The organism is Mucilaginibacter sp. 320_HR, from assembly GCF_059691875.1.
Genome location: NZ_JCAWAI010000004.1, coordinates 171238 through 285382, shown reverse-complemented (window position 1 = coordinate 285382; position 114145 = coordinate 171238). Strand labels below are relative to the sequence as shown.

General features: G+C 45.3%; 119 protein-coding genes, 1 tRNA gene and 1 pseudogene (2 of these 121 running past the window's edge). 45 read left to right on the top strand and 76 right to left on the bottom strand.

Translation table 11 applies throughout. From position 1 onward, the window contains the following. The 3 genes from AC59GT_RS15910 to fbaA all read right to left on the bottom strand — a co-directional run. Positions 1-289, bottom strand: the 5' portion of a protein-coding gene (locus AC59GT_RS15910; protein WP_497238546.1) for a GNAT family N-acetyltransferase. 173 nt of this gene lie to the left of the window's left edge; the window shows 289 of its 462 coding nt (coding positions 1-289); it begins with the start codon at positions 287-289; the stop codon falls past the left edge of the window. Next, positions 255-755 (bottom strand): low affinity iron permease family protein, encoded by a 501-nt coding sequence (locus AC59GT_RS15905; protein WP_497238545.1) that lies wholly within the window; start codon positions 753-755, stop codon positions 255-257. Before AC59GT_RS15905 ends, AC59GT_RS15910 begins: the two co-directional genes overlap by 35 nt. A gap of 90 nt (positions 756-845) precedes the next feature. Next, positions 846-1925: a class II fructose-bisphosphate aldolase gene (fbaA, locus tag AC59GT_RS15900; RefSeq protein WP_497238544.1), complete on the bottom strand. Its 1080-nt coding sequence runs from the start codon at positions 1923-1925 to the stop codon at positions 846-848. Positions 1926-2152: 227 nt separating this feature from the next. Between fbaA and accD the strand changes: the two genes are divergently transcribed. After that, entirely contained in the window at positions 2153-3028 is an 876-nt protein-coding gene (gene accD / locus AC59GT_RS15895) for an acetyl-CoA carboxylase, carboxyltransferase subunit beta (protein ID WP_497238543.1), read from the top strand. A 144-nt stretch (positions 3029-3172) separates the two neighbouring features. Here accD and AC59GT_RS15890 read toward each other — a convergent pair whose 3' ends face one another. The 3 genes from AC59GT_RS15890 to glmM form a co-directional block, all read right to left on the bottom strand. After that, positions 3173-3463, bottom strand: coding sequence for a hypothetical protein (locus AC59GT_RS15890; protein ID WP_497238542.1), 291 nt, complete (start codon positions 3461-3463; stop codon positions 3173-3175). A 56-nt stretch (positions 3464-3519) separates the two neighbouring features. After that, positions 3520-4656 (bottom strand): cysteine desulfurase family protein, encoded by a 1137-nt coding sequence (locus AC59GT_RS15885; RefSeq protein WP_497238541.1) that lies wholly within the window; start codon positions 4654-4656, stop codon positions 3520-3522. 61 nt (positions 4657-4717) lie between these two features. Next, positions 4718-6103 (bottom strand): phosphoglucosamine mutase, encoded by a 1386-nt coding sequence (gene glmM / locus AC59GT_RS15880; protein ID WP_497238540.1) that lies wholly within the window; start codon positions 6101-6103, stop codon positions 4718-4720. A gap of 124 nt (positions 6104-6227) precedes the next feature. On the opposite strand from glmM, the gene AC59GT_RS15875 reads away from it, so the two are divergent. Next, positions 6228-6797, top strand: coding sequence for a phosphatase PAP2 family protein (locus AC59GT_RS15875; RefSeq protein WP_497238539.1), 570 nt, complete (start codon positions 6228-6230; stop codon positions 6795-6797). 77 nt (positions 6798-6874) lie between these two features. Further along, positions 6875-7015: a hypothetical protein gene (locus tag AC59GT_RS15870; RefSeq protein WP_497238538.1), complete on the top strand. Its 141-nt coding sequence runs from the start codon at positions 6875-6877 to the stop codon at positions 7013-7015. A gap of 244 nt (positions 7016-7259) precedes the next feature. Here AC59GT_RS15870 and AC59GT_RS15865 read toward each other — a convergent pair whose 3' ends face one another. From AC59GT_RS15865 to AC59GT_RS15825, 9 genes are all read right to left on the bottom strand, one after another. Then, positions 7260-7709 carry a MarR family winged helix-turn-helix transcriptional regulator gene (locus AC59GT_RS15865; RefSeq protein ID WP_497238537.1) on the bottom strand — a complete coding sequence of 150 codons (450 nt, stop codon included), beginning with the start codon at positions 7707-7709 and terminating at the stop codon, positions 7260-7262. Positions 7710-7745: 36 nt separating this feature from the next. Further along, the gene (locus tag AC59GT_RS15860; RefSeq protein WP_497238536.1) at positions 7746-7907 is read right to left on the bottom strand and encodes a DUF5522 domain-containing protein; all 162 of its coding nucleotides are present in this window, start codon (positions 7905-7907) and stop codon (positions 7746-7748) included. Further along, positions 7907-8845, bottom strand: a complete 939-nt coding sequence (locus AC59GT_RS15855; protein WP_497238535.1) for an exonuclease — start codon at positions 8843-8845, stop codon at positions 7907-7909. Before AC59GT_RS15855 ends, AC59GT_RS15860 begins: the two co-directional genes overlap by 1 nt. Further along, on the bottom strand, positions 8845-9450 hold the full coding sequence (coaE, locus tag AC59GT_RS15850; protein WP_497238534.1) for a dephospho-CoA kinase: 606 nt from the start codon (positions 9448-9450) through the stop codon (positions 8845-8847). The genes AC59GT_RS15855 and coaE overlap by 1 nt, the downstream gene beginning before the upstream one ends. After that, on the bottom strand, positions 9450-10397 hold the full coding sequence (locus tag AC59GT_RS15845) for a CdaR family protein (RefSeq protein WP_497238533.1): 948 nt from the start codon (positions 10395-10397) through the stop codon (positions 9450-9452). The genes coaE and AC59GT_RS15845 overlap by 1 nt, the downstream gene beginning before the upstream one ends. Positions 10398-10488: 91 nt before the next feature. After that, entirely contained in the window at positions 10489-10812 is a 324-nt protein-coding gene (yajC, locus tag AC59GT_RS15840) for a preprotein translocase subunit YajC (protein WP_497238532.1), read from the bottom strand. A gap of 14 nt (positions 10813-10826) precedes the next feature. Beyond that, complete coding sequence (locus AC59GT_RS15835) at positions 10827-11276, bottom strand: DUF1573 domain-containing protein (protein ID WP_117382468.1); 450 nt, start codon at positions 11274-11276, stop codon at positions 10827-10829. 18 nt (positions 11277-11294) lie between these two features. Continuing rightward, positions 11295-12245, bottom strand: coding sequence for a transcription antitermination factor NusB (nusB, locus tag AC59GT_RS15830; protein WP_117382469.1), 951 nt, complete (start codon positions 12243-12245; stop codon positions 11295-11297). Between the two features lie 39 nt (positions 12246-12284). Continuing rightward, entirely contained in the window at positions 12285-13370 is a 1086-nt protein-coding gene (locus tag AC59GT_RS15825; RefSeq protein WP_497238531.1) for a Glu/Leu/Phe/Val family dehydrogenase, read from the bottom strand. A gap of 264 nt (positions 13371-13634) precedes the next feature. Here AC59GT_RS15825 and AC59GT_RS15820 point away from each other — a divergent pair, with 264 nt between their 5' ends. The 3 genes from AC59GT_RS15820 to AC59GT_RS15810 all read left to right on the top strand — a co-directional run bounded on the left by AC59GT_RS15820 (position 13635) and on the right by AC59GT_RS15810 (position 16455). Further along, positions 13635-15422, top strand: a complete 1788-nt coding sequence (locus AC59GT_RS15820) for an ABC transporter ATP-binding protein (RefSeq protein WP_497238530.1) — start codon at positions 13635-13637, stop codon at positions 15420-15422. Continuing rightward, on the top strand, positions 15385-15990 hold the full coding sequence (locus AC59GT_RS15815; RefSeq protein ID WP_497238529.1) for a cold-shock protein: 606 nt from the start codon (positions 15385-15387) through the stop codon (positions 15988-15990). The genes AC59GT_RS15820 and AC59GT_RS15815 overlap by 38 nt, the downstream gene beginning before the upstream one ends. Before the next feature lie 138 nt (positions 15991-16128). Further along, positions 16129-16455: a DUF3276 family protein gene (locus AC59GT_RS15810; protein WP_117382473.1), complete on the top strand. Its 327-nt coding sequence runs from the start codon at positions 16129-16131 to the stop codon at positions 16453-16455. 128 nt (positions 16456-16583) lie between these two features. On the opposite strand, the gene mgtE is transcribed toward AC59GT_RS15810, so the two are convergent. After that, entirely contained in the window at positions 16584-17954 is a 1371-nt protein-coding gene (mgtE, locus tag AC59GT_RS15805; protein WP_497238797.1) for a magnesium transporter, read from the bottom strand. A 184-nt stretch (positions 17955-18138) separates the two neighbouring features. Here mgtE and ychF point away from each other — a divergent pair, with 184 nt between their 5' ends. Continuing rightward, positions 18139-19242, top strand: coding sequence for a redox-regulated ATPase YchF (gene ychF, locus AC59GT_RS15800; protein WP_497238528.1), 1104 nt, complete (start codon positions 18139-18141; stop codon positions 19240-19242). A gap of 86 nt (positions 19243-19328) precedes the next feature. Here the strand turns inward: ychF and AC59GT_RS15795 are convergent, their stop codons facing one another. Next, on the bottom strand, positions 19329-20183 hold the full coding sequence (locus tag AC59GT_RS15795) for an oxidoreductase (protein WP_497238527.1): 855 nt from the start codon (positions 20181-20183) through the stop codon (positions 19329-19331). Between the two features lie 101 nt (positions 20184-20284). On the opposite strand from AC59GT_RS15795, the gene AC59GT_RS15790 reads away from it, so the two are divergent. From AC59GT_RS15790 to AC59GT_RS15760, 7 genes are all read left to right on the top strand, one after another. Continuing rightward, positions 20285-20356 (top strand) — tRNA-Arg (locus AC59GT_RS15790). 188 nt (positions 20357-20544) lie between these two features. Next, entirely contained in the window at positions 20545-21630 is a 1086-nt protein-coding gene (locus tag AC59GT_RS15785; protein WP_497238526.1) for an NAD(P)-dependent alcohol dehydrogenase, read from the top strand. 168 nt (positions 21631-21798) lie between these two features. Then, positions 21799-22170, top strand: coding sequence for a response regulator transcription factor (locus AC59GT_RS15780; RefSeq protein ID WP_497238525.1), 372 nt, complete (start codon positions 21799-21801; stop codon positions 22168-22170). Positions 22171-22273: 103 nt separating this feature from the next. Then, on the top strand, positions 22274-22801 hold the full coding sequence (locus tag AC59GT_RS15775) for an OmpA family protein (protein ID WP_497238524.1): 528 nt from the start codon (positions 22274-22276) through the stop codon (positions 22799-22801). Between the two features lie 167 nt (positions 22802-22968). Beyond that, a complete protein-coding gene (locus AC59GT_RS15770) occupies positions 22969-23304 on the top strand; it encodes a cupin domain-containing protein (RefSeq protein ID WP_497238523.1) in 336 nt (111 codons plus the stop codon). 30 nt (positions 23305-23334) lie between these two features. Beyond that, positions 23335-23850 carry a GNAT family N-acetyltransferase gene (locus tag AC59GT_RS15765; protein WP_497238522.1) on the top strand — a complete coding sequence of 172 codons (516 nt, stop codon included), beginning with the start codon at positions 23335-23337 and terminating at the stop codon, positions 23848-23850. 72 nt (positions 23851-23922) lie between these two features. Beyond that, complete coding sequence (locus tag AC59GT_RS15760) at positions 23923-24282, top strand: DUF1493 family protein (protein WP_497238521.1); 360 nt, start codon at positions 23923-23925, stop codon at positions 24280-24282. A gap of 59 nt (positions 24283-24341) precedes the next feature. Here the strand turns inward: AC59GT_RS15760 and AC59GT_RS15755 are convergent, their stop codons facing one another. The 4 genes and pseudogenes from AC59GT_RS15755 to AC59GT_RS15740 form a co-directional block, all read right to left on the bottom strand. Beyond that, complete coding sequence (locus tag AC59GT_RS15755; RefSeq protein WP_497238796.1) at positions 24342-24563, bottom strand: YdeI/OmpD-associated family protein; 222 nt, start codon at positions 24561-24563, stop codon at positions 24342-24344. 42 nt (positions 24564-24605) lie between these two features. Beyond that, positions 24606-24860, bottom strand: a pseudogene (locus AC59GT_RS15750) (YdeI/OmpD-associated family protein); the annotation flags it as partial. 168 nt (positions 24861-25028) lie between these two features. Then, positions 25029-25304 carry a hypothetical protein gene (locus tag AC59GT_RS15745; RefSeq protein WP_497238520.1) on the bottom strand — a complete coding sequence of 92 codons (276 nt, stop codon included), beginning with the start codon at positions 25302-25304 and terminating at the stop codon, positions 25029-25031. 94 nt (positions 25305-25398) lie between these two features. Continuing rightward, the gene (locus AC59GT_RS15740; protein ID WP_497238519.1) at positions 25399-26442 is read right to left on the bottom strand and encodes an NAD(P)-dependent alcohol dehydrogenase; all 1044 of its coding nucleotides are present in this window, start codon (positions 26440-26442) and stop codon (positions 25399-25401) included. A 265-nt stretch (positions 26443-26707) separates the two neighbouring features. Between AC59GT_RS15740 and AC59GT_RS15735 the strand changes: the two genes are divergently transcribed. After that, complete coding sequence (locus AC59GT_RS15735) at positions 26708-27235, top strand: DUF892 family protein (RefSeq protein ID WP_497238518.1); 528 nt, start codon at positions 26708-26710, stop codon at positions 27233-27235. Between the two features lie 3 nt (positions 27236-27238). Here the strand turns inward: AC59GT_RS15735 and AC59GT_RS15730 are convergent, their stop codons facing one another. After that, positions 27239-28408, bottom strand: coding sequence for a DUF3095 domain-containing protein (locus AC59GT_RS15730; protein ID WP_497238517.1), 1170 nt, complete (start codon positions 28406-28408; stop codon positions 27239-27241). Positions 28409-28444: 36 nt separating this feature from the next. After that, positions 28445-29419, bottom strand: a complete 975-nt coding sequence (locus AC59GT_RS15725) for a ligand-gated ion channel (RefSeq protein WP_497238516.1) — start codon at positions 29417-29419, stop codon at positions 28445-28447. Positions 29420-29549: 130 nt separating this feature from the next. On the opposite strand from AC59GT_RS15725, the gene AC59GT_RS15720 reads away from it, so the two are divergent. The 4 genes from AC59GT_RS15720 (at position 29550) to AC59GT_RS15705 (ending at position 31979) form a co-directional block, all read left to right on the top strand. Continuing rightward, on the top strand, positions 29550-29699 hold the full coding sequence (locus tag AC59GT_RS15720; RefSeq protein ID WP_165852024.1) for a hypothetical protein: 150 nt from the start codon (positions 29550-29552) through the stop codon (positions 29697-29699). A gap of 57 nt (positions 29700-29756) precedes the next feature. Further along, complete coding sequence (locus tag AC59GT_RS15715) at positions 29757-30401, top strand: HAD family hydrolase (protein ID WP_497238515.1); 645 nt, start codon at positions 29757-29759, stop codon at positions 30399-30401. Positions 30402-30444: 43 nt separating this feature from the next. Then, entirely contained in the window at positions 30445-31104 is a 660-nt protein-coding gene (locus tag AC59GT_RS15710) for an MBL fold metallo-hydrolase (protein WP_497238514.1), read from the top strand. Between the two features lie 74 nt (positions 31105-31178). After that, positions 31179-31979 carry an alpha/beta hydrolase gene (locus AC59GT_RS15705; protein ID WP_497238513.1) on the top strand — a complete coding sequence of 267 codons (801 nt, stop codon included), beginning with the start codon at positions 31179-31181 and terminating at the stop codon, positions 31977-31979. Between the two features lie 77 nt (positions 31980-32056). On the opposite strand, the gene AC59GT_RS15700 is transcribed toward AC59GT_RS15705, so the two are convergent. The 9 genes from AC59GT_RS15700 to AC59GT_RS15660 form a co-directional block, all read right to left on the bottom strand. Beyond that, complete coding sequence (locus AC59GT_RS15700) at positions 32057-33451, bottom strand: hypothetical protein (RefSeq protein WP_497238512.1); 1395 nt, start codon at positions 33449-33451, stop codon at positions 32057-32059. Beyond that, positions 33444-33998, bottom strand: coding sequence for an RNA polymerase sigma factor (locus AC59GT_RS15695; protein ID WP_117382492.1), 555 nt, complete (start codon positions 33996-33998; stop codon positions 33444-33446). The genes AC59GT_RS15700 and AC59GT_RS15695 overlap by 8 nt, the downstream gene beginning before the upstream one ends. Positions 33999-34107: 109 nt before the next feature. Continuing rightward, the gene (locus AC59GT_RS15690; protein ID WP_497238511.1) at positions 34108-34551 is read right to left on the bottom strand and encodes a hypothetical protein; all 444 of its coding nucleotides are present in this window, start codon (positions 34549-34551) and stop codon (positions 34108-34110) included. 61 nt (positions 34552-34612) lie between these two features. Next, positions 34613-35416, bottom strand: a complete 804-nt coding sequence (mazG, locus tag AC59GT_RS15685; RefSeq protein WP_497238510.1) for a nucleoside triphosphate pyrophosphohydrolase — start codon at positions 35414-35416, stop codon at positions 34613-34615. A gap of 51 nt (positions 35417-35467) precedes the next feature. Continuing rightward, positions 35468-36166 (bottom strand): tRNA (5-methylaminomethyl-2-thiouridine)(34)-methyltransferase MnmC2, encoded by a 699-nt coding sequence (mnmC2, locus tag AC59GT_RS15680; RefSeq protein WP_497238509.1) that lies wholly within the window; start codon positions 36164-36166, stop codon positions 35468-35470. Positions 36167-36236: 70 nt separating this feature from the next. Further along, positions 36237-36563, bottom strand: coding sequence for a hypothetical protein (locus AC59GT_RS15675; RefSeq protein ID WP_497238508.1), 327 nt, complete (start codon positions 36561-36563; stop codon positions 36237-36239). Positions 36564-36714: 151 nt separating this feature from the next. Then, positions 36715-37815, bottom strand: a complete 1101-nt coding sequence (locus AC59GT_RS15670) for a PAS domain-containing sensor histidine kinase (RefSeq protein WP_497238507.1) — start codon at positions 37813-37815, stop codon at positions 36715-36717. Between the two features lie 127 nt (positions 37816-37942). After that, a complete protein-coding gene (locus AC59GT_RS15665; RefSeq protein ID WP_497238506.1) occupies positions 37943-38395 on the bottom strand; it encodes a DUF695 domain-containing protein in 453 nt (150 codons plus the stop codon). An 84-nt stretch (positions 38396-38479) separates the two neighbouring features. Then, a complete protein-coding gene (locus AC59GT_RS15660; RefSeq protein WP_497238505.1) occupies positions 38480-40882 on the bottom strand; it encodes a glycoside hydrolase family 3 N-terminal domain-containing protein in 2403 nt (800 codons plus the stop codon). Between the two features lie 179 nt (positions 40883-41061). On the opposite strand from AC59GT_RS15660, the gene AC59GT_RS15655 reads away from it, so the two are divergent. Continuing rightward, on the top strand, positions 41062-41508 hold the full coding sequence (locus AC59GT_RS15655) for a DUF2147 domain-containing protein (RefSeq protein ID WP_497238504.1): 447 nt from the start codon (positions 41062-41064) through the stop codon (positions 41506-41508). 64 nt (positions 41509-41572) lie between these two features. Next, complete coding sequence (locus AC59GT_RS15650) at positions 41573-42031, top strand: DUF2147 domain-containing protein (protein WP_497238503.1); 459 nt, start codon at positions 41573-41575, stop codon at positions 42029-42031. A gap of 292 nt (positions 42032-42323) precedes the next feature. Here the strand turns inward: AC59GT_RS15650 and AC59GT_RS15645 are convergent, their stop codons facing one another. Next, entirely contained in the window at positions 42324-42899 is a 576-nt protein-coding gene (locus AC59GT_RS15645) for a YceI family protein (RefSeq protein ID WP_497238502.1), read from the bottom strand. A 120-nt stretch (positions 42900-43019) separates the two neighbouring features. Continuing rightward, the gene (locus AC59GT_RS15640) at positions 43020-43826 is read right to left on the bottom strand and encodes an alpha/beta fold hydrolase (RefSeq protein ID WP_497238501.1); all 807 of its coding nucleotides are present in this window, start codon (positions 43824-43826) and stop codon (positions 43020-43022) included. Between the two features lie 251 nt (positions 43827-44077). Here AC59GT_RS15640 and AC59GT_RS15635 point away from each other — a divergent pair, with 251 nt between their 5' ends. Continuing rightward, positions 44078-44647: a Crp/Fnr family transcriptional regulator gene (locus AC59GT_RS15635; protein WP_497238500.1), complete on the top strand. Its 570-nt coding sequence runs from the start codon at positions 44078-44080 to the stop codon at positions 44645-44647. Positions 44648-44726: 79 nt separating this feature from the next. After that, positions 44727-45119: a DUF4260 domain-containing protein gene (locus AC59GT_RS15630; RefSeq protein WP_497238499.1), complete on the top strand. Its 393-nt coding sequence runs from the start codon at positions 44727-44729 to the stop codon at positions 45117-45119. Between the two features lie 2 nt (positions 45120-45121). On the opposite strand, the gene AC59GT_RS15625 is transcribed toward AC59GT_RS15630, so the two are convergent. Continuing rightward, positions 45122-46315, bottom strand: a complete 1194-nt coding sequence (locus tag AC59GT_RS15625; RefSeq protein WP_117382504.1) for an ROK family protein — start codon at positions 46313-46315, stop codon at positions 45122-45124. Between the two features lie 259 nt (positions 46316-46574). On the opposite strand from AC59GT_RS15625, the gene AC59GT_RS15620 reads away from it, so the two are divergent. Further along, positions 46575-47471, top strand: coding sequence for an N-acetylmuramoyl-L-alanine amidase family protein (locus tag AC59GT_RS15620; RefSeq protein WP_497238498.1), 897 nt, complete (start codon positions 46575-46577; stop codon positions 47469-47471). Positions 47472-47576: 105 nt separating this feature from the next. Beyond that, positions 47577-48668, top strand: a complete 1092-nt coding sequence (locus AC59GT_RS15615) for a Gfo/Idh/MocA family protein (protein WP_497238497.1) — start codon at positions 47577-47579, stop codon at positions 48666-48668. Positions 48669-48675: 7 nt separating this feature from the next. Here AC59GT_RS15615 and AC59GT_RS15610 read toward each other — a convergent pair whose 3' ends face one another. Continuing rightward, complete coding sequence (locus AC59GT_RS15610) at positions 48676-49914, bottom strand: ABC transporter permease (RefSeq protein ID WP_497238496.1); 1239 nt, start codon at positions 49912-49914, stop codon at positions 48676-48678. Between the two features lie 59 nt (positions 49915-49973). Here AC59GT_RS15610 and AC59GT_RS15605 point away from each other — a divergent pair, with 59 nt between their 5' ends. The 5 genes from AC59GT_RS15605 to AC59GT_RS15585 all read left to right on the top strand — a co-directional run bounded on the left by AC59GT_RS15605 (position 49974) and on the right by AC59GT_RS15585 (position 53667). Continuing rightward, the gene (locus AC59GT_RS15605) at positions 49974-51221 is read left to right on the top strand and encodes an exo-beta-N-acetylmuramidase NamZ family protein (RefSeq protein WP_497238495.1); all 1248 of its coding nucleotides are present in this window, start codon (positions 49974-49976) and stop codon (positions 51219-51221) included. Positions 51222-51263: 42 nt separating this feature from the next. Then, positions 51264-52184: a methionyl-tRNA formyltransferase gene (fmt, locus tag AC59GT_RS15600; protein ID WP_497238494.1), complete on the top strand. Its 921-nt coding sequence runs from the start codon at positions 51264-51266 to the stop codon at positions 52182-52184. Positions 52185-52274: 90 nt separating this feature from the next. Next, the gene (locus AC59GT_RS15595; protein ID WP_497238493.1) at positions 52275-53066 is read left to right on the top strand and encodes a DUF3050 domain-containing protein; all 792 of its coding nucleotides are present in this window, start codon (positions 52275-52277) and stop codon (positions 53064-53066) included. Between the two features lie 78 nt (positions 53067-53144). Further along, the gene (locus AC59GT_RS15590; protein ID WP_497238492.1) at positions 53145-53384 is read left to right on the top strand and encodes a hypothetical protein; all 240 of its coding nucleotides are present in this window, start codon (positions 53145-53147) and stop codon (positions 53382-53384) included. Continuing rightward, complete coding sequence (locus AC59GT_RS15585; RefSeq protein WP_497238491.1) at positions 53368-53667, top strand: type II toxin-antitoxin system RelE/ParE family toxin; 300 nt, start codon at positions 53368-53370, stop codon at positions 53665-53667. The genes AC59GT_RS15590 and AC59GT_RS15585 overlap by 17 nt, the downstream gene beginning before the upstream one ends. A 3-nt stretch (positions 53668-53670) precedes the next feature. Here the strand turns inward: AC59GT_RS15585 and AC59GT_RS15580 are convergent, their stop codons facing one another. Together AC59GT_RS15580 and AC59GT_RS15575 are read right to left on the bottom strand one after the other, a co-directional pair. Next, positions 53671-54507 (bottom strand): aminotransferase class IV, encoded by an 837-nt coding sequence (locus tag AC59GT_RS15580; RefSeq protein WP_497238490.1) that lies wholly within the window; start codon positions 54505-54507, stop codon positions 53671-53673. A 99-nt stretch (positions 54508-54606) separates the two neighbouring features. After that, a complete protein-coding gene (locus AC59GT_RS15575) occupies positions 54607-55644 on the bottom strand; it encodes an RluA family pseudouridine synthase (protein WP_117382513.1) in 1038 nt (345 codons plus the stop codon). A 147-nt stretch (positions 55645-55791) separates the two neighbouring features. Between AC59GT_RS15575 and AC59GT_RS15570 the strand changes: the two genes are divergently transcribed. The 3 genes from AC59GT_RS15570 (at position 55792) to AC59GT_RS15560 (ending at position 58929) form a co-directional block, all read left to right on the top strand. Then, complete coding sequence (locus AC59GT_RS15570; RefSeq protein WP_497238489.1) at positions 55792-56682, top strand: 1-aminocyclopropane-1-carboxylate deaminase/D-cysteine desulfhydrase; 891 nt, start codon at positions 55792-55794, stop codon at positions 56680-56682. A gap of 274 nt (positions 56683-56956) precedes the next feature. After that, positions 56957-58288 carry an L-lysine 6-transaminase gene (gene lat, locus AC59GT_RS15565; protein WP_497238488.1) on the top strand — a complete coding sequence of 444 codons (1332 nt, stop codon included), beginning with the start codon at positions 56957-56959 and terminating at the stop codon, positions 58286-58288. Between the two features lie 197 nt (positions 58289-58485). Then, on the top strand, positions 58486-58929 hold the full coding sequence (locus tag AC59GT_RS15560) for a hypothetical protein (RefSeq protein ID WP_497238487.1): 444 nt from the start codon (positions 58486-58488) through the stop codon (positions 58927-58929). Between the two features lie 54 nt (positions 58930-58983). Here the strand turns inward: AC59GT_RS15560 and bshB1 are convergent, their stop codons facing one another. The 3 genes from bshB1 to AC59GT_RS15545 are packed head-to-tail and all read right to left on the bottom strand — an operon-like array spanning position 58984 to position 60836. Further along, positions 58984-59709, bottom strand: coding sequence for a bacillithiol biosynthesis deacetylase BshB1 (gene bshB1 / locus AC59GT_RS15555; RefSeq protein ID WP_497238486.1), 726 nt, complete (start codon positions 59707-59709; stop codon positions 58984-58986). Between the two features lie 12 nt (positions 59710-59721). After that, complete coding sequence (locus AC59GT_RS15550; protein ID WP_497238485.1) at positions 59722-60219, bottom strand: glutathione peroxidase; 498 nt, start codon at positions 60217-60219, stop codon at positions 59722-59724. Continuing rightward, positions 60219-60836 carry a DUF4294 domain-containing protein gene (locus AC59GT_RS15545; RefSeq protein WP_497238484.1) on the bottom strand — a complete coding sequence of 206 codons (618 nt, stop codon included), beginning with the start codon at positions 60834-60836 and terminating at the stop codon, positions 60219-60221. Before AC59GT_RS15545 ends, AC59GT_RS15550 begins: the two co-directional genes overlap by 1 nt. 109 nt (positions 60837-60945) lie before the next feature. Between AC59GT_RS15545 and AC59GT_RS15540 the strand changes: the two genes are divergently transcribed. From AC59GT_RS15540 to AC59GT_RS15530, 3 genes are all read left to right on the top strand, one after another. Then, positions 60946-63168 carry a RelA/SpoT family protein gene (locus AC59GT_RS15540; RefSeq protein WP_497238483.1) on the top strand — a complete coding sequence of 741 codons (2223 nt, stop codon included), beginning with the start codon at positions 60946-60948 and terminating at the stop codon, positions 63166-63168. Between the two features lie 169 nt (positions 63169-63337). Next, complete coding sequence (locus AC59GT_RS15535; RefSeq protein WP_497238482.1) at positions 63338-63808, top strand: Fur family transcriptional regulator; 471 nt, start codon at positions 63338-63340, stop codon at positions 63806-63808. 39 nt (positions 63809-63847) lie between these two features. Next, complete coding sequence (locus AC59GT_RS15530; protein WP_497238481.1) at positions 63848-65125, top strand: adenylosuccinate synthase; 1278 nt, start codon at positions 63848-63850, stop codon at positions 65123-65125. 58 nt (positions 65126-65183) lie between these two features. Here the strand turns inward: AC59GT_RS15530 and AC59GT_RS15525 are convergent, their stop codons facing one another. Next, positions 65184-65570 carry a CPBP family intramembrane glutamic endopeptidase gene (locus AC59GT_RS15525; RefSeq protein WP_497238480.1) on the bottom strand — a complete coding sequence of 129 codons (387 nt, stop codon included), beginning with the start codon at positions 65568-65570 and terminating at the stop codon, positions 65184-65186. Positions 65571-65763: 193 nt separating this feature from the next. Between AC59GT_RS15525 and AC59GT_RS15520 the strand changes: the two genes are divergently transcribed. Next, complete coding sequence (locus AC59GT_RS15520) at positions 65764-67029, top strand: anthranilate synthase component I family protein (protein ID WP_497238479.1); 1266 nt, start codon at positions 65764-65766, stop codon at positions 67027-67029. Between the two features lie 290 nt (positions 67030-67319). On the opposite strand, the gene AC59GT_RS15515 is transcribed toward AC59GT_RS15520, so the two are convergent. The 5 genes from AC59GT_RS15515 to AC59GT_RS15495 all read right to left on the bottom strand — a co-directional run bounded on the left by AC59GT_RS15515 (position 67320) and on the right by AC59GT_RS15495 (position 71338). Then, complete coding sequence (locus AC59GT_RS15515) at positions 67320-68048, bottom strand: YqjF family protein (RefSeq protein WP_497238478.1); 729 nt, start codon at positions 68046-68048, stop codon at positions 67320-67322. Between the two features lie 486 nt (positions 68049-68534). Then, the gene (locus tag AC59GT_RS15510) at positions 68535-69341 is read right to left on the bottom strand and encodes a M48 family metallopeptidase (RefSeq protein ID WP_497238477.1); all 807 of its coding nucleotides are present in this window, start codon (positions 69339-69341) and stop codon (positions 68535-68537) included. Positions 69342-69351: 10 nt separating this feature from the next. Further along, on the bottom strand, positions 69352-69999 hold the full coding sequence (plsY, locus tag AC59GT_RS15505) for a glycerol-3-phosphate 1-O-acyltransferase PlsY (protein ID WP_117382529.1): 648 nt from the start codon (positions 69997-69999) through the stop codon (positions 69352-69354). Between the two features lie 48 nt (positions 70000-70047). After that, complete coding sequence (gene nadC, locus AC59GT_RS15500) at positions 70048-70896, bottom strand: carboxylating nicotinate-nucleotide diphosphorylase (protein WP_497238476.1); 849 nt, start codon at positions 70894-70896, stop codon at positions 70048-70050. A 46-nt stretch (positions 70897-70942) separates the two neighbouring features. After that, positions 70943-71338: a DUF4783 domain-containing protein gene (locus AC59GT_RS15495; protein ID WP_497238475.1), complete on the bottom strand. Its 396-nt coding sequence runs from the start codon at positions 71336-71338 to the stop codon at positions 70943-70945. 59 nt (positions 71339-71397) lie between these two features. Here AC59GT_RS15495 and gpmI point away from each other — a divergent pair, with 59 nt between their 5' ends. Together gpmI and AC59GT_RS15485 are read left to right on the top strand one after the other, a co-directional pair. Further along, complete coding sequence (gene gpmI / locus AC59GT_RS15490) at positions 71398-72951, top strand: 2,3-bisphosphoglycerate-independent phosphoglycerate mutase (RefSeq protein WP_497238474.1); 1554 nt, start codon at positions 71398-71400, stop codon at positions 72949-72951. Further along, the gene (locus AC59GT_RS15485) at positions 72938-73489 is read left to right on the top strand and encodes a hypothetical protein (RefSeq protein WP_497238473.1); all 552 of its coding nucleotides are present in this window, start codon (positions 72938-72940) and stop codon (positions 73487-73489) included. The genes gpmI and AC59GT_RS15485 overlap by 14 nt, the downstream gene beginning before the upstream one ends. On the opposite strand, the gene AC59GT_RS15480 is transcribed toward AC59GT_RS15485, so the two are convergent. Beyond that, complete coding sequence (locus AC59GT_RS15480) at positions 73486-74112, bottom strand: tetratricopeptide repeat protein (protein WP_497238472.1); 627 nt, start codon at positions 74110-74112, stop codon at positions 73486-73488. The two genes, AC59GT_RS15485 and AC59GT_RS15480, sit on opposite strands and share 4 nt — an antisense overlap. 356 nt (positions 74113-74468) lie before the next feature. On the opposite strand from AC59GT_RS15480, the gene lon reads away from it, so the two are divergent. Beyond that, complete coding sequence (gene lon / locus AC59GT_RS15475; RefSeq protein ID WP_497238471.1) at positions 74469-76943, top strand: endopeptidase La; 2475 nt, start codon at positions 74469-74471, stop codon at positions 76941-76943. 86 nt (positions 76944-77029) lie between these two features. Then, complete coding sequence (locus tag AC59GT_RS15470) at positions 77030-77983, top strand: lipid A deacylase LpxR family protein (protein WP_497238470.1); 954 nt, start codon at positions 77030-77032, stop codon at positions 77981-77983. Here the strand turns inward: AC59GT_RS15470 and arfB are convergent. Together arfB and AC59GT_RS15460 are read right to left on the bottom strand one after the other, a co-directional pair. Beyond that, positions 77980-78390, bottom strand: coding sequence for an alternative ribosome rescue aminoacyl-tRNA hydrolase ArfB (gene arfB / locus AC59GT_RS15465; RefSeq protein WP_497238469.1), 411 nt, complete (start codon positions 78388-78390; stop codon positions 77980-77982). The two genes, AC59GT_RS15470 and arfB, sit on opposite strands and share 4 nt — an antisense overlap. 20 nt (positions 78391-78410) lie before the next feature. Beyond that, a complete protein-coding gene (locus AC59GT_RS15460; protein ID WP_497238468.1) occupies positions 78411-79895 on the bottom strand; it encodes an ATP-binding protein in 1485 nt (494 codons plus the stop codon). A gap of 159 nt (positions 79896-80054) precedes the next feature. Here AC59GT_RS15460 and cmk point away from each other — a divergent pair, with 159 nt between their 5' ends. After that, complete coding sequence (cmk, locus tag AC59GT_RS15455; protein WP_497238467.1) at positions 80055-80732, top strand: (d)CMP kinase; 678 nt, start codon at positions 80055-80057, stop codon at positions 80730-80732. Positions 80733-80927: 195 nt separating this feature from the next. Here the strand turns inward: cmk and AC59GT_RS15450 are convergent, their stop codons facing one another. Next, positions 80928-81380, bottom strand: a complete 453-nt coding sequence (locus AC59GT_RS15450) for a deoxycytidylate deaminase (protein ID WP_497238466.1) — start codon at positions 81378-81380, stop codon at positions 80928-80930. Between the two features lie 196 nt (positions 81381-81576). Then, complete coding sequence (locus AC59GT_RS15445; protein ID WP_117382541.1) at positions 81577-83187, bottom strand: MFS transporter; 1611 nt, start codon at positions 83185-83187, stop codon at positions 81577-81579. A 187-nt stretch (positions 83188-83374) separates the two neighbouring features. On the opposite strand from AC59GT_RS15445, the gene AC59GT_RS15440 reads away from it, so the two are divergent. Then, the gene (locus AC59GT_RS15440; RefSeq protein ID WP_497238465.1) at positions 83375-84031 is read left to right on the top strand and encodes a LysE family translocator; all 657 of its coding nucleotides are present in this window, start codon (positions 83375-83377) and stop codon (positions 84029-84031) included. 316 nt (positions 84032-84347) lie between these two features. Here the strand turns inward: AC59GT_RS15440 and AC59GT_RS15435 are convergent, their stop codons facing one another. Continuing rightward, positions 84348-86255, bottom strand: coding sequence for an amidophosphoribosyltransferase (locus tag AC59GT_RS15435; RefSeq protein WP_497238464.1), 1908 nt, complete (start codon positions 86253-86255; stop codon positions 84348-84350). A gap of 212 nt (positions 86256-86467) precedes the next feature. Between AC59GT_RS15435 and AC59GT_RS15430 the strand changes: the two genes are divergently transcribed. Continuing rightward, a complete protein-coding gene (locus AC59GT_RS15430; protein ID WP_497238463.1) occupies positions 86468-87319 on the top strand; it encodes a sugar phosphate isomerase/epimerase family protein in 852 nt (283 codons plus the stop codon). Positions 87320-87411: 92 nt separating this feature from the next. Here AC59GT_RS15430 and AC59GT_RS15425 read toward each other — a convergent pair whose 3' ends face one another. The 15 genes from AC59GT_RS15425 to uppS form a co-directional block, all read right to left on the bottom strand. After that, complete coding sequence (locus AC59GT_RS15425) at positions 87412-89376, bottom strand: amidohydrolase family protein (RefSeq protein ID WP_497238462.1); 1965 nt, start codon at positions 89374-89376, stop codon at positions 87412-87414. A 298-nt stretch (positions 89377-89674) separates the two neighbouring features. Beyond that, positions 89675-90982 (bottom strand): ammonium transporter, encoded by a 1308-nt coding sequence (locus AC59GT_RS15420; RefSeq protein WP_497238461.1) that lies wholly within the window; start codon positions 90980-90982, stop codon positions 89675-89677. 83 nt (positions 90983-91065) lie between these two features. After that, positions 91066-92565 carry an NADH-quinone oxidoreductase subunit N gene (locus AC59GT_RS15415; RefSeq protein WP_497238460.1) on the bottom strand — a complete coding sequence of 500 codons (1500 nt, stop codon included), beginning with the start codon at positions 92563-92565 and terminating at the stop codon, positions 91066-91068. Between the two features lie 3 nt (positions 92566-92568). Beyond that, positions 92569-94149 carry a DUF4139 domain-containing protein gene (locus tag AC59GT_RS15410; RefSeq protein ID WP_497238459.1) on the bottom strand — a complete coding sequence of 527 codons (1581 nt, stop codon included), beginning with the start codon at positions 94147-94149 and terminating at the stop codon, positions 92569-92571. A gap of 63 nt (positions 94150-94212) precedes the next feature. Next, the gene (locus AC59GT_RS15405; protein ID WP_497238458.1) at positions 94213-95814 is read right to left on the bottom strand and encodes a complex I subunit 4 family protein; all 1602 of its coding nucleotides are present in this window, start codon (positions 95812-95814) and stop codon (positions 94213-94215) included. Then, positions 95814-97877 (bottom strand): NADH-quinone oxidoreductase subunit 5 family protein, encoded by a 2064-nt coding sequence (locus AC59GT_RS15400; RefSeq protein ID WP_497238457.1) that lies wholly within the window; start codon positions 97875-97877, stop codon positions 95814-95816. Before AC59GT_RS15400 ends, AC59GT_RS15405 begins: the two co-directional genes overlap by 1 nt. Further along, positions 97874-98179, bottom strand: coding sequence for an NADH-quinone oxidoreductase subunit NuoK (gene nuoK / locus AC59GT_RS15395; protein WP_497238456.1), 306 nt, complete (start codon positions 98177-98179; stop codon positions 97874-97876). Before nuoK ends, AC59GT_RS15400 begins: the two co-directional genes overlap by 4 nt. Further along, complete coding sequence (locus AC59GT_RS15390; protein WP_497238455.1) at positions 98176-98715, bottom strand: NADH-quinone oxidoreductase subunit J family protein; 540 nt, start codon at positions 98713-98715, stop codon at positions 98176-98178. Before AC59GT_RS15390 ends, nuoK begins: the two co-directional genes overlap by 4 nt. Next, on the bottom strand, positions 98712-99302 hold the full coding sequence (locus AC59GT_RS15385; RefSeq protein WP_497238454.1) for a NuoI/complex I 23 kDa subunit family protein: 591 nt from the start codon (positions 99300-99302) through the stop codon (positions 98712-98714). Before AC59GT_RS15385 ends, AC59GT_RS15390 begins: the two co-directional genes overlap by 4 nt. 40 nt (positions 99303-99342) lie before the next feature. Continuing rightward, a complete protein-coding gene (locus AC59GT_RS15380; RefSeq protein ID WP_497238453.1) occupies positions 99343-100416 on the bottom strand; it encodes a complex I subunit 1/NuoH family protein in 1074 nt (357 codons plus the stop codon). A 140-nt stretch (positions 100417-100556) separates the two neighbouring features. Further along, positions 100557-101399: a glutamate racemase gene (gene murI, locus AC59GT_RS15375; protein ID WP_497238452.1), complete on the bottom strand. Its 843-nt coding sequence runs from the start codon at positions 101397-101399 to the stop codon at positions 100557-100559. 61 nt (positions 101400-101460) lie between these two features. Continuing rightward, positions 101461-101973, bottom strand: a complete 513-nt coding sequence (locus AC59GT_RS15370; RefSeq protein WP_117382556.1) for an OmpH/Skp family outer membrane protein — start codon at positions 101971-101973, stop codon at positions 101461-101463. 51 nt (positions 101974-102024) lie between these two features. Beyond that, positions 102025-102555, bottom strand: a complete 531-nt coding sequence (locus AC59GT_RS15365) for an OmpH/Skp family outer membrane protein (RefSeq protein ID WP_497238451.1) — start codon at positions 102553-102555, stop codon at positions 102025-102027. A 19-nt stretch (positions 102556-102574) separates the two neighbouring features. Further along, on the bottom strand, positions 102575-105127 hold the full coding sequence (gene bamA, locus AC59GT_RS15360; protein ID WP_497238450.1) for an outer membrane protein assembly factor BamA: 2553 nt from the start codon (positions 105125-105127) through the stop codon (positions 102575-102577). Positions 105128-105190: 63 nt separating this feature from the next. After that, positions 105191-105931, bottom strand: a complete 741-nt coding sequence (gene uppS / locus AC59GT_RS15355; RefSeq protein ID WP_497238449.1) for an undecaprenyl pyrophosphate synthase — start codon at positions 105929-105931, stop codon at positions 105191-105193. 328 nt (positions 105932-106259) lie between these two features. Here uppS and AC59GT_RS15350 point away from each other — a divergent pair, with 328 nt between their 5' ends. Then, positions 106260-107528: a S41 family peptidase gene (locus AC59GT_RS15350; protein ID WP_497238448.1), complete on the top strand. Its 1269-nt coding sequence runs from the start codon at positions 106260-106262 to the stop codon at positions 107526-107528. A gap of 64 nt (positions 107529-107592) precedes the next feature. Here the strand turns inward: AC59GT_RS15350 and AC59GT_RS15345 are convergent, their stop codons facing one another. From AC59GT_RS15345 to AC59GT_RS15310, 8 genes are all read right to left on the bottom strand, one after another. Then, on the bottom strand, positions 107593-108117 hold the full coding sequence (locus AC59GT_RS15345) for an ExbD/TolR family protein (RefSeq protein ID WP_497238447.1): 525 nt from the start codon (positions 108115-108117) through the stop codon (positions 107593-107595). Positions 108118-108706: 589 nt separating this feature from the next. Continuing rightward, complete coding sequence (porG, locus tag AC59GT_RS15340; protein WP_497238446.1) at positions 108707-109495, bottom strand: type IX secretion system protein PorG; 789 nt, start codon at positions 109493-109495, stop codon at positions 108707-108709. A gap of 9 nt (positions 109496-109504) precedes the next feature. After that, positions 109505-110386 carry an NAD kinase gene (locus tag AC59GT_RS15335; RefSeq protein WP_497238445.1) on the bottom strand — a complete coding sequence of 294 codons (882 nt, stop codon included), beginning with the start codon at positions 110384-110386 and terminating at the stop codon, positions 109505-109507. A 60-nt stretch (positions 110387-110446) separates the two neighbouring features. Next, positions 110447-111076, bottom strand: a complete 630-nt coding sequence (locus AC59GT_RS15330; RefSeq protein ID WP_497238444.1) for a hypothetical protein — start codon at positions 111074-111076, stop codon at positions 110447-110449. A 17-nt stretch (positions 111077-111093) separates the two neighbouring features. After that, positions 111094-112404, bottom strand: coding sequence for a hypothetical protein (locus AC59GT_RS15325; RefSeq protein ID WP_497238443.1), 1311 nt, complete (start codon positions 112402-112404; stop codon positions 111094-111096). Between the two features lie 88 nt (positions 112405-112492). Next, a complete protein-coding gene (locus AC59GT_RS15320; RefSeq protein WP_497238442.1) occupies positions 112493-113155 on the bottom strand; it encodes a CBS domain-containing protein in 663 nt (220 codons plus the stop codon). A gap of 3 nt (positions 113156-113158) precedes the next feature. Next, positions 113159-113920: an alpha/beta fold hydrolase gene (locus AC59GT_RS15315; RefSeq protein WP_117382565.1), complete on the bottom strand. Its 762-nt coding sequence runs from the start codon at positions 113918-113920 to the stop codon at positions 113159-113161. Between the two features lie 120 nt (positions 113921-114040). Continuing rightward, a protein-coding gene (locus tag AC59GT_RS15310) for a GatB/YqeY domain-containing protein (RefSeq protein ID WP_497238441.1) crosses the window boundary here: on the bottom strand, positions 114041-114145 show its end. Its footprint extends 345 nt past the window's final position; the window shows 105 of its 450 coding nt (coding positions 346-450); its start codon lies beyond the right edge, outside the window; its stop codon occupies positions 114041-114043.

Sequence of the window (114145 nt, the reverse complement as noted above, 5' to 3'; positions counted from 1 at the left end):
GGTCGTCCAATACCGTCCGTACAAGCGCCTGCCCCACTCCTGCTCCCCTAAACTTTTTCAGGACAGCAAAGCGTTCCAATTTATACCCTTTATCTGTCTTTCTCCAGCGGGATGCGCCTGCAGGCTCATCATCAACTGTAGCTAAAAAGTGGGTGGATTCATCTTCGAACTCCCATTCTAATTCGGGCGGGCAATTTTGCTCCCCTACAAACACTTCCCGCCTAATGGCAAATACTTTCTCCAGCTCAGCCGGATCATTTATTTTTCTTACTTCTACTTTTGAGGGCATTCTGATAATGAGGTTTTGATTGGTAACCGGTTTGTTTAATGTTATGATTTTCCTCTGCAGCATCTATAGAATGCGTACAGGTGATATCATCTTCCTGCTCGGCTAATTTAGATAATTTGATATAGAATTTATTCAACTGATCCAGTTCTTGCTCAGTAAGGTCTTCTATATTCACCATACGATTACTAGCCCCCTGGTGAGATGCCAATATTTCGTTAAGTTTGAGGTGCACTGCCTTCGAGTCCTTATTTTGCGACTTTTGGATCAGAAACACCATCAGGAAGGTAACAATTGTTGTACCTGTGTTAATTACCAGCTGCCAGGTGTCAGAATACTTAAACAACGGCCCGGTAATTATCCAAACAATTATTACTAACGCCGCCATAATAAAAGCGCTGGAACTGCCGGTTGCAACAGTTGCCCAGTTTGCAAATTTCTCAAATAGATTACTCTTCTTACGAGCCATGATCTTCAAATAAATGTTAAAACTTTAACGAAAAAAAACCGCCAATGTTCTTAAACAAAGGCGGTTTTATTCTTTAGAGCTATATTGTGGTTACAGCTTGCTGTTTACATCCAGGCAGTTCAGGTCGGCAAAAGCGCTTGTTAAACGTTTTACAAACGTTTCCTCACCCTTACGCAACCATACACGTGGATCATAATATTTCTTGTTTGGAGAGTCATCACCATCAGGGCTGCCAATCTGCGACTGTAAATAACCCTCTTTAGCCTGGTAGTAGTCTTTAATACCTTCCCAGAAAGCCCATTGCATATCAGTATCAATGTTCATTTTGATGGCGCCGTAAGAGATAGCTTCTCTTATCTCTTCCTGGCTTGAGCCAGAACCACCATGGAATACAAAGTTAATTGGCTTTGCGGCAGAAAGGCTGTGTTTATTCTTTAGGAATTCCTGTGAGTTGTGCAGGATAACAGGCTGTAATTTAACGTTGCCAGGTTTGTAAACGCCATGTACGTTACCAAAAGCAGCAGCAATGGTAAAGCGCGGAGAAACTTTAGAAAGTTCCTCGTAAGCATATGCAACTTCTTCAGGCTGAGTGTATAAGCGTGAGCTGTCTACATCACTATTATCAACGCCATCTTCTTCGCCACCGGTTACACCCAGTTCAATTTCAACGGTCATGTTCATTTTTGACATGCGTTCCAGGTACTTCGCAGATGTCTTGATGTTTTCTTCGATAGGCTCTTCAGAAAGGTCAAGCATGTGCGATGAGAAAAGCGGCTTTCCGGTTTCTGCGTAGAATTTTTCGCCGTGCTCAAGCAGTCCGTCTATCCACGGAAGCAACTTTTTAGCAGCATGGTCTGTATGTAAAATAACGGCAACACCATAGTGTTCTGCCAATAGGTGTACGTGCTTAGCGGCCGAAACAGCGCCTAAGATGCATGCTTGCAATTTTGAGTTATCAAGTGATTTGCCCGCATAAAACTGCGCTCCACCATGTGATAACTGGATAATAACAGGCGAATTAACAGCCTTAGCGGTTTCCATTACGGCATTAATTGAGTTGGTGCCGATAACGTTAACAGCCGGCAAGGCAAACTGGTGCTCTTTAGCAGCTTCGAACAGGGCCTGCACCTGATCGCCGTGCAGTACACCTTTATAATTTTTCAGATCCATTAACTTTTTTGTTTGGCCCCGAATTTATCATTTACATATGAGATTTGAGTCATTTAGGTTGAAAAAGTTGATAAATCTTGTAGAGATTAACCTGAATATTAGCAATAAATGCGACAAGTATGCTGGTAATGGACTAATCTGCCAGCGGCAATTTAACTTCTTAATGCCTCAACCAACTTTTCCAAGCTTTTTTTGTTTCTTTGCATACCTGAAAGAACAGATAAGATATGGCTTGGTTTAAGCGCGAAATAAAAGGCATCATTACCACTACAGAGGAAAAGAAAGAGGCCCCCGATGGCATCTGGAATAAGTGCCCCAACTGTAAAAAACCCCTACATTACTCAGAGCAGGTTGAAAACCAGTACGTTTGCCACTATTGCGGCTTTCATATCCGCATAGGCTCTAAGGAATATTTTTCGATATTATTTGACGATAACCAGTTTACCGAGCTGTTTGGCGACCTGGTATCAGGCGACCCGCTTGAGTTTACTGACACTAAGAAGTATACCGACCGCCTTACCGAAACAAGGCGTAAGACCGGCCTCAAGGATGCAATACGCTCTGCTACAGGCAAGATGAACGGTCAGGATCTGGTTATAGCGTGTATGGATTTCAACTTTATAGGCGGCTCTATGGGCTCTGTTGTAGGTGAAAAAATCGCGAGATCAATTGATTACAGCATAGCTAATAAGATTCCTTTCCTGATGATCTCCAAATCAGGTGGTGCGAGGATGATGGAGGCGGCTTTCTCGCTGATGCAGATGGCTAAAACATCTGCTAAGCTGGCACTGCTTGCACAGGCTAAAGTGCCATACATATCTTTACTAACCGACCCTACAACAGGCGGTGTTACAGCATCTTACGCAATGCTGGGTGATATAAATATAGCTGAACCCGGCGCTTTAATTGGCTTTGCAGGACCAAGGGTTATTAAAGAAACGATTAAGAAAGACCTGCCTAAAGGATTCCAGACTGCGGAGTTTGTACAGGAGCACGGCTTTCTTGACTTTATAGTAGACCGCAGGGAGATGAAAGAAAAGCTGGCATCGTTCCTGAAAATGCTGGCTGTACCGGCACCAGTGCAGGTACCTCCGGTTGAATAAGCTGTTTTTGCGGTGATCCAAAACCTGCAAAAACCACACTTTTTCTAAGTCACAGGCATAAAAAGGATTTTGTACGATAAAAAAAAGAGGGTATCTCCATTTTGGCAGATACCCTCTTTTTTAGTTAAGTATTTTTTCGCGAAATTATATGCCTTCAGTTCCTGGCTCATGGCCTACCATACGGCCGGTAGTACGACCATACGGACGGCTAACAAAATCTGTTTTGGTAGCTACACCTTCACTCGGGAACTCGTGCGCATCCGGTGGTGTTACATCATTTTGCTCGCTATAAGAAGCATCGTTGCCTCCCTGCTGCTGCTCTTGTTCTGTTTGCTGGCCGTATCCTGTACCTTCGTTTTCCGACTGGCGTTCTTCAGGTGTTTCATCGGGGCTGTAATTTGGATTGTATTCCGGGCTGTTTTCGTTGGTTTCCATGATGTTTAGTTTTTAATTGTTGCTTAACATCAACCAAAAACAATGCCAACGAGAAACTAAGCGCTTACCAAACAAATATCCTTTAGCTTGGCTACCGTATAATCAACCTCGTCCTTAGTGTTGTATTTAGAGAACGAGAACCGAACCGACGGACGGTTAGGGTTAGCACCTATAGCTGTGAGCACATGCGAACCAATGTCTGTACCTGAGCTGCACGCGCTACCGCCTGATGCCGAAATACCGGCAATGTCCAGGTTGAACAATAGCATATCGGCCATTTCCATTTCAGGGAACGAAGTGTTCAGTACTGTATACAAGCTTTTAGACGGATCCGTTTCACCGTTAAAGGTTACACCCGGTACTTCCTGCTGCAATTTAGCCATCATATAGCTTTTTAAATCTTGTATATAGGCCTGGTGCACATCCATTTCGGCATAAGCCAGTTCAAGCGCTTTTGCTAATCCCGCTATGCCGTAAACATTTTCTGTACCGCCACGCATGTTGCGCTCCTGAGATCCGCCATAGATCATGGGGTTTATCTTCACTTTGTGGTTCACATGCAAAAAGCCAACGCCCTTAGGACCATGTAGCTTGTGGGCAGCACATACCATAAAGTGCAATTTAAGCTTTGTAAGGTCATGACGATAGTGCCCGACAGTTTGCACCGTATCGCTATGAAATATGGCGTTATATGCCTCGCAAATGTCACCAACGCGGTCAAGGTCGGTTATTGTACCCAACTCGTTGTTCGCGTGCATTAGCGATACGAAGCTACGTTCGTTAGTTTTAAGCAATGTTTCAAGATGATCGTAATCTACATTGCCTTTATTGTCTATATCTGCAAAGCTCAGCTTTATAACACCCGCCTTTTCCATTGCCTGCAAGGTATGCAGCACAGCATGGTGCTCCAGCCTGGTGGTAATAGCATGAGTAAGCTTATGATCCACAATACCGCAGCGAATAGCTGTATTGTCTGCTTCGGTGCCACCGCTGGTAAAAAAGATCTCGGCAGGTGATGTATGCAGCAGGTTAGCTATTGTTTTGCGCGAACGCTCGATAACGGTGCGCACCTCGCGGCCATGAGCATGTATAGATGACGGATTACCAAATTGGGTTTCCATCACTTTGTACATTTCCTTTAAAACTTCAGGGTCGAGGGCCGTTGTGGCGGCATTATCAAAGTATACGCGCATGGTAGTTGGTAGTAAATAGTAAGCAATGAGCGGCTGTTAATTGCCGTGGCTACGCTTCAAATTATAAATTAAGTATTTCCTTTATATCTCCAATGATCTTTTGGGCCAGGTTATCTGCAACCGTTTCTGAATTTGCTTCGGAGTAGATACGGATGATAGGCTCCGTGTTAGAACGGCGCAAATGTACCCATTCCTTGTCAAATTCTATCTTAAGGCCATCAATGGTTGTATGGGGCTGCCTGCTGTATTTCTCTTCAACCTTTAGCAGCAACGCATCTATGTCCATCTCTGGCGTAAGGGTGATTTTATTTTTTGAAATGAAGTAGCCCGGGTACGTGCTCCTGAGAATTGATACCGGCTTACCGAACTTAGCCAGGTGGGTAAGGAACAGGGCTATACCGGCAAGCGCATCGCGCCCGTAATGCAATTCAGGCAATATCACACCGCCATTGCCTTCACCGCCAATAACAGCGTTTACTTCCTTCATTTTGTTCACTACGTTCACCTCTCCTACTGCTGCAGCGTGGTATTCGCCGCCAGCCTTTTCGGTAACATCGCGCAGGGCCCGGGTTGATGAAAGGTTAGAAACCGTGTTACCTTTGGTGTTCTTCAAAACATAATCCGCTACGGCAACCAGCGTGTATTCCTCGCCAAACATGCTGCCATCTTCGTTCACGAAAGCCAGGCGGTCTACATCCGGGTCTACCGCAATGCCCAGGTGCGCTCTTTTCTTCACCACTTCCTGCGCAAGGGCTACGAGGTTCTCGGGCAGTGGCTCGGGATTGTGCGGAAAGTTACCGTCAGGCTCGCAAAACAGCTCATGAACGGTTTGTACACCAAGTGCTTTTAACAACGCCGGCACGAAAAGCCCGCCGGTTGAGTTCACGCAATCTATAACAATGCTGAAATTGGCAGCTGCAATTGCTTCTTTATCTACCAACGGCAAAGCCAGTATCTTGTCAATATGTTTTTGCAGGTAGCTGTCGTCCTTCACAAGTTTGCCTAGATCATTTACGTCGGCATACTTAAAATCGCTTGTCTCGGCAATCTCCAATACTTCTTTACCATCAGCATCGCTTATGAACTCGCCGGTGTGGTTAAGCAGTTTAAGCGCATTCCACTGTTTTGGGTTGTGGCTCGCCGTAAGAATGATACCGCCGGCAGCATCCTCATCCGGAACGGCAACCTCCACGGTTGGAGTGGTGGAAAGGCCCAGATCAATTACATCAATACCCAAACCCTGTAAAGTGCCTATCACCAGGTTGTTCACCATTTCGCCTGAAAGACGTGCATCACGACCGATCACTATCTTTTTTTTACCGGAGTTTTTTACGGCCCAGCTGCCAAATGCCGATGTGAACTTAACAATATCCAAAGGCGTTAAACCTTCACCTACCGCACCGCCAATGGTGCCGCGTATTCCCGAAATTGATTTAATCAGCGTCAAAACTTCCTTTGTTTAAGCCGCAAAAATAACAATTTTAAAAGACGGCACTGTAAAATTGAAGTAGTTTTAAGCTTTGAGATATTAACTATATTTGAGCCGTAAACCTCAGCATCCATAAAAAACAATGCCCGATTTCTTATTAAACCTCGACAGGCATTTATTCTACTTTGTTAATCACACGCTTACCAACCCGTTTTTCGACTGGATAATGCCATGGATGCGCAACCCAAGATTTTGGATTCCGCTGTACCTGTTCATTATCGTCTTCAGCATATGGCGCTACAAAAAACAAGGGCTTATTTTAGTGGCGATGCTTTGCCTTGCCGTAGGCTTTGCCGATTTTACCAGCGCCAGTCTTGTTAAAAAGGAGGTAATGCGCCTGCGCCCCTGCCGGGATGAGGTAACATCCAATACGGTGATAAGCCGGGTACCCTGCGGACTAGGCTACAGCTTTCCCTCTACACATGCTACGGACCATTTTGCCATGGCCACTTTCCTGTGCCTTATATTTTACCGAAGATGGAAATGGGTTGGTATAACTGCACTTATATGGGCCGCAATTATTTGTTTTGCGCAGGTATATGTAGGCGTGCACTTCCCGGTTGATGTAACTGCCGGTGCCCTGTACGGAGCGTTGGTGGGATGGTTGTTTGTGGTTGGTTTCAGGAAGTTGGCGCCTGGGTTTGTTGCGTAGTTTACTCACCCCGACTTGCTTCGCCGTCGACCCTCTCTCCGCTGCGCGCAAAGAGGGTGGTGTAAAAATAAAAACCAGTGTCGCACAGCCGGAACAATCTCCTCAAGAACCGGCATCAGGAACGTTCGGGTGGCACAACTAGTGCTAAAGCACTAACTTTAACAGAACGTAACGTAGCCGGCACGTTATTCACTCCGTTCATGAGATCGCTGCGCTAAGTCTCTTTGGTTCGTTTCTTTTGGTGTCAAAAGAAATGAACATCCACTGATAATCATATAGTATAATCATTCCTCAAAAGCACTAATAACAACTCACCCCGACATCGCTAACGCTTGTCGACCCTCTCTCCGCTGCGCGCAAAGAGGGTTGGAGGAAAAAAAGTAGAAAGATGAAAAATAGGTTGCAATGACAGCACCCCCTCTTTCCGCAACGCGGAGAGAGGGGGCCGGGGGTGAGTCGGCTCTACCCCCTTAATTTATCCAGCAAATTACTTAATTGTTCGGCTTCTTCTTCCGTAAGATTTTCTTTAAAGATATCTTTGGCTTTGAACTCGCCATCCATTACTGACAGGATTTTTAGCCCTTCGTCGCTGATGCGGATATCTACAGCGCGACGATCCTTTGTGTTAGTACAGCGCGACACCAAGCCCTTTTGTACCAGGCGGTCTACAATACGCGATGCATCAGACATCTTGTCTATCATGCGTTCCTTCAGCAGGTTTACAGTGGCCGGCTTGGGGTATTGGCCACGTAAAATACGCAGTATGTTAAACTGCTGCTGTGTAAGGTTGTGCTTTTCGAAGTGGCTACGGGTAAAGTTGTTCATCCAGCCGTAGGTATACGACAGGTTGATGACCATTTTATGGTAGCTATCTTCAAAATTGGTACTTTTTATATCTTCCTCTATCCCCATTTAATTGGCAACGTGTTGATTGGTATGCAAATATATCTATTTATCTTTTGTTTGCTTACTCTTTTGTTCCCGCCCATAGTTCCACGGGCAATGCAGGCATTTGTTTTTACAGCAATAGCCACGCTTTAAATGGTATTCTTTGGTGAATACGTAGTTGCCGTCGGAGTTGATGTAATAATCTATGTTTTCCTGCAGCATCAATTCAATATTTTCACAAATATACTATCAGCAAAATGTTCTTTTAGCTGCCGCCCGTCTCCATGAAGTGTCCAGATCTGCTTGGGCTGAACATTATTAATGGTAGTAATAATATCGTTCCAGTCCACATGGTCTGATATAAAGAGCGTATCCTGGGCGTTCACCTGCAGGTTCTTCCACCCGGAGGCAAACAGGCGTTTAACGCCGGTGGCGCGTATGTAGCTGTCAAAGGTAAAAGGCGGCACAATGTACACCCACTCTTCCTGCGTTTTCATCAGCTTACGGTTATACAACTGGTGAGCCCCCAAATCATACCCAAGTGACTTGTAAACATTGTTTATAGGCATCACCTTGTGGTGTACCAGCACTTTCTTTTGCGGCGCATAGTCATTTATCATCCTGATAAGGCGCTGGCTCTTTCCCAGCCCATACGCGCCAAGCAAGATATTCACCTTAATATCGTTCAGCTTCTTTATTTCTTCTACCGGATCGGGATGTATGGTGTCTCTATCGGCAAAAGTAGTTTCGGTGATCAGGACATCAGCCTGTACAAACTCCATTGGCTCGCACGTATTGTCTAGCTGTAATTTGTAATCGCCGGTGTACAGATAACGGGTGCCCTGATATTCCATTAACACCTGGGCCGAGCCAGGGATATGCCCTGCCGGAATGAAACTCACCTCCACCCCGCGCATATCAAATACTTTACTGTAAGTCTGTGTATGTAACTGCTTGCCTGCGTTTTTACCATAACGCAGCTGCATAAAAGCAATGGTGGCCGCAGTGGCATACACGTTGGTATTGCCACTAACGGCATGGTCGGCATGTGCGTGCGAAATCACAGCGTTGGCGACCGGTTGCAGTGGGTCTAAATAAAAGTCGCCGTACCGGCAATACAAACCATTGCCGTCAAACTGTAAAAAGTCTTCTAAGATCATTAAGCTTTGGAAAGGGATAGATATAAGTCATGCAGCCTGAGTACCTGCGGGATTACCAGTTGCGTATCGTCGTTGATAATGTTATCGTTCGCCAACTGAAGCTTTTGTTCTTCGGTCAGTTGCTTGGCATTACGGCTTTCAACCTCTTGTTGGGTGATGTTGTCGCGTGCCATTACACGTTTCACACGGGTTTTTACAGGAGCGGTTACCACTACCGATCGATCGCACATTTTATAAGAGTCACTCTCAAATAGCAGTGCAGCTTCTTTGAGTATATAAGGCACTTTGTGATTACCTTCAAACTGAGTTAACCAAACATCAAAAGCCCTGAAGGTGGCTGGATGTACCAGTTTGTTCAGCTTTATCAATTCTGCTTCATCGTTAAAAACAATGCCTGCTATATGCTTGCGGTTAAGCGTGCCGTCAGCAAAATAAGACTGATCACCAAAGGTTTCCTTAATGCCGCTGATGAGGATCTCATCCGTCACCATTACCTTTTTAGCCGCATCATCAGCATAAAATACCGGTACACCCAATACCTCAAATACTTTGCACACCGTTGTTTTACCGCTGCCTATGTTGCCTGTGATACCTACTTTAAACATTACTTTTTAACAATGAAATCAACATTCTGCGGCACCATCTTCACTATTTTACTGTATGTAGGCATGTTGGTTATCTTAACCGGAAGTGTAGTATAACCCTGACGTGACCAAAGGTCGAGGTCGGCAACGGCTTCAAAGTCATCCTCATTCATATCCGGGTAGTCGCGCAGTGAGGTAGTAAAGGTTATCTTTATCTTCTGCGGGAAAACTTTCACGTCATAAAAATTACGATTGTTGATGAGCTTAACAGGCACCTCTATTGTCTTTTCGGTAAACTCATCCACGGGGATGTTAATAGAAACGGCTTTAGGCTCTACATCCAGGTTGCCCTCATTAGAGCGCTTTAATGAAATACGCGTATTAATGCTTTCGTTAAGGTCGGTCAACTTCAGTGAATCCGTCTTCCAAAAGTTTATCCGGGCAAGCACTTCCGCGGGACCGCTTATTTTTACGTAAGCCGGTTTAATGGTCATCACGCCCGATTGTGCAAACTGCCGCTCGAACTGCAAGGATGTAACCGCCTGCACAGGTACCTTTTTAACAGAACGGTTAGAAAAATCGAAGAACAAGGTGTCGGGACTAAAGCCAACCATTTCCCTGTCAGGGTCTTTTTTGGCGTTAATCTGTTTAAGCTGGCTGCTTAGCACTATAAAGTTTTTAGTATCCAGCGATTGCAGGTCTACATTGACTTCCTTGCGGGTATCTGTCCATTTAGAGAACAGCATTTGCCAACCGGTACCCTGTACTATGGCATTTACGGTATCGGGCTGCAAAGGGTGAAAAGCCCGCTTTTGCGGCGAGTTCCTGAACGTAAGCGGCTGCTTTACCGTGAACTTGTAAGGGTTAGATAACACTGTAAACAGCCAGGCCAACACAGCAAAAACCAGGCACGTAACAAAGGCCTGTAAGCGCCTGCGTTCTATGGCCGATAGTTTGATGATTGCCATGTTGTAAAAGTAAAGGATTAGTGCTATTGTAAGGTATAAAATAAAAAAGCGAAAGAATACCTTTCGCCTTTATACTTTTAGCCGCAAAGGCTTACTTAGTTACTGCCGGTGGTGCGTTTAAAGCCTTAGATTCTTCTAAAGAGATAGCAGATTTATTGAAACGTAACCTGGCGCCGTTTTCCACTTCTATCAGGAAAGTAGTGTCGCCAATTTCGTATAACCTGCCGTGCATGCCGGAGGTAGTTACCACCTTATCGCCTTTTTTAAGCTCTTCTACGTATTTCTTCTGGTCTTTTTGTTTCTTAACCTGCGGGCGTATCATAAAAAAGTAGAACACCACTGCAATTAACCCGAACATGATTAATTGCTGGGAGCCAAAGCCGCCGCCGGCTTGTAATAAGATAGTTGTTGTCATTTTATAGTTTTAAATTAATGTGCGGTTACTTCGCCAATAAGGTGCACCATATTTTGGGCCGGGTTAGTATTAGCGGTAACGGTTATTTGCTTGTCCTGCAAGCCCATTTTACCAACGCTGCTAAAGGTAACTTTCACAGCGCCTTCAGCGCCGGGCTGTATAGGCGCGGTTGGCCACTCGGGCTTGGTGCAGCCGCATGTGGCTACTGCATCTTTTATAATGAGAGGGGTTTTACCGGTGTTTGTAAACTTAAACTCATAGGTAACTTTATCACCTGCTTTTATCTTGCCGAAGTCGTGGGTTTCTTTTTCAAACTTCATTACCGGCGCATTGGTGGCGCTGGTAGTACCTGCAACCGTAGGAGTACCTGCATCGGCAGTTACCGCTGTAGTACTCTGACCATTGGAATTACAGGCCGATATGAACAAGCCTGCAACAACTGTACATAATAATAGCTTTCTCATTTTACTTAATAATCTTGTTTATTCTTCAATCAATCCGCGGCCAATCTTCTTCACCTTGTTCTCGGCTTTGAGTTCGGCAAGTATTTTATCCAGTATACCGTTGATGAACGAGTTGCTCTTAGGTGTGCTGAATTCTTTTGATATCTCCAGGTACTCGTTAATGGTCACCTTCACCGGTATCGATGTAAAATTAATAAATTCTACGATTGCCATCTTCATTAATAATGTATCCATCATGGCAATACGGTCGGGTTCCCAATTCTGTGTCTTTTCAGCAATAAGTTGCTGGTACTGGCTGTCGTAACGAATGGTTTGAGCGTACAGGTTCAACACAAACTCGCGGTCGTCTGCCCAGTTTCCGCTGATTTCGGCCAGTTGGTTCTCTGCCGGGTTCTCCGAAGCAAAGTTCTTGAATGTTTTAGCGATCAACGCTTGGAGTACTTCCCTGTCAACAGGCCAGTAAATGAACTTATCTTCGAAAACCTGCTCGGCTAACGATGATTTCAGGATAACCTTTTTGAAGATGAATTTTATAATGTCTTTATCCGTGCTGATGGTATCATCCGTTTTAGCAAGGTACTCAGCATATTCAGGAGAATTCTTCAGGGTGATGAACAGGGACTTATCCAGCTCAGGATCAAAAGAAAAATCTACTTTGTATTTTTTTACGGCAGCCAGGTACTCTTGATTCTGGCTTAGAGATACTATAAAACGGTTGGTAAGTATCTTGGTGTTGGCGTTAAGGTCTTCCTTGGTAGGCAGATGCTTGTTGGCCCTTTCTTCAGCATCTATACTGGCGTAATTCACCACATTGCTGATAAGGGTAAGCATCCATATGTACATTTCAAAAACCTGGTCTATGCTGCTCAGGAGCTGCTTTTCGTGGTGTTTAATGTCGCGCGAGTCGGACTGATGGTACGCGTACAAGGACTGTAGAACTTTTACCCGGAGGTGCCTTCTGTTTAGCATTTTATAAGAACGATTAGGGGCCAGTGCCCAAATGATAATTTAATAGGTTGACTTTACTTTTTTAATATCGGCAATACGTTTTTCGGCAATTTTATTAGCAGCCGTTATGGTAGAAATGCTTTCCGCTTTAGAAAGTTTTAAAACATTACGGGTTGCCTCGTAAATATTTTCTGTTAACTGCAGGGTGCGCTTTTTATTATACCCCATCAGCTCAGAATAGCAATTAATTATACCACCCGCGTTAATCACATAATCCGGCGCAAAAAGGATGCCCTTGTCCAGCAGCATTTGGCCATGCAGGGCTTCATCCTGCAGTTGGTTATTTGCCGAGCCGGCTATAATGGCGCACTGCAGCTTGCCTATGGTCTGCGTGTTTATGGTTGATCCCAGAGCACAAGGCGCGTAGATGTCGGCGTTAATATCAAATATGGTATTATTTGATACCGCTTCCGCACCGTACTTTTTTGATACCTGGCGCGTACGCTCGTCGTTGATATCGCTTACGTACACCTTAGCATTTTCATCGCGCAGCAGCTTTACCAGATGCTCACCTACATGGCCTATACCCTGCACAATAACAGAGCGGCCTGTGATATGATCATTACCGTAAAGCTCCTTTAAACAGGCTTTCATACCCATAAAAACGCCCATTGCAGCAATGGGTGCAGGGTCACCGCTGCCGCCCATGGTTTCGGGCACACCGGTTACATGCTGTGTTTCCATACGGATGTACTCCATATCGCGCGGGTTGGTACCCACGTCCTCCGCAGTAATAAACTCTCCGTTGAGATTTTTTATAAAACGGCCAAACTTGCGCAGCAATGCCTCTGTTTTGTCCTTGCGGGAATCGCCTATGATCACGGCTTTGCCGCCACCAAGGTTTAAGCCTGCTATAGCCGACTTATACGTCATGCTTTTACTTAACCGAAGAACATCCTGCAACGCTTCTTTCTCGGTTTTATAGGCCCACATACGGGTACCGCCAAGTGCCGGGCCAAGTGTGGTATCATGAATAGCGATGATTGCCCTAAGGCCGGTGTCCGGGTCACTGCAAAACACAACTTTTTTATGCCCCAGTGATTCCAGCTGGTTAAAAATACTATCGGCGTTGTGTGGAACAGGCATTATCTGGGACGGTAGTGATAAAACTTTATTGCGACTGCAAAAGTAGTGTTTTTTTTGAAGTGGCAAGTGTAAAGTATACATCCGCCTTAAAGCCCGTTGCAGATCAGCCCTATGCAAGCAACTTAAATGCGACGCAATTGTAAAATAGCACGGCTTTATCGCTGCTTTAAAACATTATGCATCCATCCCCTATTAACTTTTTATACTTTTGATCTTTGTCTTGCCGGATGCTCAGCTATCCGGTAACCCGGACCTGGATAATTCATGAAAGAACTCGCGTACCTTAATAAATTCTTCTACAAATACCGCTGGCGGCTGGTACCGGGCATACTGTTCGTTATCATCTCCAACATTTTTGCTGTACTGCCTGCACAAGTGGTAAGGGTAGCATTTGACCTGGTAACCGAAAATATCAGCACCTTCCACCTGTTTGCCGGGTTCGACAGGCAGAGCATGATCTATGATATATTTGGCTCCAGCTTGTTGATGTTTGGTCTGCTGGTACTTATACTGGCATTGCTTAGGGGCTTGTTCCTCTTTTTTATGCGGCAAACTATTATCCTGATGTCGCGCCATATCGAGTACGATATGAAGAACGAGATCTACGAACATTATCAAAAGCTTTCGCTTGCTTTCTACCGCCGCCATAATACCGGCGACCTCATGAACCGCGTTACCGAGGATGTTAGCCGTGTACGCATGTACCTGGGGCCTGGCATAATGTACAGCATTAACACGGTGGTGTTGTTTGTACTCGTAATATACGCCATGGTAACTGTAAACTTAAGGCTGGCTGTATTTTCCATATTGCCGCTGCCTATCCTGGCAGTGATCATTTTTTATGTAAATACAGTGATAGAATACCGCAGCGAACAGATACAAAAGCGCCTCTCTGCCTTATCCAGCTTTGTGCAGGAGAACTTTTCCGGCATCAGGGTTATCAAATCATACGTACGAGAGGGCTATGTGCGCGGCAAATTCGCTGACGAAAGCGAGGAATACAAAACGCAAAGCATGGCTATGGTAAAGGTACAGGCCATGTTCTTCCCTTCTATGGTATTGCTGATAGGCCTCAGCGGCGTGCTTACCATGTACGTAGGTGGTGTAGAAGTAATGAAAGGCAATATCACTGCCGGCAACATTGCGGAGTTTATTGTTTACCTCAACATGCTGGCCTTCCCGGTAATATCTTTAGGTTGGGTAACCTCGCTTGTGCAACGCGCTGCGGCATCGCAAAAGCGCATTAACGAGTTTTTACACGAGGAGCCGGAAATACAATCGCCAAACACTGCCCCGCTTCGTTTGCAAGGCAGCATCGAGTTCAAGAACGTTTCCTTTGTATATCCGGACACCGGCATAAAAGCCCTTAAACAGGTATCATTTGTAGCCAACCCTGGCGAGATGGTAGCAATAATTGGTCGCACAGGTTCCGGGAAGTCCACAGTTGCCAACCTTATAATGCGCATGTATGACACTACCGAAGGCAGCATATTTATAGACGGACAGCCGCTTAAGGGCATTAACCTGGAGAGTTACCGCTCGCAAATTGGTTTTGTACCACAGGAGGTATTCTTGTTTTCTGATAAAATATCGCACAACATTGCTTTTAGTGCCGATGTGCTGGATATGCCGCGGGTAGAGCAAGCCGCTAAAGATGCCGCGGTTTACAATAATATTATAGAACTTGAGCAAGGGTTTGAAACCTTGATTGGTGAACGCGGCGTTACTCTATCAGGTGGCCAAAAACAAAGAGTAAGTATTGCACGGGCTATTGCAAAGCAGCCACAGGTACTGATATTTGATGATTGCCTTTCAGCTGTAGACACACGCACCGAGGAAGAGATATTGAGCAACCTGGGCCGTATAATGCAGGACAAAACCAGCATCATTATATCGCACCGGATATCGACTATTAAAAATGCCGACATGATTTTGGTAATAGACAATGGTGAGATAATTGAACAGGGCACCCATACCGAGTTGATGGAGCTGAAAACCGCCTACTTTGAGCTGTATGAAAAGCAGTTACTGGAGGAAGAAGAGAAAGCGTAAAGCACCTAATACTCGCCTCAAATTCATTTCTCAAGCAACATCTTTTCATTTAGGGATTTTATTTCTTAAATTTACACGAACTGGTAATAATTCAATAACAATAAACGCATATATGGGTACATCTTCCGAAACATTCAATAAAAAAGAACGAGAAAAGAAAAAGTTAAAAAAACAGCAGGAAAAAAAAGAAAAAGCTGAAGACCGCAAAACCAACGCTGCAAAAGGTAAGGGTTTAGAGGACATGATGGCTTATGTTGACGCGAACGGCAACCTTACGTCTGTACCGCAAGATCTTTCTTTACGCAAGAAAGTATCTGCAGATGATATACAGATAGCCGTGCCTAAGCAGGAGCATGTTGAAGAGGAAATTGTTCGTAATGGAACCGTAGCATTCTTTAACGACTCCAAAGGATTTGGTTTCATCAGAGATTTGCAAACGCAGGAAAGCATTTTTGTTCATGTTAACGCTTTAACAGAACAAATTCGTGAAAATGATAAGGTAACCTTTGAAATAGAACAAGGCCAAAAAGGTCCCACTGCAGTGAAAGTGAAAAAGACAATTAAATAGCTACTTTTCATAAGCCTGTATGTACCGTAGATAATATGTGTTTTTAGTTGCAACGGTTCAATATTGTTACAATAAATAGTTGCAGTTTAAATTTTTATTTATATTTATCCCAACCAAAACTAATTACAGCACATATTTATGGGAGAATTTGACAACAGAGAACGTGAGGAAGTTTACTCCAAGAAGGTTAGAGCCGGGAAGAGAACTTATTTTTTTGACGTGAAGGCAACCCGCTCGAACGACTACTATGTGACCATTACCGAAAGCAAAAAACGTTTAGAGGACGGTGTATTTATAAAGCACAAGATATTCTTGTATAAAGAAGATTTTGAAAAGTTTGCAGAAGGCCTGAAACACACTGTTGATTATATAAAAGACCACCAGGAAGTGGTAGAGAAACGTTACGAGTTTAGCGAAGCATCTGAAGTAAGTAAAGCTGACGAAGACTTCTCATTCGAAATATAGGTAACCCTAATTTAGACCTCAATATTACAACACGGATACCCGGCTGCAAAGGCGGGTATTTTTGTTTGTGGTATTTTGCCTGCATAAATATACCCACACCGATATTTCCGACGCATTTAACCTGTAAGCTACAGGAGCACGCCTTTCATGAACACTACTGCAACGGTGAAGTAAATAATTAGCCCTGTAACATCTACCAACGTAGCTACAAAAGGCGCGGAAGAAGTTGCGGGGTCGGCACCGAGTTTTTTGAGCAGTAAAGGAAGCATAGACCCTGCCAGCGAGCCCCAAAGCACTACACCTACAAGTGAGAAACCCACTGTAAATCCTACCAATAGCCAATGCGGACCGTAGATATCGCTGAACATGCTCCAGGCGGCTATTCGCAAAAAGCCTATAATACCGAGCGTAACACCCAGCATCAGACCGGAGAGTATCTCACGGCGCATTACGCGCCACCAGTCTGCAAGGGTAACCTCGCCCAAAGCCATTGCCTGTATAATAAGCGTTGATGCCTGGGAGCCACTGTTCCCTCCGCTGCTGATAATAAGCGGAACAAAAAAAGCCAGCACTACCACTTTTTCTATCTCATCACCAAAGTAACTCATTGCAGTAGCGGTAAGCATTTCGCTGAAGAATAGGATGATAAGCCAGCCCACACGTTTTTTTACCAACGTAAACAGGTTGATATCCAGATACGGCTCGTCCAATGCTTCGGTACCGCCTATCTTTTGTATGTCTTCAGTATATTCTTCGTTGGCTATCCACAAGATGTCGTCCACCGTAACAATGCCCAGCAGGATACCTTCGCTATCAATAACCGGCAATGCGGTGCGGTTATTCATCCTGAACACGTTAATAGCTTCTTCCTGCGGGTCGGCAGCGCTTAGGGAGATTAGCCGGCCATCCATCAGATCGCTTACTTTTGTTTCCGGTTTTACCAGCAATATCTCGCGGATGCGGATGTCGTCCAGCAGCACACCGTTGTCATCTATTACATAAATAACGTCAATCGTTTCAGAGTTCTTACCGTAGCGACGAATGTGCGACAGCACCCTTGTAACATCCCAGGTCTTCTTAACGGCTATGTAGTCGGGCGTCATCAAACGGCCGACACTGTCCTCCTTGTAGCCCAAAAGACCTAAAGCCTCCTTACGATCTTCGGGTGATAAGTGCAGGATAAGGTTCTTCACCGCGTCGCCATGTAGTTCCGCAAAAAAAGATGTACGGTCGTCGGGTGGCAAGGCGTTGAGTATCTCCCCTACCTTTTGGCCGGTAAGTTTTTTTATAATACGCTCCTGCGTAGGAAAGTCAAGTATCCTGAAAACGTTTACTGCCCGGTTGAGCGAAAGGGTAGCAATAATGGCAGGGCCATGTTCAGGTATCTCGCCAATAAGTTCCTCTACGTCCGAAATATTAAGGTTGTTCAAATACTCCTGCAGTTGCGTAGTATCCTCCTGCTCCAGTAACAATTCTATTTGTTCAACCATTTCGTCCATAAAAGCCCTCTTGTTTACATGGGTGTAACCTTGTTTTTGTGCAGGCAAAAGTCGTTTATTTTTTCAAATTACAAGGCTTTTTTTATGTTATCTTTGCCGCTCAAAATGAGCCAGGAATTAAGAGTCAAGATATAAGATATTGTCTTGGTTCTTTATTCTTGTTTCTTGAGTCAAAAACATAAAAATGGGTTTACAATGTGGTATAGTAGGGCTGCCAAATGTGGGCAAGTCTACACTTTTTAACTGTTTATCAAATGCAAAAGCACAGGCGGCCAACTTCCCGTTCTGTACTATAGAGCCAAATGTGGGGGTGATCACCGTACCGGATGAGCGCCTTACCAAGCTTACCGAGATTGTAAATCCTAAAAGCATTGTGCCAAACACTATAGAGATAGTGGACATTGCAGGCCTTGTAAAAGGGGCCAGCAAAGGCGAAGGCCTGGGCAACCAATTCCTGGCTAACATCCGTGCTACAAACGCTATTATACACGTGCTGCGCTGCTTTGATAATGATAACGTTATACACGTTGACGGCTCTGTGGACCCTATCCGTGATAAAGAGATTATCGACACCGAACTACAGCTTAAAGATCTTGACTCAATAGAAAAGAAAATTTCTAAGATTGAGAAAATGGCCAAGACCGGCGGCGACAAAGATGCTAAAAAGGCCTTTGAAGTACTTACGGTTTATCGCGAGCACCTGCTTGCCGGCAAATCTGCACGTACGGCACCAGTGGCAGAAGAAGATAAAGAATACATCAGCGATATATGGCTGCTTACCGCAAAGCCGGTGATGTACGTTTGTAACGTAGACGAAGCTTCGGTAAGTACAGGTAACGCTTACGTTGAGAAAGTACGTGAAGCTGTTAAAGAAGAGAATGCCGAGGTGTTGATTATTTCTGCACAGATAGAAGCAGAGATTGCAGAAATGGAATCTTATGACGACCGCCAGATGTTCTTAGCCGACCTGGGCCTGAGCGAATCTGGTGTAAACCAGCTGATAAAGGCTGCCTATCGCCTGCTTAACCTGGCTACCTACTTCACCGCAGGTGTACAGGAAGTGCGCGCGTGGACCATTACACAAGGCTTTACAGCGCCACAAGCTGCAGGCGTTATCCATACCGACTTTGAGAAAGGCTTTATCCGTGCAGAGGTGATCAAGTATGATGACTTTGTGAAGTTTAACGGTGTAGAAAGCGTTATTAGAGAAAATGGCAAAATGGCTGTAGAAGGTAAAACCTACGTGGTTGAGGACGGTGACATTATGCACTTCAGGTTCAACGTTTAACCCCCTACCCCCCTGAAGGGGGAACAGCATTTAAATATTGATAAACAAAGCGGGCTGTTTAAGTTTAAACAGCCCGCTTCTTTTTGTTATCGTTCGTTCTCGGGGAAGTCCGCGCTTATGCTGAGATCTTTCCAGGCCTCAAAATTCTCTTTTAGCATAGTAAGTTTCTCATTGGCCATGTTGTAAGCCATCTCGCCAAGCAGCAATCTAAGCTGCGGATTTTCTGAATTTACGGCATCTATTATAGCCTGCGAGCCCCGTACAGGATCGCCAACTTGTTTGCCGCTGCCTTCTAAACTGGCGCTCATGCGTTTTCCAACAGTGTCTTTGTAATCGTCAAGCTGCGTTTCGGTGCGCGCGGTAGATCTTCCGGCCCAATCGGTACGGAAAGGTCCCGGTTCAACCAACAATACCTTTATACCAAGCGGCGCAACTTCCTGCGAAAGCGATTCTGACAAGGCTTCTACAGCAAACTTGGTAGCGTGATAGTACGCAGTAGCGGCAAACGAGCGCAAACCACCAATAGATGAAAAGTTTACTATATGGCCTTTACGCTTTTTACGCATACCCGGCAGCACGGCTTGTGTCATGCTAACCAAACCAAAAAAGTTAGTCTCGAACTGGGCGCGTATCTTTTCCTCCTCGCCTTCTTCAATACTGGTAAAGTAGCCGTAACCTGCATTATTTACCAGCACATCTATTTTGCCGAAAGTGGCGGTTGCTTTCTCTACAGCATCCGCTATTTGTTGCTTATCTGTAACATCCAGCGGAAGCACTAAAGCAGAAGCATCATAACCATCGGCAAGGTCTTTTATTTTCTCAATGTCGCGGGCGGTGATCACCACATTATAGTTTTGTTGCAGCAGTAATTTTACCAACTCCCGGCCAAAACCGGTGGAGCAGCCAGTAACGAACCAAACGGGGGCATTATTATTATCCATGATCTCTACTATTGTTGTGTTTAATCAACAGCCGGCAGGCGTTCAGGTTTGTCAGAAATTTGACAGGAATAGAGCGTAAAATTATATATTTGCATGCAATTGCTCCCGTAGTTCAATGGATAGAATTATGGTTTCCGGTACCATCGATATGAGTTCGAATCTCGTCGGGAGCACACCACTAAGCCCTTTCTATTCAGAAAAGGCTTTTTTGTTGACCTTTAAATCCCATCTAGTCAGTTCCTCGACAAAATAGCTTACGGTCGTTACTTATTTCTGCAAAAACGGAGATGCTTAAAACTTGCGAGGCTTACAACTGTTAACCAGTAATTAAATTACTTACGATAAACTATAAAGACGAGAGATGGAAAACTTAAAAGCTAAAGGCTACGGAGCTACGGGCTCTATTTTAAGCAGTTTAAAGCCGATGGCTTTTGAACGTACCCCGCCTAAAGAAGATGAGGTGTTAATAGATGTATTATACTGCGGCGTATGCCATTCGGATCTGCACCAGGTGAAGAACGACTGGGGTAATACCATTTACCCCTGTGTGCCCGGGCATGAGGTTGTGGGTAAAGTAGTACAGGCAGGCAGCGCCGTGAGCAAATATAAAGTAGGCGATGTTGTGGGCGTAGGCTGTATGATAGACTCCTGCGGGCACTGTAACCCATGCACCGACGGAGAAGAAAATTACTGCGAAGGCCCGGTAAGCTGGACCGCCACCTACAATGGCTATATGAAACCAGACGGAAGCGGTTTTAATACATTCGGCGGCTACTCAGACAAGATTGTTGTTAAAGAGTCTTTTGTGCTGAGCATTCCGGATGCTCTGGATATTAAGTCTGCGGCACCTATTTTATGTGCAGGGGTAACAACTTATTCGCCGTTAAAACATTGGGGCATTAAGGCAGGCAGTAAAGTTGGTGTAGCAGGAGTTGGAGGCTTGGGTCACATGGCAATTAAACTAGCAAAGGCCATGGGTGCAGAGGTGACAGCTATTACCCGCGATGAAGAAAAAAGATCAGATGCCATACGTTTTGGCGCAAGTGAGGTACTTGTTTCTACAGATAAAGAAGCCATTGCTAAAAAAGAGCTTAGTCTCGACTTTATCCTGATAACCATCCCTGATGAATTTGAGGTGAACACCTATGTTAACTTACTTAAGAAAGATGGAGTACTGGTAACCGTGGGCTTACTCGCTCCATATGCAAAAGCGCTTAACAATATGGAAGTAGCTTTTCACAGGCGATCAGTAGCCGGCTCGTTAATCGGCAGCATTGCAGAAACGCAGGAGGTACTTGATTTTTGCGCAGAACACGGAATAGCGCCCGATACAGAAATGATACGCATACAAGACATTAACGATGCATATGATAAGATGAAGGACAAAGAAGTGCATTACCGTTATGTTATTGATATGCAATCCTTAAAAGAAGAAGAAATAAGTTAATAACATTTTCGCCACGGGTAAAGGAAATCATGCTTTTACCGGTGGCATTTTTTGGTTAAATCCGTTACCGAATCGATTGTGTCGACAAACATTTGCACTGTGCAAAGATTTTTGCAAAAATAAGTTTCCATTACTTATTCTTGGCTTCTTAATTGCTTACTAATCATCATGGGCAATAAAGTATTAGTGATTGAGGATGAGCCGGTAATAGGCGAGATGATGTGCATGCTGTTAGAAGACGAAGGTTATAAAGTAATAAGCCTGAACAGTACAGATTGGGCACGCAATAGCCTTCCTCTGCATGACGTATCCTTAGTAACACTGGACCTGAACCTCGGCAAAGAACGCGGAGACACTATGTGCCGCTACATCAAATCGCAGCCCGAACTTAGTCACATAGCGGTAATGCTGGTTTCCGGATCTGCTGACTTGGAGCAGATTAAAGTAGAATGCGGGGCAGATGATGCCCTGGCTAAACCTTTTAGCCTGGAAGATTTTACAAACAAAGTAAGGGCCTTTACCAAAAGGCAGTCGGCATAAACCGCGCTGATAACAAGGACTACAGCGGCAACTACGGGCAAATTAATTTATAATATGCCGTAAATACTGCCGTTTTAATACTTTTACAGCAAACCCTTACCAAATGAAACAATTCAGAACATCTATTTTGGCAGCGGCAATTTTATCAGCAGTAATTGTACTGCCTGCCTGCAAATCTAAAAAGCCTGTTGTTGCTGCACAGCCTGTACCGGTAGCACAACCAGCACCGGCACCTGCACCGGCTCCAAAACCTGTACCTGTTGAAACGCCTGCACCTCCTCCGGCACCTGCACCTCCAAACTATAACTTTGCTAACATTCAGTTCGAGTTTAACTCTGGCATACTGAAAACAGAGGCCTACCCTATTTTGGATAAAGCCGTTACGGAGATGAAGAAAGACCCTACTGCTAAGTTTGTGCTTAACGGCAATTCATCTGCAGAAGGTACCGATGAGCATAACATGCAGCTTTCTGTAGAGCGTGCTACATCAGTAAAATTATACCTTACTAATAGCGGCGTAAGGGGCGACAACCTTACCGTAAAAGGCTGGGGTGAAAGCAAGCCAATTGCAGCCAACACCAGTGAAGCAGGCCGCGTATTAAACCGCAGGGTGGAAATAAAAAAGCAATAATTATAATAGCATATCCGTCACTAACCGGCGGAACGAATCAAAGGCTGCATTTTATCAATGCAGCCTTTGTTTTTTTAGAACGAGTGGCGCAGCCTATTAGTGATCTGGCGTATATTGCAGTTTAAACCACAGGTACCGCTTTGCCGGCACTTGCAGCTGAAAACGTAATGGACACTTCTATATTCTTCAAATTCGATGACATACCGGTTAAAGAGATCGCGCCCGGCTACCTGTCAAAAATCATCCACACGCAAAACAACACCATTAACTTTATTGAGGTAAAAGCCGGTTATGATGTACCCACACACCAGCATATCCACGAGCAAAGCGCTTTTGTGCTTGATGGTACCTTTCAGCTTACCGTAAACGGTGTTCCACAACTGCTTGACAAGGGTATGTTTGCTGTTATACCGCCAAACGTACCGCACAGTGGCCTTTCTATAACCGACTGTCGCCTGATAGATGTTTTTAGCCCGGTACGCGAAGATTTTAAACAGCTTTAGGCAGTTAGACAGATTTTTTACATTTGCCCTATGAGCATTACTAAAGCGACCCTAGCCGACGTCAGCGCGCTGCATACATTAGTTAACAGCAGCTACCGTGGCGAAAGCTCTCATAAAGGCTGGACCACCGAAGCTGGTTTGATAGACGGGCAGCGTATAGATGAGGATAGCCTTATTGAGCAGCTAAATGACCCAAAGGCTGTAATCTTGAAAAACACAGACGAGAGTGGTGCCATTACCGGCTGTGTATACCTGCAAAACCGCGGTGACGGTAGCATGTATTTGGGAATGCTGAGCGTGAACCCCGAACTTCAGGCTCGTGGCTTAGGCAAACAACTGCTACTAGCAGCGGAGGACTACGCCTTAAAATGGGATATAACAACTATAGTAATGACAGTTATTACCACCCGCACCGAATTGCTGAACTACTACGAGCGGCGAGGATACCAAAAAACAGGCGAGGTAATTCCCTTAATCATAGAAGAGAAGTTTGGAATATTGAAACAGCCGCTGGATATGTACAAACTGGAAAAAAAATTAAAATAAAACGGGAAAACTGCAGTGCTGCATGCAACCTCCGGAAAAAATGTGCGTCTTATTTAAATGTAGAGGCACATTATGGAGCAAGTACATCCCCGGTTAAAAGACTTTATAATTGAGTACTGCACAAAGTACAAGGTGAAAAATATAGACCCGGCCAGCCTGTCCACCTGCACCAGTATTGACCTCGACCTTGACATTTACGACATTGAAATAGACCTGTTTATAGATGAATTTGCCCAGTATTTTAACGTAGACGCATCAAAATTCACCTGGTACAAATACGGCTATCCCACTGGCTCGGCAAAGGTGAATATGCTGAAAATGGTGTTTGGCTACAAGCGCCGATGGGTAAAGAGACTTGCCGAACGCTGGTACAAGCCCAAACTGCGTATTGCTACCCTGCAAAATGCACTTGACACCGGTAAGCTGGTTTAAGAACCAGAGTTAAGAGTTAAGAGTCAAGAATCAGGAGTCAAGGTAAAGATCAATCTCTGCTATTGCTCCCATCTCTTCCCTGCTTTGCTCGCTTCTATAAGAATTTTCAATCTGCTTTGCTGTGTTTTTTCCTGCTTGGCACTCATCACGCGGTGAACCGAAAGCTTTTTATACCACGGTGCCTGCGACTGGAAGAAATTCCAGGCTGCACCTTCTGCTTTAAATTGTTCTTCATAAGCCTTCGAAAACTCTTTTGTTTCGCTTTCGTAGGCATACACCATAGAACGTTGTTCCTCCCGTTTTTCATAGGCAGCCAACCCAACTGACTGCATTAAACCCTTAGCGGTAAGTTCTTCTACCTTCTTAATGTTTACCGCGCTCCAGATGCTTGTAGCTTTGCGTGGTGTGAACCTTATGGTGTAGCTCTCTGCATCGCGCGACTTCCTTACACCATCTATCCATCCAAAACATAGCGCCTGGTTTACAGATTGCGGCCAGGTCATGCTTGGTCTGCCGCTGCCGGTTTTGTAAAAACCCACCAGCAGTTCTGTCTCTTTCAGGTGATTTTGCTCCAGCCACGCTCTAAACTGTTACTGCGTGGCAAAAAAGGTAGGTTCCATAAGGCTAAGGTAATAATTTGAACTTAAGCGTTAGCAGATATACTCACCTCTTGCGCATATCTAGTCGACGAGCGAAACAAATGTTGGCTGCGTGAACAGTGCTCATGAGGAATGGCCCTGCTTTATTCATGCCAGTGGATGTTCATTTCTTTTGACACCAAAAGAAACGAACCAAAGAAAAGTGCCGGCTACGTTACGTTCTGTTAAAGTTAATGCTTTAGCAATGCCTGTACTACCCGAACGTTCCTGATGCCGGTGTCTGAGTGCTTGTTCTAACACTGCGTCATTGCGAGGAACGAAGCAATCTTCGATGGATACGTAGCCGACGATCATGTCGATGATTGCAGCGCTACCGCTCGCAATAACGCGCTTTCTCAACCTACTCTGCGCAGAGAGAGCCATGGTGAACAACGTCGGGGTGATTAGGTGGTTTTAGCTGAACAAGAAAACCCGGGCAATGCCCGGGTTTTCAGATGAAAATTTATTAAAGAAGCTACTATAACGTGGCCATATCAATAACAAAACGGTAGCGTACATCGCCTTTTTCCATACGCTTGTATGCATCTTCAATGTCCTTGATGTCGATCATTTCAATATCAGATACAATATTGTTCTCGGCGCAGAAATCAAGCATTTCCTGGGTCTCTTTTATCCCGCCGATGCCGGATCCGGCAAGGCTCTTACGTCCTGCTAACAGGCTGAACGCTGCCACCTGTGCAGGTTCTGGCGGTACGCCTACGCATATCATGGTACCATTAGTACGCAGTAATGACAGGTACATGTTAAAGTCGTGCGGTGCCGATACGGTATCCAGTATAAAGTCAAACGTGCCCATGGCAGCTTTTATTTGCTCCGGATCTTTGGTAACCACAAAGTGGTGTGCGCCTAGTTTCTTTGCATCCTCTTCTTTGGATGGAGATGTGCTTAGTACAGTAACTTCGGCACCAAAGGCAACTCCAAATTTAACGCCCATGTGGCCCAGGCCACCTAAACCTAACACCGCTAACTTGTGGCCCTTGCCAACCTTCCAGTGCCTCAGCGGCGAATAGGTGGTAATACCCGCGCAAAGCAGCGGCGCAACAGCAGCCAGGTCTACACCCTCTTTAAGGTGCAACACAAACTCCTCGCGCACAACAATGGTGTTGGAGTAACCGCCATAAGTAGGCATAGATCCATCGCGCTCCATGCTGTTGTAAGTTTGGGTGTTACCTTCCAGGCAGTATTGTTCCAGATCGGCTTTGCAGTTCTCGCACACCTGGCACGAGTCTACCATACAACCGGTAGCCGCAAGATCGCCTACCTTAAAGTTTTTAACGTGATCACCTACTTTTACTACGCGGCCTACAATCTCGTGGCCAGGCACCATCGGGAATATACCCGGGAACCAATCGTTCCTGATCTGGTGAAGATCTGAGTGACATACGCCACAGTATAAAATATCAAACTGAACGTCGTGAGGGCCTACCTCGCGGCGCTCGAAGGTCCAGGGTGCCAGCGGAGTTTTTTCGTCCTGCGCGGCGTAAGCTTTTGTTTCGATCATGGTAAGTGTGTGTTGTTAGTTTCTGAGTTAAGGCTAACCTATGCAAATATAAAATCATGTTCAACAGTTTAATACAATACCTGCTTACAGAGGAAGAAATGATATAAAACAAACAATTTTCAGCCATTGGCATTTGTAAGGTTATACTTTCTCTGCACCGGTGCTATTGCACCTCATATTAGCCGTTCCGATCTATAAAGGCAGGATATATTGCCTGGCCGGGTTGCCCGTGTAGCATACCCTGGTTTATTTTAAAGTTACAATCATGAGAAAAGAAGAGTTGGAACCAATGGCATTGCCGTTATCCAAATTAGAGCCGAAACAATTAAGATCGTTCTTCATTACCCACCTTGATCACATCTACGCTGCTAAAAAGCACGTTTTAAACAACTTACCGCAGCTTGCCAACCTCGCTCACTTTACCGATCTGCGCAATTCTATACTGGAGATAAAGGACGAGATCAACAAACAGTTGCGCAGGATGGTCATAATTTACTCCCTGCTCGAAACCAGCCCCGGTGATGGCAGCCACGGCGGATGGGTAGGCCTTATTGACAACGCGTTTGCAGCCGTTCAGGACAACTTTGATTGCGCCGAACTGCGCGACCTTGCCATCATCTTTCATATGCAAAACATTGAGAGCCTGGAAACAGCTTCTTTTAAAGTTTTGCAAATGGCGGCTGTAAGGTTGCGTAGTAAAGAGATCAGCCAGTTGCTTAAAGAGAATTATGATGAAGCAAACTCCGACAGGCTACTGCTGCTGCTTATCATGTCTAAGTATATAACGGGTTGACCGCTAAAGTTTAATTGGTGGTAATGTTTTAAGCTTGGCTTTAAGCATTTTAGCGGCCTGGGTATATCCACCTTCGGCACCGTCAACAAAGTGGATGTGATCGTCCTTAAGATCACGTACGTAGCATGACATTACTGATGCCTGGCTTATAAACATGCCATACACCAGTTTACCTTGTGCTTCCAGCTTATCCAGCACTTTTTCAAGTTCGGCTCGTTGCTTCGCCTTGCCAGACATTACGGTATTTATTTTACCATCAATAACCAGCGTATCGGCCATTTGCACCAGGCTTTCAAGATAGCGCTTGCCGCTGCTGGTTCCAAAGTAAACGTAACCGTATAGGCTTAGCAACCATGTACGTAAAAACTCGAGCCATTTTATACGGCCTATCCGTGCGCGCATCTCGGTACCCAGTTTGTTAAACGTAGTATTAAATTTCAGCTGATCTACAGAGATAGGCTGCCGTTTCTGCGGTAAGCCATATATTGTGTCGATAGCATCCATTACATCTTTAAAGACATCCGACTGCGACTCTCCGTCCCTGGCCACTACCAGCAGGCTTATCACCTCGTCGCGGTTTTGCGGCGGCGCAATTTTATCCCACCTGCATTGCATGCCGGTAAGGTCAAGCTCCTCGCTTCCGCAGTCGGTATCAGCAAACATGTAGTCGTCTCCCTTTACCAGCCGTTCGGCGTAATTAAGGCCGTTGCCTAGTATAATAGGGATAGTAAAAACATCAGTAGCGCTAAACTTGGCTATTTTAATATGGTGATCGTGTTCGTATACGTTTTTAACAGCTACAGTGCCGGTACGCAGCTCCAGCCCAAAGTTGTCGCGGGTATTGGTCTTGAACACCGTAAGCGCCTGCATGGCTTTATCTATCAGCACGGGCGGTACAATAAAGGTTGCACCATCGCCGCCAAAAAAGAACGGCACGGTAACCTCCATTGCAAATGCGAGGTTTAAAACTGATACTATACTACCCGTAGCTATCAGGTTAACATCCTGGTGCCGGCCCTCAAAAACCGCTCTTGTAGAATCTTTTATATCAGTGATAATAATGTGCCAGTCGGCAGGTATGTCCTGAAACAAGCCGGTAGATACCAACAAATCGCCCAACGGCCGGGAGTGCATTGGCAACTGCGTGTAAAACTTGCTGGTATCATCTAACATTATATATCAATCTATTTTGTGAATGATTACTGCGGCCTATGCCCTCACGGCGTCGTAAATAAACCAAAAGTTAAGTAAAAAGTATGACGCAAGCAACACCTGTGCACAAAGCAGATCAAAACGCTTCGCGTCCTTCAGCTTATCTTCTTTAACCAGCCTTAACGAATATGCCGTGCTGATAATAACCATCAATATGAACAGCAGGGTAATGCCATGCAGCGTATCTACCAGCGTAAACGAGGTAGACTCAGGAAGCGTGGCATCAATGATATACTTATTACCTACCACCGCGAACAACGCGCCAACACTCAGCCCAAAGCGCGAGTCTATACTATCTGTATGGATGTAAAAGCACATGTAAGCAATTAAAAACGCCACATACATACCCAGGAACATTTTCCAAAACAAGCCCATTGCATCGCGCGATATCACCATTCGCAGGCGGTAAGTACCATATTCGGTATGCGGTTTTGCAAGGCTTTCATCACCAAAAGCTGTTTCATACGCTTTTATCCCGGTAGACTGCTTTATACTGTCCACGTTCCACCCTCTAAGCGTGAATTTTGGATCAAATTGTTTGCCGCTGGTATCAGCAACAAACACAAGCGACTTGGAATCGAACTGTGAATTTTCAATAGAGAACCTTAAGCGCTGATGATCAAACGGAAAATTCTCGGTAACCCAGGAGTCTTTCATTACACATTGCAGCTTCATCATGATAAACATGCGGTTATCGCTCGAGTCAACAGTAGAAAAGGATGTAGTTACAGATTTTGCCTGAGGGACTTCCAGGTTATGAACGAAATCGAACTTTTTGTTCTTGTATTTAAGCCATAGCCACAGGTTTACAGTGTACTCTTTATCCTTAAAGTTAATGTCGTGTATGCTGGTGATGTAAACGCCTGTTTTAACCGTATCTGGTACCTGCTTTTGTGCTGGAGCAGCAAAAGAAGTTGTAAACGTTAACAGCAGCACAGCAGTAATAAAGTAGGGGCTTAACAATCTACGCATCTGTTTTTTCTACTAATATAAACATAGGGTTGGTAAGTACGCGCTTTGAAATTTACTCCCAGCATTAAACCTTTCGGCGGCTCACATGGTCGAAAAGGTATAAACATCACAATACTAAAATTGTTCAACCATGACAACTATCATAGCAAAACTAAAAACCGATCTGTACCGTGTATTTGTTAAAGGCGATGCCAACACTACCCAGCTAGCACACATATTTTTGCTGCTTGCCGTACCTGCAGCTACATTATATTTTGGATTGGGCAGCTTGCCTTTATAATCATTTAACGCGCCGGCTAACAATAAACTGCTATTTTTGCGGCCAAGAAACGCAGGAATGGACAGCTTAAAAAATAAATACGACAGTATAATATTTGACCTTGACGGTACCCTTTGGGACAGTACAGAAACCATCACAGAGGCATGGCAGGCAGCCCTTAATCAGGCACCTTACATGAGCCACGAGGTGATGACCCGCGAACGCGTGCGGTCTATCACCGGGATGACTTACGATAAGATATTTGAAAAGCTATTCCCCTATTTGGATACTATGCAACGTGCAGAAGTGCAAAAGCTGTGTTCAATCAGCGAGTTGCATATCCTGAACGAGAAAGGTGGCACGCTGTACCCGCAACTGGCCGAAACCCTGAAATACCTGGGCAAAACCTACAAGCTGTATATTGTAAGTAATTGCCAAAGCGGCTACATTGAGCTGTTTTTAAACCTGCACAACATGCACCAGTACTTTTTAGGACACCAGTGCTATGGCACAAAGGGCAACCCTAAAGCTGATAACATCCGCGACATTGTTAACGACAATAACCTGCAGGCACCTGTTTATGTGGGTGACACCATGGGCGACTATGAGTCGGCCACCAAAGCTGGTGTTCCTTTTATATTTGCGTCTTACGGCTTTGGTGATGTACAAAGCGGACAAGTGGCAACTATAAATAACCTTGCGGACCTGCAGCAAATACTGTAAACATTTATAAAGTAAGGCAGGTTATGTGGTAAACACTGCCGTTATGAAAATTTATAAATACCTCCACTCCTGCCTGGTTTTTGAAAAGGAAGGATTTAAGGTCCTGTGCGATCCCGGCAACTTCACGTTTGCTGAAGGACTGGTAACACCCGAAACGTTCAGCGGCGTTGACGCGGTTATCATAACTCATATCCATGCCGACCATCTTGATCTGCCTAATCTTAAAAAGATAATAGCGCTTTCCGGCGATCCTATTTATACCAACAGCGAGGTTGGTGCAGCTCTTGAAAAAGAAGGGTTAGCATTTGAGCTGATGGAAGAAGGTGTATACAACATCGGCCCTTTTAAGATAGAAGCCATACCGGTAGTGCATGAACCTTTGCTGGATAGCCCCATACCCCAAATGACAGGACTGCTGATTGACGGCCGCGTATTGCACCCTGCAGACTCAATGGAAGATAAATTAACCACTTACAATAACCTTGACCTGTTGATATTGGTAACAATGGCTCCATTCGCAAACGAACTGCGCATTGCAGCCTTTGGCGACAAAGTAAAGCCAAAACAAATACTGCCTGTACATGATGGCTTTGCCAAACCTTTCTTTGTAAAATCCAGGTTTGCTAATTATAAGAACCACTTTGCCAAGTCAGGTATCAACTTTATAGAAGTTACAGAACCCGGCCAGAGCATCGAGCTATAAATGTCACTGTGATTATGCTTGCTGTGAACTTTGGTATGCTTTTTATGCCTTATAGAGTATAAACTACTATACCAATGAAAACCATAATATTTATACACGGCATGTTCCAAAATCCCAGGAGCTGGGATAAATGGATAGCTTTTTTTTCTGCCAAAGGCTACAACTGCCTTGCTCCGGCATGGCCTCTGCACGAGGGTGAACCCGCACAATTACGTGATAACCCACCCACTGGTTTGGGCGATCTGCACCTGCAAACGATAGCAGATGAAATGGAACGTGTAGTAGCTGCAGAACCAGAACCACCAATAGTTATAGGCCACTCAGTAGGCGGCCTTATTGCCCAATTGCTTGCTGCAAAAGGGCTGGTAGATGTTGCTGTGCCCATTTGTTCGGTAGCGCCAAATGCAATGCTTGCATTTGACTGGGGCTTTATTAAGAACAGCGCTTTAATTACAAATCCTTTTAAGGGCAACGAACCGTTTTATACCGATGTCGAGAGCTTTCGTTCATCGTTTTGCAACACCATGAGCGATGAAGATGCGAAACGTACCTTTACCCGTACCGCAACGCACGACAGCCGCAATGTACTGCGTGACTGTATGGGTGAGGCGGGTAAAATTGATGTTGATCAGCCACACGTTCCCTTGCTATTCATTGGTGCAGAAATGGACCAGATAATACCTGCCGCTCTTTGCAAACGCAACGCTGAAGCTTATACGCATGCAGAAAGCATTAGCGAGTACAAAGAGTTTAGTAACCGCGGGCACTGGATATGCGGCGAGCACGGCTGGGAAGAGGTTGCCGGTTACATAGCCAGCTGGATAGAGCACCACGAACATGTGCAGTACCACACACATGAACTTAGCGGGCATTAACAATGCTACTAAACATAAGTAAGCCCCGTATTGATACCACGGGGCTTTGTTGTATAAGATCAGTAAAGTATAAGCGACTATTTTTTGGAAGACTTAAAGTTGAACTTGAGGTTTACCCCGCCCGAACCAAAACGGATATCCTGCGAACCCATCCCGCCAATAGGATATTTTAAAAACGGCTCTATCACCAGCCTGTTCTTGCCTACCGGCGTACCAAAGCCCAGCGCAAAGTTTACTGTCTTAGCAAAATAGAAACTGCCAAAACTTTGCGTGGTGGTTTGATCCTGACTGGTTATACCCGCTCCTGCTATACCATTTGTGCGGTAGGTGTAACGTGCAGTATAGCGCTCGTCAATAAATGTACCTGAGCTTAGCCCTGCAGAAACATAGGCGTCGCTTTTTGCCGGGTTAAATTCGAACTTAATGTTCAATGGAATATCAAGTCCAACTAAAGTTGCATTAAACCTGTCAAACTCAGGCGATGTGCTGGATGCGGCAAACAGGCTTTCTTTTTTCACGTTTGCATCAACAGCAGCAGCAAAGCTGGCTGCCCTGTTTGTTGGTGCCGGTGGTGGCGCATTGTCGTACTGCAAGCTGTTCTGCGCAAGCATTACACCGGTAGATAGCTTAAAGTTCCTGCTCAGGCGAATGTCTGACGTAACGCCCGCTCCCGCGTTTACCTGGTTGGCGCTGCCATCTGCATAGTTAAAGTAAGTTGCTGCATAAACGCTGAAGTTTACCCGCTTAGCTTCCTTCTTTTCTGTTGCCTGCTTTTTAAAATTCACGTCCTCTTTAAACAGGTCGTTCATTGTTTTAGCTGTTGCCGGCTGCTGGGCTATTACACTTGCTGAAGGGTTGGCTACAGCCGTATTAGGCTGCTGTTCATCTGCTTTGGCAGGCGTTGTTGCCGTTGTTACATCAATTGATTTTGCAACCGCATCCTGGTTGTTTGCCGGCGGTATTGTACTCGCAACAACCTCGTTGCTTTTTGCTCCTGAGTTAATAGTTTCATCTTTAGCAGGAGCAATCGGATAGTAATTGGTAGCTTTTTGCGGAGACGACAACCTTGAAGTTTTTACTGTTCCAAAAGTGTCAACATTTGTGTGGTTTTTGACGGTTTTGGTCACTGACGCTATATCTGCATTTCCTTGGCTATCCAAACTACTGGACGGCTTTTCGATAATAGTTGTAGCACTATCAACAGGTAATTTAGCGGGCACCTGCTTAGCCGGTTTAATGGCTATCGTTTCCTCCTTATTCGGTTTGTTTATGGCCCATATACCTATGCCCAGCATTATCAGCAGTATGGCCGCAGCGCTGCTCCACCACAGCCAGGCAACTTTGCGTTCGTCCTGCTTAGCAGGGAACTTTTTGCGCAGCTCTGCCCATGCCGTATCGGCTTCGGGGTGTTCGTAATTATCAAACACCTCCCTGATGCGGCTTGCTAGCTTTTTATCAAACTGATCATCCATGGCTGTGTGTCTCTGTTGTAATCAATTGCCTCAACTTCTCTTTAGCACGGCTTAAATAAACCCGTGACGAGCTTGCAGGCAGATTTAGTATTTTGCTTATCTCATCATGGTTGTAGCCATCAATTTCGTACATGTTAAATATAGTTAGCTGTATCTGAGGCAATTGCTTCATCAGCTTTAAAATATCCTGCGCATTTAAGTTCTCAATAGCGTTTGCCGCATGCCCTACGCCTATAGCGTCATCTATGTCCGTATTTTGCTGGTGCTTCAATTCTTTACGCCTGCGGTCTATCGCGGTATTTACCACTATGGTACGCAGCCAGGCCCTAAAGGGTTTATCAGAACTGTATGTATTTATATTATTGAACACCTTTATAAAAGCATCATTAACAACTTCAAGCGCATCATCCTGGTTAAGGCTGTAACGTGCACTGATACCCATGGCATAGCCATAGAATTGCTTATAGAGCAATTCCTGATACTTAAGGCTGCCGGTTTTGCATTTACTGACAATCTCTTCCTCAGTAAAGCGGTGGAGTAAGTGCATTAAGTGTTAAGTGCGCTAAGTTGTTCTATACATTACGTATGCCGGAAGGCAAACGCTACAGTGAAGTAAAATTAGGAGCAAGCTATAGTACCGGCTTACTCCTAATTAATTATGGTGTTTTTTTAAGATCGTATTGCAAGCTAAGCGTATCAGCGCTATTAGCTACCATTTGCAACACGCTTGTACCGTCGTAATAATACTGATAGTATCCGCTTAAATGTGTTTTGGTCGGTTTACCTGTAGTAGGAAAAGTATCATCCTGAAAGCCAATAGTGTTTGAATTTATAGCATAGTGGCCTTTGCTGCCTGCGTGAATAGTAAGTGTATCGCCAAGAACTTTATAACCAACGCCGGGTTCAAGTACCAGTTGAATATTAGCTTTAGCAGTATCTATAACGGTTGTGCCTGGCTTACGGTGCAATAATCGGAACTGACCAGTAAACGTACCAGAGGGTGCGGGGGTAGGGTTGGATTCGGCGTTTTTAAAACACCCTGAAATAAATACAACAGCCAGTATTAGAACGGGCAACAAGTAGGTAAATTCTTTTTTCATGCGCTATGGTTATAGTTAATACGTGTGCAATTTTGTAAACGCTACAATCGAAAATATATTTTTACACTCTTTTGGCCTCGTTCCAAAATACATCCATTTCCGTCAGGGTCATTTCATGAAGGTTTTTGCCATGCTCTTTGGCTTTCGCTTCCAGGTACTGGAAACGCTTGATAAATTTTCGATTGGTTTTCTCCAAAGCGTCTTCCGGATTTATGTTGATGAAACGTGCGTAGTTGATCAACGAGAACATCAGGTCACCAAATTCACTTTCGGCTTTTTCCCGGTCAATCTGCGTCTCGTCCGCTTTGTCAAACTCATCTTTAAACTCCTGTAATTCCTCTTCTACCTTATTCCATACCTGTTGCTTGTTGTCCCAGTCGAAACCTACCCCACGGGCTTTTTCCTGTATACGGGACGCTTTCACCAGCGCCGGCAACGATGCCGGCACGCCACCCAGTACAGATTTATCTCCTTCTTTAAGCTTTATTTGCTCCCAGTTTCGTTTAACATCCTGCTCGTCATTAACTTCGGTATCACTGTAAATATGTGGGTGGCGGTTTATCAGTTTGTCGCAAATACTGTTCAGCACATCAGCTACGTCAAAATCTTTGGTTTCAGAAGCTATCCGCGAGTAGAATACCAGATGCAACATAACATCACCCAGTTCCTTTTTTATCTCCTGCATATCGCCACCTAAAATAGCGTCAGACAGTTCATACGTCTCTTCGATGGTAAGGTGTCGCAGGCTTTCCAACGTTTGCTTTTTATCCCAGGGGCAATTCTCCCGCAGGTCGTTCATGATGGTAAGCAGTCGCTCAAAAGCTGCTGAAGGGGTTGTAGCGGTTACCGGTGGTGTTATAGCCATAATACAAAGGTATCAAACTACCAGTAGTTTGCGTAGTAAAGCTTTAAACTGCTACAGGTATGTTGCCCTAAGCATTTCTCGTTTACCGGGAGCGCCGGGAGCTTTTTCCACCTTCAGGCCAAACGCTTTGATACAGCGCTTAAGGTTGCCTGTTATAGCGTACGTTACAAATACGCCGCCAGGCTTAAGAGATTTTAACGTCTGGGTAATGGCCTCATTAGTCCACATCTCCGGTTGGTTAGCTGCTGCAAACGCGTCGAAGTAGATAACATCGTAGGTGTTTGATGACCTAAACGCGCTAAGTTCTGTGCAAACCACCTCCAGGTTACATGTATCAGTTATGGGTGTTTTCCCGACAAGTGACTGCTGATATTTATTTAAAAATTCACCCCACAACTGGGTGGAGACGTAGGCGTTGTACCCTGTAACAGCAATCATTTCCGAAGAAAGAGGGTAGGCTTCTATACCTGTATAGCTCAATGCAATTGATTCAGTTGAGCAAAAGTCGGCACTAAGCAGAAAATTGAGCCCTGTACCAAATCCCACTTCCAATATACTTACTGCTGCGGGTACCTGTTCGTTCTTATTTAGAAAATACTCGAGACCCGATCTTAAGAAAACATGCTGACTTTCCTGAAAGGCGCCGTGTCGCGAGTGGTAATTTTCGCCAACAAGGGAGTTAAAAATGGTTTTAGAGCCATCTTCAGTACTAACTATCTGTAAATGTTCCTGGTTTTGAGGAGTAATCATAAGTGAATACCGGGTGTAAAAGCTCCGAATTTACACTTATAATCCAGAAGAAAATAGACTTAAGCGGCAATTAGGCTACCATCGAAAGCAGGTCGTTTAGTTTATGGCAGTAGTCGGGTAGTGAGATACGGCCTCGGTCGTAGTTTTCTACCAGTTCATCCAGTTGTTTCGCAATGTCGGTGCGATCTGCGGCATTCAGTTCCGGCTTAATCTTTTTAATTTTATTATTGATGGCTTTAGCCATAAACAGCGGTTGTACATCCTTCGTTTGCGTTAGGATCTTCTTCATTTTATTACGCTGCTGTTTGTCGTACTGTAATATGAAGTACATGATAACAGAACCAACTGCCAGGAAAAGTAATGGAGTTACTACAGATGAAGAAAATATTGCTTCCATGTTGGGTATATGTAATATGTACATGTATTACGATACCGGTAAACAATAGGTTGCAAAAATTTTTATTTTGTAAATATTACTTTACGGCAGCTTATCACCTTAAAATTGTAAAGGTGATAAGCTGCAACGAACAATAAATTTGCTGAATTAACTAAGCGGCTGGTGATGCAATGGGCAGTTGCACCCAAAACTCTGAACCCTTACCAGGCTCGCTTTCCAGGCCTATTTTGCCATTGTGCCTGCTAACTATACCGGCGGTAATGTATAAGCCTATACCAAGCCCAGAGAACCCCGGACCTGTATCCTGAACACGATAATACCGCGAGAAAATACGGTCGTGCTGATCCTTTGATATTCCAATACCAAAGTCCTTTACTGAAAACCTGATAACATCGCCCTGAGTACTGCTGGTAACTATAGCCTTTTTAGCTTCGGGAGAGTACTTTATAGCATTGGTTAGAAAGTTGATCAACACTTGTTCGAGCCGTTGGCGGTCACCATTTAACATTTTAGGTGTACCACTCCTTTCGAAAGATATTTCGTGAGACGTAGTTTGCTGTACATCGCCAATAGTTTCGGCAATCATATCGTCGAGGTCAAACAGCTCATAATTGAGTGGTAGTTGCCCGGATTGGATTTTTGATATATCCAGCAGATCTGATACGAGCGTGGTGAGCCTGCTGATTTGAGCAACGGCTTTACTGGCAAAAATCTTGTCTTTATCGCTCTGAACATTACGCAGCAGCAACTGCAGGTACCCTGTAAGGCTGGTAAGCGGCGTTTTAAGTTCATGACTTGCCATACCAATAAATTCATCCTTGTAAGAGTTTATTTTCTCCAGCTCCTCATTATACTGCCTTAGCTTCTCGCGGATTTCCAGCTGTTCTGTAATGTCACGCGCAATTTTGGATGCTCCAATAATCTTTCCTGTTGCATCTCTGATGGGTGATATTGTTAAGGAAATATTGATCTCAGACCCGTCCTTCCGCAGGCGAATAGTTTCAAAGTGGTCTACCTTTTTTCCTGAAGCGATATTAGAAATGATAATGTTTTCTTCGTTCAGCCTGTCTGTAGGGATAAGAATAGAAATATGCTTGCCGATAACCTCTGACTCATCATAGCCGAACATTTTTTTGGCTGATCCATTCCAACTAGTGATAATACCCGCAAGCGTTTTGCTGATGATCGCGTCGTGTGAAGAGTCGATAATTGCAGCAAGCATTGCCTGCCTGTCTTCTAACTCAATTCTCATAAGACTGATGGTCGTTTATGGCTACGTTGGTATGTTGTTTTGATGAATGAACCAATTGTACTGATTAAACAAAAGAAGAATATTTTTTCGAATTACGGGGATTTAATTAACAAATATTTAATATTGATTAATCATCTGCATCTTCGAACTCCTCAACAAAAGAAAAGTATTCGTCCCAGTCCGGGTCTTCTGTTTGTGTAATTTGCAACGGTAGTACTTCAAAGTTTGCTAACGCGAGGTTAAGCCTTTCCCCCGTTTCTTTTATATCTGTGCTGTACCAAGACCACACCCTTTCGCCGGCACCTGTAAAGATAAAAGCAAGGATGGCTTGCCTGTCTGTCTCCAAAGCATCAATCAACGCGTTCTCTACATCTTCCATCACCTGCATTTCGCCTGGAGAGGGCAGATAAGCGCTCTCTTCCTCGTCATAAGTCCAAACCATATCCATGCGGATGTTGTAGCGGCCGGTATCAACAAAGTTTTGCAGGGACGGACGATAGCGGATGATAACAGCTACACCTTCGTCGTTCGTTCCGGATGCGCCTGCCCAGGTATCATCCAGTGTAAGTTGCTCTGCCATATTTCTTCGGGGTTAAAGAAATACAAGCTTTCAGACTTAAAATTGTTTTAATTGTTAACCGAGTTAAGCTACACCTCCAAGTTGTTACTCTACTACAAACTCTTTTTTCAGCTTTATATCCGCAGATGAAGCGCCAATCATCGCTGTAAACGTTCCGGGTTCAACCGTCCAGTTCATGTTCTTATCTAACAAAGCGAGATCGTCAGGGTGCAGAGTAAAGGTGACGGTTCTTTTTTCACCAGGGTTTAGCGTAACACGTTCAAAGCCACGCAAGTCGTACTCGTAAGTGGTAACGCTGCTAATGTTATCTTTCAGGTAAAGCTGCACCACATCGTCGCCTTTGCGCTGCCCGGTATTAGTTACATCTACCGTTACCGTAACGTCGCCCTGTGTAGCACCTTTTTCCGGCGATACCGTCAGGTTGCTGTATTCGAACTTTGTGTAACTTAAACCATAGCCAAAAGGATATAACGCACCATTTACACTCGTTTTACCCCATGCGTTAGCGCCACCCTGCCCAGCCTGTGCATTGGGTTTTGTTGGAAAGTTAAACTCAATCTGCCCGGTGCTTTTCGGAAACGTTATGCTGAGTTTACCGCCAGGATTATTGTCGCCAAACAAGGTTTCAGCTACTACACGACCGCTTTGCACGCTTGGGAACCATGCCTCCAATATGGCCGGCACATACTTGTTTTCCCAGTTTATGGTCAACGGCTGACCGTTTATCATCACCATTACCACAGGTTTGCCCGTCGCCTGCAATGCCTGAATCAACTTAAGCTGGCGGCCCGGTAAGTTAAGGCTGGTGCGGGAGAGACTTTCGCCTACCCTGTCCACATCCTCGCCAACAACAGCTATAACCACATCTGATTGCTTTGCTTGTGCCACGGCAGAATCGATCCCTGCCTGTTCAGCGGCTGTAAGTGGCGTTTCTATAATCTCGCTTTCCGGCCAGGTAGCGTCAACTATATTACAGCCTTTAACGTAATTCACCTTTGTGTCCTTGCCTGCATAGTTCCTGATGCCGTCTAAAACAGACACAATCGGGTTATGTGACGGACCATAACGGCTTATGGTATAGTTACTTTCCGCAGCAAGCGGGCCTGTAACCAGTATGTTCTTCAGCTTGCTTTTATCGAGCGGTAAAAGGTTGCCTTCATTTTTAAGCAACACCATGCTCTCACGATTCATTTTGAGGCTCATCTCTGCGTCTGCCGCGGTATGCACCAGCTTGTCTGCTGCTTTAGGATCCTTTACGTAAGGGTTGTCGAATAAGCCAAGCCGGAACTTCACCCTAAGTACATCCGCTACGCGGCTGTCTATCACCTTCATAGATATTTTGTTCTCCTTTATCAACTCCCGCAAGGGCAGTATAAAGGTTTGCGGCATTGTGAAGTTAGTGCGCACGTTTAATCCGGCTTCTACAGCTTGCCTTACGGCTTCCTTGTAATCGCCTGCAACCTTATGTTTAGAGAACAGGTATTCAACAGCCTCGCTGTCAGACACTACATAGCCTTGAAAGCCAAATTGCTGCCTAAGCAACTCGGTAAGAAAGTAGTAGCTGCCGGTGATTGGAACGCCGTCCCAATCGTTGTAACTGCTCATCACCCCCATAGGATGTGCCTCTTGAATAACTCTGCGGAACGGATAAAGGTACAATTGGTGCATTTCACGTGGTGCCACATGCGGGTCAGTACGTGCAGCACCGTCCCTTCCACCCTTAGGTACGCTATAAACAGCAAAGTGCTTTAAGGTTGATGCCGCGCCTTCCTCCTGAATGCCAAGCGTCATTTGTTTGCCCATTTCAGCAATCAGGAATGGGTTTTCACCATAACATTCCACTACACGGCCCCAACGCTGATCGCGTGCGGGATCCAGTATAGGTGCATAAACATTGGTATACCCCAGTGCCCTAGCCTCGCGACCAACGGTCTTACCTGCCTGGCGTACAAGTTGTTTGTCCCATGTCGAGCCTATTCCAATAGGCGCAGGCAGCGGGGTTGCGCGGTCATGATTAAGGCCGTGTATACCCTCGTTGGTAAAGTCGACGGGGATACCCAGTCGCGTTTCCTCTACAAACCATTTTTGTACAGTGTTTATAGCAGAAGCGTGTTTGCTGAAGGGGTACGAATATTGCGTCGGCGCGTCATCGGTATGCGAGGTGAGGTTGTTCAGTTCCTCATCAATATTGGCGATACCATCTTTCCAAATTTCTGTCTTCCAGCGCTCTATAGGCATTTCATCCTTTAACACCCTTTTGTAACCATATAGGGTGGCCATTTGGCAGGTCTTTTCGTCAACTGTCATTTGACTAAGCAGGTCGGTAACACGCTTTTCTATGTTTTGGGACGGGTCTTCGAAAACGTCCATACGTCCATTTTTGTTAAAGTCTACCCAGCCCTTGTGGTATATATTTAATTTTTGCTGTGCAGATGCGGAAAACGAGAGCGCAAGTAGCGGCAGGCCTAGCCAGGCAGATCTTTTCATAAAGGATAATGTATTGGTTACGTTTCAAATATATAATAAACCAAAGCTGCCGTACAATTACAGGGTAGATAAATCACTATAACGTTTTCGCTCCATTGCTTTAAATTGACAAGCTTTAGCAAACAATCAACCATATTTGCGTTATTGTGTAAGCCTGATAAAAGCTGAAAATCATCCATATGCGTTACTTCGCTATCCTCTTGCTCGTTGTGTTTTGTTCGTTTAAAGCTGATTGTCAATCTATTGACAAAGCTGATGCTATTTGCGGTAAATGGATGTCGGCAGAAAAGAACCTGGCGGTAGAAGTGTACCGCGAACAGAGCACCTACAAAGCCAAGATCATCTACTTCACGGGAGGCGTTACCAGGGACAAACCTATGGAGACCATCACCGATAAAAAGAACCCCAACCCTGCACTTCGCGGGCGCAAAGTATTAGGATTGAACGTGTTAGAAGGCCTCACTTATAACGGCAACAAATCATGGGAGAACGGCACCATCTACGAGGTGCAAAGCGGTAAGTACTGGAACGCAGCAGCACATTTAGATGATAATGGGCTGCTTAAAGTAAAGGGTTACTGGCATGTGAAGCTTATAGGTAAAACAATGGTATTCAGGCGAATGTAAACACCAATCTACTGCTGCATATTACTGGCACTGCTATTGCAACATTGTTGAAAAACATGACGTTATGATGGCAAATAAACTTTTATGCAGCTTTTTAGCATTTGTGTTTTACAGTGGTACTGTTTACCATACAAACAATGTAGCCGCTGCCGACCAAATATGCGGCAAGTGGCAAAGTCAGGACAAAAACCTTGTTGTACAGATATTTAAAGAAGACGAAGCCTTTAAGGCCAAGATTGTATGGTTTGACAATGGTGAAGGCGAGCAAGCCATGCATACTTTTACAGACAAATACAACCCCAACCCTGCCCTGCGTACCCGTAAAGTATTAGGAATGAACGTACTGGAGAACCTGGAGTACAGCGCCGATACTGACTCGTGGGAGAATGGAATTATCTATGATGCCTCCAGCGGCAAGCATTATAACTCTTGCGCAAAAATTAATAAGGACGGCTCACTTAATGTAAAAGGGTACTGGCACTTTAAGTTTATTGGCAAAAGCATCCGGTTTAACAGGATGTAAACCGACCTGCTACTGGCAAAACAGTGTCAGCACTTAGCTCAATTTATTTTTGCATCTTGTACCCGCTTTTGCCTGAGGTACCAAAAATGAGGTGATTTTCATGAGCAAAAATCTGCAAAAACCACACTTTTTTAATAGCGTTAGTACGTCATTTAAAAACATAAGATCATCAGCTGCAAAATCAGCAGGTTTTCACAGTTGACCAAAAATTTTGATGATCAAAAACGCTTCAACAAAAAAGGCTGCCGCCCGGGATGGGACAACAGCCTTTTGAATATATCACTTAAAAATATTATTGTTTCAGGAACTCACCGTTTGCAGTAAGCTCAACTTCGTCGCTCAGCATTGGTGCGCCGTATTTGCTGCCGAAACCAAAGTCGCTGCGTTTGATAGTGCCGGTTACTTTAAAACCAGCGTCAGGAGCTTTAGTCATCGGGTTGGTAATGGTACCACGGTAAGCCATGTCCAAAGTTACCGGCTTAGTAACACCATGTAAAGTAAGGTTACCTTTCAGCTTGTATTTGTTTGTACCTGCAGGCGCGATTGAAGTGCTGGTGAAAGTTAATGCAGGGAACTTCTCTACGTCAAAAAACTCAGCGCTTTTCAGGTGACCGTCACGGCGTTCGTTATCGGTGTTTACGGTTGCTGTGTTAGCAGTAAAGTTCACTTTAGCATCGCTGAAATCTGGCTTGGCAGCTACTATAGTAGCATCAAAATCTTTAAAAGATCCGTCAACGTCAGATACCGCTAAGTGGGTAATGGTAAAGGTTACACGTGAGTGTGCTTTGTCAACTTTCCAGGTGCTTTGTGCAAATACAGCAGTCTGCATCAGCAAACCAGCGGCTAAAAGGATAAGAGGTTTTTTCATTTCTTTTTTGTTCTATTTAATGTTGGTATTTTGTTTACGGCTCAAAGATAAATACGGTTGCCGCAATTCAAAATAAAAAAGATGTTGCAACATCTTTTTTGAACGAGCTATGACAAAGCGCTATCTGGAGAAAAACTGATCTACCCGTTTGTTAAACTCGGCGGCGTGTTCTATCAGCGTGCTATGGCTCGAATTCCTCACTATCCAAAGTTCCGATCCGGGAATGTTCTTTTGTATCAGCCTCGTATGTGCATCCGCAATAACGTCGTGGTCACCGGCAATTATCAGCGCCGGGCATTTTATCTGATGCAGTTGTTCCAGCTTAATGTTGGGCTGGTTCCAATCTAGTAAAAATATCTTCCACGAGTTTCTTTCTGCCGGCGTTTTCCAAACGGTGTTCTTGTTCTCATTATATTGTTCCTGGCTTTCCTTCCACAGGTCGCCGGCAAACGCGGTAGGATCAGGTGTAATGTTGGCGCCTGTAGCTGCCAGGCTGATCACCTTTTCCGGGTGCCTTATGGCCATCAGCAAGGCATTAATCCCGCCGTCGCTCCAGCCCAGTACATGTGCCTTTGGTATGTGCATGGTATCCAGCAGGGCCGCAAAATCATCTGCCATTTGTTCAAACGTTAAAGAGTCGCTTGCATCTGCAGATTTCCCGTGCGCGCGGCTGTCTACCAGTATCACCCGGTACTTTTTTGCAAAGTAGGGCACGTTATCGGTAAAGGCGCTCATGTCGCCGCCATTGCCATGTATCATCAGCAAAGGTTTACCGGTGCCGTACTCTTCAACATAAAGCTTTATACCGTTTATATTGTAGTACTTACCTGCATTACTATTCTTACCGTACATAATTTTTTGTTTACAGCCCAGCATTAGCAATACCTGGGACATCAGGAGGATGAGGAACAGCTTTTTGAAGGGCATTAGGATAGTGGGGTAAAGCTTTGGATTAATGTTGAGGCTAATGTACCATAATAAGGCATTAGCACAAACAAATATGTGTTAAAGCCGAAAAAACGCATAATGTCACAAGCGCCGTATTTTCGTTACTACATTTAACAGTGTTTAGAATTTGTAGCTTATAAATCTGAGGTAAAATTAAATATCCATAATGCTCGCTCTACTCAAATGCTAATGAAGTATTTTGGTACTTTTATACCCACTACGATTGATTTATGACGGCTTTAGAAAGCTACCTCCATCATTACTTTAGCATTGATGTAAGCGACTGCCAGACACTTGCGCAGCTATTTGCACCCGAACAGCTTAGCAAAGGCGATTACTACCTTAAAACACATAAGCAATGCAACAAGTTGAGCTTTATACAAAGCGGATTGCTGCGCGTGTTTGTTTCGCAGCCGGATAGAGAAGTAACCCAGTGGATAGGTTCGCCGGGGTATTTTCTTACCGACCTTTCTGCCTTCCTGTTTCGCAACCCCTCGCGCTGGAACATTCAGGCCCTTACAGATGTAACACTTTTTACTATTGATTACGAGCAATATCAACAAATTGGCAAGCAGATACCCAAGTGGAACGAGTTTGAAAAACTATTCATAGGTAAATGCTTTGTAACACTGGAAAACAGGATATTTAACCAGATCTCTTTATCTGCAGAGGAGCGTTACCAGCTTTTGTTTGACCAGCAGCGCGAGTTGTTTAACCAGGTGCCACTTCAGTACCTCGCCTCAATGCTGGGGATGACACCAGAAACCTTCAGCCGGATACGTCGCAAAACACTTTCTTGATTTTTGTCAAGCGCAAACCCCTGTTTAGCCCCTCATCTTTGACCTAACAAAACACACAATCAAAGTTATGAGCAACGATATGAAAAACACACTTAAACTGGAAGAAGCAGCTATGACTGCCGCAGCAATTTGGTTCCTGTCTCAGCACAGCCTCGGCCTGCCATTTTGGGCATGGCTCCTGCTATTTTTTGCTCCGGACATCAGCATGCTGGGCTATTATGTTAATACCCGCGTTGGGGGGCTAACGTACAACCTGTTTCATCATAAAGGGTTGGCCATACTGCTCGCCGCAGCAGGCTATATGCTACACCAGGAGGTATTATTAGCTATAGGTACGCTGCTGTTTGCACATTCTGCCTTCGACCGCACAATGGGTTACGGGCTAAAGTATTCAGACAGCTTTAAGCATACACATCTGGGTTGGTTACCTGAGCCCAAAAAGAAGGATGCGGTAGTTAGTACGGTTTTGTAATTCTAAACCCGTTCTTTATCAAAATTCTCCATCACCAGCACGGCAGCGCCTATCAGTTCGGCATCAAAGCCAAGGGATGATATCAGCAGCTCGGTACCGGATGCCAACCTTGGGATACAATATTTGTGCAGAGCCTGCTGTATAGGTGCAAGCAGTATTTTGCCCACTTTAGCGCCCCGGCCGCTTAATACAATGTTAGCCGGGTTCATGATGTGGATGAGGATAGCCAGGGCCTTCCCTATCTTGTATCCCGCGTCAGACAATAGCTCCAGTGCAAACTGATCGCCGTGATTTGCGGCGTCCATCAACGCATCGCCCATCTGTTTAAAGTTGCCCTTGGTAGTTTTAAGGCTGGTTACCCGGCCTTTTCTAATACCATCTTCGGCCTGTTCGGCCACTACCAGCATCGATGCTTCGGCTTCCAGGCAGCCGCGTTTTCCGCAGGTACACAAAGCGCCGTCGTCAGAAAGGGGTATGTGGCTCAGCTCACCCGCAAAACCGTTATAACCGCGGAAGATCTTACCGTCTATGATCATTCCCAGGCCTATACCCCAGCCCAGGTTTATCACCATTACCTCCTGCTGGGCTTTAGCAATACCAAACTTTTGCTCGGCAAGGGCTATTAAACTACTATCGTTATCAATATAAGTACTTATGCCGGTTGCCTCGGTAAGGTAAGCGCTAAGGCTTTTGCCGCCTGCATCAAGGTAGGTGTAGTTTATGCCTTCAATAGCGTTAATAAAACCGGGCATACCAATGCCGGTGCCGGCTATCTGGTTCTTGGGGATACCGCTGGCTTCTATATAATCGTTTATGCTGTTTACCAGCGTAGGCAGTGCCTGTTTGTTGTTGTGCAGCTTTATGTCAACCGTAAGCAGATCGGCCACGGGGTTATTCTGCAGATCAATAAGTTGCAGGCGCGACGAAAGCTGATCCATAGCGATGGACAGGATGTACATCGCTTTTGCATTGATGGCGTACATCAGCGGCCTGCGCCCACCGCTGGAAGGCGCGTAACCTTCCTCAACAACAAAGCCTTCTTTTATCAGCTCGTTTATTGCTTTGGTTATTGAAGGGATGCTTTTATCAAAAAGCTGGCTCAAACCCGCGCAAGACATAGCTTTATCAAAATACAACCGTTTAACGATCATATTTTTTAGCCAGCTACCCTTAACACCACTACTTTTTAGTTCCATTAAAATATTCTACGCGCCCTGTTATTAAAGTTGAAGGCAATTTAATTGGTTAAAATTATAAATAAAGCATTAAAGTGCAACAACGTGCCGGGCTAAACGTACAAATCGGCAATATTCGTCAGTAATCGGTATTCACACTTATAAAACACCATTTTGCGAATCAGCGGGTATACTGCTTAAACCCGTTGCGGCATTGTCAGTCTTATCAAACAAAAGTGCGCGTAAGTGCTTTATTGGTTACTTAGTATTTTAAACGTTAATGCTTATATATAAATCTGTACAAACGCCGGTATACACCTTTAAAACAATCGTATATCTTTGCGCCATGTTTTTTAAGCAACTGTTAAAAGCTGCATTGTTCGCCTGCGCTGTTCTGTTTATTGCTGCCCTGTCGCACAAGGGCGCACATGCTCAAAGTGCTTCTGCCGGCAGGTCCGATGATTCTGCAAGTTCGTTCAGGTTCAAAACCATTGTTATTGATGCCGGCCACGGCGGTAAAGACCCTGGAGCCCATGGCGCTTACTCCAATGAAAAAACCGTTGCGCTGAGCATCAGCAAAAAGCTGCGCGATGCTATAAACGACCAGCTACCCGGCGTAAATGTAGTGATGACCCGCAGCACCGACCAGTTTATAGAACTGCACCGCCGGGCTAACATTGCTAACGAAGCTAAAGCCAACCTGTTTATATCTATACATTGTAACTCCTCGCCGCAACGCGTAGGCACCCGCAGGGGCGTGCTGCTGCTGCTTTACGGTTTCCACCGCAAGCAGGAACAGCTGGAGGCCATACGCGAGAACGCTTCTATCTACCAGGAAAAAGATTACCAGAAAAAATATAACGGTTACGGCGAAGATGCGGCCGTGAATGCCATCGTGCTGGCCGCCTTTCAGCAACGCTACCGCAAACAAAGCGTACGTTTTGGCGACCTGCTAAACACGGAGTTTAAAGAGACCGACGGCCGCGCCAGCGGTGGCGTAATTGAGCAGGGCGTACTGGTGCTGCAGCAAAGCGGTATGCCCGGCCTGCTAATAGAGACCGGCTACATCAACAACCCGGATGACGAAGAATACCTTAATTCTACCGCCGGGCAAAACGAGATAGTGCAATCCATTATCAGGGCGATAAAGAAATATAAGGCGAGTATAGGGTCGTAAGACAACATATTAGCTATTACAGCCACTGTTTATAATTTCATTTAAACCTTTCTTTCATAGCCGCTTTCGTTTAACTTTGAGGTAAACCGTTTACAAGACCTCAATATGAAAAGCAATAACATCTCCCGTCGTGGGTTCATCCAGAAAAGCGCGCTTGGTGCAGGCGCCGTAATGCTTTCGCCTGCGTTATCAGCACTGGCTGCCGATAAACGGATGGGCATCGCCCTGGTAGGCCTGGGCGGTTACGCAGGAGGGCAACTTGCTCCCGCGCTGCAGCAAACCAAGAACTGCTACCTGGCTGGACTGGTAACCGGCACGCCATCCAAAGCGGAAGCATGGGGCAAAAAGTACAACATCCCTCAAAAGAATATTTACAACTACCAGAATTTTGACGAAATAGCCAAAAACCCCGATATAGATATTGTATACATAGTGCTGCCGGTAAGCATGCACAAGGAGTTTACCATACGTGCCGCGCAGGCAGGTAAACACGTTATCTGCGAAAAACCGATGGCGCTTAACGCTGCCGAGTGCCGCGAAATGATAGCAGCCTGCAAAAAAGCAAACCGTTTACTTTCTATAGGTTACAGGCTGCACTTCGAGCCGCACACCCTGGAGGTAATGCGCCTTGGCCAAAAAAAGGTGTTTGGTAAGGTAACGGAGATTGACAATGGCAATGGCTTTACTTACCGCGGCGACCCTAACGCCTGGAGGCTGAAAAAGGCCCTGGCAGGCGGTGGTGGTTTAATGGACATGGGCATTTATGCCATACAAGGTGCCCGGTATACGCTTGGCGAAGAACCCATTGCGGTGAAAGCCACACAGGAGAAAACGAGGCCGGACTTTTTTAAAGAGGTTGATGAGACTATTTACTGGGAGCTGAAATTTCCGGGCGGGGCAAAATCAACCGGCAAAAGCAGCTATAATAACGACTGGGGTTACCTGCACGCCAAAGCAGAACACGGCACGTTTGAGCTGGAGCCGGCTTACGGTTACGGTGGACTGGATGGTAAGGTGAACGGCAAACCGATGAACATCCCCAATATAAACCAGCAGGCGGCCCAAATGGATGACTTTGCAACTTGTGTACGGCTTAAAAAACAAAGCCGTGTTCCCGGTGAAGAAGGCTTGAAAGACATGAAAGTAGTAGACGCCATTTACCGCAGTTTAGACAGCGGCAAATGGGAGAATATATAGCGGACGATTACTTAAACCTAATTGCTTTAACGGGTGATATTTTAGTAACCAGCATACTTGGGATAATAAGCACTAACAAGCAGACGAACAGTGTGCCTATGTTAAGCAGTATTACGTCTGTCCACACGAACTTAATGGGGACAAAGCTCATGTAGTAACTTCCCGGATCCAGCTTAAAGAAATGGGTAGCCTGCTGAAACAATCCCAGGCCCACTCCAAGCGTGTTACCCAGCAGCAATCCAAAGCCTATCAGGTAAGCCGCGTTGTACAGGAATATTTTCTGGATGGTCCAATTTCGGGCGCCCATAGCCTTAAACATCCCTATCATGGCAGTACGTTCCAATATCATAATCAGCAGCGCCGATATCATGTTTATTACTGCCACGGCTGTCATCAGCACCAGCATTACTACTGTATTAACATCCAGCAGGCCCAGCCACTCAAATATGGTGGGATAGTTCTCCATTAACGTGTGCGACTTTAGGATGATAGGCAGCTTTACGTCAATCCAGTCGGCCGTTACATTTATCTTGTCGAAATCATCAGTTCGCACTTCGTAACCGCCAACCTCTCCTTTAGCCCAGGCATTTAACCGGCGCACCAGGTCAAGCTTCCCTATTACAAAGGTTTTGTCCACCTCATCTACCCCAATGCTGAATATGCCGCTGATCTTGAATTTACGCTTGCGTGGCGGGTCCTGCACAAAGTACATCAGCAAGGCATCGCCAACCTTCAGCTTAAGCCGGTCAGCCATCTTTTGCGATATCATGATCTGCTCGGTAGCATCTTTAAAATCTATCACTTTACCGGCTACTAATACCTTGCGTATATAGGCCCAGTCGTAGGTGCTGTCTACCCCTTTCATTACCACGCCTTCTATCTCATCATTGGCTTTAATGATGCCTGGCTTGGTAGCAAAAGCGTTAATGCCGGTGATGTGCTTGTTTCCCTTTAGCTTGCTCAGCATGTCCGGCGGAGGGATAAACGAAGAGTTCTCGTAAGAGTTGTTAAGGTCCGATTTGATGATCTGAATGTCGCCGGCAAAGCCACGCACTTTTTCGCGTATCTCCTGCTTAAAACCGCGAATAACGGCTATAGAAAGTATCATAACACCCAGCCCCAGCATAATGCCAATAATGGCAATACGCACAATAAGCTTGGAGAAAGTACGCTTAGACTTTAAGGTGATACGACTTGATATGAACCGCGCGAAACTCAATGCAGATGTTTTTTGGTACCTTCGCAAATATGCGTTTTTAAGGTTAAACATACTGCCTTTAAATTTGTCTTTTAGCTTATTGAATTATGATGAATATAAAGTTGCTGTTGCCCGCCGCTATAGTTTGCTCGCTGGCTTTCCGCTGCCCTAACCCACCTCAAGCCGCAGAAACCGGCATGATGTCAGTGGTTGACACTGCTGCTAAAGCAGAAACAGCGGCTGCTGCGCCCATACCTGCCGCCGACCAGGTACCTATGTACCTGAACTACCTAAAAGGTAAGAACGTTGGTATGCTGATCAACCAGACATCAGTGATAGGTACACAAAAGGTGCCTGTGGTAGACAGCTTATTAAAGCTCGGCATTACCGTGAAGAAGATTTACGGGCCTGAGCATGGTGTGAGAGGAAACGCTGCAAACGGCGCTACAATTGACAACAGTATTGACCCGGTTACCAAGCTCCCGGTTATATCCCTTTACGGCAAGCACTTTAAACCCACACCTGCAGACCTGAAAGGCATAAACCTGATGGTATTTGACGTGCAGGACGTTGGCACCAGGTTTTATACCTATATATCTACCCTGCACTATGTAATGGAAGCTTGTGCCGAAAACAATATAGAACTGGTAGTGCTGGACAGGCCAAACCCTAACGGCTATTTTGTAGACGGACCCATTCTGGATACTGCTTTCCGCTCTTTTGTAGGTATGCACCCTATACCGGTTGTACACGGCATGACCATAGCCGAATATGCACAAATGATAAACGGTGAAGGCTGGCTAAAAGGCGGTATAAAATGCAAGCTAAAGCTTTTTAAAGTAGCCAACTACACCCATGCAACGCCGTATGTGCTTCCGGTGAACCCGTCGCCAAACTTAAATTCGGCGCAATCTATACTGCTGTACCCGCATATTTGCTTTTTCGAAGGCACCAACCTTAGCCTTGGCCGCGGTACGCCGGATCCGTTCATGGTGGTGGGTAGCCCGCTGCTAAAAGGCAAATACAGCTATTCTTTTAAACCGGTTAGCATTCCGGGCGTAAGTGACAACCCGCCGCTTAAGGACCAGGTTTGTTACGGCATCAGCTTAAAAGATTACAATACCGATACCTTGAGGAAAAGCGGAAGACTTAATTTAGCATGGCTGATAAAGTTTTACAAGGACTACCCGGACAAGGAACACTTTTTTATCCCATATATCGACAGACTTGCGGGCAGTAAGAAGCTAAAAGAGCAGATCATGGCGGGCAAGTCCGAAGCGGAGATCCGCCAGAGCTGGGAACCTGGCTTGTCACAGTTTAAGGCTACCCGTGCCAAGTACCTGCTGTACAAATAGCGCCAACGGTTCCTTTTTTTATACGCTTGATCTAATATACAGATGAGAATAATTTTTATGGGTACCCCCCAGTTCGCAGTGGCATCTCTTGATGCCTTAATTACCGGAGGATGCGATGTAGTGGCAGTAGTAACTGCGCCTGACAAACCAGCAGGTCGTGGCCAGAAAGTAAACCAGAGCGCCGTTAAACAGTATGCTGAGGAGAACGGCTTAAAGGTGCTACAACCCGAGAAGTTGAAGAACCCTGAATTCCTGGCAGAACTGGAGGCACTGCAAGCCGACCTGCAGGTGGTGGTTGCGTTTCGCATGCTGCCGGAAGTAGTATGGAACATGCCGTCAAAAGGCACCATAAACCTGCATGCTTCGCTGCTGCCGCAATACCGCGGTGCAGCCCCTATAAACTGGGCCATCATCAACGGCGAAAAAGAAAGCGGTGTAACTACGTTCTTCCTTAAACATGATATTGACACCGGTGACATCCTGTTCACCGAGAAAGTGACCCTAACGGGCACCGAGACGGCCGGGGACCTGCACGACCGCCTGATGAACAAAGGAGCAGGACTACTGGTGAAAACCGTTAAGGCAATTGAAAGCAGCCGCTATAGCGAACATCCGCAATCGCAGCTTGCCGATGGAATAGAACTAAAACATGCCCCCAAAATATTCAAGGAGGATTGCCTGATCAACTTTGATAACCCGGCCGAAAAGGTATACAATCTTATTCGTGGCCTAAGCCCCTCGCCTACCGCTTACACGGTGTTAAACGATAAAATACTAAAGATATACTACGCCACCTTCAACCTCGAAGCACATAACCTGCAGCCGGGCCACTACGTTACTGATAACAAAACCTACTTAAAGTTTGCCGCGCAGGATGGCTTCATAAGCGTTACAGATATACAGGTGGAAGGTAAAAAACGCATGGGTGTGGAAGACTTTTTAAGGGGCGTAAAGCTTACTTAAAAAGTATTACACTTTTGCGTAAGAAATGACATTTAGTGAATTAATGCCTCGGCTTTTTTGCTTTAAGTTTGCCGCCGTTATTCACATCTTATGGCAGCTACAAATCCTTACATACTACAGTTACAACAGGAGATCACCCCATTACGCGCGCAGCTTTTAACACACCCGCTTTATAGCAGCATTAACAACCTTCCGCGCCTGCAGTTATTTATGCAGCACCATGTTTTTGCAGTTTGGGATTTTATGTCTCTGCTTAAATCGCTGCAGCAAAAACTTACCTGCACCGCAGTGCCATGGATGCCGGTCGGCAATGCGAATACCCGTTACCTGATCAATGAGATTGTTACCGGTGAAGAAAGCGACATAGATGCCAATGGCATACGAAGCAGCCATTTTGAGCTTTATTTAAAGGCTATGGAGCAGGCTGATTGCAATACCCGTGGTATAACCTCGCTTTTTGAACAGTTAAGCAGGAATGCGGATGTATTTGAATCAATTAACAATGCCGATGTACCGCCGGCTGCCGCAGAGTTCATGACCCATACTTTCGAAGTGATTAATACCGGCAAAAGCCACGTAGAAGCCGCGGTGTTTACTTTTGGCCGTGAAGATTTAATCCCCGGAATGTTTATAGAAATGGTTAAAGGCCTGAACAACCAACTACCCGGCAAGGTTGATATATTGCTATACTATCTGGAGCGCCACATTGAAGTGGATGGCGACCACCATTCACACCTTGCCTACGAAATGACTGCTGAACTTTGCGGCAGCGACGAGCAAAAATGGCAAGAGGCAACTCTGGCTGTTAAAAATGCACTGCAGGCAAGGCTAGCTTTGTGGAACGGCATACTGGCAGAAATTAATGCTGAACTCGTTGCTTAACGATATATTGAGATTACGGTCTAAGTTTGGGATGGTTTTGTAATTGCTCTATTCGATTAAAATTGTAACTTTATTACTATGAAAATCGAAGAGCTCAAATTGGAATTTCACGCCCTTATAGATCAAATTAATGATCCGCTACTTATCGAGCAGTTCTACAATGCAATGAATCGTGCTAAACAATCTGAAGGTGGTTTATGGGCATCCCTAACTTCAGAACAACAGCAAGGAATTTTGGAAGCTTTTGCAGAGAGCGACGATGATAACAACTTAATCTCACTGGAACAAATAAGGGCTAAATATGCCAGCTGGTCTTAAAGTCTTTTTTACCAAAACCGCAGATCAGGATTTTTCAGATATTCTTTCTTATATCAAACGTGACTTCGGAGCTAGTGCAGCACAGAACTTTAAATCCCTGGTACTAAGATTCACCGATATTATTGAGGTCTTCCCTGAAATAGGTTCTTTAGAACTGCCCGATAAAAACATAAGAGGTTTGGTAGTGCATGGCAGATTGAAAATATTTTATCGAATTACCCCTGAGAGAATAATTGTTCTGCGCCTGTTCGATACCAGGAAAAATCCAGAAACGAAGTTCTAATTCTCAAAGTTTATTCAACTCGTCCATCAGCCCTTTGCTAACACGGTTAAAGTAGCGTTTTACACCGTAGCCCATTACCCATTGTATACCTTTGGTGGCGTTGGTCAGGAACACCTCGTCGGCTTCGTTTAATATCTCCGGGCTTATCTGTGCTTCGGTAATGGGAATGTTGTTTTCTTTGGCCAGGTTTATCACCACCTGCCGCATCACTCCCTCTACACAGCCCTCGCTTAATGCCGGGGTGTACAGGTGGTTTTGATACCAAACAAATATGTTGGACGCACCTGCTTCACACAAAAAGCCTGATGCATTCAGCAAAAACACCTCATCTAGTCGGTTTTGCTGTTTAAACATGGCAGCCATTACATATAGTAGCGAATTGCTGCTTTTTATGTTGGATAAAAAGTTAAGAGGTTTAAGCAGTTCGCTGTAGATGTCCATTATCAGTCCGCGCTCGTTTAAAAAGTAGCGTGGCTCATCAATTCCGGTCATTTCCAGGCAGTAGCCCATTTTGTTCTGCGTGGGTGTATACAAGCCTTCTGCATCACGGTAAACGGTTAGGCGTATGCGGCCATGCTTTATTTTATTGCGGCGTGCAAGCTCTTCTACCTTATCCTTTAAAAACCAGCTATCCGCCTGCGAGTACCCGTCTATCTTCAGCGCCTTCATACCGCGTTGAAGCCGCTCGGCGTGCAGTTCGGCAAATTGCAGCTTGCCTTTCATCAGGCGCATGCTTTCAAACAAGCCGTCCCCATACTTAAAACCACGGTTAGCTATGGTAAGCAACTGGGTATCTGCCGGGTGTATCTCACCATTAAAATTTATGTAAACAGGTGGCATTTAAACTTGAACGTGAAGACAGGTAATAGAATTGTTTATTTGAACGATGTTGTATTTGGCTTAAACGACGGTTTGCTGTATTTGTTCTGTAAAGCCTGGCTAAGTTGACTTTTCTGTGTCGGTATACTTTCGCCATTTAGCCAGTACGGATTCAAAATCATCAGGCAGGGCTGCCTCAAATAATATGGGTGTTTTTTTTGTAGGGTGCTTAAAACCGAGCGACTGCGCGTGAAGGGCCTGCCGCGGCATCATTGCAAAACAATTATCTACAAACTGGCGGTACTTGTTAAACACAGTTCCCTTCAATATTTTGTCGCCACCATAGGTAGCATCGCTAAACAAGGGGTGACCAATATGTTTCATGTGCGCACGTATCTGGTGGGTACGGCCTGTTTCCAGCTTGCATTCGATTAAGGTGACGTAACCCATTCGCTCCAGCACTTTGTAGTGCGTTACCGCCCACTTTCCTTTTTCGGGATCATCATATATCGACATCACCCTGCGGTCGTTGTAGCTGCGGCCTATGTAGCCCGTAACGGTGCCGTCCTCTTCCAGGTCGCCCCAAACTAAGGCAATATATTTCCGGTCGATAGTGTGCTCGTAAAACTGGCGGGCAAGGTAGCTCATGCTGCGCTCGTTTTTACTGATAAGTAACAGGCCCGATGTATCTTTATCTATCCGGTGTACCAGCCCGGGCCGGCCATCGTTACCGGGCATAGTAGGCAATTGCTGAAAATGGAACACCAGCGCGTTCACCAGTGTACCGGTATAGTTGTTATAACCCGGATGCACCACCATACCTGCCGCTTTGTTAACAATTAGCACATCATCATCCTCGTAAACAATGTTAAGCGGAATATCTTCAGGGTAAACTTCTGTATCGCGGGGTGGGTGCGGCAATACAACGGATATTACATCCTGCGGCTTTACACGGTAGCTTGCTTTAATTTCTTTGCCATTTACCAGCACGTTGCCGGCATCTATGGCGTTCTGTATGCGGTTGCGCGAGGCATTTTCAACGCGGTGCATCAAAAACTTGTCTATACGCAGCAACGATTGCCCCTTATCAACCACTACGCGCAGGTGTTCGTAAAGGTCCTGTTCGTCGCTTTCAATAAGAAGTTCGTCTTCGCTCATCCGGCAAAAGTAAGTAAAAGCGCATTAACCTAAAAACCCCTAATTACCTCCCTTAATCTTTGTTGCAGAACAAAGTCCAACCGGTTTTATCGTTCTGTTGGGAAATCAATCGTGAGTATGTAAAACACAAGTCCTACTTTCGTCCTTATGGATATCCGCTTAGATATTTACAGCCCGGTACAAGAACTCAGCGATAGCTTATTTGATGACAAAGGCGTCCGGGTGTTCATCAAGCGTGACGACATGATCCACCCTGTTATTTCGGGTAACAAATGGCGCAAGCTTAAATATGTACTGCAACAGGCACGTATCGAAGGTAAAACGCACCTGGTAACGTTTGGCGGGGCATTCTCCAATCACCTGCTCGCCACTGCAGCAGCTGCAGCAAAGTTCGGCTTTAAATGCACCGGCATTGTACGCGGTGAAGACGTGCAGAACGACACCTTATTTATGTGCCGCTTGCACGGCATGCAGCTCATTTTTACTGACCGGGACAGCTACCGCGACAAACAAGCGCTGTTCAGCAAGTATTTTGGAGATGATGCTGAAGCATTTTTCATTGATGAAGGTGGTGCGTCCGCTCTTGCTGCTAAAGGATGCAGCGAGTTGGTGGCCGAACTTACCGACGAATACACAGACATATTTTGCGCCTGCGGAACAGGCACAACTGCGGCCGGTATTATTAACGGGATTGCAGAGAATGGAATACCTGCACACTTTCATGCTGTGCCGGTATTTAAGAACGGCGGCTTTATACGAAATGAGATAGACCGTTATTTAATATTGCCGGCCACTTACAGCCTGCATGCCGAATACCACTTTGGTGGCTATGCTAAAACCACGCCCGAACTGACCAGCTTTATACAAACTTTTATTTCCCGCACAGGCATTATCATAGATCCGGTTTATACCGGTAAAATGCTGTACACCATCTACCAGCTTATAAAGGAAGACCAATTTGCCGCAGGCAGTAAAATACTTGCCATACACACCGGCGGCATATGGGGATTGCTGGGGATAAAGGACAAGTTTTATTAATGCAAGCAGCTGATCCCGTCCGCCGTTGCTGATATTAACCGTGTAATTATATCAGAGCAACTTGGCTGCAATTGTGCAATTGTAGGGATTGTTTGTACCCCGCAACGACGATTTTCATTGTCGCTCTATACAAAAAATTGATGTACCCGTTTGCAGAACGGTTCAAAAAACAGGTTTAGTTTATTTAAAGTTACTTTTTCGTCAATCGGTTCAAAAACCTTTAAATTATTGTTTTTAAGGCGGTTTTGTTAAATTTGTGTAAACACATAATCCTATGAATACCTTGCAGATCACCCCACAGAACGTACACGAAACATTGGGCAAACACATCCTGGCTGATGGCTTCGATCTTATTTTTGATATGGAAAAAAGCCGCGGGGTACACATTTACGACTCCCGCAATAACCGTACACTGCTGGACTTTTTCACCTGCTTTGCATCGGTGCCGTTAGGATACAACCACCCTAAAATGCTGGGCGACGAAGGCTTTAAAAAGAACCTGCTGCTGGCTGCACTTACCAACCCCTCTAACTCCGATATTTATACTGAACAATACGCTCAATTTTTGGAGACCTTTTCGCGTGTGGGCATACCCGACTACCTGCCGCATGCTTTCTTTATATCTGGGGGTACCCTGGCTATTGAGAACGCGTTAAAAGTAGCGATGGACTGGAAGGTACAAAAGAACTTTGCAAAGGGCTACACCAGCGAGAAGGGCCACAAAGTGCTGCATTTTGAGCATGCGTTTCACGGCCGCTCAGGCTATACCCTCAGCTTAACCAATACACAGCCTGTAAAAACAAAGTGGTTTGCCAAGTTCGACTGGCCACGTGTATCGCTTCCTGAAGTGTACTTCCCGTTAGATGAAAAGAATATTGCCGACCTGGAGCAAAGGGAACAGAAATCCGTTGCGGAGATACGGAAGGCTTTTGCAGATAACCCGGACGATATTTGCGCTATAATAATTGAGCCTGTACTATCTGAAGGGGGCGACAAACACGTACGCCAGCAGTTTTTAGAACAGCTACGCCAGCTGGCCGACGAGTACGAGGCTTTGCTGATATACGACGAGGTACAAACAGGCGTGGGACTTACCGGCAAGTTCTGGCTTCACCAGCACTTTGGCGAGAACGCCCGGCCGGATATAATTGCGTTTGGCAAGAAAATGCAGGTATGCGGCATATTGGCCGGCACCCGTGTAGATGAGGTAGAGAACAACGTTTTCAAGGTGTCGTCGCGCATTAACTCAACATGGGGTGGCAGCCTGGTAGATATGGTGCGGTCGGCTAAAATAATGGAGATCATAGAAGAAGACAACCTGTGCGACAAAGCAGCAGAAAATGGCGCGTACCTGCAACAGAGCCTGTTGAATGTAGCCGAAGAAAATCCGCTGGTTACAAACGTACGTGGCAAGGGCTTATTAACAGCCTTTGATTTCCCCAGCGCGGATATGCGCAATGCGTTTATAAATCATGGCCTTGAAAATAATATTATGTACCTGGGTTGCGGCGAACGCAGCATAAGGTTTCGCCCGGCACTAATCATTGAAAAAGAACACATAGACGAAGGCCTTCATACCTTGCGAAATATCCTCCCATTACTTTAATATAATGTAATAATATTGCTACACCCCACCGTTTAACGGCTGGGGTGTACTTTTTTAGAATTAAATATACTATTATCGCAACCTCACGTTATCTATAATATTATTAATTATTAAATAATGAGCACCTCTCACCACGCTCATTGATTAATACATTGAATCACATTAACTTATATTAATATCAGGGGTTACATTTTAGGATGAGCAGACAAATTGAAAAATTAAAAAAACAGCTAACGGAAATAGCCGAAGTTGTTAATTCTTTCCAGTCTGAAGCGGTGCAAGTTAGAGTTGTAGACAGGCTTTTAGACGAGATTATGGAAACAGAGCGGGTGGATACGGAAGGATCTGAAAATTTCAATAAGAGAGGCAGAAGAGCCGAACCGGAGAATGAAGAGCAGGGCACAACCGAACAAAGGCGTAAAAAGCCTGGTGCCACCAAGGTTTTAAACCAGTTACTTTCTACCGATTACTTTAAAACACCGCATTCTATCTCTTCTATAGCAGAGTACTGCAAGAAGAAATTTGATTCGGATTTTAAAACATCAGAACTATCAGGCATTTTGCTGAAACTGGCAAAAGAAAACAAGCTGCGACGAGAACGCAGCAACGAGAACAACCGCTTCGAATACGTAGGGGTTTAACAAACAAAGGCCGCTTAATAGCGGCCTTTGTTGTTTATAATGAGTTGCTCAATACTATCTCAAACTAAACAGATCATCAACGCCGAGGATCTTACGTGAGGTAAAGCCCTCCCCGTATTTTACATTGATGCTTTTGCCAAACTCGCGGCCACGGCCTTTAACCTGGTCTATAAAGTCCGGTGAGGAAATGTAAGTTTGTGGTTCGTCCTCGTTATAATCGGGATTATGAAACTGTGAGCCATACGCATAAACACTTTCAATTTTCTTGTCCCAATAATCGGTAACATCCACAATAATATCCGGCTTAATGTAGCGGTCCTGTATAAAGTGCAGCACCTGGGTTGGGCGCCATGGTTCCTGCGGCTGCCCATCCTCTACCGTCTCGATCCGGCGTAAGCCTGAAAGGAAGCACGCTGCTTCTACCAGCTCGTTTGCCCGGCCATGGTCGGGGTGCCTGTCGTGGTAAGCGTTGGTGATAACAATTTCGGGCTGATATTTCCGAATAGCTGCTATGACCTTTAGCTGGTACTCTTTAGTGTTCTCAAAAAAGCCATCCGGCAGGTATAGGTTCTCTCTAACAGTAAGGCCTAGTATCTCTGCTGCTTTGGCAGCTTCCTGCGCGCGTATTTCTGCGGTACCACGGGTGCCAAGTTCGCCTTGGGTAAGGTCTGCAATACCAACTTTATGGCCATGGGCTATATGCTTAAGAATGGTTCCTGCGCAGCCCAGTTCGGCATCATCAGGGTGTACCGGTAAAACAAGTATATCTAACTTTAACATAGGTAAGTGCTCTTAAACAGCGGTTAACAACCGCTGTATTTTCTTTCTGATCTTTGAAGATGTGGGGTTTGTAAACGGATAAAAGTAATCGGCAACCTGCCCATTACGGTCAATAAGGTATTTATGAAAATTCCAGCGCGGAGCCGAGCTTAATACTCCATTCTCCTTTTTGTCGCTCAGGAACTTGTACAGCGGGTCGGCGTATGGGCCGCGCACGCGTATTTTGTCAAATACAGGGAAGTTGTTGCCATAGTTGCTGCAGAACTGCGCTATCGCCTGCCCTTCCAAAGGCTCCTGCCCGCCAAAATCGTTAGAAGGGAATGCGAGTATCTCAAATTCCTGGTCGGCCAACTCTGTTTTTAGCTTTACCAGGTCTTTTAGCTGCGGGGTGAAACCGCATTGCGAAGCGGTATTTACAATCAGTAAAACTTTGTTCTTGTAGTCACTTAGGTTAACGGGCTCGCCATCTAACGCTTGCACGTTAAACCGGTAAATGCTTTTACTATCCATCAATTATAGCTCGGGTTATAATGGGCAGCCTCCAGGATAGATTCAATATCCCGCTGCTCTTCACGATCATAGGTCTCTTTCAAATCGTGGCCAAATATACGAGCTACAGACTGGAACACAAAAGCGTTAAAACCGCCCTTAAGCTCTTTAACCATGGCAAAGCTGGTGTTGCCGGTTTCGCGGTTAATAAGCTTTATCAATATTTCGCCCTGGTTTATGCTCAGGTCTTTTATCTCTTTGTTAAAAATGCCTTTAATCTCGGTTTCGCATGCTTTCATAAGCTCTTTCTGCTTTTTACGGTCAGCCGTAAGAGCAAGGTCACGTTGTAACTGTCGGTAACGCTTGCCGGCAAACTGCGCATATGGCAGCACCTTCATAACATTGTAACGCAGGCGGTAAAACTTGGCCCTGTCGGCAGCGCTGGCAAATATACGGGTATCAACAATGCGCACCTCTGGCGTTACTATCCATGGCACCAGCTCACCATCAAGCTTTGTCAGGTACGTTTTAATGGTATCATTTTTGCCAAGAATAACCGGGGCAGCAGGCTTTTCGTCCTGAGCTTTCAGGATGCCCAATGAGCAACAAAACACAAGCAGAAAAGCTATAAATTTCATATATTTACTCTTGACACAAAATTAACGCATTTAAGTTGGTTATTTTATACTAACCCGCAATAAAAAATATTGTTACAAAGTTTTGATACTATAGCACATACGCTGATACATGAAAGACCTGGTGATTGATTTGGAAGCCGAGAAGAAGGAGATACTAAAACGCTACCGTACGTTGTTGCGCGCAAGTAAATCTACCCTGCAAAAGGGCGATAAGCGCATGATACGGAAAGCGTTTGATATGGCACTGGAGAGCCACAAAGACATGCGCCGTAAAAGCGGCGAACCGTATATATACCACCCTATTGCAGTGGCGCAAATTGCTGCCGAAGAAATTGGGCTGGGCACTACCTCTATTGTATGCGCGCTGCTGCATGATGTTGTGGAGGATACAGATGTTACCCTGGAGGATATTGAACTGGAGTTTGGTAAAAAGGTTGCCAAAATTATAGACGGCCTCACCAAGATATCCGGCGTTTTTGACACCAACAGCTCGCTGCAAGCAGAGAACTTCCGTAAGATGCTGCTTACCCTTGCCGATGATGTTAGGGTAATATTAATAAAGCTGGCCGACCGCCTGCACAATATGCGCACAATGGAGTTTATGCCGCGAGATAAGCAGCTTAAACTATCATCAGAAACGGTGTATCTGTATGCGCCGCTTGCGCACAGGCTGGGCTTGTATGCCATTAAGTCAGAACTGGAAGACCTTTCCATGAAATACATGGAGCGGGAAACCTACTCTTTCATTAAAAATAAACTGAACGAGAAAAAGGCTGAACGGGAGAAGTTCATCCGCGACTTCATTGAACCGGTGAAAAAGGTAGTTTCGGACCAGGACTTGCATGCTGATGTTTTTGGCAGGCCGAAATCCATCCACTCCATCTGGAACAAGATGAAAAAGAAATCGATACCTTTTGAAGAAGTATACGATCTTTTTGCCATCAGGATAATACTGGACAGCACGCCCGAAAACGAAAAAGCGGACTGCTGGAAAGCATACTCCATTATCACCGACCTGTACAGGCCTAATCCTGATCGCCTTCGTGATTGGATATCATCGCCAAAGGCAAACGGTTACGAGAGCTTGCACACTACGGTTATGGGGCCACGTGGCCAGTGGGTAGAGGTGCAAATACGCACCAAGCGCATGAATGAAATTGCTGAGAAAGGTTTTGCCGCGCACTGGAAGTACAAGGAATCGAGCACGGACAGCGGGCTTGACCAATGGGTGCAAAAAGTACGCGATATGCTGAAGAACCCGGACTCCAACGCGCTGGACTTTCTCGACGATTTCAAGATGAACCTGTTTAGCGACGAGATCTTCATTTTTACACCTAAAGGTGCCTTGATACAGTTGCCGCTGAATGCTACCGCTCTCGACTTTGCTTTTGAGATACATACCGATGTAGGCGCTAGTTGTATTGGCGCAAAGGTGAACCACAAACTGGTACCGTTGAGCTACAAGCTGCAAAACGGCGACCAGGTAGAGATCATCACCTCGGGCAAGCAAACGCCTAAGGAAGACTGGCTGAACTTTGTGGTTACCGCCAAAGCAAAGGCCAAGATAAAGTCGGCTCTTAAGGAAGAAAAGCGCCGCATTGCCGAAGATGGTAAGGAGATACTGGAGCGTAAGCTAAAGTCGCTTAAGATCACTTACAACTCCGAAAACCTGCAAAAGCTGAGTTACTTTTTCAAGCTGCTATCAACCCAGGACCTTTTCTACAATGTAGCGAAGGGCTTGATAGACATGAAGGACCTGAAAGAGTACCAGGCTTCGGAAAAGATAATTGAGAACAAGCCGCAGGACAAAATGGAGGCCGAGCAGCTGCAGAGCCTTGTGCGTAATATAAAAGCAAAAGATACCGATGTCCTGCTTATTGGCGAGGACATGCAAAAGATAGATTACAAACTGGCAAACTGTTGTAATCCTATCCCCGGTGATGATGTATTCGGCTTTGTAACTGTAAGCGACGGCATCAAGATACACCGCACCAACTGCCCAAATGCTGCCAAACTGATGGCCAATTACGGCTATCGCATTGTAAAAGCCCGCTGGACCAACCAGCAGGAACTGGCTTTCCTGACAGGGTTGCGCATAACCGGTATAGACGATGTTGGTTTAATAAACAAGCTTACCACCGTAATATCGCAGGATTTTAAAGTAAATATCCGGTCTATTACTGTGGACAGCGACAACGGCATTTTCGAAGGCTCACTGATGCTTTATGTAAACGACACCAATCACCTGGACAACCTGATCAGAAACCTGAAGATGGTAAAAGGTATAACCGGCGTAACCCGGTTTGATTCGGTAGTGGAAAAAGCTTCTTAGCCATGTTGTAGAGATAAGAATCAAGAGACAAGAATTAAGAGTAAGACAATGGTACTACTGCTATTTTCTCCTGATTCTTGATTCTTGTCTCTTGACTCTAGGGAGTCGAACGCCAATCTTTTGTTTCTTGCCATTGAAAACCATACCTTTGACGTGTTAATTTAACATTATGCCTGTACAGGAAACCATCGCATTGGTAAAGAAGATTTTTGAGGCTTACCTCGAAAATAAGAGCCTGCGGAAAACTCCCGAGCGTTTTGCCATTCTTGAAGAGATATACTCCCGTAATGATCATTTTGATGTGGAATCGTTATACATCCACATGAAGAACAAGAAATACCGGGTGAGCCGCGCAACCGTGTACAACACGCTGGAGCTGCTGGTATCGTGCGACCTGGTGACCAAGCATCAGTTTGGTAAAAATATGGCTCAGTTCGAGAAATCGTACGGGTATAAACAGCACGACCACATTATATGTATCGACTGCGGCAAGGTGGTTGAGTTTTGCGACCCGCGCATACAGCAGATACAAAGCATGATGGGCGACATCCTCAAATTTGAGATAAAACACCACTCTTTAAACTTATACGGTAACTGCACAAAGCTGCGTGATGGCTTTTGCGACAGAAAGGTATCGTAGTTTCACTTAAATCTATTTTTCCAGATAACATATTCATTAATGGCTGTTGACGTATTATTAGGCCTCCAGTGGGGCGACGAAGGTAAAGGTAAAATTGTTGACGTACTAAGCGCAGGTTACGACCTTATCGCCCGTTTCCAGGGCGGCCCCAATGCAGGGCATACTTTAGAGTTCGAAGGCAAAAAGTTTGTGTTGAATACCATTCCTTCAGGGATATTTTTTGATAACACCATTAACCTTATTGGCAATGGTGTGGTAATAGACCCTATTACCCTTAAGAAAGAGCTGGACAAGTTAAAAGATGCAGGCCACGACCTGCTCGCAAAAGGCAATCTGGTTATTGCTAAAAAAGCGCACCTGATATTGCCTACTCACCAATTGCTTGATGCCGCTTCTGAAAAGAAAATGGGCGAAGGCAAGATCGGTTCTACCCTTAAAGGTATCGGTCCAACCTATATGGACAAGACCGGCCGTAACGGCTTACGTATTGGCGATATAACCCTGCCCGACTTTAAAGAACGTTACCAAAAACTGGTAGACAAGCATACTTCTATGCTGCAGTCGCTTTATGGTGAAGTAGCTGATTTCAGCGAACGTGAAGCAGCTTTCTTTGAAGCTATAGAGCTCGTTAAGAAGTTCAAGCTGGTAGATTCGGAGCACTTTGTAAACAACTATATAAAAGAAGGTAAAAAAGTTTTGGCCGAAGGTGCACAGGGTGCTATGCTCGATATCGACTTTGGTTCATACCCGTTTGTTACTTCATCAAATACCACTGCTGCCGGTGCTTGCACAGGCTTAGGTATAGCCCCAAGCCAGATAGGCGATGTAATAGGCATTTTTAAAGCTTATTGCACCCGTGTTGGTGGCGGCCCCTTCCCTACTGAGTTGAATGACGAAACCGGCGAAGAACTGCGCCGTATTGGCCATGAGTTTGGCGCTACAACCGGTCGTCCGCGCCGTACCGGCTGGATTGACCTTCCTGCGCTTAAATATGCCATTATGCTGAACGGTGTTACCCAACTGGTAATGACCAAGGCTGATGTATTAAGCGGCTTTGAAAAGATATATGCCTGCACCCACTACAACTACCTGGGCGAACAAATAGACTACATGCCGTATGATATCTGCTCGGTAGATGCGCACCCGGTGCTGAAGGAGATCGACGGCTGGCACGAAGACCTTACCGGCATTACAGAACTGGACCAGATACCTGCAAAACTACAGGCATACATTGAGTACCTGGAGAAAGAAGTAGGTGTACCGATTAAATGGTTATCCGTAGGGCCAGACAGGAAACAGACGTTAGTATTGCACTAAGACATTCTGAACTAATATTAAAGGCTCCGGTAATCGGAGCCTTTTTATTTGTACTTGTTTACTGAACAAACAACGTCCCGTACAAATTATATAAACAATGCAGCAACGCAACCCAATAAAAAGCCCGGTACTTATTTGCTTTACAATAAAGAAATAAGTAGTTCATAATAATCCCGGCAACAAACATCGCGACAACATAAAGAGGGTTGTACTGATGACCGAGCCCAAATAAAACGGCGGGTATAACAAGCTGTAAATAATAATTACGAACACCTATTTTGTTCAGGATATTTATAGCCCAGTACTGGAAGATCAAGGTTTCCAACAAAGGTGCTATAAGACATGCCAGAAACAATTGTTCAGGCAAACTTAAATTATCTACAGGATTGCCTTCCAAACCGGGAAAGAAAGTCTCTTGAATATAGCTAAATAAATAACCGTTCAAAATAGACGCTGCGAAGCAAAGCAAAAACGTTCGGGCAAACATTGCGTTGTGTGCAGTTGCCTGTTCTTTACCGTCAGCTATTTCATAGTCCATGTACTTAGCAATTGAACAGTAAAAATGCCTGTATTAATTTGGAAAACAAAAAGCTTAGTTTAACCTTTGCCAATCTTAGTTATCTCCCTAAGGGCGGCCTGTGACTTTCACCAACAATCATCCGGAACTATTCAAACAACAAGCGCTTGCCTGGGCAGCTTCGTTTGACACGGCGTGTTATCTCGACAGTAACAACTTTACCGACCCATACGGAAAATTTGATGTACTAATTGCGGTGGGTGCAAAAGCCGAGTTAATGGTGAGTGCAGGGAATGCCTTTGATCAGCTTGAACTTTTTCAGCAACAGCATCCCGGCTTTATCTTTGGTTTTTTTGGTTACGACCTCAAGAACGAGATAGAGAACGTAAGGTCAGCCAATATCGATCAGCTTAACTTTCCGGATCTTTACTTTTTTGTTCCTGAAACTGTAATCACTATCAAAGGAAACACGGTTGAGATAATAGGGAAGGATATTGATTTTGAGATACCCGAAGAGAGACTCGAACGTTCAAAAGATAACTCTCAGCCGGGCATTCAAATACAATCGCGGTTTACAAAAGAGGAATACGTTGAAGGCGTAAACAAAATTAAAGAACATATTACCCGTGGCGATATCTACGTAACTAACTTTTGCCAGGAGTTCTTTGCAGAGCAGACCGAGTTAGATCCATTGGAGACCTTTAATAAACTTAACAGCATATCGCCTACTCCGTTCTCCTTTTTTATGAAATGGAATAGCAATTACATTATGTGTGCGTCGCCCGAACGTTTCCTGGCAAAACGCGATAGTAAGCTAATATCTCAACCCATTAAAGGCACGGCACCGAGGAATGCTGATCCTGATATAGATAAAGAAATTGTCGTCGCACTCCGCAATCATCCGAAAGAACTACAGGAGAATGTAATGGTAGTAGACATGGTACGTAATGATCTTACCCGCTCGGCTAAACTAGGCACTGTAACAGCTGAAGACCTTTTCGGTATACAAAGCTTTAAGCAGGTACATCAAATGGTCTCTACCATAACCTGTGAAATACGGGAAGACATCTCGTCTGTACAGGCCATCAGGAACACCTTTCCTATGGGCAGCATGACAGGCGCACCCAAGGTAAGTGCCATGCAGTTAATGGAGCAGTTTGAGCGCAGTAAACGCGGCGTGTACTCGGGCGCTTTAGGCTACTTTAGCCCGGATGGAGATTTCGACTTTAACGTGGTGATACGTACTATGCTTTATAACTCAGCAAATAAGTACCTGTCCTTTCATGTTGGCAGCGCCATTACATATCACGCTGATGCTGAAAAAGAATATGACGAATGCCTGTTAAAAGCAAAGGCAATTCTGGAAGCACTTGGAGTGAGTTCTTGATTGCCACGCTCGCAAACACGTGCAGCTTGACAAACCTAACGATAACATAATCAATCCGGCCTCGGTAACGCACAGATAGTACAGGCATTGAACAAGCACTTACTTTAAAAGTGCGGAACCAAGCCGGGAGTTTTCTTTGGTTACTTTCTTTTGCGGAAAAAGAAAGTAACAAACACAAGCTTAATAACTACCCCTTACTTTCCTCATAAGAACAAATGCTTGCAATCGGCGCGTTACTTTCTATCAATGTAGCAACGGTAGCGCTTGCAATTACACTTAGCAACATAACACTACTCCACCACCAACTTATCCCCTATCCTTACCGCGATCTCTGATCCGTTTGCCCAAAACGCAGAGAATGGCTTTACACTTAAATAAGGCACAAAGGCTTCACCATAAAGTTCAGCAATGTCGGCCTCAAAAATATAGTCACGTACCTCGGCAATTTGCCAGGCAACATGCTCTACCTGGTACTGCATGGTCTTACGATCATTAAGGCGATTGTAGCCCCAGTAGTGTTCAAATATAAACTCCTCGGCGCTGCCGGGTTCAATTTTGGTGAGGCTGTTGCGTACCGTAGCTCCAATTTTATTCCAGCGGCCTTTCAGCTTCCACTCGTACAGAAATTGCGTGTGATTAGCACCATCTTTATTAACAGAGTGCCGCATAGGCATTGCGCGGTAATGTTCTTTATACAGGTTATTGGCAATAAACACAATAATGGGCTTAGGTACTATCTCGCTTACAAAAACGGCGCCGCGCTTCCACTCCTTTCCATCAAAGTGCCTCACGTAAAAACGCAGGTTCACCTCCTCGAAGTTCACATGGAACGGCCACTTAACGCCAAGCACTTTGGTTTCTTTAAACATAAAGCCGACCATGCTCACCAGCGCTTTACCCTGCCACAGGTCAAGTTCGGTGGCGGCGGGTAAATAAGGTTTCAAAATTTCAGGATCAACCTCATAATTCAGCATTACCAGGTTGCGCCATTCGGCAGTAAGAAAGCGGCGTTTGTTCATTTGATTAGTCAACGCAAATTTAAGGTTTTAGTTCGATGAGGTAGTGCTCTGTTAGGAAAGGCAGAAGGATACTTTTGGCCTGTGAGTGTTACTTTCTTTGACCGCCAAAGAAAGTAACCAAAGAAAGCTCGCGGCTGCACAACAGGCTTTAAATGTTAGTGCTGTTTCAGTGCCGGTACTAACCGCCTGTTCTGAGGCCGCAATTATCAGTTTTGTTATGTTCATCAGGCTCTACTTAAATCGTTGAACAATAAAAAAGCGCAGGGCAGACGAAAAAACGGGCCGGGGTAAAGGCTTGCGCGAAGAAGGTTTTTTTCGTCTTGATTTTTGCTTCTTTGTATCAAGACAAAGAAGTAGCCCCCTGCGGCAATGAGCAGACCGAAAAACCTACAAACCACAAATAATAATAAAGCCGACTCAACCGCACAAAAAAAACAAAAGGCCGCAAAGTCATCAACTTTGCGGCCTTTGTAAATCTCCAGGCGATTATCGTCTCTTATAATACTTCATCGCTTCCGGAATCAGGTTCTGGATGTTAGCTATACGCGTAGCATCCGACGGGTGAGTGCTCAGGAACGGTGGAGGTGTTCCGCCCTTATTTTGTGCCTGCATACGCTGCCAGAACAATACAGCCTGGTGAGGGTCATACCCGGCCATTGCCATAAAGGTAAGACCTAAACGGTCGGCTTCAGACTCCTGGCTGCGGGAGTAGTGCAGTAAGGCTAACTGACCGCCTACACCATATAGTTGGCCAATTATAGCCTGGGATGTTTGTGATTGCCCACCCGCCGCTGCGCCAATGGCAGCACCGCCGGTTTGCAGCGCAAGCTCCTGAGACATGCGCTCGGCAGAGTGTCGCGCTATAGCATGGCCTATTTCATGGCCCATCACGGTAGCAAGGCCGGCATCGTTTGCTGTCACAGGCAATATACCGCTGTATACAGCAACTTTACCACCCGGCATGCACCATGCGTTAATTTCGGCGCTTTGGATCAAATTAAACTCCCATTGGAAGTTGTACTTGCCGGCATAGCCGTTTGAGTTAAGATAACTTTCGATAGATGACGCCAAACGGCTGCCAATAAGTTTTACGCGTTGCGCGTCCGTACCCGATGCAATAACCTTTGTTTTTGGATCGGAAAGGAGTTGTCTGTAGCTGGTTGCAGCAGCAGTGTTGATCTGATCATCACCTACAAGCGACAATTGAGAGCGGCCGGTAAGTGGAACGGTGGAACAAGCGTAGATAGCCGAAGCCAGAACCACGCCTAACAGCAAAGGTTTTAGTTTTTTCATTGGTGAGTCTTTAGGCAGTTTTCTTTTTAAATAAGTTTACTTTAGACTCTTTACCTTTTAATAAACGCTCTATATTTTTCTGATGAGTAACTAATATTAGCACGCATATGCACATGCCATAAATAATGACCGATTTTATATACACCGGGAAAATGAATGTTACACCGATGGGATAAGTAAAACCTGCCATAATTGATGCCAGCGACACATATTTGGTAATCAGCAGCACCACCAGGAAAACAAGCACACAAAGTAAAGATGCCTGCAGGTTTATAGCTAATATCATTCCAAAAAGTGTAGCCACCCCTTTACCGCCCCTAAAACCGGCGAATATGGGGAACAGGTGACCCATAACTGCAGCCACCCCAAGTGCTAATGCGTAGTTTGTAAATGCTATTGAATGGTAAGCCCCCGTTGTAGAAACCCCGATAATGTAAGCCAGGTTGGTTGCTGTCCACCCTTTTAAAATATCCAGCAGCATTACAGGGATGCCTGCCTTCTTGCCAAGCACCCGGAAGGTGTTGGTTGCACCGGCGTTACCGCTGCCATATTCCCTTACATCAATGTTGTAAAATGCCTGCCCAATCCAAACAGCTGTTGGTATAGACCCGAAGAGATATGCAAGAATGAGCGCTAAAATAGACGAGATTGATAGCATCTGCCTGCAATATTATTAAATTGATGTAATATACCGCAATATATTCAATTATAATTTAATGGCCTTCAAACTCAGATCAAGGCTTTTTACCGAATGCGTTAACGCGCCTACTGATACATAATCTACACCACAGTCGGCGTAATCCCTTATGTTCTCTTCTGTTATCCCGCCAGAAGCTTCGGTAGTGTAGCGGCCTTCTATCATCCCTATAGCCTGCCTCAGGTTGTCAAAACTAAAGTTGTCCAGCATTATGCGGTTCACGTTGCCGGTTTGCAGTACTTGCTCAAGTTCTTCCAGGTTTCGCACCTCAATTTCAATAGCCAACTTTTTACCGGTTTGTTTCAGATAGCTGTTGGCGTTCTCGATGGCCTGCCGTATACCGCCGGAATAATCCACGTGGTTATCCTTGATCAAGATCATGTCGTATAGCCCAATCCGGTGGTTAACGCCGCCGCCTATTCGTACCGCCCATTTCTCCAGGTAGCGCATGCCGGGCGTTGTTTTTCGGGTATCAAGCACCCTGGTGTTGGTGCCCTCCAGCAGGTCGGTAATTTCACGGGTTTTAGTGGCAATGCCGCTCATGCGCTGCATGCAGTTAAGCACCAGGCGCTCAGCCTTTAGTATGCTTTGGGCATCCCCTTCAACAGTAAAGGCAATATCTTTGGGTTTTACTTCAGCACCATCATTAAGCAGTACATCTACTTGCAGAGTAGGGTCTACCTCTTCAAATATTGCCAGAGCAAGTTCTATCCCTGCAAGTACGCCGGTATCTTTTACTAAAAGTTTTGCTTTGCCTTTTGTGCCTGCCTCAATGGTAGCTAAAGATGTATGGTCGCCATCGCCTACATCTTCACTTAGAGCATTTACTATAAACTGGTGGATAAGTTGTTTGTCCAAACCTTCTGATTTTTGAGTTTCAAAAGTAAGAACAATTGATGAGTAATTAGGTTTTTTCGACTTCCACGCGCAACTCAATAATAACCATCTGCTTTTCAATTTCTTTCATGGTCACCGCAACCCGGTATTTTCCTTTGTCGGTAACTACATGCATTACTGCGAAATTATATGCCGCGCTTGAATTAACGCGGTGAATTATCTTTACAGATTGAGGCCTGTTCTCTTTAAAAAATTTCTCCAGGATAACCTCTGCCTGCGCTTTGGAGTAAACATTAGCGTTTTCTAACACGGTCACATCTATAGTTGCGGCAAAAAGCTTTGCAAGTTCATGCGTATTGCCCTGCTTTATCAATTCCGCAACTTTATCTATAGGCCCGGCTATGGCAGCGGCAGGAATTGTGAACAAAAGTATCAGCAAAGGTATACGTGTAAGTAGCTTCATATCAACATGACCGGATAAAACTTAAAATGTTGCACAAATTAACACTCTTTTAAACTATAATGTTTAAACGTTGCTTTTATATTTGCATTGTGGAAAACAGAAAAAAAGTAGTACTCATTATATTAGACGGCTGGGGTTACGGCCGTCAGGACAGTTCTAACGCTATTTTAGCCGCAAACACGCCCTTCTTCGATTCTCTTATCAGTAACTACCCGAACTCTAAGCTTGAGGCCTCTGGCCTTGCTGTAGGTTTGCCAGAAGGGCAAATGGGTAACTCCGAAGTGGGGCACATGAACCTGGGCGCCGGCCGCGTGGTATACCAGGAACTCGGCCGAATAAACAAGGCTGTGCTGGATAACGAGTTTGAACAGAATGAAACCCTGGTAGAAGCCTTTAACTACGCGCGCGACAACAATAAAGATCTTCACCTGATTGGCCTCTTGTCTGATGGTGGAGTGCATGCGCACATTAACCACGTTAAAGGGCTTGCAACTACGGCAGCAAAACTAAATCTCCAAAAGGTGTTTGTACATGCCTTTTTAGATGGCCGCGATACCGACCCAAATTCGGGTTTGGGATTTATTACTGAACTGGAGCAGCACATAGCAGACACACCGGTAAGACTGGCATCGGCTATTGGCCGCTACTATGCAATGGACCGCGATAACCGCTGGGAACGTGTTGAAAAAGCTTACGACCTGATGGTTAAAGGCGAAGGCGAGCCTACAAAGGACATTACGGCATCCATCACCAAATCTTACGAGGCAGGCGTTACCGATGAATTTATACTGCCTATAGTAAAGACCGGTGAAGACGGGCAGCCGCTTGCCGTTATAAAAGAAGGTGATGTAGTGATCTGCTTTAACTTCCGTACGGACAGGGGCCGCGAAATTACACAGGCGCTTACCCAAAGGGAATTCCCGGAGTATGACATGAAACCGCTGGACCTGCATTATGTTACCATGACGTCTTACGACGATACCTTTAAGAACGTTAAGGTGGTGTTCCGCAAAGACGATCTGGCCATGACGCTTGGCGAAGTGCTGGAAGGTGCTGCCAAGAACCAGATACGTATTGCCGAGACTGAAAAATATCCGCACGTTACGTTTTTCTTTTCGGGCGGACGTGAAAAAGAATTCACAAACGAAAAAAGGTTGTTGGTACCATCGCCAAAGGTGGCCACTTACGACTTACAGCCGGAGATGAGCGCTGAAGGTATCCGTGATGCCATTATCCCGGAACTTGAAGCAGAATGGCCGGACTTTGTATGCCTTAACTTTGCCAATACAGATATGGTTGGCCATACCGGCGTTTTCAGCGCGGTAGTTAAAGCTGCCGAAACTGCCGACGCCTGCACACAGGCAGTGGTAGAAACTGGTTTGAAACACGGCTACTCGTTCATCATTATTGCCGACCACGGTAATGCCGATTACATGATAAATGACGACGGCTCTCCAAATACTGCGCATACTACCAACCTGGTACCTTGTATAATAATTGACGAAGACGTAAAAGCTGTATTTGACGGCAAACTGGGCGATATTGCCCCAACGGTACTGAAAATACTTGGCGTACCAGTTCCCGCAGAAATGACCGGTAATGTATTGGTATAAGCCGTTAAAGAAATACACCCTGTTTGCGGGCGGCTTGCTGCTGCTGGGCAGCTGGTACGCCTGCAAACCGGAAATAAAAGAAACCGGCGCCACCCTGAAGTACTTTGATATGAAGGATTTCTTCAGGGCTGATTCCGCACGTTTGGCTGCCGCCAACAAGCCTGTTGTAAAAACAGTTACCCACAACGGCGTAACCGAGACAAAAAAACTGCTTATACAAAATTGGGGACAAGAGTTTGGCCTGTTTGTATCGTCGGACATTAACAAACCCGCCTGGAAGGATAGCTACACCATACAGCAAAACGCCGACAGCATAGTTTATCAAGCCAAGTTCCCGGAGCTAAAAACACGGCGGCTGGTCATAAAAAAGCAGGATGGTAAGGTGTTATCTGTATCGGTATTGAACAACGTCAGCAACTTACTCTACAACACAACCGAAAAGCTGATGTATGTACCGGGTAAGTACTACCAGATAGAAAAAGACCAGAAGGTAAAAGTAATGGGCACCAACAACTACGTGGTAAAAGGCTTATTTTAGTTGTGTTTGCCGGTAAATGTCGCCAGCTTCTCTTTCGAAAGATCAATCAGGGATGAAATGTCAGACCGGCTTGGGTTGTCTTTCAACACTTTCTCCAGGTCTCCTATTGATGCTTTGAGAGAGCTAATACCCCGTATTTTATCGTAATTCTTAATGTTGGGCTGCAGCTTAAAAATACCATACTCACGGTAGGCTATACCACGTGTTTGGAAACATTTTGTTTGTTCAGTTGGATCTATGGCTATCGCCTTAGTAAGGTCGAATATAGCACCCAGGAGGTACTTCTCCCGCTCGTCATAGGACAGGAAAGTATCTTTACCCAGGTAGCTTTTGGCACGTGCACGGTAATAATACGCCGTAGCATCAGTAGGATGAATGTATATTGTTTTTGTAAAAGCAGCTATAGACTTGCGGTAATTTTGGCTGTGATAATACGAGTAGCCCAGCATCCAATACGCGTTAGCATTGGTAGAGTCAATCATGCAGGCCTTCTCCAGTTGCGCGACAGCGCTCTTGAAGTTACCGTCCATAAAGGCTTGCTGCCCAAGTTTTACATAGGCGTTTTGTGCCGATGACTCGAGCGAAGTAATTAGCAGAAGCGAGATTATTGCGGGGAGCCTCATCAAATGCATAAACGTGTAACGGTACTCTATTAACTTGCATAAATACAAAATATTATGTGCAGGATGTACTTTTTGTAAAATTCGTGTTATCAATCATACCCCAATAAACATGACTTTTTTTCCGCAACACAAAAACAGTCAGCTGTTAAGCGCATTTTACCATTAACTTACAACCGCTTAATTAACAGATAATTACATAACCAACAATAAGATCGCCTTAAATAAACTTATCTTGGCACATCTCTTGAACTTCTGTCACCGTACAATTTAACAGGGGAATATTGAGGTTTAATTAACGGCTGCTTTTACAACGGCTGACAATTTGACGTTGAAACAACCCGAAAAAAAGGATACTAATGAGTTTTGATCCGTTTGATTTTAAAAACGCTGCCGCTATAAACGAAGATTCTGAGTTTTTCCCGCTAATGTCGTCGGAAGATGAAGAAGAAATGAATAACGAACAGGTTCCAGATATATTACCAATTCTTCCCTTACGCAATACCGTGTTATTCCCGGGTGTTGTGATACCCATTACTGTGGGTCGTGATAAGTCTATAAAGCTGATACGCGACGCCAATAAGGGCAAGCGCCTCATCGGCGTTGTAGCACAGCAGGATGTAAGTATAGAAGATCCGGGATTTGAGCAGCTGCACCGTGTGGGTACGGTTGCGCTCATCATCAAGATGCTGCAAATGCCTGATGGTAACACTACGGTGATACTACAGGGCAAAAAGCGCTTTATATTGAAGGAAGAGGTGCAAAGCGAACCTTACCTCAAGGCATCTGTAGAGCCATTTGTGGAGATCAAACCAAAGGAAGACAAAGAATTTAAAGCCATGGTATCCTCGGTTAAGGACATGGCCATGAACATTATCCAGTTGTCGCCGAATATCCCAAGCGAGGCCGGTATCGCTATCCGCAATATCGAAAGCACATCGTTCCTGATCAACTTCATATCATCCAATATGAATGCGGATATGGCGGCAAAACAAGCCTTGCTGGAAACTAAAAGCCTGCGCGATAGGATAAACCTGGTGCTGGAACACCTCACGCTGGACCTGCAAATGCTGGAACTGAAGAACCAGATACAGACCAAAGTACGTGTAGACCTGGACAAGCAGCAGCGCGATTATTTCCTGAACCAGCAGCTTAAAACCATACAGGAAGAACTTGGCGGGAACACGCCCGACCTGGAGATAGAGAATTTAAAGAAACGTGCCAAATCTAAAAAGTGGAGCAAGGAAATTGCCACCCACTTTAACAAGGAAATGGAAAAGCTGGCGCGCACCAATCCTGCGGCTGCTGATTACTCGGTACAAATAAATTACCTGGAACTATTACTGGATTTACCGTGGAACGAGTTCACCAAAGACAACTTTGACCTTAAGCGTGCGCAAAAAGTGCTGGATAAGGACCACTTTGGCCTGGATAAAGTAAAACAGCGTATAATAGAGTACCTGGCTGTGCTAAAATTAAAGCACGACATGAAAGCGCCTATCCTTTGCTTGGTAGGCCCTCCGGGTGTAGGTAAAACCTCGCTGGGTAAGTCTATTGCAAAGGCACTTGGCCGTAAATATGTTCGTATGGCGTTGGGCGGCTTACGGGATGAGGCTGAGATCCGCGGCCACCGTAAAACTTATATAGGTGCTATGCCGGGCCGTATAATACAGTCTATTAAAAAGGCAGGCGCGGCTAACCCGGTTTTTATACTGGATGAGGTAGACAAGGTAAGCACCGATTTTCGTGGCGACCCATCCTCTGCCCTGCTGGAGGTTTTGGACCCCGAGCAGAACAGCACTTTTTATGATAACTACGTAGAGATGGACTTTGATTTGTCTAACGTAATGTTTATTGCTACAGCTAACTCTTTGAGCAGCATACAGCCGGCCTTGCTGGACCGTATGGAGATCATAGAAGTGAACGGTTATACCATTGAAGAAAAGGTGGAGATAGCCAAACGCCACCTGGTGCCTAAACAGCGTGAAGCGCATGGCTTGGCTAATAAAGATGTTACGCTGAAAAACGACGTTATAGAGAAAGTAATTGAGGATTACACCCGTGAGTCCGGTGTTCGTTCGCTGGAGAAAAAGATTGGATCGGTGGTTCGTGGCGTGGCCAAAAACATTGCCATGGAAGAGCCGTACAATCCGGTGGTAAGCAAAAAGGATGTCCTGAAAATACTGGGTGCACCTATTTTTGATAAAGACTTGTACGAGAACAACGATATTGCCGGTGTGGTAACAGGCCTGGCCTGGACATCAGTTGGTGGCGATATCCTTTTCATCGAGGCAAGCCTTAGTCCCGGCAACGGAAAGCTTACGCTTACCGGTAGTTTAGGTGATGTTATGAAGGAGTCGGTTACTATCGCGCTGGCCTACCTGCGCGCGCATGCGGGAGATTTCAACATCCATCCAAAGCTGTTTGAACAGTGGGATGTGCACGTACACGTACCTGCGGGTGCAACGCCAAAGGATGGCCCGTCGGCAGGTGTTACCATGCTAACGGCACTGGTGTCTGCCTTTACACAGCGCAAGGTAAAACCCAACCTCGCCATGACCGGCGAGATTACCCTGCGTGGTCGTGTGCTGCCGGTTGGTGGTATAAAGGAAAAAATACTGGCTGCAAAACGCGCCAACATCAAAGAGATCATCCTTTGCCGCAGCAACCAGAAGGACATTGAAGAAATTAAGGAAGACTACATTAAAGACCTTCAGTTCCACTATGTAACTGATATGGGCGATGTGGTAAAACTTGCTTTACTTGATGAGAAAGTGAGCAACCCGCTGGATCTTACCATAAAGGAGACCAGCCCTAAGCCGGCACTTAACTGAGCTGCAAAGTCACAACAATATTAAAGCCCCGATATATCGAGGCTTTTTTTATTTTAGCGCATCACTTTGCTCACTTACAACCCTCAATGAAAATTAAACTATTTGCTCTGGCGGTAAGCCTGTTTGCAGCTGCCGGCGCGTATGCGCAAACACGCAGCCACGAGATCGGCTTACAGTCAGACAACGACTCCTTCCTGGCACAAGGCTCAGACAGGTATTATACCAACGGTATTTTTGCTTACTACCGTAAAGCTCTGGACGCATCCAAAAACACCAGCCTGGCCAATAAGGTACTTGGCTTTGAGGTTGGGCAAAAGCTATTTAACCCGCAATCTGCAGCCATACCATCTACAGATTACCTGGACAGGCCGTTTGCCGGCTATTTATATGCAGGTGCCTCTTTAAACCTGCTGTATAAAAACGAAAGCGCGCTTAAACTCACCGCGCGCCTAGGTATGGTTGGCCCTGCAGCAGGCGGAAAAGGCATACAGGAGTTCATTCATAAAACATTTGGCTTCTACCCTCCCGATGGCTGGCAGTACCAGATCAGGAATGATTTTGAGGTAAACCTATCGGCAGATTACACCAAGCTGATCGCGCGCGGTTCATGGATAGATGTTTCTGCAGCTACATACGCTAACCTGGGCACCGGGTTTATCAGCGCCGGAGCAGGTCCGCTGTTCAGGTTCGGCAACTTTAATCAATTATTTCAGTCGGCAAGTACACAAAGTACGGCATCAACAGGCAAGAACAGCCTGCTGCACGAGCATGAGTTTTTCTTTTACTACAAACCGCAGGCAAACGTTATAGGTTACGATGCTACCATCCAGGGCAGTATCTTTAAAGATCACCCGGAGCCGGGCACCGTGGAAGTCACCAAAGGTATCCGCCATTTTGTATTTAGTAACGAGGTAGGCGCCAATTATGTAAGCGGCAGGTTTGTTTACGGCTTGGCGGCAATATTTAACACTAAGGATGTGAAGAATGTTGCACGTGCGCACCAGTGGGGTTCTGCTACGCTGCTGTACCGGTTCAACTAATAATCAAAGTTATTTCTGCGGCCCGCTTTCTTATCAGAGTGGGCCTTTTTATTGTCCAGCCGGGCCAGTTTAGCGGCACGGCTTACCTTTACAGCTTTGCGCACTTTTGGTCTTATCAGCGCGGTGGTTAGCAGCACTATCAGCCTTTCAATCGCTATCTCTTTATTCAGGAACTGGCTGCGCTCTTCATCGCACACCACCTGCACCAGCCCGTCCTTGTTAAAGCGGCTTTGCAGTTTCTGGTTAATGGTAGTTTTCTCCTCATTGGTGAACAAACCGGACGCCGCAACATCAAACAGCAGTTCTACCTTGGTAGATACCTTGTTAACGTTTTGGCCGCCTTTGCCGCCGCTGCGCGATGTTTTATACGTAACCTCTTTTTGCAGGTCCGCCTTGCTTAAATTCATGTGTGTATTGCTAATGCTAATCAGCTCCCAGTAGGCAAACTGAAATAAAAGGTAGACCCCTGGCCCAACTCGCTATTGGCCCAGATCTTTCCGTCGTGCCGGTGGATGATCTCGGCACTTAAGTAAAGCCCTATGCCAAAGCCTGATATATTTTGCATCCCATTGCTTTCTACCCGGTAATAACGATCGAATATTTTAGATAGGTCTGCCTCGGCAATGCCCATTCCGTTATCACGTACGCTTACAATAACCTCGCTATTGGTTACTTTACACGTCACGGTAACATGGGCCTGCTTTGCCGAATATTTCATCGCATTACTGATCAGGTTTGAAAGCACAGACGCTATTTTATCTCTGTCGGCAACAATGGTAACATCATCGCAGTCATTTATCTCTACCGGATGGCTGGTTGTTGTCATCGTGAACTCCTCTACAACCTCTTTGATAAGATCATGCAGGTAAAATTCATGTTTTACAATGGTGATTTTACCCGATTCCAGGCGTGATATATTCAGGAAGCCATTAATCATGGTACTCATACGGCGTACCAATGTGCCTGCTTTATCCATGGCGCTACCCAGGAACTTATCCTCGCTCGATCGCAGTTTAGCCTCGGCAACCTGTACAATTGCGGTAAGCGATGTAAGCGGCGTTTTCAGTTCATGGCTCACCATACCTATGAAGTCATTTTTACGGGCATCATCCATTTTTTGCTCCGTGATATCGGCAATCACCCCGGTAATGTAGATTGTGCCCTGCTCGCTGGTAACCACCTTCCCTACCGATCGCACCCAACGCTCTTTATTACCGGCCACATTAACCGGGTACTCTACCTTAAAGCTGGTGTTGTTTTTAAAAGAAGCGTCTACGGCATCTGTTATCCGTTTCCGGTGATCTTGCGGAATGCGCTCGAGCGCTTCTTCATAAGTGAAACCACCTTCTAAGGGCAGCCCAAATATGGCATTGAACCGCTCGGAGGTGTCAAATCGGCCTGTATCACTTTCATAGTACCACGTACCCAACTCACCCGAGTCGGTGGCAATGCGAAGGCTTTCTTCAGCCAGCGCAATCCTGGCATTAACTATAGCCAATTTTTCTTCAGCTACTTTACGGTCCGTAATATCGCTGGCGGCACCAAACCATTCAATTATGTTGCCTTCATCATCAAGAATGGGAACAGCGCGCGAAAAGGTCCAGCCGGGTGTACCGTCAACGCGGTTCACCCGGTGTTCCAGTTCAAATATCTTTTTCTCTCTTATCGCTTCTTCAATTGCAGCGTTCACCATTTCCATGTCGGCTGGATAAACGTTCTGCTCGCGCCAGCCGATCATGGGGCTATCTGTATTTTTCAGGAAACCGCGGCCATCCAGCTCCTGCATCACGGCCCAGTCCGCGCTTAAACTGTAAATCACATCAGAACTTGCTGTAACCAGCGCCCTAAGTCGCTTTTCGTTTGCAGCAACTAATTCACTTTTTATGTTATAAATTTCGGTAGAGTTAGCCATTACTTAAGAAATCGAAAGTAGTGAAATGTTTTGATAAGAACAGCGCGTATTCAGAGCCGCTCTAAAGTTTGATGTTGTGACCCACCTTCATACCAAAGAGTTACTATAAATGAGAAAGCTGCAAAACACAATTGCAAAAAAGCTTATCTTCGTTTCCCGATGAGCAACAACATAGTAGTAGCAATAGACGGTTACTCGTCTTGCGGAAAAAGCACCTTAGCCAAAGCACTAGCAAAAAAACTCAACTTTATATATGTTGACAGCGGTGCCATGTACCGTGCGGTTACACTTTATTTCCTGAGGAATAACATTGACATGAATGATCATCAGGCAATAGAAGTGGCGTTAAAAGACATTCACCTTAATTTTCACTCCCGCGATTATGAATCGCACATCTTACTGAACGAAGAAGAAGTATCTGAAGAGATACGCCTGATGCCCGTGTCAGAAAATGTAAGTACTATAGCCGCGTTGCGCGAAGTGCGGCGGGAGATGGTAAAACAACAGCAGCGCATGGGCCGCTCGAAAAATATTGTAATGGATGGCCGTGATATTGGCACAGCAGTATTCCCTCACGCCTCTTTAAAGCTTTTCATGACAGCCGACCCTAAGGTACGTGCCGAACGCCGCTATAAAGAGATCCACTCAAAAAACCCGGAGGTTACCCTGGAAGAGGTTTTTGAAAACCTTGCTCATCGCGATTATGCCGACACTACCCGTACAGAAAGCCCCCTGGTAAGAGCGGAAGACGCTGTAATACTGGACAATACTAATCTTACCCAGGAGCAGCAGTTACAATTTGCATTGGACAGGATAACGCCGCTGCTGAAAGTCTGAATCAGAATTTTAGGATTTTAGAATTAACAGCATGGTTATCCTGTGAAGCGTCGTTGCCCGGTACGAGGCAATCACCACGCCACATCTAAAAGTTTTGAGATTGCTTCGTACCTCGCAATGACGCGTCAGAGCCTTTTCGCTTCAGCTTTCTGTATTTAGCTTTAAGCTTTCTGCTCTTCGCTTTACGCTTTCTGCTTACCCAGCTTTCACCGCGCTCACCCCGAACTTGTTCAGGAAGTCTACACCTTCATCACTGGCAAGGCCTTTGTATTGCGCGTACGATTTATCGAAATATACCTGTTTGATGCCAGCCGAGTAAATAAGCCTTGCGCAGGGCAGGCAGGGCGATAAGGTAGTGTATAAAGTTGCACCTTCCAGGTTGGCACCATTCTTTACCGCATACAGTATAGCGTTTTCTTCGGCATGTAATGCAAGCGAGCAACTGCCTTTGCTATCGCGCGGACAGCCTGTTTCGGGAAACTCTTCATCGCAGTTATGCGTGCCGGCAGGTGGTCCGTTATACCCTATTGATATAATACGGGTATCCTTTGCTAGCACTGCCCCTACCTGTGCCTTAACGCAGTGTGAACGTTTAGCCAGGTCCGTCGCCAGGTTCATGAAGATGTTATCGAAAGTTGGTTTGTCCATTTAGAGGTAGTCAGACTCGAATTTAAGAATTGGCCGAATTTAAGAATTATGGACAAAGGATTTCTGCTTATTCTCTAATTCTAAAAAAATCAGGTTCACACAAAAAGGGGTTAGTTAACCTTCGTTAACTAACCCCTTTTTATGATGGTATAATATTCTGTGAATTCTAGAATTGTGTAAATTCTGATTTAGACGATTAATGTCCGCCGCCCGCTTCCAGGTTGTCAACATCTATACCTTGTTTCTTCAATTCAACGCCGGCCTTCCATGCAAAGAATGCCAGGTAAGCAAAACCAATCACCGGGACAATGTATGATGCATGTATACCGCTGCTATCAGCCAATATACCCTGCACTGGCGGAATAATAGAGCCACCAAGGATCATCATGATCAGGAATGCCGAACCCTGGCTGGTGTATTTACCCAAGCCGGTAACAGACAGCGAGAAGATAGATGGCCACATGATTGAGCAGCACAGGCCGCCTGCAGTAAACGAGAAAATAGCGATCATGCCGGCGCTCATTAAACCAACTATCATGAAGATAGCGCCAAGTACGCCAAACAATGCCAGCGTACGTACAGGCTTTTGATTACCGATTAAGAAGCCTATAACCAACACAGCCACAAAGCCTGCATAAGGTATTAGCATACTAACGTTGGTGCCGCTGATGCTGTTTACCAACAGTACCACACCAAAGGCTATAAACGGAACGATTACCGTAAGCACAAACTTCATGGTTTTAGAAAGGTTAAACGCTGCGATAGCACCTGTCCAGCGGCCTATCATCAAGCTACCCCAATAAAGGGATATAAAGGGTGCTACCTGGTCGGTAGTGTAGCTGCCAAAAGCAGGCGTTTCCAGCAATGCACCCATATTACTTTGGATGGTAACTTCAACACCCACGTAAGTAAAGATGGCCAGCATACCCAATATCAATTGCGGATACTGCATTGCGCCCCAGCCTTCTTTATGCTTGCTGCTGGTTGCTATAGTAGAAAGTAAGGTGATCAGGATAATTGCCAATGATGCGTATACAAAGTATGCCTTAGGCACATGGGTTGCATCAGCAAGCGGGCTTGCAGCTAAAATTAGCAGGAACGCGATAAAGATAACGCCCAATGGTTTGTTTGCCTTATTACTTGGTTCTATCTTTTCGTCGCTGGTTACTGTTGGCAGTTTAGATATCCAGAAAAAGGCCGCAACTGCTATAAACAAGCCGGCCAGGATGAGATAAAGGGTGTTAACCGATGATATTTTTACCTGTTCGGCAGGTATTTTAGCTGATGCAGATCCGAACAAAACAAAACCAACAATTACCGGCCCCCAAATACTACCAAAGTTATTTACGCCCCCTGCAAAGTTTAAGCGGTGTGTACCGGTTTCGGCACTGCCTAATGCAACCACAAATGGGTTTGCAGCGGTTTGCTGTAATGAAAAGCCCAGGGCTATAATAAAGAATGTTAACAGGATGAACGCGAACGAACCGGAGTTAATAGCGGGCACCATAATAAGCGCGCCAACAGCAGATAGCAGTAGCCCGTAGATGATACCGTTCTTATATCCTATTTTATTTAGAATATCCACCTTGGTGGCTGCAGAAGCAAAATACAATATCAGCGAGCCGATAAAATACCCACCGTAGAAGGTAAAGTCGATAAGCTGAGATTCGAATTGTGAAAGATGAAAATGTGCTTTACAAAAAGGGATGAAGATACCATTAGAGGCTGCCAGGAAGCCCCAGAAAAAGAATACCGTTACCAGCGTATATAATGCCGAACCGTTACTCTTGGAGTTGTTTTGTTCCATTGTCTGTTGATCAGTTTGTTTGGTGTTGATGTTTTAAACCACTAAACTTAAAGGAATTTTTATAATTAGCTCATAATTTTTTCAAAATATAAATCACAACTTTGCCTTTTGCTGTTTAAAGAATATTAATTGCATATTCGTATCCTGCTTTTTATAGCAGGACAATACTTAATATAAGCCGGACTTAATGATAGAAGCTGTTATTTCGGGGATAGGTTTTGGATTGGTACTCACCTTCATAACCGGCCCGGTGTTCTTCGCTCTAATTAAAACCAGTATCGAGAAAGGCTTTCACGCAGGTGTTGCTTTAGCCCTTGGCGTTGTCTGCAGCGATGTTGTATTCGTCGGAGCCATTCTTTTTGGTTCGCAGCTTTTTACGGTAAGCGCACAAACCAAAACCCTGGTAGGTGTATTTGGCGCGGTGATACTTTTCGCCATCGGCATCTATTACCTCTTCAAAAAAAGCGAGGTGAACTACCAGAATACCGTGCCTACGAATGTAGACCGTGCCGGGTATTTTCTGAAGGGTTTCCTGATGTGCATTTTTAACCCTACTATACTTTTCCACTGGACGGTGGTTATTGGTGCGGCCAGTACCGTGTACCACCAGGGCGTGCACAACCGCAGCCTTAAAATAGCCATTATGTTCCTGACCATTTTGCTTGTACAATTTGCCCTAGACACCACCAAAGCTTTTTACGCTAATAAGCTGCGAGATAAAATATCGGTTAAGCTGGTGCACCGGCTTAACCAGGTTGCCGGTATCGCGCTAATTATAGCTTCCCTTGTACTGGTAGACAGGCTGGTGACCCATTATGTATTCAGCGCCTCTATCGGGTCGTAGTAAATCAGTCACTGCAAGATTAATTGCTCAATTTATCGCAGCTGTAACACCGCAGGTGGCGTCAGACAGGTTAAAACTAAATGTCTGATTCTCAATACATCTTGAAATGACTTGCATTTAACAAGTGTATCATGGTCGCAAAAACTGTAACATGTTCAAACATTCATTTTTTGCAAGTAACTAGAGATCAGATAACTATTTATAAAATCACAAAAAAGAGTGTAACAGGTGTAACACCTTCACGTGTTACAGTTTTGCTATAACAAAAAAGGCGATGAATTCTTCATCGCCTTAATATTATCGTTCAACGTTTATTTTACATGTAAGCCCGTTGGTTCTTGCCTTCCATCCAGTTAACAAAAGCGCGGTTCACCACCTTGTTGCCGCCTGGTGTAGGGTAATCGCCGCTAAAGTACCAGTCGCCCAGGTGATCAGGGCAGGCTTTGTGCAGGTTATCAAGGGTTTGATAAAGCACCTGTACTTCGCACTTAATGTTCTTAGGAGTGATGATCTGTGCTATACGGTCAGATATCTCCTGATCAGTAAACGGCTCGTATATGGCTTTCACGTAATTTACCACTTGTTCTTTAGGTAGCTTAGAGCTGTCCTTACACTTTTGGTAAACTTCCAGTATCACATCGTCCTTACCGGCATCCTTTAGCAAGCTGATAGCAGCTTCAAAAGCCACGAACTCGCCCATGCGCGACATATCTATGCCGTAGCAATCCGGGTAACGTATCTGCGGAGCAGATGACACCACAACCACTTTCTTAGGACCAAGGCGGTCAAGTATTTTCAAGATGCTTTGTTTCAATGTAGTGCCACGAACAATGGAGTCGTCAAGTACCACCAGCTTATCCGTATCATTCTTGATCAGGCCATAAGTGGTATCGTACACGTGGGCCACCATTTCGCTGCGGTCGGCATCCTGTGTGATGAAAGTACGAAGCTTTACATCCTTAATGGCAATCTTCTCAACGCGCGGTGCCAGGTATAAAATCTCCTTTAGCTCCTCGTCGCTTAGCTTACCGTTACCGGCTATAAGCTTGTCGTGCTGATATTGCTTGATGTACTTGTGCACACCTTCCACCATGCCGTAAAAAGCAACTTCTGCAGTGTTAGGGATGTACGAGAATACGGTGTTCTTAATATCATTATCAACAGCGTTCAATATCTGTGGGCAAAGCAACCTGCCCAGCTGTTTACGTTCGCGGTAGATAGAAGCATCGCTGCCACGGGAGAAATAGATGCGCTCGAAAGAGCATGCTTTTTTCTCCTTAGGTTCGCTAAATTCTTCCTCGGTAACTTTGCCGTTCTTTTTAACAATAAGGGCATGGCCGGGCTGTATTTCCTTTACTTCCCCTATCGGGATGTTAAAGGCAGTCTGGATAGCAGGGCGCTCGGAAGCGGCAACAACTATCTCGTCATTAGCATAGTAAAATGCAGGGCGTATACCAGACGGATCGCGCATAACAAACGCATCACCATGACCTAATATGCCTGCTATGGTGTAACCACCGTCCCAGTTCTTGGCAGATTTGCGCAAGATCTTGGCTACGTCCATATCGTTGGCTATCAGCTTGCTTATCTCCGCATTATCATCAAGCCCTTCACGCTTGTACTGATCGAACAGACCCTGAACTTCGGTATCAATAAAGTGGCCCATCTTTTCAAGCACAGTTACAGTATCGGCCTTTTCTTTTGGATGCTGGCCGAGATCGTAAAGCTGTTGCAGCAATTCATCAACATTGGTCATGTTAAAGTTACCGGCAATAACCAGGTTACGGGTCATCCAGTTGTTCTGGCGTAGGAACGGGTGGCAGCTTTCTATACTGTTTTTGCCATGTGTACCATAACGCAAATGGCCCAACAGAACTTCGCCGGTAAAGCTTATGTGTTCTTTGAGCCATTCGGTATCAGCCATCTTTTCAGGCGTCTCCTTTTGTATCTCCGCGAATTTCTTCTGGATATACTCAAAAATATCCGCCACCGCATTAGACGCCATGGATCGGTGCCTGCTGATGTACCTTTTGCCCGGCTCAATATCCAATTTAATGGTAGCAACACCCGCGCCGTCTTGACCGCGGTTGTGCTGTTTTTCCATTAAAAGATAGAGTTTATTTAAGCCGTACAGCGCTGTGCCATACTTTTTCTGGTAATAAGATAGCGGCTTTAACAGTCTGATGAATGCAACGCCGCATTCATGTTTAATCTGATCGCTCATGATTGGGAATGAGCTCGCAAAGGTAAAACTTTATCTTAAATAGTGTTTAAACATATTGTCATTATTATGCATTAATTATATCAGTTCAACAAGCTGGTTCAACGCTAAGAAGAATTGCGATTTGATGTAACTTAGGTGTCAATTGGTAAAATACTATCAACATTAAAGCGGATATCGCTGTTACCTTTACCATGAACATAATCTATCCTAATATGAAGAAATCCGTTCTTGTTGCATTGGCATTGTCGCTGTTTGTATCTATAAATACATTTGCTCAAAAGAAAGCCAAACCGCTTTTTACCATGCCTATAGGCGTACAATCTTACACGTATCGGGCCACCCTCGCCACCAATACTGAAGCAGTACTTGACAGCGTTAAGGCGCTCGGCATTACTGAAATGGAAGGTCCAAATCCAAAGGGAGTTGATCCTTATAAGTTTAAAAAGCTGCTAAATCAACGTGGGATCAGCATGCCATCTATTGGTGTTGATTACGACATGCTGGTGAAAGACCCGCTGGAGGTGGTACGACTGGCCGGTATATTGAACGCCAGATATGTTATGGTTGCCTGGATACCACACGGTAAAACGTTTAACATTGCAGATGCCGAAAAAGCAGTAAACGATTTTAACAAAGCGGGACGTATTTTGAAAGCCAACAGTATTACGCTTTGCTATCACAACCACGGCTACGAGTTTGGAGAATACAAGGACGGAACCCTGTTCGATTACATAGTAAAGAATACCAATCCTAAATATGTGTCCTTCGAACTGGATATGTTATGGGCCTTCCACGGCGGTGCAGACCCTGCTAAGCTGTTGTATAAATACCCAAAGCGCTGGAAAATGATGCACCTAAAAGATATTCGCAAAGGGGTAGCTAACGACCTTACCGGCGGTACTGATATTAAAAATGATGTTGCATTAGGCACCGGCCAGATAAACGTACCGGAGGTTATAAAAGCTGCGAAAGCAGTGGGCATCAAGCATTATTTTATTGAGGACGAAAGCCCCGATCATGCTAAACAGATACCACAAACAATAAAGTATTTGAAAAGCCTTTAAAGACATGGAACGCTTAAGCGGACAAGTTAAGTAAGTTCGCTTAAAGCGTTTATTCTTTATAAAACGACCTGATCACCACTATCCATAAGCGCCTACTTTCTAAACCCTACCAATTTGTGCAGGGTACCAGGATCGTAAACCTTGCCCCCTTTTATTACTACGTTTACGTTACGGGTGTTGCTGATGTTGGTGAGCGGGTCACCATCCACAATGATAAGATCGGCGCTTTTCCCGGCGGTTACTGATCCTGTTTTGCTGCCAAGCCCCATTACCTGCGCCGGAATGATAGTTGCAGTTTTTAAAGCTTGTGCAGGCGTTAACCCTGCGTTTACATAAAGCTCAAGCTCGCGGTGTACACTAAAGCCGGGGAAACCCATATCAGTACCCGCCACAATCGGCACGCCGGCATCATATAGTTTCTTTACGATCTGTCCAAATGCATCTGTTATGGGCTTAAGTTTTGCAGCCTGGTCTGGTTCTTCACCGGTTGTTTTAAACTGTGTTTGCAGTGGTAACGGCAAATCGTAAAAACGGGGCTCCATCTTGGTAATATCTTCCTTGATGTTGCGCATGCTTAGATCGTACACCGCAAGCGTCGGGTCAATCACAACCTTGTGATCAACCAGGAATTTAATGTTCTTAACGTTAACGCTGTCGTTGAAATCAATAGAGCGGTCTTTATTCCGCTTCATCATCGAATAAACGTACTGAATGTGATTAACCATGTTCATGCCCGAATCAACACCCGTCCGTACTGACATGTAGTTAGGAATATGGCCGGTAACGGTTAGTCCAAGCCGGTGCGCCTCATCACAGATCACTTTTAATATTGCCGGCTTAACAGAACTGTAAACCTTAATCTGGTCGAAGCCTCTTTCTTTATAGGTATCAACAGCTTTAATGGCTTCTTCTTTTGTGTCGGCCTGAATTATGCCGAGCGACATTGGCCCTTTTCCGTCTATAATCCCCGCCATTAGTATTTTAGGACCAATACCCTTGCCCCCATCAATGGCGTCGCGAATGGCATCTATGAAGCCCAGCTCGTTGCCGCAGTCGCGTACAGTAGTTACGCCTGCCGCAAGGTAAGCCGGCCCCCACTCCGTTTGCTCAAAGTGGGCGTGCATATCCCAAAGACCTGGCATTATGCTTTTCCCTGTGGCATCTATCACCTGTGCGCCCGCCGGAACGGTTGATTTACCTATGCTTTCTATTTTTCCATCCTTCGATATTATTAACGAATTAGGGACGCTGGTGCCCGTAAGTACATCAATAATATTACCGCCTTTAATAGCAATTACACCTGTAGAGCCTTTTTGCGCCGGAGCCGCTTTGGAGAAAGCCTCCATGCCGTAACCTGCTGCGCGTTTAATCAACTCGGGCAGTAAACTTTCATAAGGCTCGCTCATCATCTCTGTCTTGTCGCCTTCGGCATCAATGGTGAGGATGCAGATGAGGTTACCCGCGGCATCGGTCCATACCTGCTCGTCGCCCCAAATGAGGCCGCTGATGGTGTAACGAACGAGCGATAACGGTTTACCCTCAAACGTGAGTGCATCCGTACCCGCCTTTCTGATCTGCAATGCGCCGAATGGCAGCGTGTTGATAGTAGCCGGTTGTTTATGATTGTTCCAATACTTTAACAGCAGCATTTGAACGGTCGCCGGCGAGTAACCCGTAACAGGGAAGGTTAAAGCACCAACGGTTTTTGTATAGGTTGAATCGCCGACTCGTATAGTGGCCGAGCCTCCCTGCATCTTAATAGCATCATCCACCTTGGAGAACCTAGATGTTTGGCCTTTTACAACAAGCTCCAGTGGCTCATACACCGGGTTTACTTTTACTGTAGCTTTTAGCGGCACCGGGCTGCCACGATCAACAAATTTAAAGTCTACCTCATAGGTTTTTGAGTCCTTGTTATTGGTAACCTTGTAGGTCTCCTTGCCAATATGCTGCTCAAATTTATGCAGCAGGAACACGCCGCTATCAGCAGGTTTATCCTGCGCACTGGCAGTATATAAAATTGATGATAAGATAACAAGGGTAAAAATACGTTTCATGCGATGAGGTGCTGTGTTCACCAAATATAATGAAAACTGTAAACGAGATTTAACAAGTTCCCGGATTTATAATGGTGTAATACCGGGGAGTGTTTCGTTTCGGTAAAGCGAAACACCCGAAACACTTATTTTAATTAATCCACTCGTTATCAGAAATTAAAAAAAAAGCGAAACAACCCGAAACAGTCCCACATTTATAGCTAATTGTATAAACATCTAGCAATAAATCTCTTACATTATTTTAGCCGTTTTACCTGGTAAAAGCGAACACTCCGGGCGAAACACTTTAAGGTTAGATCTACAGCTTCTCACCATGTTGACTTATATCCAGGCCAACCAGCTCGTCCTCGTAAGGTACACGCAGCGGCGAGATCATATCTGTAACCTTTAGCAACAGCATCGACCCAAAGAAAGAGAATATGGAGGTAGCTACCAGTGCCACCAATTGTATCAGGAATAAATGCGTATGGCCAAAGAACAAGCCTTCGCCTGTGGTGATGCCGGGGTTTACTTTTTGGCTGGCGAACACACCGGTAAGCAGCATACCTACCATACCACCCACGCCATGGCAGGGGAATACATCCAGCGTGTCATCAATACTGGTGCGGGTGCGCCACTCTACTACCAGGTTACTTACCACTGCCGATATAATGCCTATGGCCAGTGAGTGCGGCACGCTTACATAACCGGCTGCGGGAGTAATAGCCACCAAACCTACTACGGCGCCTATACAGGTGCCCATTGCAGAGGGTTTGCGCTTGCGCAGTATGTCGAAAAATATCCACGTAACACCCGCGGCTGCAGATGCTGTTGTGCTGGTGGCCAACGCAATTACCGCTGTATGGTTTGCACCAAATGCCGAACCAGCATTAAAACCGAACCAACCGAACCACAGCAAGCCGGTACCTATCATTACATAGGTGATACGTGCCGGCGAATGATTGGCCTCGTTGCGGCGCTTAAGATAAAGCGCCGATGCCAGCGCCGCCCAGCCGGCAGACATGTGCACTACTGTACCACCTGCAAAATCAAGCACGCCCAGCTTAGCTAATATACCCTCCGGGTGCCAGGTGGCATGTGCCAGCGGCGAGAAGATGAACACGGAAAAAAGGCAAAGGAAAATGATGTAAGAATTAAATCGGATACGCTCTGCAAACGCGCCGGTGATAAGTGCCGGGGTAATTATAGCAAACTTAAGTTGGTACATGGCAAAAAGCAGCAAAGGGATGGTTGGCGCCAACTTCCAGCTTGCGTTACCCAGCATGCCTTTCATCATAAAAAAGGTTGAGGGGTTACCTATAATGCCGCCAATGCTGTCCCCAAAAGCCAGGCTAAAACCAAATACGCCCCACATCACCGTGATGATAACCATACAAACAATGCTCTGCAGCATGGTAGATATTACGTTCTTCTTATTCACCATACCGCCATAAAAGAACGCCAGCCCGGGTGTCATGATCAGCACCAGCGCGGTAGACATCAGCATCCAGGCAATATCGCCGGTATTAAAATTTGCTGTGGTAGTTGTATCATGATCTACCGAGGGAAACGCAAAAGTTAGCACCAGGATGACCAGAATAATGAAGAAGGGGATATAACGTTTCATATTTTACAGCACTCTTTGCTAAGAATGGCTGAAAATATAATTTTTTCATGCATTTGTAATGAAATTTATAAAATTTCTATTAACTACATGTACTTTATCAACAAATTTGGGAAAATTCCAAAAATAAGCAGCACTGCAGCCAGTATTGTAGATAATACCACCAGCTTTATAGACCACTTGTTTTCGCTAACCAGCAATTCCGACCGGCGAATGAAAAGATTAAGCGGAATTTTGATGTAATAGAACAGCGAAACCACTGTTACCAGCGCCCCAACAGCCATTAGTGCAGCCAACCAGGTATCATGCGTATGCTGATAGGTGCCGTAAAGCGCCGAAAAGACAAATAACTTGGCTGTGAAACCAGCGCTCACCGGTATACCTGTAAGTGAAACCAGAACCACCACAAAAGCTACTGATGCCAGCGGGTATTTAAATCCCAGCCCCTTGTAGTCGCGCACGTCGGTTATACCTTCTGCGTTCTCAAAATAGTTAGCAAGTGCCAGCGCGGCAATATTGGCAATACCGTATACCAGCAGGTAGTAGCTTAGCGCCTGTATGCCCTGCCCTATAAATGTGGTTACCGCCATTAACGCGAAACCGGTATGCCCTATGCTGGAATAAGCCAGCATACGTTTTACGTTGTTCTGCATTACGGCAGCAAAGTTGCCCCCTATCATTGTTATAATGCCAATGACCGAAAATGCCGCCCGGATGTCAAACCCTGTCCAGCCGCCGTAAAATATCAGCGGGGTAATAAAGTTTACCAATAAACCAAATGCCGCAATTTTAGGCAGGGTAGACAGGTAAGCCGTAATAGGTGTAGCAGCGCCCTCGTAAACATCAGGCACCCAAAAATGCGCCGGGATAAACGATATTTTAAAGCCGATGCCCACCAAAATAAGTATTACCGCAAAAGATACGCTCAGCGGGTTTACGTGCCCCAGCTGCTGTACCACTATCGGGTTAAACAGGTTCAGTTCGCCCGTAAAGGCGTAAACCAGCGAAATGCCATACAACATTACTGCCGATGACGCCGCGCCGAACAACACATATTTAAGCCCCGCTTCGGCACTGATGCCATTCTCGGTTTTATATGCTACCAGCAGGTACGAAGCTATAGAAACCATTTCTACCGACAGGTACATAGCCAGCATGTTTACAGCCATTACCATAATATGCAGCCCCAGCAAAGAGCCGGTAACAATGCTGTACAGGTCCGACAGGCCTTTACGGTGTATCTTAAGGCGGTTATCCCAGCTAAAGTACAGCAGCAGTATAAACGCCAGCACCCCTACTATCATTTTAAAGATGATGGCCATGTGATTAAGCAGCAGCATACCGCTAAATATGAACTGCGGACCGGAGGCTATCATGCTAAACTGCTGCGCGTCCTTAAACAGCACCAGCAGCACCCCGGCAGCGGCAACTATCCGGCACAACCAGGCGGAGTTCTTGCCGAACAGAAGATCGGTAAGCAATACCACAACAAACAACACCGTGATGTACACCTCGGGCATTAAGTAGGGTAAGCTAACAAGGGCGCCGCTTAACTGTTTAGATATGTCGGATAGTTGGTCCTGCATGGGTTATTGTACAATTACTACTTGATTTTTAGGGTATTTTACCTGGTACTTAACACGCAGTTGTTTGGCTTCCTGCGGTGCCAGCGTTAAGTTCCACGACAGCTTGCCGGTAACTTTATCCATTTCCGCACCGCTGGTTTCCTGCGCATCTATCTCAATAGCGGTATTCTGTGACACCGGTACCTGGTCTTCAACCAATATGTTTACAGGCTGCGTTTTACGGTTCTTTACTGATATTAGCCAATCGCGGGTTTCTTTTTTACTTGAGCCCAGCAGGCCCTGCTTTTCGTTTAAGTCTTTTTGCAACGTGCGTTTTACCAGAATACTCTTATCTACGCCTAACGACAGTTGCAACGTGTCACTAGCAGTATGTGTATCTAATACAGATTTCCCTACGAAAGTTCCCTCAAAGAATATGCTGGCTTCTCCCGAAAGGAAGTTAAACTTAGTCCAGTCAATTATTCTGGCATTAAGAAATACATCTGTGTTTAACTTAGGTGCCACATAGTACTGGTAGGTAGCCGGTATGGTCACTTGGTCTATCTCTACGGTATACGGCTTGCCGTCGTTTGGGATAGAGAAAGGATTTTGAATTTTAAATTCTATGTTGGTCTGGTTTTCCGTCGGATTAACAGCAACCCTGTTTGTGCTCCTGAATTCGTTTACTACAACCACCTCGTTTAAAGATTGGCTCGAATAACTTTTATCTGCCATAGGGCGCGGCGTATATAAGTTCAGGTAATAAGGATTCAATTCTGGCTTTACGCCGCTTACAGAAGGGTCTCCGGTAGACAATGTCAATTTTACATTCTTCCAATCTTCGCCACAACGTTGAGACACATTTGCTTTATAGGCTATTGTTATTGGGCTGTTCACATTTTTGGCACGGATGTCGTAAGTTGGGTACCAAAATGCGTTGCCTACAGCGTAGCTCAAAGTAAAGTTGGCTTGTAAGGCTATTTTGGAAGATATATTTACGACGATATTACTGGTAGAGGGTAACTGGCTTCTTTGTAAGGCATCAAGCTGGCTGTCATACTTCTCTAGCTGTTCGTTCAGCTTTTGAAGTTCGTTGTTTATCACCAGTTCCTTTTTCTTTATTTCAGTTAGACGCAAGGTTTGAAAATCAAGAGCTGCTCTTAATTTTACTACGTCCAGCCCACCGGTTTGACCGTTTCCCACCTGATTTTTGGCAAGCATGTTGGCTTCTTCCTGATTAATATTCAGCAATGCAGTTTGCAGTGCGATTTTATCTTTCAAACTTTTTTGCATTGTCTGCAACTCTTCGGTTTGTTTGGTTTTAGCAGACTCACCTAAAAAATTACGCTCATGCTTAACGGACAGAATGGTAAAATCTCCGGCAGCACGTACCTGAATGCTTGGTACATTTATATTGGGGGATAAATTCTCGAAAACAAGTGCATAGTTACCTGGTACAATATTCACTAAAGATGTTCTTGTAACTTGCGCGCCATTAAGGAACACTGTTACGTTCTCAATTTTTGAGGCAACCTTCTGTCCTTCTTCTGCGCGGGCGGCAGCAAAGCTTATCAACAGGCAGGCAATAAATAAAAATTTCTTCATGGCTTATAATTTATTTACCTGTATGATGATCTTGCCGTGCATTTTCCATAAAGGTCCAACAAATTATTTACCCATATAACTTACCAACGCCAGTACCGAGTCGTTTATCTTATCAAACACAACTGATGGCATTACACCTAAGCCCAGCGCGATCAGCGCCAGCGGCAGCAGCGTAGCGGTTTCCCTAAAGTTGAGATCAGTCAGTGCAATGCGCCATATCTCCCCTCCTTTTAGGGACAGTTTACCAAAGAACATGCGCTGCAACGTCCACAGGAAATAGCCCGCGCTCAATAATATACCTACCGATCCACAAATAGCCATCCAGTAAGGCAGCAATCCGTTTACCGATTGGGATTTAAAAGCACCCGCCAGCGAGAAAGCCTCTGCTACGAATGCCGAAAAGCCCGGTAAACCCAATGACGCAAAAAATGCGATCATGACATAAACCGTATAGCGCGGCATCAGGTTACCTAATCCACGGAAATGGTATATATACCGGTCGTGCACGCGGTTGTAAATAACACCAACCAAAAAGAACAGCATAGTAGACAGGAAGCCATGGCTTACCATCTGCATAATGGCGCCGCTAATCCCTTCGGCAGTATTAGAGGCTATACCCAGCAACACAAAGCCCATATGTGATACGGAGGAATAGGCGATAAGTCGTTTCAGGTCTTGTTGCGCCAACGCATTGAAGGCACCGTATAAGATGGAGATAACGCCGAGCAAGCCCAGCCAAAACGCCGACTGGTGCGCAGCATCAGGGAAGATACCCATGCAGATACGGATGATACCATAACCACCAATCTTTAACAGCACGCCGGCAAGTATAATAGATACAGGGGTTGGCGCTTCTACGTGCGCATCGGGCAGCCAGGTATGTAAAGGCACAACGGGTACTTTAATGGCAAAGGCCACAAACAGCACCACAAAGCCCACCATACGCGCAGGCAGGCCAAATATGGTTTGATGCGTAACGGTGGAGAATATAGAACTCCGGACGTAATTGGCCGGGTCCATCATCGTGATCATGTTAAATGTGTGATCGCCGGTGCTGCGGTCCTTTACAGACAGGTACAGCCCTACCATCACCAGCAGCATGAACACCGAGCCAAAAAGCGTGTACAGGAAGAATTTGATGGCCGCGTATTCGCGCCGTGCGCCACCCCACATCCCTATCAGGAAATACAGTGGCAGCAGCATTAATTCGTAAAAAGTATAGAACAGGAAGAAGTCCAGCGCGCAGAACACACCCACTACTGCCATATCCAGCAGCAGGAACAGCGCGAAGAAGCCCTTGAGGTTTCCTTTTATCTCCCACGAGGCAATAGCGGCAACCACCATTACCAAACACGTCATCACCATTAGGGTAATGGAGATACCGTCTATCCCTACAAAATAGTCTATCTGCATGCGGCCCAGCGCGCCAAGGTCCAGGTGTATCCAGGGCAGCTTCTGCACAAACTGGAACTGCTCTTCATGATTGATCCCAGCGAAACCGGCACCCGTTTGAAAGTTTAAATACATCCAGATGCTGATACCTAACTGCACCAGCGTAGCAACTAATGTGATGTACTTGTAAGCAACCCGTAACGACGAAGGCAGCAGCAATACAATAAGGCCGAACAACGCAGGGGTAAATATGAGCAGGGTTAATATGTTCATCAGGTCCAGATCAGTTTAAATACAAAAAATACAATTACTGCCAGCAGCATGCTATACAGGTAATACTGGATTTTACCGCCCTGGAAACGACGTGTAAAATTACTTATCGACATGACAATTCGGGCAAGCAGCCACAAAATACCATCTATAATATATTTGTCGATCCAGGCGGAGGCTTTAGCTATCAATTGTCCGGTTTTCTCGAGCAAATGTATAAAGCCATCCACCACCTTACGGTCAAACCAGAAAGCGGCGGTGCTGAGCGCCATCACGTACTTTACAATAACCCGGTTGTAAAACCTATCAATATACCACTCGTTGCAGGATATCCGGAACAGCAGGTTGTTCTGCGGGAACGCCCAGGTATTCCGTTTTACATAAATCACGTATGCGCCGTACATCACCATCAGGCTGAAAACGTTTACCAGCACGGGTACAACAAGATGGTAAGCACCCTCTACAGCTGGTGCATTCGCCTGCATCAGCCCGGCAAAGGGCCAGGCATGCTCGTAAGAGAACGGATTGATACTAAACAGCGGGAACAAGCAGCAAAGCGCAAGCAATATTAAAGGCGCCTTATAACCCCAGCCGCCATCGCTAATGTGCACGCTGATGTTCGGGTTCATTTGCAGCAGGCGGAACTCGCCGAAGAATACTTTTACAACAAGCCTGGTGACGTAAAAGGCCGTTAGCCAGCTGGTGAAGGCGGCTATAGCAGGGACAAGTTTAAAGATGCCGCTTTTGCCATCGCTCCAGTTAAAGGCTTGTATCAGTATGCCATCTTTAGACAGGTACCCAGATGTAAGCGGTAGGCCTATCAAAGCTAGCGCACCCACTACAGCTACGATAAAAGTAACCGGAAGTTGTTTACGCAGGCCACCCATGTGGAGGATATTTTGCGGATCTATGTCGAGGTTGTTTTCGTCACTGATGTGTTTTACTTCGTGAATAATAACGCCCGCCACCAGGAACAACAAGCATTTAAAGAACGCGTGCGTAGCCAGGTGGAATAGCGACGATGAGTATGCGCCAACCCCCATTGCCATTACCATATAGCCCAGTTGTGATACCGTAGAGTACGCCAGGATGCGTTTAAGATCGTTTTGTGTAAGGGCGATGGTGGCTGCCATAAAAGCAGTAAAGCAACCGATAATAGCCAGAAAGGTAAGCTCGCCGGCATTGAATAGGGGGTAAACCCTGCCCAGCAGGAAAACGCCTGAAGCTACCATGGTAGCGGCATGTATCAATGCAGATACAGATGTAGGGCCTTCCATAGCGTCGGGCAGCCAGGTATGCAGCGGAAACTGCGAGGACTTGGCGGCAACCGCCAGGAATATCCCCGCAAACGCTACATAGTGCCACACCGCAGGCAGGTGGTTAATGGTACTCGTCCATTCGCCATTGGCGAGAACCGACGAGGTAACCAGCCCGCCAGAACGGAATAGTGCATCTATATCAAATGTACCGAACTGAACAAATAGAATGATTATAGCCGACAGCAGGCCGATATCGCCTATGCGGTTCATGATAAAGGCTTTTTTGTTGGCCGCTACCGCCTTATCTCGATGATACCAGAAACCAATAAGCAGGTACGATGAAAAGCCGACCAGCTCCCAAAACGCGTAGAAAAGCACCAGGCTATCTACAATTACCAGCGACAGCATGCTGAAACAAAAGAAGCTCAGATAACGGAAGTACAGGCTGAAGTTCTCGTCGTCTTTCATGTACGCAGTGCCGTAAACGTGCACCGGTAAAGCCACTACAGAAACCAGCCCCAATAGCAATACTGACAGGTTGTTGAGCAGTATGCCAGCGTAAACCTTAGTTGCCCCAACAGTAAACCATACGGTTTGCACATGGATCGTGTGGGTGTTCCATACCCTCGCAAAAACAGTAGCCGCCAGCACCAAACTGCCTAATATAGCCAGCGTTGATGCCCAGCCCGCAACCTTACATTTTGTAAACACCAAAAAGTTAACCGCAAAAGCAGCAAAGGGCAGTACCGCCGCCATTATGGCGAAGGTTACAGTTTGCCCGTCGGTATTTAGGTTAGCAGGGTTCAATCCTTTAACTGGTTAACTTCATCGGGATTAATGGTTTTGTACCGGCGGTATACATTAAGTATAATCGCAAGCGCTACAGCAGTGGTTGCTGCGGCCAGTACAATGGCAAACAGGGCAAACATCTGCCCGGCGTTCTTAAAGCTTTCATAACGGCTAAATGCAACCAGGTTAAGTATGGCGGCGTTCAGCATTAGTTCGATACCTATAAGTACCTGTATGGCGTTCTTTTTAGATACTACTATGAACAGCCCTATGCAAAACAACAGGGCACTCACCAGCATATAATCCTGCAAGCCTATCATTCCTTACCCTCCTTACGCGAAAGGTGCGCCGCCCCAATTAGTGCTATCATCAGCAGGATAGATATTGCTTCGAAGGGCAGCAGGTAACGCGTCATCAGGTTAATACCTATGTTGTTTATACCAGGCGTTGCAGCGGTGTTGCTTGTTTTTGACAATAGCAGCCATTCCAGGCTATCAACTTTGGCATCCAGCACCACATTCACCATTACCATCCAAAACAAGCCGGCCAATAACAAAGCAGGCCAGTTCTTTAAACTGATAAATTTATTCTCCTGTTCAGCGGCAGCTGCTAAAGCTTCCTTGCCGGACAGCATGAAGGCAAACAGAATAAGCACCAGTATGCCGCCAACGTATATCACGATTTGAGTAACGGCCACAAAGTCCGCCAGGCAAAGCACATAAAGTCCAGCCAGGGCGAATAGTGTTATAAAAAACATAAAAATGCTGCGAACAAGGTTCCTGCTCATGGCAACTGTAAGTGCCGAACCAACCGCAACCAGGCTCATGAGGTAGAACATTATTTTTATCAGGCTCACGCGCCGCCCCCCTTCGCTTTCATTGCGGCTTGTTTTGCCGCCTGCTTTTCGGCTTGCTGTTGTTCCAGTAAGCGGCGTTTCTCATCGGCTTCCTCCGGAGACATATCCGAGAACTGGTAGGTAAGCTGACCAAGGTCGAATACGGTGCGATCGTACTGATTGGTCATGGTGATGCACTCCGTAGGACATACAATAGTACACAGGCCACAGTACATACATTTGGCCATGTCTATATCAAACTTGGCAGCATAAAGCAGCTTTTTAGATCCGTCGGAGGTTTCACCGATAGTGCCCTGTGTTGATTTTATAGATTCAATATCAATACAGTTTACGGGACAAATCTTGGCACAAAGGTCACATACAATGCAATCATCAATCTCTACATCCAGTTGATAACGGCCAACCTCGGGTATAGGCAGCTGCTGTTTTGGATATTGTATGGTAGTGGTGTCTTCCTGAAGTTTAAAGTAATTGTTATCAGTAACGGACACAACCTTGCGGCGCGAATTACCGCTAAAAAGGTGCTTCAGCGTGAGGCTTAGACCCTGCGCTGCTGTTTTAAATCCGTTTACTATCTTGTTTATCACTTCTCTGCTATCAATCTTTAAAAGCCTGCTACTCGCCTAACTACTGCATTACCCACAAACGCCATACGCCAGATATCAGCATACAGGCGAACGCCGCGGGTGTAAGTACTTTCCAGCAGAGGCGCATCAGTTGGTCTACCCTTAAACGGGGCAAGGTCCAGCGGATCCACATCTGCACACCTACCAGTGCAAGCGTTTTTAACAATATCCAAATAATGCCCCATACGGTGCCTGTAGTCCACGTTGCCAATGCAATGGAGCCAACATTAGGCAGCGGCGAGTTCCATGCTCCAAGGAACAATATAACACCAACCATCGACACCAGGTACATCATGCTGTACTCGGCTAAAAATACCAGCGCGAATTGCAACCCTGTAAACTCGGTATGGAAGCCCGCAACCAGCTCAGACTCCCCTTCCGGGATATCAAAAGGTGCGCGGTTGCTTTCCGCCAGGGAGGCAATAAAATAAATAACAAAGGCCACCAGCAAATGCGGCGCCCTAAATATATTCCAGGAGAGTATCCCGCCGGTGGCAGATACATCTAAAAATCCTAAAAACTTGATCTTCTCTGCTGATAGAATGCCCTGCTGCATGGCTATTGCTTGCAAATCAAGCGTCCCGGCGATCATCACCACGGCTATCAATGCGAAACCCGCGGGTATTTCATAAGAGATGATCTGCGCAGCAGAACGCATGGCACCCAATACCGAATATTTGTTATTAGACCCCCACCCCGCCATCAGGATACCTAACGTTTCAATCGAGATGATAGCGAAAACATAGTATAACCCTATGTTAATGTTTGCAGGTACTACTCCGGGGCCCCAAGGCAAAGCCGTAAAGCCCAGGTACACACCGATAAATATGATGGCAGGTGCAAGCAGGAACAAAATCTTATCGGCAGCTGCAGGGATGATAAGCTCCTTTTGCACCATCTTCAGCATGTCGGCCGGCACTTGCAACCACCCGAACTTACCCGTTTCGGTAGGGCCTAAACGGTTTTGAATAAACGCACTAACCTTACGCTCGGCATAAACGCCAACCATTGTAAAAAGGCCTACAAAAATGAACAGACCTATTGCTACAATAAAATATGTAAGGTAAAACTCCAAGGCGTTTGCTTTAGCGTGCAAACTTACTAAATGAGCAGGATAGTTGACTCTTTTGGTAGGGGTTTTTTAGTGGTGGTAATTAGCGGCGGGAAGACTGCTTTGTTCTTCGCAATGACGATGTAGTATTGATTATTCTACCACTACACACATCCCTCACTTACATCAACGCTCTCGCTTTTTACTTCTTCGCCAAAAAACAGCGACGCATGGTGATCAAACTCGGCAGTATCGTCTATAGTGGTGTAGAAGGTGCGGGTACCTGCCTTGCTCAGCCTAATCTCCATTTCCGGGTGGCGTTTAAGATAATCCACCAAGCTGGCAGCTACTATATCTCCCTGCGCCACAACATTAACATTTGCCGGCAAATGCGCTTTTATTTTCTCCTGCAGCAAGGGGTAATGGGTGCAGGCGAGTAATATAGTGTCTATATCTGCTGATTGTTCACGCAGTTGATCCAGATAAAGTTGTACGTAATGGTCGGCCCCGGGTTTATCGTACTCGCCATTCTCTATCAGCGGCACCCATAACGGGCAGGCCTGCTGATATACTTTCAATTCGGGAAAGAAATGCTCTATCTCTAACAAGTACGATCCGCTTTGTACTGTACCCTTCGTGCCCAGCACGCCAATATTGCGGCTTTGCGTGTAGTTGCCTATCACCTCTGCCGTAGGGCGTATTACACCCAACACCCGTTTATCTGCATGCTGAGCGGGTAAATCCTGCTGTTGTATGGTACGCAACGCTTTCGCCGATGCTGTGTTACAAGCGAGGATAACCAATGGGCAGCCTTGCTTAAACATCCACTGTACGCACTCCCAGGTGTACTGGTGTATGGTAGCAAACGACCGGTTACCATAGGGAGCACGGCCGTTATCGCCCAGGTAAAGGTAATCGTACCCGGGTAGCTGCTTTACTATGGAGCGGAATACGGTTAATCCGCCAATTCCCGAATCAAATATGCCTATGGGGCTGCTGTTTGCCATTTGGTAAAAATAAAAAAAGCGCCCTGTTTGCAAGGCGCTTTAAAAATAAGTTATGGTTTAATTATTTTAAGCCTAATTGAACTTTTACAGCTGCCATCAGGTCATCAGCAGCAGGAGACACAATAAGGTCTGTCTGTGATGAATTTAAAACGTAAGTATAACCTTTTGCTTTTGCAACAGTAGCAATGGCAGCACGTGCTTTATCAATAAGCGGTTTGGTTAATTCGTTACCTTTTTCTTCTACCTTTTGCTGAGCTGTTTGCTGGTAATCCTGGAAACGTTTGCCCAGATCGTTCAGTTCAGTTTCTTTAACTGTACGTGTTGCTTCGGTCATGGTAGCGCGGTTCTTCTGGTAATCAGCGCTTTTGTTCTGCAATTCGGTATTCATCGCCTGCAGGTTATCAACATAAGTTTTTTTGAAAGCGTCTATCTGTGCACTAAGTGTTTTAGTCTCGGGCATTAAGCTAACAAGCTGCTCAAAGTTAATGTGGCCAATTTTAGATTGAGCTTGTGCAAAGTTGCCTGCAAATAACATCACTGCTGCAACCAAAGCAACTTTAAATAGTTTTTTCATTTGTTTTGTTCTGGTGTTTAAAAAATAGTTCGCGAATTTATGTATTTTTTTTTACTTGGCTAATACGCCGGGCTTAAGTCCTAAGCGGGTGATCACATCGTCGCTTTTGTTGTAACGAGGGCTTGCATATAACATTATCACTTCGCTGTTCTTGTCAAATATCATGTCGAGGTTTTCGCTCTCGGCTACTGCCTGTACTGCTTTGGACACTTTATCCTGAATTGGTTTAATAAGGAAGGTGCTTTTTTGTGAAAGCTCGCCATCCGGACCAAATTTCTGGCGCTGGAAATCCTTTGCCGCTTTTTCTTTTTCAACAATTTCGGCCTCGCGGCGTTTACGCATTTCAGGGGTCATCAATACCTGGTCTGCCTGGTAAGCTTTATACAGGCGGTCAATCTCCTGGAAACGGCCATCAACTTCTTTCTGGTACTGATCAGACAATGCTGCCAATTGTTTTTGTGATGAAGCGTAATCGGGTATATGTTTCAAAATATAATCCGAATCGACATAAGCAAAACGTTGCGCAAGTGCGGCGGTGAATGCTGAAAACGTGAAAAACAGTACTAAAATTATCTTCTTCATAAATAAATTTACAAATTAATTAATTGAACCCACCACTTAAGCTTTGTGAGATAGAGAAGTGAACGTGCCCTTTATTGGCATCAGGCTGGCCGGGGATCTTGTCGAAACCGTAACCATAATCTAAACCTAATAAACCAAATATCGGCAAGAAAATCCTCGCACCAAAGCCTACTGAGCGTCTTACGTTAAACGGATTTACCTTGTTTATATTATCCCAAACGTTACCACCTTCTGCAAATGCAAGCAGGTATATTGTTGCCGATGAACCGGCAACAACAGGGTGCCTTAACTCAAAAGTGTATTTGTTATAAATAGCGTTACCCTGGTTTGTATTGGCTGTTAGGTTTGACCCTTCAGGCACTACCGAAAAGTTTTCGTAACCTCTCATACCAATAATATCTGTACCCTGCAGGAACTGGTAGCTCTGCATACCATCACCACCTAATTTAAAGCGCTCGAACGGTGACGGTCCAACTTTACTGTTGTACTGGCCAAGGAAACCAAACCTTGCCTGAGACATCAACACCAGCTTACCGGTAATCTTGGTGAACCATTGCGCGTCAAACTTGATCTTGTAATACTCTACAAAATGGTAGCGCTCCTCTGGCGTTGCAATAGTATAGTTGGTGCTATTGAACAACGAGTATGGCGGCGTACCCTGTAGGGTAAGTTTCATGTTTGAACCCTGCGTAGGATAAAGCGGAACGTCGATAGAGTTGCGGCTAAGCTCCTGCGTTAACTTAATGTTGTATGATGTACCATTGTTAAACAGGTAACCTCCGTAGTTATCCAGGTCGTAGTGGTCAAAGTTTAATGAGTAATTTAACTGGAAGTAGTTATCCGGCCAGTTAAGGCGTTTACCCAGGGTAACACCAACACCATTAATACGCAGCTTATTGTAACTAGGGCTGCTTTTCGGAAAATACTGACCCGTAGAGCTTCCCTGCGTATAAGCAGACAGCGCAAAGTAGATAGGCTTTTTACCACCTAACCAAGGCTCGCTAAAAGTGAACGAAAAGTTTTGGTACGTACGGCCGCTTGATTGTCCCCTGAGGCTAAGTTTCTGCCCATCGCCTTTTGGCAGCGGACGGTAAGCTTTACCGTTGAAGATATTACGAAGCGAAAAGTTGTTGAACGTTAAGCCCAGTGTACCCACCAGCTGACCGCCACCAAAACCACCTGATAGCTCTATCTGGTCGGATGGTTTTTCTACCACGTTATAAACCAGATCGACAGTACCCTCGGCAGGGTTGATGTTGGTTGGACGAGGGTCAATCTTTTGTTCGTCGAAGTTGCCCAACTGGCCAATTTCTCGCGCGCTTCGAATAAGTAATTCTTTATTAAATTTCTGTCCCGGCTTGGTGCGTATCTCGCGCATTACCACCTTGTCGTTAGTAACATCGTTACCTTTTAATACCACGCGGCCAATGTTGTATTGCGGGCCTTCATATATACGGATGTCCAGGTCCACGGTGTCGTTGTAAACACGTGTTTGTACCGGATCAGCATTAAAGGTCAAATAACCGTTGTTAAGGTAAAGCGATGAAACGTCATCGTTGTTCGGCGTTGGACCAGTCAGCCTTTTGTTAAGCTCTTCCTCGCTAAACGGCTGGCCTTTTTCTATCTGCATGATACGAGTAAGCAGTTCGGCAGGGTACTGAGCGTTACCTGAGAACTTAATATTACCGAAGTAATACTTAGGACCTTCGTAAACCTTAATTTTTACGTTAACGGTTTTCTCGTCGTTCTTGGTAACAGTGTCGCTTAGTATCTCTGCATCACGGTAACCTTTAGCCTGCATTTGGTCAACAAGGTTCTGCTTGTCTTCTTCGTACTTGTCCTGCTTGAATTTTTTAGAACCAAAGATATTGTACCAGCGGCGCTGACGGGTTTTTGAAAGGTACTTGCGCAGTTTCTTTTGAGAGAACTCCTTGTTGCCTTCAAACGTTACGTGCTGTATCATTACCTTGCTCCCCTTGTTTACAGCAACATTAAGTATAACGCTGTTAGGGTCGCCGGGATCTTTGGTTTGGGTGATGTTTACCGTAGTATTAAGATAACCTTTCTCGTTAAAATGTTTTTTAATAATAGCAGTAGTAGTGCTCAGCAGGTTCTCGTTAACAATCTTACCAGTTTTATCGGTTAGTTTTTTGTTAATGTCTTCTATTTCGCCTTTACGTATACCGGTTAATTTTAACCTTGATAAACGCGGGCGCTCTACAACGGCTATCTGCAGGTAAATGGTGTCTGCGTTAATATCGGTAACATTAAGTTGAATATCATCAAACAAACCTTGTTTATAAAGGTCTTTAATAACGTTGGCATTAGCCTCACCAGGTAAGGTAATGCGGTCGCCTTTATTTAGTTTGGATATCTGGAGCAATACGTCCTTGTCGAGATATTTAGCTCCGCTGATAGACACGCCGCCGATGATATACTCCTTAGGGTTAAGGTAGCTTAAGCTATCGGCAGGTATGGTTTTGGTAAGCCCTCCGCGCCTTTGGCCCGGAACCTGCGCTATTGCAGCAGTACTTATAATAGAGAAAAGTATAGCGAAAAAAACTTTATTCATCCGAATATTTTAGTGGGCTAAAAATAATTTATACAGTTGTTAAAATTTGTTAAAAGAAAAAATTTAGTTCACCTGCTCGCTTGTAAGTCCAAATCTGCGCTCCCGCTTCTGGTAATCCAGTATGGCCTCAAACAGGTCTTCACGCCTGAAATCGGGCCACAGCTTATCGGTAAAATACAGTTCGGCGTAGGCAATTTGCCACAGCAGGTAATTACTTATACGGTACTCGCCGCTGGTTCTTATCAAAAGCTCCGGGTTAGGCATACCGTGTGTGTATAAATTATCTTCAAACATTTGCTCATCAATATCTTCGGGGCGCAGTTCCCCGCTTTGCACTTTGGTGGCCAGCTCTTTAGCAGCATGCACCATTTCCCTGCGCGAACTGTAGCTTAAAGCCAGTGTAAGTACAAGCCCCGTATTTGTTGATGTTTTAATTATTGCGTTGTTAAGTTCTCTAAAGCATTTGCCCGGCAACTGCTGCATATCCCCTATCGCGTTAAGCCGTACATTATTCTGCATCAGCTTATTTATTTCTTTGTTGATGGTACTGATGAGGAGCTCCATAATGGCATTTACCTCAAAGGAAGGGCGGTTCCAATTTTCGGAACTAAAGGTGTATAAAGTAAGGTATTCTACCCCAAGCTCGCCGGCACCCTCAACCACATCACGTACAGAAAGCACACCGTTGTGATGGCCAAATACCCTTAGTTTGCCTTTGCCTTTAGCCCAACGGCCGTTACCATCCATAATAACAGCTATGTGGCGGGGCAATTTCTGCAAATCAATCTGATCTTTGTAACTCATTTCTACCTGCGGTTTTAACAGCCCGACATCAGCTATTAAATACATGCATTATTGTAAAACACCTTGCTTTAAGCAAAGCTTTCAACAACTTATGCTATTTTTTTTCAGGTGACAAAGGTAAAACTTACTTTGTATTATTTTAGTATGACAAAAAAGAAATAATGAGCCAACGAATTTGGTGAATGCGCGAATATCCCTTCTGTAACGTTGCTTAATTAATTTATTATCGCTTTCTGGCTACAATTATGCCAGCAAGATGTGGGTGGATTTGATACGAATTTTGTACTTTTCCAAACAGAGCCTCACAAGACGCCCATTCAACAACTACATGAACCGCTTTCTTTTATTATGCCTGTGCCTTATTAACTTTTATGCTAATGCACAAAGCGCTGATGCAGATGCTGAAAGGCTGTACACCATTATAAAAAAGCTGCCTTCCTATAAAGACCAGGTAAAGGGCTTCAAAGAACAACAATTTGAAAGAACATATCGGCAACTGCTTAAAGACCTGCCTAACGCGAAGGACGAGTTTTCACGCTTTTACATGCTCTCAACACTGCTGTTGCCGCTTAACGACAATCACCTGTACTTTTACCGTATACCGCCCTTTGATATCACTACAGCAAAATACAAAGACACGGCATTTATCAATTCTTATCGTGCCTCTGCGGCTTACAAACAACAGCCGGTAGCTAACATAAATGTCGACTCACTTTATAGGGCTATGCTTAAGGTACCGGCCGACAGCGTAGAGGGTATTTACCATAACGGAAATGAAGTGACCATAGCACTCTACCGCACCGCAAAAAGGGATAGCCTTGTAGGCGTGGTGACGCAAAGCAACATCCCGACCTGGGCGCCGGGACAAATAGCGCTTGTATTAACGGAGTATAAGCCTAATCGTTTCAGGTCTTACCATTGCCATGTAATTCAAAAATACTGGGGGTTGGTTGCTAATGAAAAGTATATGCATAACATGCTTACAGAACTGCGGTGGAAGAAATTTCCGGATCGTAAAGACTACGTTAATATTAACCCCAAAGAGCCGGTGTTTCAGTTCCGCAACATTAGTAAACAAATGCAGTATTTGCGTCTCGGCAGTTTTGCAACAGGTACAACTAGTCTTGCAGCAAGCCAGGATTTCTATAACCAGATAAAAGACTCGCTTACCGCACCTGTGTTAATTGTAGATTTACGCAATAATGGTGGCGGCGGGTTTAAGGCGGCGGGGAAGTTCTTCACATTGCTGAGAAATTATTCGTCAGAAGGCCGCATACTTGGGCTAATCAACAACCGCACATACAGCAACGCCGAGCAGTTTAGCATTAGACTTAAACAGTTAAAAAACGTAACACTTCTTGGCGAGACCACAAACGGCACACTCACTTATGGCAATAACATGGGCACAACAGAAACTTTGCCTTCCGGCATTTTCAGGTTATACATTACTGACATGAATGATGAGGGCGGTTATCTTGGTTATGAAAGTGCTGGCCTAAAGCCTGCGGTATTCTTAAATCCTGATAACGATTGGATAAAGCAGGCAATCCAATATCAGGCAGAACATCCGGTTACAGACAACACCACCAGTAAGTAATAAACAACCCCTTTCCTATCATGTAGGATCGGGGCTATTCTATTATATAAAGTTTAGGGTAAAATTAGTACACATGCTTATCCCGCAGCATAACCACATCTTTTGCGTCCGCGTCAGCTATTGAGTATTGATCGACAGCGGCAATATTTAATTCGTCAATAGTGTTCACCAGGTTGCTGTAGACCGATTTTGCAGATGGTTTCACCAGTACAAGCATGGTTTTACCTGTAGTCTCACGAACTTTTTGGCGCATGTTATTAATTACCCTGCGCAGCCCCTCCTTACCGTAGTTGGTTACCGTGGCAGATATTATCGGTTCATCTGCTGTGCCTAAATACCAAATGGCTTTATCATCAGCGCCCAGGCAAATAGTAAGGCTACGGGATGCCCCCGACGGCTCAGGCTCCGCATCAGCAACCGGCATCGCCACTTTCATGATTTTGGGTTTGGCTAAGGTGGTAGTAAGCATAAAAAAGGTAATTAGCAGAAAGGCCAGATCCACCATTGCGGTAAGATCTACCCGTAAGGCTTGTTTGCTCCTGCGAACTTTTTTGCCTTTGTTTTCAGGAGCGGTGTTTAATTCGGCCATGGCTTTATCGTTTAAGGTTGAACATTGGGTTATGCATTATTAAACGAATAAAAGTACAAATAAGTTTTAATAAACAAAATATAATTCTGTTATTTATAATATAGAAGAATTAAAAATCAAAAAACTCGATTTTAACAACTTTGTAGAACCTGTTGACTGTTAGATTCCCTCCGATGTTGCTATTGCTCGTTGAAACTATATTGCCCCAAAAAGGTGAGTAAAAGAAAAGGAACGCAGGACGACTCACCCCGACATCGCTTGTCGACCCCCTCTCCGCTTCGCGCAAAGAGGGTGATACAAGAAATCGTCATTGCGAGCGATAGCATGGCAATCTCCCGACATGCTTTCGGCAACCTTTTCTATCGGGAGATTGCTTCGTTCCTCGCAATGACGTAGTGGTTTCTGAATGATTACAAAAAACCCGCATCAAGGACGTTCAGATGGAGCAGCAATTCGTGTGTCGTCACCCTCTCCCGCCTCGCGCAAAAAGGTGACGGAAGAAATACAAATTGAGTTAAAAAAAAATTAATAGCGCCGTCTCTTTGCGCACAGCAGAGAGGCGGCTTGGAGGGTAAGTCGGCTCTACCGCTTATTCCTCGTAATAGCACCTTTGGGTAACAAAAGTGTAGGTAAGGGTAAAGCCGGCAAACATGTAAATATCCTTTGGCCGAAGATCGCCACGCTGGGTACCGGGAGCACCAATGTATGGACCGCCACGCTCGCCCGACCTGTCGGATAATACTACTGATGTGGAATTCGGCAGCTTACTTTTATCCGCGTAAAGGCCGCTTACATCGTCAAGAAAATCGGTACGGGTGTACCGGTAGCCTACTTCGGCGCCTACTGTCCATTTACCACCTATGTTGTATTTAAAACCGGCCCCATAGGGTATTACAATGGTATTTTTACCGTATTCTTTTTCCTGACCCTCTGTTCGCAGTGTACGTAAAGAAAGTTCTTCTCCGCCATAAGTAGTTCGGGGTGCAAACGCGGTGATGCCTATTCCAAGAAAAACGTAGGGTGTATACTTGTTCTTGCCGGCATCCGGAATGTACTTCATAAAGTTAAACTCAGCGGTAAGGCTCAGTTCTTTTAGGCCATCGGTAAAGCTCAGGTTACGGTTGTAGATCTGCTGGTAACGCGAAGTGCTATCTGCCCCGGCTATTTTACCGTACTGGTAATTAAGCTTTGCTCCTATATAGCCGTTAAAGTTACGTTTTACAAATAAGCCGAAAGAGCCGCCGCTAAGCTTTACCGGATTGCTGTTAAGATCGCCAATGTAACCTGCACCACCCAAATTGCCGCCTATCTCCCAGGTTTGGGCGCTAACGTTTAAGGCTATAAAGCAAAAGAATAAAATAGCGGAGAGTTTTGGCATCCGTTAAAGTTAATAGTTACGGGCATCTAATCCCCATAAGAGCTTTTTCCTTAACGTGGATAAGTAACTTTCATTATTCAGGCGGATTAAATTGAGTCTGAAGCTGGCCTTATACACCCTGAACTGCATCGTCTTATCGATAGTGGCCGTGCGGCTGTCGCAAGATACAATATAGTTGTTTGCGCGGCATTCTACCTCAAATGATAGCTTGCTGGTATCGGGCAGTATTACCGGCCTTACATTAAGGTTATGGGGCGATACAGGGGTGAGCGCTATGCTGTTAGACTGCGGAAAAATAATAGGCCCGCCGCAGCTTAATGAGTATGCGGTTGAGCCGGTGGAAGTGGATATGATAATACCATCGCCCCAGTAAGAATTCAGGAATTCATCATTTAACGTTACATGCGTGGTGATCATGGCTGAATCATCGCGCTTGTGTATGGTAACATCGTTAAGGGCAAAGTTGTCTTCGCCAAATATCTTATCGTCAGAATCTATCACCAGCAGTTCCCTGCTATCCAGCGTAAACTCCCTGTTCACAACGGCGTGAATAGCTGCTACTATATCACTTTTGTTAATGCTGGCCAGGAAACCCAGGCGGCCAAAGTTAATGCCTATAACAGGCACGCCACTGTCGCGGATAAGCGTAACCATATCCAGCAATGTGCCGTCGCCACCAATGGTGATAAAAATGTCGATGAAATCCTTTATAGGGTCTGTTGGCTGAAGTACGTTATAAGGCGAAGTATCTACATTGCCCTGCAGGTACTCGTTAAACTGTGCATGTATGTACACTTCTACATTATGCAGCACAAGGCTATCAAAAACCTGCCTGATGAACGGGAACACCTGCGGATCGTTAAACTGCCTGCCGTATACTGCTATCCTCATATATTTTCTTACTAATATCGAATTTTGAATGTAAAAACCGGAACTATCCGCTAATACTCTTTATGGTTTGCGTTTAGATTGCGGCTTAGCTTGTACTGTTTTACTGAATGTAGATGCCCTGAATGCCGCCAGCATGGTTTCGCCAATTGCCTTATCAACATACATCATCACTACAGACAGGTCCTTGTTCCCAAAAACCTTGCTGTACAGGTTCATGGTTAGAGTGATCTTGTTAGGAAAGGAAATGTTCATTTTAAAAAGCCGGAATGGCAAACCGCTCACCACTTCTGAAGTGTAGCTGGTATCCAGCTTAGCGCCCAGCATGTTTTTTTCAAAGGTGCCATAAAGAATGTCTCCCACAGCCTTGTCAGACTCGGCCATTGTCCCTCCGCCTAAATTGGACGGCTGCCAGTTGGCTTCAAAATAATGCATCTGATCTTTGCGCATTACAAAAATAGCGTGCGTATGATCTTCAATCTTAGCATTGTAAGTACCTTCGATGGCGCCCGCGCCTTTTGCCTTCATCTTCTGGTAATCGGCAGCATCCATTGTGTTGAAGCCCGGAGGAGGAGTGATTGTCCACCCGAACAGGTCACTTTTTAGCTGCCTGGGTGCCGATGCCTGCTGAGCAACAACGCCGCTGTAAGTTAACGTTGAACAGACAGCGACAAGGAAAAGGCGTTTTATCATACTGTTGATGTCGGGTACTATTTCTGTAATTCTTCGGTAGTAACTTCACTGCTCAACAGTTTACCAAAAAGCTCCCATCGTTTTTGAGGGTCTTTAGCTGTGCCGCCGTGTTTTTCAATATGGTTCTTCACCAGGTCCAGACCGTAATTGTAGTTGATAACGTAGCTTCGATATTTCTTGATAAAACTTACCGATTTCTCCGCCGTTTCATCATTCATGAGGCAGTATTTACGTAGATAACTTTGCACCTTACTGCTGGACATATCTCCGCTCAATAAGCCGCGCGCAGCCTCGTTACGGGCATAGTTTAGTTTACCTTTAATGTCCAGCGCCCTAAAGTAAAGGTCTATGCCGGTAGTGTCCAGCCCTGCCAGGGGCAGCAGCGTGCTTTTAGCAAACTTCACCTTATCGTTGCCCGGGAAAGCCACCTCAATACCGTAGTTAGCGCTTCCTTCCGCAATCAACGATTGCGGACTAAACAACGGGTACATAGAAAGCTCTACCCATCCCCGGTCGTGATAAAGGTTTTTCTCTAGCAGCATATTGTATACGTGGTGCCCGGGATAGCTTTCGTGGCTGCCTACGTCTATCGCGCGGTCTATAAATATCTTTATGTCGGTATTTATCTGCACCAGGCTTTTATACTTGCCCTGGTACCAGTTGTAGCCGTTCCATGTTTTATTGGTAACAAACTCCAGCGAGAATGACTCGCCTGCGGGTAGTTTATAATGCGCCAGGGTACGCTTACGTGCTTCAGCAATTGCAGCCTTAATCACCGGATCCAGCTTGTCTTTTGGGATCACGAACTTATTTGCCAGTTTCTGAAAGCGGTCGTTAACATTGCCCTTACCGGGCAAAATACTGTCCAGTAGGGCAAGTTGTTCTTTGAAATGATCTTCGGTATAAATCGGCGCAGCTACACCGAACAGCTGTTTAGATTCTTCATCAAAACTGCTGTATTCCTCGCTGTAAATTTTGAGCCTGGCGTTAAACGCGATGAGCTGGTTGTATATCCAGTTTGCCCGCATTCGGTTGGAGTCTACCTGTGCCGAATGAGCCATCAGCCGTACCTCGTTCATCAATTCGTTGGTTGATGCCAGCAGGCTATCCCTTGGAAATTCTTCTTTTAGAATGGTGTCTTTAGGCTTTAGAGAGTCGGGGCCGTAGTAAGCATCTACAAAGTCTTTATCGTACTGCCCTATGGTGAGGCCAAGTGTTACGTATTGCCCGGCAAGTTTATTTAGCTTTTTAGTTTCGGGCTTGTCGGCGTTTCTTTCACAAGACGCAAAAAGGCCGGCGCATAGGAGCAAAAAGAACAGTTTTTTCATAGCAGCTGGTGATGGTAGCTTTGCAAAGCTAAAAAAAGACGGTGGTTACAGCACAAAAGATTGCTATTTATAAGAACCAGCTGCGCAATTAAAGATTAAGGTAGTTCATAAACGAATCGAACCTGTCGCGAGAATTGTCGTTATGATCGGTGCTGTTAAAGGTGGCTTTTATGTCATAGCTATAGCGGAGGAAAGTAGCCACTATGTTGGATAGGTCCTGCTTGTTCACCTTCAGGGTCACTTCAATCCGGGTGCTATCCGGGAAGGTACGTATGTAGCTGCTAAGCACCTGCGCATTGTCCGACTCAACCACCTGCGCCATGTGTGCCAGGGAGTTGTTCTTATTATCTATCTCCAGCACTATAATACCGCCAGGGTCACTTACTGAAGTGATCTTGGCAAAGTACTCGTTCATGGTATTGATAGAAATAAGGCCCTGATAATCCTTTTTGGCATCCAGTACGGGCACTACGCTCAGGTCGCGTTCATAAAACAACCGGATAACATCGTAAATGTGCTGATCTTCCAGCACGTAGGGGTTTACCAGCGAAAGCGCTATTGCACCTATCTGGGTGTTGTAGTCGGCCTCCTCAATCAGGTCGTCCTCAGAGATGAGGCCCAGGAACTGATCTTCGTTCACAATAGGCAAGTGGCGCACACGGAATTCCGCCATGCGGTCTAACACCTTTTGTACAGTGTCTGACGTGTGCAATGGGGGAATTGCGTCGGCTACGAGCTCAATTGCTAGCATATATCATTTTTTATGTTTATCCAAAAACAGCTTCAGATAATGGTTAAACTCTTCGGGGCGTTCCATCATTGGCGCATGCCCGCATTTATCTATCCAGTGCAGCTCCGAGTTGGGCAGCAGTTCGTTAAACTCAACAGCTACTTCAGGAGGTGTAATTTTATCATCCCTGCCCCATATTAACGCAACCGGCATGGTTATCTTGCGCAGTTCACTTTTCATATTATGCCTTATGGCCGATTTTGCCATGGCTAAAATGCGTATTACCTTGGCGCGGTCGTTAATGGTTTGGTATACCTCGTCTATAAGTTCATCAGTAGCAGTAGCCGGATCATAGAAAGTATACTGCACTTTCTCCCTTACAAAATCGCGGCTCTCCCGCTTAGGGAATGATCCGCCAAAGGCGTTTTCGTACAAACCCGAACTGCCTGTAAGCACCAGTGCTTTTACATAACCCGGATGTGCAAGTACATATATAAGCCCCACGTGCCCGCCAAGCGAATTGCCCAGCATGGTAACATTAAGCAGCTTTTTAAACTTAATAAATTTGTGTACAAACTTTGAAAGTGCCCGCACACCTGTGGTAAGAAGCGGCAGATCATAAATAGGCAGAATAGGGATAATAACCCGGTATTTAGGGCTAAACTCCTCTATTACCTTTTCCCAATTGCTGAGCGCACCCATAAGGCCGTGCAGCAGCAAAAGCGGTTCGCCTTCCCCTTCATCTATATATGTAAAGCCTTTTTCCTGTTTAAGTGCAAAACTCATAATATCTCTTAAAACTGCCTTCCGGTTAATTCAGACCACTTTTCATTTCGGTCTGAAAAAGCAATATTTCACGGTAAAATTAGATTATTCGGATATAGTTACAACTATTTAGAAAATTAATTATCCCAACAATTGCTTAATTACTTCTGATATTGTTTTACCATCTGCACGGCCGGCGAGCTCTTTATTGGCAACACCCATTACCCTGCCCATTTCTTTAACCGA

Bases quoted from the DNA above. Each gene is read 5' to 3' on its own strand.
- cmk (WP_497238467.1), top strand. From the start codon at position 80,055: ATGAGCAACAACATAGTAGTAGCAATAGACGGTTACTCGTCTTGCGGA.
- AC59GT_RS15530 (WP_497238481.1), top strand. From the start codon at position 63,848: ATGGCTGTTGACGTATTATTAGGCCTCCAGTGGGGCGACGAAGGTAAA.
- fmt (WP_497238494.1), top strand. From the start codon at position 51,264: ATGAGAATAATTTTTATGGGTACCCCCCAGTTCGCAGTGGCATCTCTT.
- AC59GT_RS15735 (WP_497238518.1), top strand. From the start codon at position 26,708: ATGAGAAAAGAAGAGTTGGAACCAATGGCATTGCCGTTATCCAAATTA.
- AC59GT_RS15625 (WP_117382504.1), bottom strand. From the start codon at position 46,315: ATGGAACTAAAAAGTAGTGGTGTTAAGGGTAGCTGGCTAAAAAATATG.
- murI (WP_497238452.1), bottom strand. From the start codon at position 101,399: ATGGCAAACAGCAGCCCCATAGGCATATTTGATTCGGGAATTGGCGGA.
- AC59GT_RS15780 (WP_497238525.1), top strand. From the start codon at position 21,799: ATGGGCAATAAAGTATTAGTGATTGAGGATGAGCCGGTAATAGGCGAG.
- AC59GT_RS15635 (WP_497238500.1), top strand. From the start codon at position 44,078: ATGACGGCTTTAGAAAGCTACCTCCATCATTACTTTAGCATTGATGTA.
- AC59GT_RS15710 (WP_497238514.1), top strand. From the start codon at position 30,445: ATGAAAATTTATAAATACCTCCACTCCTGCCTGGTTTTTGAAAAGGAA.
- uppS (WP_497238449.1), bottom strand. From the start codon at position 105,931: ATGAGTTACAAAGATCAGATTGATTTGCAGAAATTGCCCCGCCACATA.
- AC59GT_RS15810 (WP_117382473.1), top strand. From the start codon at position 16,129: ATGGGAGAATTTGACAACAGAGAACGTGAGGAAGTTTACTCCAAGAAG.
- AC59GT_RS15335 (WP_497238445.1), bottom strand. From the start codon at position 110,386: ATGAGGATAGCAGTATACGGCAGGCAGTTTAACGATCCGCAGGTGTTC.
- AC59GT_RS15725 (WP_497238516.1), bottom strand. From the start codon at position 29,419: ATGCGTAGATTGTTAAGCCCCTACTTTATTACTGCTGTGCTGCTGTTA.
- AC59GT_RS15535 (WP_497238482.1), top strand. From the start codon at position 63,338: ATGCCTGTACAGGAAACCATCGCATTGGTAAAGAAGATTTTTGAGGCT.
- AC59GT_RS15480 (WP_497238472.1), bottom strand. From the start codon at position 74,112: ATGAGGCTCCCCGCAATAATCTCGCTTCTGCTAATTACTTCGCTCGAG.
- AC59GT_RS15770 (WP_497238523.1), top strand. From the start codon at position 22,969: ATGGACACTTCTATATTCTTCAAATTCGATGACATACCGGTTAAAGAG.
- AC59GT_RS15620 (WP_497238498.1), top strand. From the start codon at position 46,575: ATGCTTATATATAAATCTGTACAAACGCCGGTATACACCTTTAAAACA.
- porG (WP_497238446.1), bottom strand. From the start codon at position 109,495: ATGCCAAAACTCTCCGCTATTTTATTCTTTTGCTTTATAGCCTTAAAC.
- AC59GT_RS15845 (WP_497238533.1), bottom strand. From the start codon at position 10,397: ATGGCAATCATCAAACTATCGGCCATAGAACGCAGGCGCTTACAGGCC.
- AC59GT_RS15420 (WP_497238461.1), bottom strand. From the start codon at position 90,982: ATGAAACGTTATATCCCCTTCTTCATTATTCTGGTCATCCTGGTGCTA.
- AC59GT_RS15425 (WP_497238462.1), bottom strand. From the start codon at position 89,376: ATGAAACGTATTTTTACCCTTGTTATCTTATCATCAATTTTATATACT.
- nuoK (WP_497238456.1), bottom strand. From the start codon at position 98,179: ATGATAGGCTTGCAGGATTATATGCTGGTGAGTGCCCTGTTGTTTTGC.
- AC59GT_RS15740 (WP_497238519.1), bottom strand. From the start codon at position 26,442: ATGATCGAAACAAAAGCTTACGCCGCGCAGGACGAAAAAACTCCGCTG.
- AC59GT_RS15585 (WP_497238491.1), top strand. From the start codon at position 53,368: ATGCCAGCTGGTCTTAAAGTCTTTTTTACCAAAACCGCAGATCAGGAT.
- AC59GT_RS15410 (WP_497238459.1), bottom strand. From the start codon at position 94,149: ATGAAGAAATTTTTATTTATTGCCTGCCTGTTGATAAGCTTTGCTGCC.
- coaE (WP_497238534.1), bottom strand. From the start codon at position 9,450: ATGTTTAAAGTAGGTATCACAGGCAACATAGGCAGCGGTAAAACAACG.
- AC59GT_RS15835 (WP_117382468.1), bottom strand. From the start codon at position 11,276: ATGAGAAAGCTATTATTATGTACAGTTGTTGCAGGCTTGTTCATATCG.
- AC59GT_RS15815 (WP_497238529.1), top strand. From the start codon at position 15,385: ATGAAAAGCAGTTACTGGAGGAAGAAGAGAAAGCGTAAAGCACCTAAT.
- AC59GT_RS15515 (WP_497238478.1), bottom strand. From the start codon at position 68,048: ATGAACAAACGCCGCTTTCTTACTGCCGAATGGCGCAACCTGGTAATG.
- AC59GT_RS15460 (WP_497238468.1), bottom strand. From the start codon at position 79,895: ATGGCTAACTCTACCGAAATTTATAACATAAAAAGTGAATTAGTTGCT.
- AC59GT_RS15575 (WP_117382513.1), bottom strand. From the start codon at position 55,644: ATGAGCGAAGACGAACTTCTTATTGAAAGCGACGAACAGGACCTTTAC.
- AC59GT_RS15550 (WP_497238485.1), bottom strand. From the start codon at position 60,219: ATGGATAGTAAAAGCATTTACCGGTTTAACGTGCAAGCGTTAGATGGC.
- AC59GT_RS15765 (WP_497238522.1), top strand. From the start codon at position 23,335: ATGAGCATTACTAAAGCGACCCTAGCCGACGTCAGCGCGCTGCATACA.
- fbaA (WP_497238544.1), bottom strand. From the start codon at position 1,925: ATGGATCTGAAAAATTATAAAGGTGTACTGCACGGCGATCAGGTGCAG.
- AC59GT_RS15705 (WP_497238513.1), top strand. From the start codon at position 31,179: ATGAAAACCATAATATTTATACACGGCATGTTCCAAAATCCCAGGAGC.
- AC59GT_RS15660 (WP_497238505.1), bottom strand. From the start codon at position 40,882: ATGAAAAGATCTGCCTGGCTAGGCCTGCCGCTACTTGCGCTCTCGTTT.
- AC59GT_RS15860 (WP_497238536.1), bottom strand. From the start codon at position 7,907: ATGCTGCAGGAAAACATAGATTATTACATCAACTCCGACGGCAACTAC.
- AC59GT_RS15330 (WP_497238444.1), bottom strand. From the start codon at position 111,076: ATGATAAAACGCCTTTTCCTTGTCGCTGTCTGTTCAACGTTAACTTAC.
- AC59GT_RS15450 (WP_497238466.1), bottom strand. From the start codon at position 81,380: ATGGACAAACCAACTTTCGATAACATCTTCATGAACCTGGCGACGGAC.
- AC59GT_RS15820 (WP_497238530.1), top strand. From the start codon at position 13,635: ATGAAAGAACTCGCGTACCTTAATAAATTCTTCTACAAATACCGCTGG.
- AC59GT_RS15695 (WP_117382492.1), bottom strand. From the start codon at position 33,998: ATGCACTTACTCCACCGCTTTACTGAGGAAGAGATTGTCAGTAAATGC.
- ychF (WP_497238528.1), top strand. From the start codon at position 18,139: ATGGGTTTACAATGTGGTATAGTAGGGCTGCCAAATGTGGGCAAGTCT.
- AC59GT_RS15590 (WP_497238492.1), top strand. From the start codon at position 53,145: ATGAAAATCGAAGAGCTCAAATTGGAATTTCACGCCCTTATAGATCAA.
- AC59GT_RS15415 (WP_497238460.1), bottom strand. From the start codon at position 92,565: ATGCAGGACCAACTATCCGACATATCTAAACAGTTAAGCGGCGCCCTT.
- AC59GT_RS15755 (WP_497238796.1), bottom strand. From the start codon at position 24,563: ATGGTGTATGCCTACGAAAGCGAAACAAAAGAGTTTTCGAAGGCTTAT.
- AC59GT_RS15905 (WP_497238545.1), bottom strand. From the start codon at position 755: ATGGCTCGTAAGAAGAGTAATCTATTTGAGAAATTTGCAAACTGGGCA.
- accD (WP_497238543.1), top strand. From the start codon at position 2,153: ATGGCTTGGTTTAAGCGCGAAATAAAAGGCATCATTACCACTACAGAG.
- AC59GT_RS15690 (WP_497238511.1), bottom strand. From the start codon at position 34,551: ATGAAAAAAGAATTTACCTACTTGTTGCCCGTTCTAATACTGGCTGTT.
- AC59GT_RS15545 (WP_497238484.1), bottom strand. From the start codon at position 60,836: ATGAAATTTATAGCTTTTCTGCTTGTGTTTTGTTGCTCATTGGGCATC.
- bshB1 (WP_497238486.1), bottom strand. From the start codon at position 59,709: ATGTTAAAGTTAGATATACTTGTTTTACCGGTACACCCTGATGATGCC.
- AC59GT_RS15760 (WP_497238521.1), top strand. From the start codon at position 23,923: ATGGAGCAAGTACATCCCCGGTTAAAAGACTTTATAATTGAGTACTGC.
- AC59GT_RS15320 (WP_497238442.1), bottom strand. From the start codon at position 113,155: ATGCTAGCAATTGAGCTCGTAGCCGACGCAATTCCCCCATTGCACACG.
- AC59GT_RS15430 (WP_497238463.1), top strand. From the start codon at position 86,468: ATGAAGAAATCCGTTCTTGTTGCATTGGCATTGTCGCTGTTTGTATCT.
- AC59GT_RS15405 (WP_497238458.1), bottom strand. From the start codon at position 95,814: ATGAACATATTAACCCTGCTCATATTTACCCCTGCGTTGTTCGGCCTT.
- AC59GT_RS15785 (WP_497238526.1), top strand. From the start codon at position 20,545: ATGGAAAACTTAAAAGCTAAAGGCTACGGAGCTACGGGCTCTATTTTA.
- AC59GT_RS15495 (WP_497238475.1), bottom strand. From the start codon at position 71,338: ATGAAGCTACTTACACGTATACCTTTGCTGATACTTTTGTTCACAATT.
- nusB (WP_117382469.1), bottom strand. From the start codon at position 12,245: ATGCTAAACAGAAGGCACCTCCGGGTAAAAGTTCTACAGTCCTTGTAC.
- AC59GT_RS15885 (WP_497238541.1), bottom strand. From the start codon at position 4,656: ATGCGCGTATACTTTGATAATGCCGCCACAACGGCCCTCGACCCTGAA.
- AC59GT_RS15630 (WP_497238499.1), top strand. From the start codon at position 44,727: ATGAAAAACACACTTAAACTGGAAGAAGCAGCTATGACTGCCGCAGCA.
- AC59GT_RS15825 (WP_497238531.1), bottom strand. From the start codon at position 13,370: ATGCCTGTTCCACACAACGCCGATAGTATTTTTAACCAGCTGGAATCA.
- gpmI (WP_497238474.1), top strand. From the start codon at position 71,398: ATGTTTAAACGTTGCTTTTATATTTGCATTGTGGAAAACAGAAAAAAA.
- AC59GT_RS15640 (WP_497238501.1), bottom strand. From the start codon at position 43,826: ATGCCCTTCAAAAAGCTGTTCCTCATCCTCCTGATGTCCCAGGTATTG.
- AC59GT_RS15605 (WP_497238495.1), top strand. From the start codon at position 49,974: ATGATGAATATAAAGTTGCTGTTGCCCGCCGCTATAGTTTGCTCGCTG.
- AC59GT_RS15720 (WP_165852024.1), top strand. From the start codon at position 29,550: ATGACAACTATCATAGCAAAACTAAAAACCGATCTGTACCGTGTATTT.
- AC59GT_RS15655 (WP_497238504.1), top strand. From the start codon at position 41,062: ATGCGTTACTTCGCTATCCTCTTGCTCGTTGTGTTTTGTTCGTTTAAA.
- AC59GT_RS15570 (WP_497238489.1), top strand. From the start codon at position 55,792: ATGGATATCCGCTTAGATATTTACAGCCCGGTACAAGAACTCAGCGAT.
- AC59GT_RS15645 (WP_497238502.1), bottom strand. From the start codon at position 42,899: ATGAAAAAACCTCTTATCCTTTTAGCCGCTGGTTTGCTGATGCAGACT.
- mazG (WP_497238510.1), bottom strand. From the start codon at position 35,416: ATGGCTATAACACCACCGGTAACCGCTACAACCCCTTCAGCAGCTTTT.
- mnmC2 (WP_497238509.1), bottom strand. From the start codon at position 36,166: ATGATTACTCCTCAAAACCAGGAACATTTACAGATAGTTAGTACTGAA.
- AC59GT_RS15470 (WP_497238470.1), top strand. From the start codon at position 77,030: ATGAAAATTAAACTATTTGCTCTGGCGGTAAGCCTGTTTGCAGCTGCC.
- AC59GT_RS15875 (WP_497238539.1), top strand. From the start codon at position 6,228: ATGCCCGATTTCTTATTAAACCTCGACAGGCATTTATTCTACTTTGTT.
- AC59GT_RS15675 (WP_497238508.1), bottom strand. From the start codon at position 36,563: ATGGAAGCAATATTTTCTTCATCTGTAGTAACTCCATTACTTTTCCTG.
- AC59GT_RS15855 (WP_497238535.1), bottom strand. From the start codon at position 8,845: ATGATCTTAGAAGACTTTTTACAGTTTGACGGCAATGGTTTGTATTGC.
- AC59GT_RS15560 (WP_497238487.1), top strand. From the start codon at position 58,486: ATGAGCAGACAAATTGAAAAATTAAAAAAACAGCTAACGGAAATAGCC.
- AC59GT_RS15540 (WP_497238483.1), top strand. From the start codon at position 60,946: ATGAAAGACCTGGTGATTGATTTGGAAGCCGAGAAGAAGGAGATACTA.
- AC59GT_RS15890 (WP_497238542.1), bottom strand. From the start codon at position 3,463: ATGGAAACCAACGAAAACAGCCCGGAATACAATCCAAATTACAGCCCC.
- AC59GT_RS15670 (WP_497238507.1), bottom strand. From the start codon at position 37,815: ATGAGAATTGAGTTAGAAGACAGGCAGGCAATGCTTGCTGCAATTATC.
- AC59GT_RS15795 (WP_497238527.1), bottom strand. From the start codon at position 20,183: ATGGATAATAATAATGCCCCCGTTTGGTTCGTTACTGGCTGCTCCACC.
- mgtE (WP_497238797.1), bottom strand. From the start codon at position 17,954: ATGGACGAAATGGTTGAACAAATAGAATTGTTACTGGAGCAGGAGGAT.
- AC59GT_RS15370 (WP_117382556.1), bottom strand. From the start codon at position 101,973: ATGAAAAAACTATTTAAAGTTGCTTTGGTTGCAGCAGTGATGTTATTT.
- lat (WP_497238488.1), top strand. From the start codon at position 56,957: ATGAATACCTTGCAGATCACCCCACAGAACGTACACGAAACATTGGGC.
- AC59GT_RS15435 (WP_497238464.1), bottom strand. From the start codon at position 86,255: ATGAGCGATCAGATTAAACATGAATGCGGCGTTGCATTCATCAGACTG.
- AC59GT_RS15730 (WP_497238517.1), bottom strand. From the start codon at position 28,408: ATGTTAGATGATACCAGCAAGTTTTACACGCAGTTGCCAATGCACTCC.
- plsY (WP_117382529.1), bottom strand. From the start codon at position 69,999: ATGCTATCAATCTCGTCTATTTTAGCGCTCATTCTTGCATATCTCTTC.
- lon (WP_497238471.1), top strand. From the start codon at position 74,469: ATGAGTTTTGATCCGTTTGATTTTAAAAACGCTGCCGCTATAAACGAA.
- AC59GT_RS15445 (WP_117382541.1), bottom strand. From the start codon at position 83,187: ATGGAACAAAACAACTCCAAGAGTAACGGTTCGGCATTATATACGCTG.
- AC59GT_RS15365 (WP_497238451.1), bottom strand. From the start codon at position 102,555: ATGAAGAAGATAATTTTAGTACTGTTTTTCACGTTTTCAGCATTCACC.
- AC59GT_RS15440 (WP_497238465.1), top strand. From the start codon at position 83,375: ATGATAGAAGCTGTTATTTCGGGGATAGGTTTTGGATTGGTACTCACC.
- AC59GT_RS15715 (WP_497238515.1), top strand. From the start codon at position 29,757: ATGGACAGCTTAAAAAATAAATACGACAGTATAATATTTGACCTTGAC.
- AC59GT_RS15650 (WP_497238503.1), top strand. From the start codon at position 41,573: ATGATGGCAAATAAACTTTTATGCAGCTTTTTAGCATTTGTGTTTTAC.
- AC59GT_RS15325 (WP_497238443.1), bottom strand. From the start codon at position 112,404: ATGAAAAAACTGTTCTTTTTGCTCCTATGCGCCGGCCTTTTTGCGTCT.
- AC59GT_RS15615 (WP_497238497.1), top strand. From the start codon at position 47,577: ATGAAAAGCAATAACATCTCCCGTCGTGGGTTCATCCAGAAAAGCGCG.
- AC59GT_RS15700 (WP_497238512.1), bottom strand. From the start codon at position 33,451: ATGGATGATCAGTTTGATAAAAAGCTAGCAAGCCGCATCAGGGAGGTG.
- AC59GT_RS15345 (WP_497238447.1), bottom strand. From the start codon at position 108,117: ATGGCCGAATTAAACACCGCTCCTGAAAACAAAGGCAAAAAAGTTCGC.
- AC59GT_RS15775 (WP_497238524.1), top strand. From the start codon at position 22,274: ATGAAACAATTCAGAACATCTATTTTGGCAGCGGCAATTTTATCAGCA.
- AC59GT_RS15350 (WP_497238448.1), top strand. From the start codon at position 106,260: ATGAACCGCTTTCTTTTATTATGCCTGTGCCTTATTAACTTTTATGCT.
- yajC (WP_497238532.1), bottom strand. From the start codon at position 10,812: ATGACAACAACTATCTTATTACAAGCCGGCGGCGGCTTTGGCTCCCAG.
- AC59GT_RS15865 (WP_497238537.1), bottom strand. From the start codon at position 7,709: ATGGGGATAGAGGAAGATATAAAAAGTACCAATTTTGAAGATAGCTAC.
- bamA (WP_497238450.1), bottom strand. From the start codon at position 105,127: ATGAATAAAGTTTTTTTCGCTATACTTTTCTCTATTATAAGTACTGCT.
- AC59GT_RS15665 (WP_497238506.1), bottom strand. From the start codon at position 38,395: ATGGCAGAGCAACTTACACTGGATGATACCTGGGCAGGCGCATCCGGA.
- AC59GT_RS15745 (WP_497238520.1), bottom strand. From the start codon at position 25,304: ATGGCTCTCTCTGCGCAGAGTAGGTTGAGAAAGCGCGTTATTGCGAGC.
- AC59GT_RS15510 (WP_497238477.1), bottom strand. From the start codon at position 69,341: ATGAAAAAACTAAAACCTTTGCTGTTAGGCGTGGTTCTGGCTTCGGCT.
- AC59GT_RS15315 (WP_117382565.1), bottom strand. From the start codon at position 113,920: ATGAGTTTTGCACTTAAACAGGAAAAAGGCTTTACATATATAGATGAA.
- AC59GT_RS15485 (WP_497238473.1), top strand. From the start codon at position 72,938: ATGTATTGGTATAAGCCGTTAAAGAAATACACCCTGTTTGCGGGCGGC.
- arfB (WP_497238469.1), bottom strand. From the start codon at position 78,390: ATGAATTTAAGCAAGGCGGACCTGCAAAAAGAGGTTACGTATAAAACA.
- AC59GT_RS15595 (WP_497238493.1), top strand. From the start codon at position 52,275: ATGGCAGCTACAAATCCTTACATACTACAGTTACAACAGGAGATCACC.
- AC59GT_RS15580 (WP_497238490.1), bottom strand. From the start codon at position 54,507: ATGCCACCTGTTTACATAAATTTTAATGGTGAGATACACCCGGCAGAT.